Raw genomic sequence first — 115343 nt, 5'->3', positions numbered from 1 at the left:
ATGGTGATCGGCGAGAACTCGCGCGCCGACGACATGGACGTGAACATCACCAAGGAGAAGAAGCTCACCAACATGCGGGCCTCGACCTCGGATTCCTTCGAGTCGATGACCCCGCCGCGACAGCTCTCCCTCGAGGAGAGCCTGGAGTTCGCCCGCGAGGACGAGTGCGTCGAGGTCACTCCCGAGGTGGTGCGCATCCGCAAGGTGAACCTCGACGCCACCGAGCGCGCTCGCGCCGCCTCGCGCGCGAAGCGCCAGGGCTGAGGCCGGGGCGGGATCAGGAGCCGTCGACGTCCTCGGGAGCGAGGATGTCGGGGGCCAGCGCCTGCAGCAGGTGCGCGGGCAGGTCCGGGTCCGCGCCCGTGGCGTTGAGCACGATGGCGACGGACGTCCCCGTCTCGACGTGGTGCATCGCGAGCGCCTGGTAGCCCAGGCCGTTGCCCGTGTGCCCGATCCACTCGCCGAGCCGCCCGATCCCCAGGCCGTAGGCGTCGTAGAGGGGCGAGCGCGGGTCGGTGCTCGTCGGTGACATCGCGATCGTGCGTCGAGTGAACGTCGTCTCGTCGAGCAGCGCTCCGGTTCCGAGCGCCTCGGCCCACGCGACCAGATCGCCGGCTGTGCCGTAGAGCCCGCCCGCGGCCGAGAAGGCGCTGGCACGCACGACGGGCAACGGCTCGGGTGCGGCGCCGGCATCCGCCTCGAACGGACGTGCCGCGCCGGCCGGTAGCGTCTCGGCGTCGCCGGGGTAGGCGACGCTCGACAGACCCAGCGGCTGTGTCACGAGCTCGCGCACGGCCTCGGCCCACGTGTCGTCGACCGTGTGCTCGATCGCGCGGGCGAGCACGAGCGTGTTCGTGTTGGAGTACTCGTAGTCGGTGCCGGGCGGGAAGACGGCGGGCAGCCCCGCCGCGAATGCATACAGGTCGGCGTCGTCCCACGACCGCTCCGGTTCGGCCAGGAACGCCTCGGCGAAGCCCGGCTGCGCCGAGTAGTTGGGGATGCCGGCGGTCATCGCCGCCAGCTGACGCACGGTCGCGCCGGCGGGGGCGAGCCCGGGCACCGGATCCGGCGACGGCTCGAGCAGGTCGAGCGTGCCCGCATCCGCCAGCCGCAGCGCCGCGGTCACGACGAAGGACTTCGTGATGCTGCGGTAGGCGAACAGGGTGTCCTCCGTCACCGGCGTGCCCTCGGCATCCGCGTCGCCGACGGGGTAGACGACGGTCGTGTCGTCGGAGCGGATGGCGAGGGCCCCGCCCGGCACCCCCGCGTCCTGCAGCGCGGTGGCGAAGTCCTCGGCGACCGGAGGGGGTGGCTCGGGGGTGGGCGTCGGCACGGGAATCGGGGGCGGCCCGCTGCACGCGGCGATCGTCGTCAGCAGAGCCGCGGCGGCCACGGCCGCGGGCACCCGTCTCTGCACCGTCGCCCGCATCCCCCCAGAATAGAGGGCTACGGTCCCACGGACACGGCTTGTGCGCGTCCTCCTGGCCGCCGAGTGTCGTCTCCTGTCGGACCGCGGCCCCGGGGGCGCGGTAGGGTCGGTGGGTGCGGAACGGGCTGGGTACACGCATCGCGATGGCGGTGATCGCCGCTCTCGCCGGCGCCGTGTACGGCGTCGTCGGCACGGTGACCCACGGGGCGACCTGGTGGGTGATCCCGGTCGGACTCGTCCTGGCCCTCGTGGGCGCGCTGGCCTTCCTCGTCGCCGTACGCTCGCTCACCGACAGGTGGACCTCGGCGGCCGCCGGCACCGGCCTGGTGATCGCCGTCGTGGTGCTCTCGGGCGAGGGGCCCGGCGGTTCCGTGCTCGCACCTGCGGGACTCGAGGCCGTCATCTGGACGGTCGGGGCGCCGCTGCTCGCGGTACTCGTGGTGGCGTGGCCGACCCTGCCCGCCGCGACCTTGCAGGGCCGCCGCCGCAACTAGACTGTTCGGGTGACTTACGTGATCGCCCTCCCGTGCGTCGATGTGAAGGACCGCGCCTGCATCGACGAGTGCCCCGTCGACTGCATCTACGAGGGCGAACGAGCGCTCTACATCCACCCGGACGAATGCGTCGACTGCGGCGCGTGCGAACCGGTGTGCCCCGTCGAGGCCATCTACTACGAGGATGACCTGCCCGAGGAATGGGCCGACTACTACAAGGCGAACGTCGAGTTCTTCGATGACGTCGGCTCGCCGGGAGGCGCGGCCAAGGTCGGGGTGATCCCGAAGGACCACCCCGTGATCGCCGCATTGCCGCCTCAGGAAGGCTGAGGATGGGGGCGCTGGGCCTTCCCGACTACCCCTGGGACCACGTCGTCCCCTACGCGGACAGGGCTCGCGCACATCCCGACGGCATCGTCGATCTCTCGATCGGGTCCCCGGTCGATCCCACACCGGAGCTGATCCGTCGCGCGCTGTCAGAGGCCACCGATGCGCACGCCTATCCGGTGACGGTGGGCACGCCCGCGCTCCGCGAGGCGATCGTCGACTGGTTCGCTCGCCGGCGTTCCGTGCCCGGACTGCGTTCAGAGAACGTGCTGCCCACGATCGGCTCGAAAGAGCTGGTGGCGCTGCTGCCGACGCTACTGGGCCTGGGATCGGGCGACGCCGTCGTGCACCCGCGAGCGGCCTACCCGACCTACGCGGTGGGCGCTCACGTCGCCGGCGCCGAGCCTGTCGCGGCCGACGATCCCGGGTCGTGGCCCGCCCACACGCGCCTGGTGTGGCTCAATTCGCCCGGCAACCCCGACGGTCGTGTGCGGGACGTCGACGAGCTGGCGCTCGCGGTCCGTCGCGCGCGGGAGCTCGGCGCGGTCATCGCCGGCGACGAGTGCTATGCCGAGCTCGGCTGGGACGGCCCCTGGGCCGACCGGCCCGTGCCGAGCGTGCTCGACCCCCGGGTGACCGGGGGAGATGACACCGGCGTGCTCGCCGTCTACTCGCTGAGCAAGCAGTCGAACCTGGCCGGCTACCGCGCGGCGTTCCTCGCCGGTGACGCCGACCTCGTCGCTCGCCTGGCCACCGTGCGCAAGCACCTGGGGCTGATGCTGCCCGGGCCGGTGCAGCAGGCCATGGTCACCGCGCTGGGTGACGACACCCACGTCGCGGCCCAGAAAGGGCGCTACCGCCGTCGGCGTGAGCTGCTGCGCCCCGCCCTGCAGGAGGCGGGATTCCGCATCGATCACAGCGAGGCGGGGCTCTACCTGTGGGCGACCGAGGGGCGCGATGCCTGGGAGAGCATGGGACGGCTGGCCGACGCCGGCATCCTGGCGGGCCCGGGCCACTTCTACGGCGAGCATTTTCCTCAGCACGTGCGCCTCTCGCTCACGGCCACCGACGAGCGCGTCGAGGCCGGCGCGGCCCGGCTGCGCGGTATGGCCGCCACGTCCGAGAGCCCGCTTTAGTAGGTATCCGCCATCGATGTCGGCGGGGCTTTGGTGGGTGCATAGGTAGGTGTTGCGGGAGGCTAGGCTGTATGCGCGCGGATACCGCAGGTCTTACCCCCGGGGTGTCCACGGCCCGAACCGCGCGGCGCACGATCGCCGCGCCGCACGGGTGGCCGCCGCCAGCGGCGACAACCGATGACGACAAAATCGCAAGGAGGCGCCGTGACTGAAGCGGTCCCGCAGCCCGAGAAGGCCACTCTGACCATCGGCGAGACGACCGCCGAGTTCCCGGTGCGGCAGGGCAGCGACGGGGTTCCCAGCGTCGACATCTCGACGTTCACGAAGCAGACGAAGCACACGACCCTCGACTACGGGTTCGTCAACACCGCCGCCACCGAATCGGCCGTCACCTTCATCGACGGCGACAAGGGCATCCTCCGCTACCGCGGGTACCCGATCGAGCAGCTCGCCAAGCACTCCAGCTATCTCGAGGTGGCGTGGCTGCTGATCTACGGCGATCTCCCCTCGGCGGACGAGCTGGCGGCGTTCGACGACCGCATCCGCCATCACACGCTCCTGCACGAGGACCTCAAGCGCTTCTTCTCCGCCCTGCCCCACACGGCGCACCCGATGTCGGTGCTGTCGTCCGCGGTCTCGGCGCTCTCGACCTACTACGAGCGCGAATCCGACCCGAACAACCCCGAGCACATCGAGCTGAACACGATCCGCATGCTGGCGAAGCTGCCCGTCATCGCGGCGTACGCGCACAAGAAGAGCATCGGCCAGGCGTTCCTGTATCCGGACAACAGCCTGAGCTTCGTCGACAACTTCCTCAAGCTCAACTTCGGCGTGCTGAGCGAGATCTACGAGCCCAACCCGGTGATGTCGCGGGCCCTCGAGCGCCTGCTCATCCTGCACGAGGACCACGAGCAGAACGCCTCCACGTCGACGGTACGGCTGGTCGGGTCGACCGGGGCCAACCAGTTCTCGTCCATCTCTGCCGGCATCAACGCGCTGTACGGCCCGCTGCACGGCGGGGCGAACGAGGCGGTGCTCGACATGCTCGGCCGCATCCGCGACTCGGGTGAGAGCGTGGAGCGCTTCGTCGAGCGGGTCAAGAACAAAGAAGAGGGCGTGAAGCTGATGGGCTTCGGGCACCGGGTCTACAAGAACTACGACCCCCGGGCGAAGCTCGTCAAGGAATCGGCCGACGAGGTGCTCGAGGCGCTGGGCGTGCACGACCCGCTTCTCGACCTGGCCAAGCAGCTCGAAGAGATCGCCCTGAACGACGACTACTTCGTCGAGCGGCGCCTGTACCCGAACGTGGACTTCTACACGGGCGTCATCTACAAGGCCATGGGCTTTCCGACGCGCATGTTCACCGTCTTGTTCGCGATCGGCCGCCTGCCGGGCTGGCTGGCGCACTGGCGCGAGATGCAGCACGACTCGCACACCAAGATCGGGCGCCCGCAGCAGCTCTACACGGGTGCTCCCGAGCGCCAGTACCCCGGCGCCTGAGACTCGGCGACGGGAACGGGAGAGGGGGATGCCGCGCGGCATCCCCCTCTCCCGTTCCCGCGGTTCCGCTCCGCTCGTTCCGCCCCTTTCCGGGGGCTCCGCTGTCGCACATCGACCCCGCGGGCGCGTCAGACGTCGATCTGTGACAGGCGAGCGACGTGCGCGGTGAAGCCGCGGGTGGCGCAGCGTGCGGAGGCGCGCAGGCCGTGGGTCAGGCGTGCAGTGCCTCGTTGAGCGTGACCCCGACGCCCTCGCGACGCACTGCCTCGATCGCGCCGGTGAGCGAGTTGCGGCGGAACAGCACCCCGTTCACACCCGAGAGGGCCGCGCCCTTGACGATCGGACGGCTCCCGTCCGCTGCGGCGGGCTCGTCCGCCAGACGGATCTTCGACCCCGCGGTGACGTAAAGGCCGGCTTCGACGACGCAGTCGTCGCCGAGCGAGATGCCGATGCCCGCGTTCGCCCCGAGCAGGGTGCGCTCGCCGATCGACACGCGGTGCGTGCCGCCGCCCGAGAGCGTGCCCATGATCGACGCCCCGCCGCCGACGTCGCTGCCGTCGCCCACGACGACGCCCTGCGAGATGCGACCCTCGACCATCGAGGCGCCGAGCGTGCCGGCGTTGAAGTTGACGAACCCCTCGTGCATGACGGTGGTGCCCGGAGAGAGATAGGCTCCGAGCCGCACGCGTGAGGTGTCGCCGATGCGCACGCCCTGGGGTGTGACGTAGTCGGTCAGACGCGGGAACTTGTCGAGCGACTGCACCTGGATGCCGTCGCGTATGAGCAGCGGCCGCAGCCGGGTGGCGTCATCCGGGTGCATGGGGCCCGCGGTGGTCCACGCGACGATCGGCAGGTGCGCGAAGATGCCGTCGAGATTGACCTCGTTGGGCTTCACGAGCCGGTGCGACAGAGCGTGCAGGCGCAGGTAGGCGTCGGAGGTGGATGCCGCGGGCTCGTCGAGCGAGATCTCGACCGTGACCGCCTCGATCGTCACGGCACGGCGGTCATCCGGCGCGGCGAGGCGGTCGAGGTCGTCGTCGACGATGGCGGCATCCCGGCCGGTGGGAATACGGCCGAGGCGCGGCGCGGGGTACCAGGTGTCGAGCACCGTCCCGCTCTCGGAGATGGTCGCCAGTCCTTCGCCCCAGATGTGCCGCTCGTCGCTCATGCCTCCAGGCTACCGGCCCCGCCCGGTGTCATCCGGCGCCCGCTCGTAGACTGGGCCTCATGCGTGCGCTCGATCTCTCCCTGTCCTCCGCCGAGCTCACGCGCGTGCTGTGCGACATCCCGAGCGTGTCGGGGGAGGAGACGCCGCTGGCCGACGCGATCCACGAGTCGGTGCGCTCGCTGCCGCACCTCGAGGTCGTGCGCGAGGGTGACACGATCGTGGCGCGGACGCACCTCGGTCGCGCGCACCGCGTCGTCATCGCGGGGCACATCGACACCGTCCCCATCAACGGCAACGTGCCCACGCGCGACATCGTCGAGAACGGCGAGCGGGTCATCTGGGGACGTGGCACGGTCGACATGAAGGCGGGCGTCGCCGTGCAGCTGCGTCTGGCCGAGCAGCTGACCGAGCCCCGCTCGGACATCACGTGGATGTGGTACGACCACGAGGAGGTGGCGGCCGAGCTGAACGGGCTGAATCGGCTCAGCCGCACCCGGCCCGACCTCTTCGAGGCCGACTTCGCCGTGCTCGGCGAGCCGTCCAACGGTCAGGTGGAGGGCGGCTGCAACGGCAACCTGCGCCTGGTGGTGCGCACCGAGGGAGTGCGGGCCCACTCGGCGCGGGCATGGGTCGGCGAGAACGCGATCCACAAGGCGGCGCCGATCCTGTCTCGTCTGGCGGAGTACCGGCCGCACACGATCACCGTCGACGGCCTGGACTACCGCGAGGGGCTGAACGCCGTACGCATCGGGGGCGGCATCGCGGGCAACGTCATCCCCGACGCCTGCGAGGTCGAGATCAACTACCGCTTCGCCCCGAGCCGCACGATGGAGGACGCCGAACGTCACGTGCGCGACGTGCTCGCCGGGTTCCCGCTCGAGGTCGTCGATCGTGCGCCGGGCGCCCGACCGGGCCTCGATGCGCCGCTCGCGCAGGAGTTCCTCGCGGCGGTGGGTGCCGAGCCGCGGCCGAAGTACGGCTGGACGGATGTCGCCCGCTTCTCCGAGATGGGTGTGCCCGCCGTGAACTACGGTCCGGGCGATCCGCATCTGGCCCACCACGACGACGAACGCGTGCCGGTCGCGCAGATCGACGCCGTGGAGCGCGGGCTGCGGGCGTGGCTGACGGAGTGAGACCGCGGACCGACGCTGCGGGCGTCGCCGCATCGGCATGGGTGCGCATCGCGCTGATCTACCTGGCGGCGCGCACGGCGACCACCGGCTTCTTCCTGCTCGCAGGTGCGCTCGCCGCTCCGGGTTCCCGCGTGGGATCGGATGGCGGGCTCGGGGCGTTCGTCGTCGCCTGGGATGCGCAGTGGTACTGGTTGATCGCGGTCGCCGGCTATCCCGCCGAGCTGCCCCTGACCGAGACGGGGCAGGTGGCCGAGAACGCCTGGGCCTTCTTGCCCGTCTTCCCCCACGTGGCGGCCGTCGTCGGGCTGCCGTTCGGCAGCTGGCCCGTCGGCGCATTCGTGGTGTCGCTCGCGGCGGGATACCTGGCGTGCGTGGTGCTGTTCGCGCTGCTGCGCGAGAGGATGGATGCCGTCGCGGCCACATGGGCGGTGGTGTTCTTCGCCGCCGCACCGCTGTCTCCACTGCTGCAGGTCGGGTACGCCGAGTCGCTGTTCCTGCTGTTGCTGCTGCTCGGGATCCGGTGCGTGGTGCGCCGCCGGTACGCCTGGCTGTTCGTGCTGGTGCCGGTCATGGGCTTCACCCGGCCCGGTGTTCTCGCCTTCGCGCTGTTCCTCGGCCTCGTCGGCATCCTGCGCTTCGTCCGTCGGCGCAGCGACGCGCTGCCCCCTCGTGAGATCGCCGCCATCGTGGCGGCGGGGGCAGTCGCCAGCATCGTGGGGTTCGCGTGGCCGGTGATCGCCGCGCTCGCGACCGGCAGCCCCACCGCCTACTTCGACACCGAGGGCGCGTGGCGGCGCACGTGGACGGGCGAGGAGGCGGGCTTCGTGCCGTTCGAGGGGTGGATGCAGGGAGCCCGGTTCTGGGTCGAGACCGTCTGGGGAGCGCCGCCCGGGTGGGGGGTCGTCGTCGCGGTCGTCGTCGTGGCTGCGGTGGCGGCCCTGCTGCTGTTCGAGCCGCACGTGCGGCGGCTGGGAGCCGAGCTGCGCCTGTGGGCGGCCAGCTATCTGATCTACCTCGTCGCGGTGTTCCTGCCGCAGTCCAGCATCTTCCGGCTGCTGCTTCCGCTGTCGCCGCTGTGGGGCGCCGCGGCGCTGCCCCGCTCGCTCTGGTGGCGCGGCGGCGTGCTCGTCGCGTGTCTCATCGGGCAGTGGTGGTGGATCTGGAACATGTACGGTCAGGGCGTCGCCTTCTGGCAGATCCCCTGACGGCCGTATACCGCTCGTCGGTCGCGATAAACTGGTGATTCGATATGACGTGATGAAAGGGGCCCGCAATGGCAGCCATGAAGCCGAGGACCGGCGACGGACCGATGGAGGCCGTGAAGGAGGGGCGCCTGATCATCGTTCGCGTTCCGCTCGAAGGAGGCGGTCGTCTGGTCGTATCGGTCAATGACGCCGAGGCGAAGGAACTTCACGACGTGCTCTCGGGCGTGGTCGGCGCCTGACCCGACCGACGACGAGGGGCCGGAACCGCCACGGCGGGACCGGCCCCTCGTCATCGGTGCGGGTGGCGGCCTTCACGACCGATCGTCTCGGCCCGTCGCGGGTACGTGCTACGCGGTGATCGCTATGCGGTGATCGCTACTCGGTGATCTTGGTGATCTGGAGCAGACCCTCGCCGACGATCGACAGCGACGAGAGCACCGCATCCGATTCCCGTGTCTCGGCGATGAGTGTGCGGTAGGCGGCGGTGACTGCGTCGCGCTGGGCGGGATCGGCGACGCGTCCGTGGTGCAGCACGCGCGGGACGAGCACCGTGCCGCCGACGCGAACCAGGCGCAGCGCGTGCTCGACGTAGTCCAGTACGTGATCAGCATCGGCATCCACCAGCACGATGTCGTATGCCGACTCGTTCATCCGGGGCAGAACGTCCGCTGCCCTCCCGGTGATCAGACGCGCGCGGGCCGGCGGGATCTTGGCGTCGGCGAACACGCGCCGTGCGGCGGCCAGATGCTCGGGCTCCGCGTCGATGGTGGTGAGCACGCCGCGTGGGGCACCGTGCAGCAGCCAGAGTCCCGAGACGCCCGCTCCCGTGCCGATCTCGACGAGGTTCAGGGCGCCGCTGGCCGCGGCGAGCACGGCCGACTGTGCGCCGACGGCCGGTGAGACCGGGGTCACGCCGAGTTCGAGCGAGTGCGCGCGGGCGCGCGCGATCGCGTCCGGTTCGGCCACCTGCTCGGTGGCGTACCGCCAGTTCGATTCGTGTTCGCTCACGCGCTCCTCCGTCCTCCAGCGTACGGTCCGTGGACGGGCCGGGACGGCAGGCGCGGCGGGTAACCTGAATCCATGTTCTTCGGCCTGACGTTCGAGAAGCTGCTGCTGATCGGCGTGCTGGCCGCGCTGCTCGTCGGCCCCGAGCGTCTGCCGAGATACGCGGAGTCCCTCGCGCACCTGACGGTGCGCGTCAAGGACTTCCTGCAGGGGGCGAAGACCCGGGTCCGCGACGAGATGGGGCCCGAGTTCGACGACGTCGACTGGCAGAAGCTCGACCCGCGTCAGTACGACCCGCGGCGGATCATCCGTGAAGCGCTGCTCGATGATGCCACGGTTCCGCAGATGAACCCGGGTCCGCAGGTCAAGCCCGTGTCGGCGGACCCGGCCGCCGCGCTCGCGGCCTCCCGGGCAGCGTCGGGTGAGACGGCCGTCGAGGGGCGGAAGGCGTCCGTGCGCGAACCGGGCGCACCTCCGCCGTTCGACAGCGAGGCCACCTGACGCCACCGGCGGCTCAGCTGAATGACAGCGGAGTGTCGCCCCATGCTTCGCGCAGGGGCGCGTCGAGGTCGGGCTCGAGCCGATCGGTGTGATCGATCACGAGCGTCGCGCGGGAGTCCGGGTCGTAGGCCGGCCACGCGGCATCCGCCTCGCCGGCGTCGGGTGCCGCGCCCGTCGCGAACGCGATCCACCGCGCCTGCATGCGTGCGCCGAGCAGGCGCCCGGTGTGCAGACCACCGAGCAGGAACGTGATGTCCCTGCGCCCGCCGACCATGTTTCCCCACAGGTACGGCAGTTCGGTCGCGTGCGTGGCACCGATCCGCAGCAGATGCAGCATCGGCGTCGCCCAGTCGAAGCGGTAGAGGTAGGTGGGCGCGACGGCGGCGTGGCCCTCGACGAGCCAGAGGGTCGGCATGCGGAAGCCGAGGTCGCGCGAGATCGCGGGACCCCGCCGCGCGGGTGCCAGACCGGCGTAGGCCACCTGGATCTCGGCGTCGGTCGGGATGTCGGGGATGTCGGTGCGCTCTGCCCTCAGCGCCGCGGTCATCTGCGCGAGGGCCTCGGGTGAGACGGGCATCAGCGGCGACTTCATCCTCGTGAACAGCGACGTCTCGTCGTGGTTCGTGCCGATGAGCAGCGGCACCGGGTGCGCACCGCCCCGGACGAAGACGTCCACGGGGTGTTCGGGGACGAGGTCGCCGTCGACGACGGGAGTGAACGCGAGCGTCCCGGGATCCGATACCGGTGTCTGCGAGTAGACCGTCATCCCGGCGGCGGCGAGTGTGTCGGCGGGCATCCGGCGAAGCGCAGCGGCATCCGCCGGCGCGACGCCGAGCTCGTCGAGCACGTGGCGGGTGACCCGCTCGGCGCGATCCTGGTCGTACACGCTCGTCGCGGGCGAGCTCTCGGCGATCGCACGGTGGAACAGGCCGCGCGCGGCGGGAGAGGCCATCAGGGTCGTGACGATGCCCGCGCCGGCGGATTCACCCGCGAGGGTGACGGCCTCCGGGTCGCCGCCGAACCCGCGGATGTTCGCGCGCACCCACTCCAGGGCCGCGACGACGTCTTTGAGCGCGACGTTCGGCTCGAACTCACCCTCGTCGCCGAACCTGGACAGGTCGAGGAAGCCCAGCGTGCCCAGGCGGTAGCCGACCGTGACCAGCACGATCTCGCCGCTGGCGGTGAGTGTTCGACCGTCGTAGAGCCTCTGCGACGTGCTGCCGAACACGTAGGCGCCGCCGTGGATCCACACGACGACCGGTCGGTCGTCGCCGGGCGCGACCGAGTCGGCCGCCCACACGTTGAGGGTCAGGCAGTCCTCGCTGCGCTCCACATCGTCGGGCAGCCGGACGGCGGGGCCCGTCGTCTGCACGGGGGCGGCGCCGAAGCGGCTGGCGTCGCGCACCGCCGTCCAGCTCGACGCAGGCTGCGGTGCGCGCCAGCGCAGGTCCCCGATCGGCGGCGCGGCATAGGGGATGCCCTTCCACCAGTGCACATGACCGTCACCCGCCCCGCGCACCGGGCCGGACGTCGTCTCGACGATGGGCCCCACGGATGCGGTGCTCCCCGCGACCGTGGGCAGGGCAGGGGCGGCGGGAATCTTCGGGGTCGTCATCGCGATCACGCCTTTCACCGGTTCGGGCGGCTTGAAACGGCGCGGTGCGGCCGTCGGTCTTTCGAGCGTAGCGATTCCCGCGGGTGCGGCCGACGAGGTGGCCGGACCTCAGCCGAGGGAGAGCGGCAGCGACCGTCCGGCGAGGCCGCGGGGAACCGTGTGCAGGCGCGCCGCGACCTGGGCGATCGCCTGCGCCGCCGGGTCCTCGGGGTCTTCGGAGACCACGGGCACGCCGCGGTCGCCGCCCGTTCGCAGCGCGGGGCTCAGTGGTATCGACGCCCACAGCTCCACGGATTCCTCACCCTCCGAGAGCGCTGCCGCGACCTGCCGGCCGCCGCCCTCGCCGAAGAGGTCGAGGCGGGAGCCGTCGGGCATCGTCATCGCCGACATGTTCTCGACGACGCCGATCACCCGCTGCCCGGTCTGGCGGGCGACGAGGGCGCTGCGCACCGCGACGTCGGAGGCGGCCTGCTGCGGGGTCGTCACGACGAGCACCTCGGCGTGGGGCAGCAGCTGCCCCACCGAGATGGCGACATCCCCGGTGCCCGGCGGCATGTCCATCAGCAGCACGTCGAGGTCGCCGAAATAGACGTCGGTCAGGAACTGCTGCACGGTGCGGTGCAGCATGGGCCCGCGCCAGGCGACGGCGGCGCCCTCCTCACCCTCGCGCAGGAACATGCCGATCGAGACGACCTTCACCCCGTGGGCGACGGGCGGCACGATCAGATCGTCGATGCGGGTGGGGCGCTCGGTGCGCCCGGCCTCGTCGACGAGCCCCAGCAGGGCGGGGATCGAGAAGCCGTGCACGTCGGCATCCACGAGCCCCACGGCCAGGCCGCGCTCGGCGAGTGCGACGGCGAGGTTGGCGGTGAGGGTGGACTTGCCCACCCCGCCCTTGCCGCTCGTGACGGCCACGACCCGGGTCAGCGACTCGCGTGTGAAGGGGATCCCGCGGGGGCGCCCCGCGCGCAGGCGGCCGGTCAGTTCGGCCCGTTCGGTCGGGGTCATCACCCCGAGATGCACGTCGACGTCGTCGATGTCGGCCACGGTGAGGGCCGCATCGCGCACCTCGCGTTCGATGCGATCGGATGCCGGGCACCCCACGATCGTCAGCGAGATCGTGACGTCCGCGTGGCGGTCGTCGACGGCGACGTCCGCGACCATCCGAAGCTCGGCGAGCGAGCGGCGCAGTTCCGGGTCGAGCACGGACCCGACCGCCGCGCGCACGGCATCCGCCCGGGGGGCGGCCTCAGCGCTCACGCGACCTCGGGTCCGCGCCTGCGGGGCGCTCGCGGGCGGCGGGGCGTTCACGGGGCGCACCGTCGGGCTCGTCGTCGGCGCGCTCGCCCACCTCTGCGAGCAGCGCGCGCAGCTCGTGGCGGAGCACGTCGCGCGTCACCACCTCATCGGTCATCTCGGTCAGCGACAGGCGCAGCGCCACGATCTCGCGCGCCAGGTACTCGGTGTCGGCCAGGTTGCGCTCGGCCCGCTGGCGATCCTGCTCGATCTGCACGCGGTCGCGGTCGTCCTGACGGTTCTGCGCGAGCAGGATCAGGGGGGCGGCGTACGACGCCTGCAGCGACAGCACCAGAGTGAGGGCGGTGAAGCCGAAGGCGGCCGAGTCGAAGCGCAGGTCCTCGGCGGCGAGGGTGTTCCACAGGATCCAGCCGGCGCAGAACGCCGAGAGCCCCACGAGGAACCAGGGCGTGCCCATGTTGCGGGCGACCCACTCGGTCGCCCGTCCGAACCGGTCCCGCGAGGGCGCGGAGGGGCGAGCGCGTCGGCCCACGCGCCCGAGCGGCGCGTCGAGCGCGTCGCGGGTGTCGCGGCGCACGCGGGCCATCAGTGGCGCCTCGTTCCGGCCGAACGCGCCACCGGCCCGGCAGGAACGGCGACGGCATCCGTGTCGGTGTCGTTCGTGCGCCAGTCATCGGGAAGCAGGTGATCGAGCACATCGTCGACGCTCACAGCCCCGACCAGCCGCCTGGCGGCATCCACCACCGGCAGCGAGACGAGGTTGTAGCTGGCGAGCAGCCGCGCCACCTCGGCAGCCGAGGCGGTCGCCCGCACCGGGTCGAGCGTATCGTCGATGATCGTGCCGAGCCGCTCGTGGGGCGGATAGCGCAGCATGCGCTGGAAGTGGACGACACCGAGCAGGCGGCCCGTCGGCGTCTCGTACGGCGGCAGGGTCACGAAGACCGCGGCCGCCAGGGCGGGATGCAGCTCGTGGCGGCGGATCAGCGCGAGGGCCTCGGCGACCGTCGCCTCGGCCGAGAGCACGATCGGCTCGGGCGTCATCAGTCCGCCGGCGGTGTCGGGCCCGTACGCCAGGAGGGCGCGCACGTCGTCGGCTTCGTCCTTGCCCATCAGCTCCAGCAGCTGCTCGGAGCGTCCCTCGGGCAGCTGGGCGAGCAGGTCGGCGGCGTCGTCGGGCTCCATCGCATCGAGGATGTCGGCGGCGCGGGCGTCACCCAGTCGCTCGAGGATGTGCGCCTGCTCGTCCTCGGGCATCTCCTCGAGGGCGTCGGCGAGCCGGTCGTCGGGCAGCTGGTCCGCGACCTCGATCATGCGCTCCTCGGGCAGATCGAGCAGCGTCGATGCCAGGTCGGCGGCGTGCAGCTCGGAGTAGGTCGCGACGAGCTGCTCGGCGGACTGCGCCTCGCCCGGCACCTGGTTCTCGCGCACCTCCTTCCAGGCGGCGAACGTCGTCGGCCCCTTCGCGAAGGGAGAGGCCGAGGTCTTCGGGCGGCGCAGGAAGAGCTGACCGATCGCCCACTCGCCCAGCCGGTTGCGCTCGATGGCGGCATCCTCGATGACGGCGTGCCCCGACCCGTCGCGCAGGAACACCCGTCGACCGAGCAGCTCGGCGATCACCCGCACCTCGCCGCCGCGCTGCTGGAAGCGGCGCACGTTGATCAGGCCGGTGGTGATGACCTGACCCGTTGCGATCGTCGTCACGCGGCCGATCGAGAGGAAGACGTGTCGGCGACCGGGGATCTCGACGATCAGGCCCACGACGCGGGGCGGATCGTCCTTGCGGTACACGACGACGACGTCGCGCACGCGTCCCAGCCTGTCGCCCGCGGGGTCGAAGACGGCGCAGCCCACCAGCCGCGCGACGAAGACCCTCTGCGTGCTCACCCTGCCCAGCGTAGTCCGCCGACCTTCCGGGCACGGCCGGGCGGGCGGGGCGCGCCCGGACGTCGGGGGGAGCGGGCGGCAGGCGGCGTGGGAGAATGAAGCGCATGAGCATGATGGGCCCGATGCAGGCCGGCAAGCGGGGCGACAAGGTCGGGCAGACCGTTGCGAGCTTTCCGACGTACGAGGCGGCTCAGAAGGCCGTGTCCACCTTGATCGCCGGTGAGGTGCCCGCGCGAGAGATCGCGATCGTCGGGCTGGGTCTGCGCTCGATCGAGCGCGTCACGGGACGACTCGGCTATGCCACGGCAGCCCGCTCAGGGGCGATCAACGGTCTGCTCATCGGCTTGTTCTTCTCCGCGATCCTCGTGCTCGGTGCTCCTTCGGTGCCGATCCAGGCGTTCGTCGGCGTGCTGTTCGTCGGCATCGCGATCGGGATGCTGCTCAGCCTCGTGACGTACTCCCTCGTGCGGCGCCGGCGGGACTTCGCCTCGGTCATGCAGGTCGTGGCCGATCACTACGAGGTGACGGTCGAGGATGCCAGTGCGGCGAAGGCGCGCGACGCACTCGGCTCGCGTGGCACCCCCGAGCAGCCGGCCCCGGCAGCTGCCGAGCCGGCCCCGAGGCCGACCACGGTCGCGGCCGATTCCGCACCGCCGCGGTATGGCGAGCGTGTCGCCGAGCCGGAGGGTGAGCAGCAGCCCCCGCGGTACGGCGAACGGGTCGAGCAGCCGCCGCGGTACGGCGAGCGCGTGCCGGCTGCCGACCCGCCCGCAGACTCGGCTGACCCGGCCGCAGACTCGGCTGACACGGCCCGCGATGGCGGCGAGGGCTCCGGCGACGATGCGGGATCCGGCGCGGACGGCGGGACCGGCCGTGACGACCGCCGGTGACGATCCGGGTCGCGCTCGCGACGGGCGAGACCGAGGTCTCGGCGGTCTATGAGGCGGAATCGGGCGCCTGGGCGGCCCTCGGGCTCGCGCACGGCGCCGGTTCAGGCATGGAGCACCCGTTCCTGCTCGGGCTCTGCGCACAGTTGAACGCACGGGGCATCGCGACTCTGCGCTTTCAGTTCCCGTACCGCGAGGCGGGCCGACGGATGCCGGGACCACCGACCGCGGCGACCGCCACATGGAGCGCCGTCGGCGCCGCGCTGCGCGAGCGCGTGGGCCCGCAGACGCCGGTGTGGGCGGCGGGCAGGTCCTACGGCGGGCGCATGGCCTCGATGGCCGTCGCCGAGGGGGTCCTGGACGTGGCCGGTCTCGTGTACCTCGGCTATCCGCTGCACGCCCCGGGCCGACCCGAACGACCGCGCGCCGCCCACCTGCACACGATCGATGTTCCGCAGCTGTTCCTCTCCGGCACGGCCGACCCCTTCGTGCAGCCGGTCGCCCAGCTGCAGGATGTCGTGGCCTCGTGCCCGGACGCGACCCTGCACTGGGTCGATGGCGCCCGCCATGGGTTCGAGGTGCGGGGGGAGAAACGATCGCCGGCCGAGATCGGCGCCGCGCTTGCGCCGACCATCGCGGAGTTCGTTCGCTCTCGCGGGGAGGACCGGCGCGCGCAACGGTGAGCGCCGGCGTCAGTGGCGCCGGCGTCAGTGGCGCAGACGTCAGTGGCGCAGGCGCGCCATCCAGGCCTCGACCTCGTCGGCGGTGCGCGGGATCGCCGCCGACAGGTTCTCCGGACCTTCGGCCGTCATCAGCACGTCGTCCTCGATCCGCACCCCGATGCCCCGATACTCCGCGGGCACGGTCAGGTCGTCGATCTGAAAATAGAGACCCGGCTCGATCGTGAAGACCATGCCGGGCTCGAGGACGCCGTCGTAGTACATGTCGCGACGCGCCTGGGCGCAGTCGTGCACGTCGAGGCCCAGATGGTGACTCGTCCCGTGCACCATGTAGCGACGGTGCTGGCCACCGGCATCCGCGTCGAGCGCTTCGTCGGCGGTGACGGGCAGCAGCCCCCACTCGGCCACGCGCGCAGCGATGACGGCCATGGCGGCCTCGTGCACCTCGCGGAACCTGGCCCCGGGACGGGCCGCGGCGAACGCGGCGTCGGCGGCCTCGCGCACCGCCTCGTACACGCGGCGCTGCACGGGCGAGAACGTTCCCGAGACCGGCAGCGTGCGCGTGATGTCGGCGGTGTAGAGGCTGTCGAGCTCGACGCCGGCGTCGATGAGGATCAGATCACCGGGGGCGACGGCGCCGTCGTTGCGCGTCCAGTGCAGGTAGCAGGCGTGCGGGCCGGCGGCCGCGATCGTGTCGTACCCCTCGCGATTGCCGTCGCTGCGTGCGCGCTGATGGAACACGCCCTCGACGACCCGCTCCCCGCGGCGGTGGGCGATCACCTCGGGCAAGGCCCGGATGATGTCGTCGAATCCGGCTGCGGTCACCCGCACGGCTTCGCGCAGCTCGCCGATCTCGAACGCGTCCTTGACGAGCCGCAGCTCCGAGACGACGCGGGTCAGATCGTCGTCCTCGCCGACGGTGAGGTCTTCGTCCGTGGCGGTGAAGGAATCGAGATGGGCGGTCTGCAGCCCGAGCCGCCCGGCGACCTCGGCGAGCGCGGGACGCGGACCGATCCAGAACTCGCCGATCGCGGCATCCGCATAGAACTCCGGCGTCGTGCGGTCCGCGCGCTCGCGGAAGTACAGGGTGGCGGTGTGGCCCCTCGACGTGGGATCGAGAACGAGCACCGAGTCCGGTTCCGCGTCGATCTCCCAGCCGGTCAGGTGCGCGAACGCGGAGTGGGGCCGGAACGGGAAGTCGGTGTCGTTGCTGCGCACGCTCAGCCCGCCGGCGGGGACCACGAGGCGACGGCCGGGGAAGGCAGCCGCGACCTGGGCGCGTCTCGCCGCGGCGTGGGGCGCCTGGGCCGCGGCCTCCGGTGTCGTGGCCGGCCGGGGCGCCCACCCGGATCCGATCGCGTCGAGAAAGCCCTGGCCGAAGCGCTGCCTGCGGTTCACGACCGGAGCCGTCTCGGTGGTCGCGGACAGCGGGGGAGTGTCGGAGTCGGCGGTCATCGCCCCAGTTTCCCACGCGTCTGCCGCGGGGCCGTCGGCATCACTCCACGGGTTCGAACTGCGCCACGAGCGGCCGGTGGTCGCTGCTGCCCGAGCCATCGAGCGAACGCAGCACGATCGAACCGGTGACCTCCCAGCCGGTGGAGTACATGACGTGATCGATCGGTGCCCCGAGCAGAGCGGGGACCGCGGTCGGCCACGTACCCACGCTGCCGTTGCCCGAGTTCGCCGCAGCATCGCTGCAGCGCCCCAGGATGCCACCGTCGACGCCGAGGTGAGACATATGGTCGAGGGTCGCGTTGAAGTCGCCCGCCATGATGACGTTCTCGTCGGCGCACTGATCGGCCAGCCACGAGAGGTCGTCGCGCCAGCGCTGCATGTAGTCCTCGCGCGGGGCGACGGCATGCACGGCCACGACGATCGGGCCGTCGCCGTCGACGGGCATCGCCACGGCGCTGGGCAGTACGCCGGTGTTGCTCGATCCGTCCTGCGAGGACTCGATCACGGCGTAGTCGCCGAGGTCGGGCGTGATGAGCAGAGTCGTCGTGCGGGCATCGCCCTCGTCGGTGCCGAACTCGACGTGATGCACCCACATGGGGCTGCCGAGCTCTCGCATCGACACCGCCACCTGCTCGCCCGTCTCGATGGCCGTCTCGGGCAGCGCGACGATCTCGGCCCCCATCGCCACGGCCGTCTGCGCGATCGCCGCCGCATCCGTCGGCTCTCCGGCGGTGTTCCAGGTCATCACCCGCACGCTCGAGTCGGTCTCGGCCGGAAGCTCGCTCGTCCCCAGCCCGCGCGAGAGGATGAGGGCACCGTTGGCAGCCGCCGCGACGATCGCGATCAGCGCCATCGACAGCGCCACTGCGCGCAGGGGGCGGGCGAACGCGAACAGAAGCAGCACCAGCCCGACGATGCCGAACGCCAGCGCCAGGGGCGTGCGGAACGCCACCACCTGGGTGAGGGGGAACACCTGCGCGACGCGGAAGAACGACGGCCAGGTCAGCACCGCCGCCGCGATCGCGAACAGCACAGTGAGGAGGATCCCGACGGTGCGCATCACGCCGACGACTCTAGGCGCGGATGCTGGGAGAACAGCGGGCGCCGCCGGCCGGCGGCGCGAGTGCTGCGGGCTACGATCGGGGGGTGCGCCAGCGGGAGAGGTTCGAGGGTCCGAGTGATCTTCACCTGCATTCGCTCCGGTCGGACGGAACCGAACCGCCCGAGGTCGTCGTGCAGGCGGCGCACCGGCACGGCCTGCGGACGATCGCCCTCACCGACCACGACACCACGGCGGGTTGGGGCGAGGCCGCGCAGGCCGCCGCCTCGCTCGGCGTCACGCTGCTGCCGGGCATGGAGCTGAGCGCCGCGCATGAATGGCGCAGTGTGCACCTGCTCGCGTATCTGTTCGATCCCGAGCATGCCGGCCTGCGCGCCGAGATGGATCGCGTGCGGGGCGATCGCGTGGGTCGTGCCGAGCGCATCGTGCGCAACATCGCGCGGGACTACGACCTGTCGTGGAGCGACGTCGTCGCCCAGACCTCCGACGACGCCACCGTCGGCCGCCCTCACATCGCCGACGCCCTCGTCGCGCGCGGGTTCGCCGTCGATCGTTCCGCAGCGTTCGCCGGGATCCTGCATCCGCGGGAGGGCTACTACGAGTCCCACTATGCGCCGGACCCGTTCGCGGCCGTGCGGCTCATCGTCGACGCCGGCGGCGTGCCGATCATCGCGCATCCGGCGACGGCGGGCCGCGACAGGATGCTGCCCGAGCCCGTGCTCGAGGAGCTGATCCGCCTCGGTCTCGCGGGGTTCGAGATCGATCACCGCGAGAACACCGCGACGGGCAAGCGGGCGCTGCGCCGGATCGCTGCGGCGAAGGACCTGATCGTCACGGGGTCGAGCGACTATCACGGTCGGGGAAAGCCGAACGTGCCGGGCGAGAACACGACGACCGACCAGATGGTCGCCCGCATCATCGAGCGCGGCAGCGGCGTGGCGCCCGTACGCCCCTGACAGGGATCCCGCTCATGGCGGTGCCGCTCACGGGCGTGGCCCCCGCCGACATTCGACGGAGGCCACGCGACGCGCGCTGGTCAGTGCGCGAGGGCCTTGGTCTTGATGCGCTCGTACTCCTCGGCGGTGATGGAACCGGCGTCGAGCAGCGCCTTGGCCTTGGCGATCTCATCGGCCGGGCTCTGGCCGGCCACCTGCTTGATGTAGTCGTCCTGCGCCTGACGGGCTGCCGTGGTGGCGGCGACATTGCGCTCCGCCATTCCACGCCCGCGGGCGATCAGATACACGAGCGCGGAGAGGACCGGGATGGCCACGAGGAGCACGATCCACAGCGCCTTCCACCAGCCGTTCAGCTTGTGGTCGCGGAAGAGGTCGCCGAAGATCGAGAAGAGCACCATGAGGTAGGCGAAGAAGATGAAGACGGTGAGGAACCACCAGATGAGGTCAGCAAAAGACCCCCAGTAGCCTTGATATTCCACGGTAGCGTCGAGCAAGCGCACGTCAGTGCCTTTCGTTCGGGTTCACGGCGCCCGGGACGGCACCACCGCTCAAGATAGCGGGTTACCCGCCGCGCGCAAGAGACCGGCGCACCAGAGGTCGACGCGTGGCGCACCGGCGCGGGCCGGTCAGGCTGCGCCGGTGGAGCCCGACGAGCGCCGCCGCCGCCGGCGCCGGCGCGCCGGTGCGGGATGGCCGTCGTGGTGTTCGCTGCCGCCGCCGTCGTGGGTGCCACCACCCTCGGTGCGCTTCTCGGCCGGTCCGCTTGCCGAGTTGGAGTTGGAGCTGGAGTTCGAGCCGCGGCGCCGCGAGGACGATCCGTCGCCGCGGGGCTCACGCGAGGCCGACGCCGCCTTCGGTGCCGTGACGAGGCGGCCCTTCGTGCCGGCCGGGATGCCGAGCTCCTCGTACAGGTGCGGGCTCGAGGAGTAGGTCTCGACGGGGTCGGGGTGGCCGAAGTCGAGCGCGCGGTTGATGAGCGCCCACTTGTGCAGGTCGTCCCAGTCGACGAAGGTGACGGCGATGCCCGTCTTGCCCGCGCGCCCGGTGCGGCCGGCGCGGTGCAGGTAGGTCTTCTCGTCGTCGGGGATCGTGTGGTTGATCACGTGGGTGACGTCGTCGACGTCGATGCCGCGGGCCGCGACGTCGGTCGCGATCAGGACGTCCCGCTTGCCGGCCTTGAACGACGCCATCGATCGTTCGCGTGCCTCCTGGCTCATGTCGCCGTGCACGGCGGCGGCGTTGAAGCCCCGGTCGCCCAGCTCGTCGACGAGCTTCTGGGCCGCGCGCTTGGTCCGCGTGAAGACGACTGTCTTGCCGCGGCCCTCCGCCTGCAGGATGCGCGCGATGATCTCGTCCTTGTCGAGCGAGTGGGCGCGGTACACGAGGTGACGGATGTTCGCCTGCGTCAGTCCCTCGTCGGGGTCACTGGCGCGGATGTGGATCGGGTTCGACATGAACCGCCGGGCGAGGGTCACGATCGGTCCGGGCATGGTCGCGCTGAACAGCTGCGTGTGCCGCACAGCGGGGACCTTCTGGAAGATCTTCTCGATGTCGGGCAGAAAGCCGAGGTCGAGCATCTTGTCGGCCTCGTCGAGCACGACCTCGGTGGCGTTCGACAGGTCGAGCAGGCGCTGACCCGCGAGGTCGATGAGTCGCCCCGGGGTGCCGACGACGATCTGCGCGCCCGCCTTCAGCTGCTCGATCTGACCCTCGTAGGCCTTGCCGCCGTAGATCGCCACGATGCTCGTCGGGCGGTTGCCGGTGAGCATGTCCATGTCTTCGTAGACCTGCACGGCGAGCTCGCGCGTCGGGACGACGATGAGGGCCTTCACCCCCGGCTCGGGTGCCGGACCGAGACGCTGGACGACCGGGATGCCGAAGCCGAACGTCTTGCCCGTGCCCGTCTTCGCCTGCCCGATGATGTCCTGGCCCGGAAGTCCCAGCGGGATCGTCTGCTCCTGGATGGGGAACGAATCGACGATGCCGCGTGCGGCCAGTGCGTCGACGATGTCCTGGTCTACTCCCAGTTGCGCGAAAGTCGTCACGATGCGGTTGCCTGTCCGGCAGTGAGATGCTGCCTGGTTCGTCGCCCCTGCGGGGGCACGGGATCATCCACGCCCTTCACTCAGCCACAGGCGCGGGGCCCCGGTCCGACGCCGGGGCACACCCAGCCTACCCGAGGCCCGGGTGGCCCCCGCGAGCAGGGCTAGGCTGGGCGGGTGCTGAACTGGTTGCGACGTCGGCGCGCACCGCGACGCGTGCTGACTCTTCGGTCGCGAGGAGACTCCGCCGATGCGATCCGCGTGGATTTCTCGGAGCTGGCCCCCGAGGTCGACACCTTTCTCGGTCAGGCCGCCTATCTGCAGCTGGGCTACTTCGAGACGCTCAGCCAGCTGATCACGGCCACTCCCGAACTGGGCGCGAAGGAGTCGCTCTCGCGTGCGGCCGGCGCTGCGCTGACCAAGCACGAGGACCTCGTGGCGCTCATCCGCGACCGCGGCGGCGATCCCACGGCATTGATGCTGCCCTTCCGTGAGCAGCTCGATGCGTTCCGGCGTCTCACGCACGGGGAGCGCCCCATGGAGACGCTGCTGAGTGTCCACGTGACTGCGGGCATGCTCGACGACTTCTATCACGCCCTTGCGTCGAGCTATGGCGACACGGGGCGCCGCGTCTCGCGCATCCTCGAGGCCGATGACGACCGCGAGGCGATCACGGCGATCATCTCGGCGACGATCGCGAGCGACGACCAGTGGCGTTCGCTGCTGTCGCTGTGGGGCCGGCGGCTGGTGGGCGACACCCTGCTCGTGGCCCGTGCCGCGTTGACCACCCACGAGAGCCTGGACCAGGCGGCGGAGAAGAAGGTCGAGCCGGTCTTCACCGAGCTGATGTCGGCGCACGCTCGGCGCATGGACGCGATGGGCCTCAACGCCTGAGCGTTCCGGCGGGTTCGTCAGCCGACGAAGCCCACCCGCCGCTGCTCTTCGGTTCCGATCTCGACATAGGCCAGGCCCGCCGTCGGGACGATGTAGGTGTTGCCCTTCTCGTCGCTGAAGGGCACGTGCGAGGCGCCGCCGTCGAGCGCCTTGGCGACCGCGGTGCGAACGTCCTCCGCCGTCTCGGACGACGAGAAGGCCAGCTCCCGGCCGGTGTTGGCGATGCCGATGCGAATCTCCACGGATGACAGCCTTTCTACTCCGGTCGGGCGGGGCCCGGGACACATTCAGACTCTACGTCACGGCCGCGGTCCGGGGCGCCGCAGGGCGCTCCTGGGGGCACCGTCACGCTGAGGGCGAACGGATCGCGTCGGCAGGGCGGGGCGGAGTGAGGGGGAACGGGCGTGATGCGCCGATCGGTGTCCGAGGCCGCGGATAGCGTGGAGGACATGCACGTCGACACCGCCCGCAAGCTGGATGCGGCGCAGCGGCGGGTCGTCGATCTTCCCGCGGACGCGTCGGGAGTCGTGATCGGCTCGCCGGGAACGGGCAAGAGCACGACGGTCTGCGAACGCGTCGCGCATCTGCTCACCACGGGGGCGCTGCAGCCGGACGAGCTGCTCGTGCTCACCCCCACCCGGCAGACTGCCACGGCGCTGCGGGACCGGCTTGCGCTCGCCGCCGGCACGGCGACGCCGGGTCCCCTGGCGCGGTCCGTGGCGTCGTTCGCCTTCCAGCTCGTCCGTGCCGAGGCGGCGCGTTCGGGGGAGGATCCGCCGCAGCTGCTGACGGGAGCGGATGAAGACCAGCTGGTGCAGGATCTGCTTGCCGGCGACGAGACCGACGCGCGGCACGGGCGGGAGCGGTGGCCCGCCTGGCTGTCCGCCGAGATCCGCCGTTCGCGTCCGTTCCGCGCCGAGGTGCGGGCCTTTCTGGCCGAATGCGCCGATCTCGGGGTCGAGCCGACGAGACTGCGCACCCTGGCCCGGCGCACGCAGCGGGACGTGTGGGCGTCGATGGCCTCGTTCTCCGGCGAGTACCTCGACGTGCGCGCCGCCATGCGGGGTGCACATCGAGACGCGGCAGGCCTCGTGCGTGAGGCTGCGGCGCTGCTCGCGCGCCCGGGAGCGCAGGGGCCCGCGGGGGTTCGCGGAGAGCCGGCTCCACTCGATCGCCTGCGGGTGCTGATGGTCGATGACGCGCAGGAGATCACGACCGGGGGCGTGCATCTGCTGCTCGCCGCCCGGGCGCGTGGCATCAGCGTGCTGGCATTCGGCGACCCGGACGTGTCGTCGGGGGCGTTCCGCGGCGCATCCACCCACCACCTCGCCACGCTGGCATCGCGGTGGGGCGCGGTGCACGTGCTCGACACCCCGCATCGTGGCGACGGCTCCTTGACCGCACTCACGCGTTCCGTCACCGAGCGCATCGGCACATCGGGCCTCGTGGAGCATCGCCGTTCGGCGTTCGGCGATGCTCCGCCGATGGATGCCGACCCGTTCGAGGCGCGGGAGCCGTCGGTGCGGGCGATGGTGCTGCGCTCGCCCTCGGAGGAGTACGACGCCATCGCGCGGCTGCTCCGTGAGCGGCACGTCTTCGACGGGATCTCCTGGGACCAGTGCGCCGTCATCGCCCACGACTCGCGGCAGGTCGTCGCGCTCGAGGCCGAGCTCGCGGCACGGGACGTGCCGATCCGCGCCTCGTCCCGCGGATCGGCGGGCGCGCTGGGGGCTCAGGCGCCGGTGCGCGACGTGCTCACCGCTCTTGTCCTGGCCTCGCGGGCTCCCGAGGACTGGCAGCCCGAAGAGGTCGATGCCGTGCTCTCGGGTGCGCTCTGCGGCCTGGATGCCGTGGGGCTGCGTCGTCTGCGTCTGGCCCTGCGGCGCGCCGAGGCGGCGGCGGGCGGCGAGCGGCCCGTGCGCGAGGTCCTGCGGTCGGCTCTCGCCCATCCGGCTGAGCTTGTGCCGATCGAGACCCGGGAAGCGGGTCGCGCCGCGCGGGCGGGGCACCTGCTCGCCCGTCTGCGCGACGGACTCGCCGCCGGCGAGACCGTCCACGAGCTGCTCTGGAGCGCCTGGGAGGGCTCCGGCCTCGAACGCCAGTGGCTCGCCGCCGCCTCGAGCGGGGGCGTTCTCGCCGAGCAGGCCGGGCGGGACCTCGACGCGTTCGTCGCGCTGTTCGAAGCGGCCAAGCGGTTCGTCGAGCGCGCCCCCGATGAAGACCCGATGGTGTTCGTCCGCCACGTGCGGGACTCGGACGTGGCGGAGGATTCGCTGACGCCGGCCGCGCTGCGCCCGGTGGTGCGCGTCATGACCCCGGCCGCCGCGCTCGGCAGGGAGTTCGACACGGTCGTCGTGGCGGGCGTGCAGGACGGGGTCTGGCCCAACGTGCGACTGCGTGGCAGTCTTCTCGACACGTGGCGCATCGCGGACGCCCACGCCGAGAAGCCGGCCAGTGAGGACGACGTGCTCGATCGGCGACGGGCCGCCATGCACGACGAGTTGCGCCTGTTCGCCCGGGCGGTCTCGCGCGCTCGCGCGATGCTCGTGGTGACCGCGGTGGATGACGACGACAGCGGGCCGAGCGCGTTTCTCGACCTGCTCCCGACACCGGCGTCGCCGCCCGGCCTCGGCCACCCGCTCTCGTTGCGCGGCCTGGTGGCGCAGCACCGGCGCACGCTGACCGACGGCGCATCCTCCCGGCAGCGACGCGCGGCCGCCGCCGAGCAGCTGGTGCTGCTCGGCGAGGCGGGTGTGGCCGGCGCATCCCCCGCGCAGTGGTACGGGATGCTGCCCCCGACGTCCCACGAGCCGCTCCGTGCGCTGCCCGACGAACCCGTCCGGGTCTCGCCCTCCAAGATCCACGGCTTCGAGGAGTGCGAGCTCGACGCCGTCGTCTCCGACCTCGGCGGACGCACGCGCACGGTGTCGGCGGGGCTCGGCACCATCCTGCACTCGGCCCTCGAGCACGCCGACGGCGATGACGAAGACGCCCTCTGGGCGATCGTCGATGCGCGGTGGCACGAGCTCGAGTTCGACGCACGCTGGCAGGAGCGAGCCGAACGTCGTCGTGCGCAGGATCTCGTCGGACGACTGCACCGCTATCTGCAGCGGTTCCGCAACGACGGGGGAACCCTGCTCGACGTCGAGTCGGGATTCCAGATCGATCTTCCCCTCGACCCCGAGCGCCCCGACGCGGGGGAGCGGATCCTGCTGAGCGGATACATCGACCGCGTCGAGGTCACCCCCGCCGGCGAGATCGTGATCGTCGACCTGAAGACCGGGCGCCGCGAGCCGCAGACGGACGCGAAGGTCGCCGACCATCCGCAGCTGGCTTCGTACCAGCTGGCCTTCGAGCACGGGCTGATCGCGGGTGCGGCCGGCCATGCTCCCGGGGGAGCGAAGCTGCTCATCCTGGTGCCCTCGGCCACGCGCAGCGATTGGGCGGAGCCGCACCAGCCGCCCTTCGACGATGACGCGCGTCAGGCGTTCCTGGAGCGCGTGCGGGCGGTGGCGCGCACCATGGCGGGAGCGCGCTTCGTCGCCCCCTACGAGGAGCATTGCCGCAAGGACCACTCCCACGGCGTCTGCCGCATCCACACGGTCGGTGCGGTGAGCGCGCCGTGACGGGGGCACACGCACCGCGCGTGCCCGCCGAGGCCCTCGCCATCGCGCTCGGTCAGTTTCCCCCCACACCCGAGCAGGCCGCCGTGATCGAGTCCGAGATGCGGCCGGCCCTCGTGATCGCGGGAGCGGGCAGCGGCAAGACCGAGACGATGGCCGGTCGCGTCGTGTGGCTCGTCGCCAACGGCCTGGTGCGGCGCGACCAGATCCTCGGGCTCACGTTCACGCGCAAGGCCGCGGGCGAGCTCGCGGAACGCATCCGGCGACGTCTGGATCGTCTCGAGGAGTTCGAACGGCGCGGCCTGCTCGACCGACTGGCGCAGCTGCATGCCGAGGGCCGGCTGCGCGTCTTCGGCGAGATCGAGCGTCGCGCCGACGCCGAGCGTGACGAGGCTGCGCGGGCCGGGCGCGGTACGGTCGCCGTCGAGATGCGGGCGGATGCCGCGCGGCGAGCCGAGCTGGAGCGACTCGCGCCGCAGACGGCTGCCGTCGGCGGCGATCTGCTGCACCGCCCGACCGTGGCGACGTACAACAGCTTCGCCGACCAGATCGTGCGCGAGCACGCCGTGCTGCTCGGTCGCGACGCCCAGGCCGCGGTGCTCAGCGAGTCGGCGGCGTGGCTGCTGATGCGCCGCGTCGTGCTCGACAGCGACGACCCGCGGCTGGAGGAGCGGCGTGAGGCGCTCTCGACGATCATCGACGGGGCCCTGCGCATCGCGCGCGACGGGGTCGACAACCTCGCGTCCCTGGAGCAGGTCCGTCGGTTCGCCGACTCGTTCGCGCAGGTGCTCGAGCGCCCCAGCGAGAAGGCACTGCCCGGCGGCGTGTACCGCGACATCCGGGAGGCGGCCGAGAAGGTGGGGGGGCTGCCCGTGCTCACCGCCCTGGCCGAGAGCTACCAGCAGGAGAAGCATCGCCGCGGCGTTCTGGACTACTCCGACCAGGTGGCGGGGGCGTTCGAGGTCGTGCGGGCGCACCCGGCCGTCTCGGCCGAGCTGCGCGCGCGATATCGGGTCGTCCTCCTGGACGAGTACCAGGACACCTCCGTCGTGCAGACGCGCCTGCTCGCCGAGACGTTCGCCGGCGAGCCCGTGATGGCGGTCGGCGATCCCCATCAGTCCATCTACGGCTGGCGGGGGGCGAGCGCGGGCAATCTCGGGGGGTTCGCCGCGGCGTTCGCCGCCGAGGGCGGCGCGGGCGAGTACGCGCTGATGACGAGCTGGCGCAACAGCGAGGTCGTGCTGCGGGCCGCCAATGCCGTGCTGGCGCCGCTGTCCGCCCGCAGTCCCGTCGCCGTCCCGCCGCTGCGCGCGCGGCCCGCCGCGCCGGCGGGTGAGCTCGAGGTCGCCTTCGAAGCGGACGTGGCGGCCGAGGCCGCGCGCGTGGCGGACTGGTTCGCCCGGGTGCGGGCGGAGCGGGGCGAGCGGGGAAAAGCGACGCGGGGAGCGATCCTCTTCCGCAGCAAGAAGCACATGCAGCGGTTCGCCGACGCGCTGGCCGCCCGCGGCATCCCCCGGCACATCCTCGGGCTCGGGGGCCTGCTCTCGACGCCCGAGGTGGTGGATGTCGTCAGCGCCCTGCGGGTCGTCGACGATCCCGGTGCCGGATCGGCGCTCATCCGGCTGCTGGGCGGGCCGCGGTGGGCGATCGGGCTCGCCGACCTGCGCCGCCTCGAAGCCCTGGCCCGACGCATCGCCCGGCATGACCACGCCCTCCAGCCGCTCGCAGACGGAGCGCGCGACGACGGCGAGGACGGCGGGTCGATCATCGAGGCCCTGGACTTCGTCGGGCGCGTGCGCGCCGACCACGGCTGGCTGCAGGACTTCACCGATGTGGCTCGCGAACGGCTCCGGGACGCCGCCCTGGTCTTCCAGCGGCTGCGGCGCGCCACGGCGCTGCCGATCTCCGAGCTCGTGCGGATGATCGAGATCGAACTGCGTCTCGACATCGAGCTCGCCGCGAACGAGGCGCACGGGCCCGCGCGCGTGGCCTCGGCCCAGGTGCGGGCGTTCGGCGACGAGGTGCACGCCTTTCTGGCGGCCGACGAGCGCGGGACCGTGGCGAGCCTGCTGGCGTGGCTGGATCATGCCGAGCAGCGCGACGAGTTCGCCCCGCGCACGGAGCCCCCCGAGGACGACGTCGTGCAGCTGCTCACGATCCACGGGGCGAAGGGGCTGGAGTGGGATGCCGTGGCGGTGGTGCGCATGGTGGAGGGGGAGCTGCCCGTCGCCCCGCGCGAGACCCGCGGGTGGCTCGGGTTCGGCGTGCTCCCGTACGACTTCCGCGGCGACGCCCCGTGGCTGCCACGACTGGCGTGGCACGCGCGCGATTGCCCGACCCAGCAGGACCTGCGCGATGCGATCGGCGACTTCGTGCGGGCCCACCGCGAGCGCCAGGGCGAGGAGGAGCGGCGCCTGGCCTACGTGGCGATCACGCGGGCGCGTGACCACCTGCTGCTCACGGGGGCGAGCTGGTCGGGCACGCGCAAGCCGCGCGAACCGTCGCCGTACCTGGGCGACGTGTGTGCCGCGGCAGGTCTCGACGCGCCGGACCCCGATCCTGGCGAGAACCCCGAGACCGGTGAGGCGCGCACGCTCGTCTGGCCGATGGATCCGCTCGGCGTCGCGCCGCGCAGCCGGCGCGACGTCGTCGAACGTGCCGCCGCGCAGGTGCACGAGGCGGCCGCAGGGCCGCGGGCGAGGCCGACACGTGAGCTCGCGCTGCTGCTCGCCGAGCGGGAGGAGGACGCCGGGGCGCGCGCGCCCGTCGATGCCCCGGCCCGGATCCCCGCATCACGATTCAAGGACTACGTCACGGACTACGGCGGCACGATCGGACGGATCTCACGTCCGCTGCCCGAACGACCGCATCGGCAGACGCGGCTGGGCACCCTGTTCCACGCCTGGGTGGAGCACCGCTCGGGACGGGTCGGAACAGGGGCGGGGCTCGACGACGGGCTGTGGGAGGCCGATGAGGAGTCGGTCGTGGAGAGCGCGCGCGGAAGAGAGGATGCCGAGGATCTCGCGCGTCTGCGCGAGATCTTCGAGGCGTCGGAATGGGCGACGCTGCGCCCGATCGAGGTCGAGACAGAGATCGATTTCGCGCTCGGGACCGGCTCGGACGAGCGCATCGTGGTGTGCAAGCTCGACGCCGTCTACCGTCGCGACGATCGCGGCGGCCGCATCGAGATCGTCGACTGGAAGACCGGCCGTGCTCCCCGGACACCCGCCGAGCGCGACGAGCGGATGCTGCAGCCCGCTCTCTATCGGCTGGCCTACCACCGGGCGCGCGGGGTGCCGCTCGACGAGATCGACGTGGTGCTCTACTACATCGCCGACGACGTCGTCATCCGCGATGACCGGGTCTACTCGGAGGAGGAGCTGGCCCAGCGCTGGAACGCGGCTCGTGAGGCGCGCTGAGCCTCGCGGGCCTCGTCGTCGGTCGTCTCCGCGCTCTCGTCCTGCGCGCTCTCGCGCTCCGCGTGTTCGCCGGGGCGAGGATCGTCCGCGGCCCCGGCCTGCCCGGAGGGCGCGCCGGAGTCGTCCGCCTCGTCGTCGGCGGCTGCCGCCGCGTGCTCACGTTCCTTGGCGATGAACAGTGACATCATCTGCGGGTCGTAGGTGTCGGTCTGCAGCGACGTCGACGGGCCCGCCGTGTCGCCCTCGGAGTCGACGCGCGGGGTCTCGTCGAGCACGGCCATGGCGTCCTCCACCCCGGAGACGTCCGCCGAGTCCAGGCGTGCTCCCGGACCGAGCCCGTCGACGAGCGCCTCGAGAAGGGCGACGGCGTCGTCGACGATGTCGTCGCGCTGCTCGTCGTGTCCGTGCAGCAGCCACTGCGCGAACTCGAGCTCGGCGTACAGCCGTGCCCGCGTGCGCAGATTGCCGTCCGGCGGCCGTTCGGATGCCGCGGCGTAGGCCGCGTGGATGTCGTCGGCGGCCTGCGGAGCCGCAGCGACCCAGTGCAGGTCGGTTGCGGGGTCACCGACGCCGAAGCGGTGCCATCCCAGCACGCCGGTCACGCGCGGAGCGCCGTCGATGTCTTCGAACAGGAACGATCCGCCGCCGGCGTCGCCGAGCACCACGCAGGATTCGAACCGCCACAGCTCGTCGTCCTCGACAGCCCGGCGCCACCTCGTCGCGAGGGTCACGGGCAGTCGTCGCGTCGCCCCCGCACGATCGATCAGCAGCGACACGCTGCGCCGGACCTGCTCGGGCGTGCGCATCGGCAGCCCCTCGGCGCGCACGACGGACACGGGCAGGGAGTGGATCGCGGCGATCGCCGCGCCGAGCTCGACGGCCGTGCCGGGCCCCGGCGGCACATCGCCGGCCTCAACGCGGTAGCCGGGCAGGAAGTCCATCACCATGCAGCGTGCACCGGGCAGCTGCGCCTCGCCGCGCACGTGCGGCACGGCGAAGGGCAGCAGCTCACGGGCCCCGGGCGAGAGTGCTCGCAGGGCGAGGGCCTCGGCGAGCTGATCCGCCGACGCCTGATCGTCGGTCGGAACGCGGACGACGACGCGGTCGCCGGTGTCGAGACCGACCAGGGCGGAATCGAAGCGGCCGCCGTCACCCGTCGACAGCGCGGCCGTCGTGACGGCAGCGGCATCCGGGATGGCCGCGCTCACCGCCGCGGCTAGAGTGAGAGGGGAGCGAGCCATGATCCCAGATTAGGTCGGCCGCTCCGCGCTCTCCCCGCGCCACGCCCGCGAATCGAGGTCTTCCATGTCGACGTTGCGCGCCCCGGGGGCTCCGGCCGTCTCCGAACCGACGTGGCACCGCTCGGCGCACGAGCGCGATGAGTCCGATCTGATCCCGCGGCTGCGGGCGGACTCCGGCATGCGCCTTCTCGTGGTGCACCACGGTCGCGCTCCGCTCGCACAAGACGGGGACCGGCTGCACCTTCTCGGCGGCGATGCCATCGACGACGGTGACCTCCTCGCCTTCCTCGGCCGCTCGACCGATGGTGACGCGGTCGTGCTGGCGGTGCGCGACGACGACGCCGACGTTCCCGAGGCGCCGGGCGGCTGGAACGACCTGCGCACGCACGCGGGCGGGCTCGCGGCACCCGACGGCGAGCTCGCCGTCGAGGCGCAGGCGCTCGCCCGGTGGCTGCGGGAGGCGCCGTTCTGCGGTGCCTGCGGTACCCGGTGCGAGCTCGGCCAGTCGGGCTGGTCCCGGCGGTGCCCGGCCTGTCTGCGCGAGCATTTCCCGCGTACCGACCCGGCCGTGATCGCGGCCGTCACCGACGGCGACAGGCTGCTGCTCGGCTCGAACGCGGCCTGGCCGGCGGGCAGGTTCTCCTGTTTCGCGGGGTTCATCGAGGCGGGGGAATCGGCGGAGCAGACGCTCGTGCGCGAACTCGAGGAGGAGGCGGGGATCCGGGTGGCGTCCGCCGAGTACATCGGTTCACAGGCGTGGCCCTACCCCCGGTCGCTGATGCTCGGCTATCTCGCACACGTCGACCCCGCGCATACGGCTCGCGCCGACGGCGAGGAGATCGTCGAGGTGCGGTGGTTCGACCACGCCGAGATCGGGGCGGCCCTGGCGGGCCGGGGCGAGGTGACCCTGCCCGGGGCGGCATCGATCTCGAGGTCCCTGATCGAGCTGTGGCACGCGCGCGCCGAGGAGGCCCCGTGACCGCCGCCTCCGGCCCGGAACGCGCGCTCGCGGGGCTCGACGAGCGGCAGCGCGAGGCGGCCACGACGCTGCGGGGTCCCGTGTGCGTGCTCGCCGGCGCCGGATCGGGCAAGACCCGCGTGATCACCCACCGCATCGCCTACGGCGTCGACACCGGCGTCTTCTCTCCGCAGCGCGTGATGGCGGTGACCTTCACCACTCGGGCGGCGGGGGAGATGCGGGGACGGCTGCGCGACCTCGGCATCGACGGCGTCTCGGCGCGCACCTTCCACGCGGCAGCGCTCGCGCAGGTGAACTACTTCTGGCCCGTCGTCGCGGGAGGCGAGAGCGCGCCGGCTGTCGTCTCCAACAAGGTGCGGATGCTGGCCGACGCGGCGTTGCGGAGCCGGCTCTCCCTCGACACGGCGACCCTGCGCGACGTCGCCGCCGAGATCGAGTGGCGCAAGGTCGCGATGCTGGGCATCGAGGAGTACGCGCGCCTGGGGCGTCCGGGGGTCGGCCGGCTCTCGGGCGACGACGTCGCGGACCTGCACACCGCCTACGAGAGCCTCAAGGACGAGCGACGGCAGATGGACTTCGAGGACATCCTGCTCGCCTGCGCGGGGATGCTCGAGACCGAGCCGCGCGTCGCGCGCGCCGTCCATGAGCAGTACCGGCACTTCACCGTCGACGAGTACCAGGACGTCTCGCCCCTGCAGGAGCGCCTGCTCCAGCTGTGGCTCGGCACGCGTCACGACCTGTGCGTCGTGGGCGACGCCAGCCAGACGATCTACTCGTTCACGGGCGCCGATCCCCGCTTTCTGCTCGAGTTCGCCCGCCGCCACGACGACTGCGTCACCGTGCGTCTCGAGCGCAACCATCGTTCCTCCCGGCGGGTGCTGCAGGCCGCGAACGCCCTGATGCGGGGGCGACCCGGGGCGCTCGAGCTCGTCCCCGCGGGCGACGGCGCCGCGGGGGATCGTGCCGACGGGGACGGTGCCACCGGGGATCGTGCCGCTGACGATGGTGCCGCCGATGAGGGGATCGTGCACATCCCCGTCACCGCGCACGAGAGCGACGACGAGGAGGCGCAGGCGCTGGCGCGGACGATCCGCTCCCGCCTCGCGCGCGGGGCCTCGCCCGATCAGTTCGCGGTGCTGTACCGCGTGCACGCCCACTCCGCGCTGCTGCAGAGCGCGCTCGCCGCCGAAGGCATCGCCACGACGGTCCTCGGTGGGCGGCGGTTCTTCGAGCTGCCCGAGGTGCGCGAGACAGTGATGATGCTGCGGGGCGAGTCGGTTGCGCGTCCTTCCGCCGAGCTCGTGCCGTCGGTGCGGGACGTCTTGCGCGCGCTCGGCCAGAGCGAGGCACCGCCCGCCGCGGGCGGCGCTCTGCGCGACGCGTGGGAGGCGCGTTCGGCCATCCTCCGCCTCGCCGAGCAGGCGCCGGCGGGTGCGACGCTGCGCTCGTTCACCGACGAGCTGGCCGCGCGCGCGAAGGACCAGCACGAACCAGGCCTGCGCACCGTGACCCTGTCGACGATCCACGCGTCGAAAGGCCTGGAATGGGAGCACGTGCACGTCGCCGGCGTGAGCGAGGGGCTGCTGCCGATCTCGCACGCGCGCGGTCTGGATCAGATCGACGAGGAGCGCCGCCTGCTCTACGTCGCGCTCACGCGGGCACGCTCCTCGGTGTCGCTCTCGTGGGCACGATATGCCGGTCGCTCCGTGCGGGAACCGTCGCGCTTTCTCGGGGAGCTCGGCATCCGCACGACTCGTGCGCCGGGATCACCCGCGCGGTCTCGGACGGGGCACGCGTCGCGAGCCGGATCTGCGTCCCCACGGGGTGCCACGGCGTCGTGATGAGCCGTACGGCCGCGGCCGCCGCGGCGTGGACGGCGTGCGCCGGCGGTTCCATGGTCGGTGCGGCCAGCAACTGCAGCGCGAGGCGGGGCCAGGCGGCATCCGCATCCCGCCGGTTCAGGTCCAGGCATGCGCAGCACGCGGTCCGTCCGGGCCGCACGAGCGGTCCGACGACGACCTCCGTGCCTGCCGCGACGACGGGCAGGTGCGGGCGGTCCGCGCAGGCGTGGGCGGCGGCCCGGCGGGTGTCCAGGCTGTGCGAGGCGACCAGCACGACTGCGTCGTTCTCGGCGTCGCCGGGGTGACTGGCGCGGGGATCCACCGCGCTCTCCCGCACGGACGTGCTCGCCCCGGCCGCGGCGAGGGCGGCGGCGAGTGTGTGGGCGAGCTGCGCCAGCACGGGTCCGCGCGGCCGTTCCACCACGATCCGCCGCTGCCCGCCACGGGCGTCCGCGTCCGCGTCACTCATCCGCAGTGCGGGACGGATGCGGTCCAGGAATTCGCGCACTCGTCGGCTGTGCACACGATGAAGGTCGGCCCAGACGTCGAGCCCGGACTCGGGGAACCCCCGCGCGAGTTCGCGCAGCAGTCGCTCCTGCCACGCTTCCACGGCATCGACGACGGCGACCGGCTCGGCGCCGAACTGCACCGTCGCCGGATCTCGGAACAGCGGGACGTGGGCGGGATCGAGGCGGATCATGCGCGTCATGCCCCGATTGTGGCGGCTCGAGCCCCCCATGACCGCCGTATCCACAGCGTTCCCGGCGCCGGCTGTGCCTGATGCCGCCTGGGGAGGAGCAGTGCGGCCGCCGAGGGCGGCGCGATGATCAACGCGTGATCAACGCGTGATCAACGCGTGATCAGCGGGTGGTCAGCGCGCGGTCGGGTCGTCCGGGTCCTCCGGCGGGGTTCCGGGACTCGTGCCGTCGTCGCCCGTTCCCTGCGCACGGTCGGAGTCGGGGCCACTCGCCGGCGGCTCCTCGCCGGCGAGGATCCGTGCGATCGCATCGTCGACGTCGTCGCTCTCCGAGGGCACCGCCCCGGAGGAGCGCGCGCGCAGCCGCTCGATGAGGGCGCCCGGGTCGTCGATGTCCTCGGCGCCCGGCATGAAGTCCGGGTAGTCCCAGAGCGCGTCTCGGGCTTCGACGCCGACGGCATCCGTCACCGCGCGCCACATCGCCGCCGCCTCGCGCAGCCGGCGCGGTCGCAGCTCGAGGCCCACGAGCGAGCCCAGCGCCTGCTCGGCGGGCCCACCCGCCGCCCGTCGACGCCGCACGGTCTCGGCGATCGCCGCGGCCTTGGGCAGGCGCGCGGTCGCGTCCTGGGTGACGACGTCGACCCACCCCTCGACGGTCGCGAGCAGGTTCTCGAGCCGTTCGAGCGCCGCCCGCTGCGCCGGGCTGTGCGAGGGCAGCAGCGCGCCGTTCTCGAGCGCCTCACGCAGCTCCTCGGGCCGCGAGGGGTCGAAGCGCGAGGCCAGATCCTCGAGCGCGTCGGTGTCGATGTCGATGCCGCGGGCGAACTCGGTCACCTGGCTGATCATGTGCAGGCGCAGCCACTTGGCGTGGCGGAAGAGCCGCGCGTGCGCCAGTTCGCGGACCGAGGTCGCGATCGCGAGCTGATCGTCGTCGATCTCGAGCCCCGCGCCCATGTCGGCGAAGTTCTGGGGGACGATGGTGGCCTCGCCCGGGGGCATCAGCGGAAGCCCGACGTCCCCGCCGCTGACGACCTCGGTCGAGAGCCGGCCGACGACGTGGCCGAGCTGGGTCGCGAACAGCGAACCGCCCACCTGTCGCATCAGGCGTCCGGCGCCCTGCATCATCGACGCGAGCTCCTCCGGGGCCTGCTGCTCCAGCGTGCGCGTCAGCGCGTCCGCGATGCTCGTCGCGACCGGTTCGGCGAGTTCCTGCCAGACCGGCATGGTCGCCTCGACCCATTGCGCGCGCGTGATCACCCGCGGCTCCTGCCCGAGCTCCGAGATCGTCGTGGCCTCGCCCAGCCACAGGTCGGCCAGCGCGAGCGCATGGTCGAGATCGGTGCGCTGGCCGTCGGTCACGCTGTGTCCGCCCGACTGCGCGATCTGGGCGGCCTGCTTGGCCGCCAGCTCCCACGGGATGCCGTCGCCGCCCGACTCGAACATGCCGCGCATCTGCTGCATCGCCTGCGCCATCATCGCCGGGTCGATCTTCATGCCGGTCACACGCTCGATCTCGGCCGGGTCGATCTCGCCTCCGCCGAGCAGGCGTCGCAGCAGCTCTTGCAGGTCCTCGGGATCTGCGTCGTCTCGCTCCACTTCAGGGGCCTCCCAGCGTCGGTCGCATCGGTGGTTCTACGCTAGTCGCAGCGCACCGGGGTCAGACCCGAGCGGCTCCCCTCACCACTACGCCGTTCGCGAACGGCGCCCGCCGAGACCGCGGGGGCCGCGCCGACGGGCGCGAAGAAAGGTTCTGCCGTGGCGCTGTTCGATGAGAACGCCTCCCTCGGGCCCGCTTCGCGGGCGGAACGCCGGACTCCCCGTCGACGGGGTGCGCGTATCGGCTATGCCGCGATGGCCATCGCGCTGGTGGCTCTGGCGGCGATGTCGTTCCTCCCCTCCGGATCCGTCATCCAGCAGCCCGGCCCTGTCTACGACACGCTCGGAACGGCCGAGACGGCCGACGGCGAGCAGGTGCCGCTGATCCAGGTGACGGGTGCCGAGACCTACGAGACCGAGGGCCAGCTCGATCTCACGACGGTGCAGGTCGTGGGCAACCGTCAGCAGATGCCGTCCTGGCTCGAGCTCGTCGGAGCATGGTTCGACCCCTCGCGCGCCGTCGTACCCGTCGACAGCGTCTTCCCGGCCGGCCAGACGACGGAGCAGCGCAGCGAGCAGAACGCCGCGATGATGGTCGATTCCCAGCAGGAGGCCACGGCCGCAGCGCTCACGGAGCTGGGGTACGACGTGGATCCGCGGGTTCGCGTCTATGCGGTGCCGGAGGAGTCTCCCGCGGAGGGGATCCTGCAGACCGACGACATCATCCTGACGGCCGACGGCATCCCGGTGGACCTGGTCGATGACCTGCGGGAGGTGATCCAGGACGGCGACGGCGACGTCGTCGCAATCGAGGTCGAGCGCGACGGGGAACCGGTCGAGGTCGAGGTGGAGCCCGTCTACGACGAGGCGAGCGAGAGCTGGCTGGTGGGCGTGTCGATCATCCACGACTACACCTTTCCGATCGATGTGACGATCGAGCTCGACAACGTCGGAGGGCCGAGCGCCGGGCTGATGTTCGCCCTGGGCATCGTCGACACCCTCACGCCCGAGGAGGTGACCGGGGGAGAGCACGTGGCCGGCACCGGCACGATCTCGGCCGACGGTGAGGTGGGACCGATCGGGGGCATCCGCCAGAAGCTCTACGGCGCCCGTGCCGACGGGGCGACCTGGTTCCTCGCCCCGAGCCTGAACTGCGACGAGGTGGCCGGTCACGTGCCGGATGGCATGGACGTCGTCGAGGTCGAGACTCTCGACGACGCCGTCGCGGCGCTCGATGTGATCGCGTCGGGCGGTGACACCGACGCACTGCCCTCCTGCGAAGCGGCGTGACGCGGCGCCGCCGCGGGATGCGCACACGCTCGGCGAAGGTTCAGAAACCCGCACCTAGGATGGAGGGGTGACCTCGACTTCTGCGCCGAAGCCGGCGGCCCCCCGAACCTCCCGACGGGTCATCGCGATCTCGCTCGCGATCGTCGCGGCTCTGCTGGTCGGCTTCTTCCTCTTCGCCTCCCTCTACGCCGACTGGCTCTGGTTCCGGCAGATCGGGTTCGACTCCGTCCTCGTGACGCAGTGGCTCGCCCGCTCCGGAATGTTCGTGATCGGCTTCCTCGCCATGGCCATCCCGGTGTGGGTCGTCATCCAGCTCGCCTACCGATTGCGACCGGTGTACGCCCGCCTGTCGAGCCAGCTCGACCGCTACCAGGAGGTCGTCGAGCCGCTGCGCCGGCTGGCGATGTGGGGAATCCCCGTCTTCTTCGGCTTCTTCGCGGGGTTCACGGCCTCGACCCAGTGGGAGACGGCCTGGCTGTGGGCGAACGGCGTGACCACGGCCCTGACCGATCCTCAGTTCGGCCTCGACACCGGGTTCTATCTCTTTGCGCTGCCGTTCTACAGCGCGCTGCTCGGCTTCGTCTCGGCGATCCTCCTGATCAGCCTCCTGCTGACCGGCGTCGTCGCATACCTGTACGGCTCGGTCCGGGCGGGTCAGCGGGAGAGCGGCCGCTGGGAGCTGCGCATCTCGAAGGCCGCGCGCATCCAGCTCGCCGTGCTCGCCGGGCTCTACCTCGCGGTGCAGGCGGTGAGCCTGTGGCTCGACCGCTACAAGACCCTCAACGAGACCGGCGATCTCATCACCGGCCCGGCATACGTCGGCGCGAACGCCGTCATCCCGGGGCAGGCGATCCTCGCGGGCATCGCCGCCTTCGTGGCGATCCTCTTCTTCGTCACGGCCGTCATCGGCCGCTGGCGCTTCCCCCTCATCGGCACCGCGCTGCTGATCGTCTCGGCCCTGGTCGTGGGCGTGGGCTACCCCTGGGCCGTCAACAACTTCCAGGTCGCACCGAACCAGTTCACCCTCGAAGAGCCCTACATCGAGCGCAACCTCGAGATGACCAAGATCGCCTACGGCATCGACGGCCTCCAGAAGACCGAGACGACGGCCGTGACCAACGCCGAACCGGGCGCCCTGCGCGCGGATGCCGAGACGACGGCATCCATCCGCATCATGGACCCGGCCATCATCCCGCCGACCGTGCGCCAGCTGGAGCAGTTCCGGCCCTACTACCAGTTCACGAACCCCCTCGACGTCGACCGCTACGAGATCGACGGAGAGACCCAGGACACGGTCGTCTCGCTGCGCGAGCTCGACCTGGACCGCCTCGACGACGCGGGCACCTGGCAGAACCGCACCGTGGTCTACACCCACGGCTACGGCATGGTGGTCGCCGCCGGAAACCAGCGCACCGTCGACGGCAACCCCGTCTTCCTCGAGCGCGGCATCCCCACCACGGGCTTCTTGAGCGAGAACCCCGATTTCGAGCCGCGCGTGTACTTCGGCGAGAACTCGCCGCCCTACTCCATCGTGGGCGCCCCCGAGGGGACGGCGCCGGTGGAGCTCGACTACCCGCGGGGCGAGGACGGCGCCAACGAGACCAAGACGACGTTCGAGGGCGACGGCGGGCCGGCGATGGGGGACTTCTTCCACAAGCTGATCTACGCGATGAAGTTCCAGTCGACCGACATCCTGCTCTCGGACTACGTGAACGAGGAGTCGCAGATCCTCTACGACCGCGACCCCGCCCTGCGCGTGCAGAAGGTCGCCCCGTATCTCGACCTCGACGCCGACCCGTACCCCACGGTGGTCGACGGCCGTGTCGTCTGGGTCGTCGACGGCTACACCACCGCGTCGACGTTCCCCTACTCGCGCACCGTGAGCCTGTCGCAGGCGGTCGCCGACAGCAGCAACCCGTCGCCGAGCTTCGCCATCGACGACATCAACTACATCCGCAACTCGGTCAAGGCCACGGTCGACGCGTACGACGGTTCGGTCACGCTCTACGCGTGGGACGAGCAGGATCCGCTGCTGCAGGCCTGGCAGAAGATCTACCCCGCCACGATCGAGCCGCTCAGCGAGATGCAGGGCGAGCTGATGAGCCACGTGCGCTACCCGACGGACCTGTTCAAGGTGCAGCGCGCGATGCTCGGCCAGTACCACGTCGACGATGCGCAGTCGTTCTACCAGCGTGACAACGCCTGGGCCACGCCGGCGGACCCGCAGGACTCCTCGCGTCTGCAGCCCCCGTACTACCTGTCGATGCAGATGCCGGGCCAGGACGACCCGACCTACTCGATGTTCACGACGTTCATCCCGCCGGGCACCGGCACCGAGTCGCGCAACATCCTGACCGGCTACCTCGCGGCCGACTCCGACGCGGGTGATGTCGCGGGGGAGGTGGCCGAGGACTACGGCGCACTGCGGATGCTGGAGATCAGCGCCGACACGACGATCCCCGGTCCGGGTCAGGTGCAGAACACCTTCGACGCCGACCCGATGGTGTCGTCGCAGATCAACCTGCTCCGGCAGGGGCAGTCCGAGGTGCTCAACGGCAACCTGCTGACCCTGCCCGTGGGGGGCGGCTTCCTGTACGTCCAACCCGTGTTCGTCCAGTCCTCGGGCGGCACGCAGCTGCCGACCCTGCAGCGGGTCCTGGTGTCGTTCGGCGACGAGATCGCGTTCGAGGACACCCTCGACGAGGCGCTGGACACCCTCTTCGGCGGTGACTCGGGAGCGGACGCCGGCGACGAAGAGGTCACGCCTGGGACCGACGAGACGACTGCGCCGGACGAGACGCCGGCCCCGGATGAGACGACCGCGCCGACCGACCCGGATGCCGGTGACGGCGGCGGCGTCAACGTCGAGTACGAGGCGGTGCTGCAAGAGGCGAACCAGGCCATGATGGACCGCCAGGCCGCGCTCGAGGACGGCGACTGGACCGCGTACGGCGAGGCCGACGCCCGCCTCACCCAGGCGGTGGAGCGGCTGATCACCCTCTCCGAGGGGTAGCGCCCGGGCCGCGCGGGGTTCAGGCGGTGATGCTCCACCACCAGATGAGCAGGAGCGTCACCCCGAACCCCGCGGCCTGGTTCAGCCAGAGGAACGCCCGCCACCCGCGGGTCGCCGCGGCGGCGTCGGCGTCGGTCACCGAACGGTAGGGCCAGATGGCCACGAGGTACGGCACGACGAGCACCGCGGCGAGGGGTCCGGGCCAGGCGGTCGCGAGCATGGCCAGTCCCGCGAGGGCGTAGCAGGCCAGCGCGAAGCGCACGGTCCACGCGGCGCCCCGGTTCGTGGCGATGGACGAGATGCGCGCCTCTCGGTCGGCGACGACATCCTGCACGGCGCCGAACGCGTGCGAGGCGACGCCCCACAGGCCGAACGCGAGCATGACGGCCACCAGCTGCGGGGTCCAGGTCGCGCCGGCCAGGACGAGGGCGTACACGGCGGGCGAGAAGAAGTGGATGCTGCTCGTCAGCGAATCCGCGAACGGCACCTCCTTCAGCCGCAGGGGCGGCGCGGAGTAGAAGACGACGAAGAACACGCTCGCGGCCAGCACGGCCCAGGAGGCGGGGCCGCCCAGCACTGCCAGAGCGACGATGAACGGCACGCAGGTCACGACCGCGGCCCACAGCGTGATGCGATGCATCCTCCGGTCGAGCACGGCGCCGTGTGCGCCTCCCTTGCGCGGGTTGCGCAGGTCGGACTCATAGTCGAAGACGTCGTTGATGCCGTACATCGCAAGGTTGTAGGGCACGAGGAAGAACAGGGTGCCGAGGATCAGCGCCAGATCGAACTGGCGCGTGGTCACGAGGTAGGCCGCCGCGAACGGATAGGCCGTGTTGATCCAGCTGACGGGCCGCGACGAGAGGGTCAGCTCCCGCAGCACCCGGCCGGGTGTGAGCGCGCCTGCCGCCGTCATCGTTCGCTCCGTTCGGGCCGGGGTCCGCGCGTGAGCAGCACCCAGAGTGCGGGCAGGAGGAACGCCGCGGCGACCGGATACGCGAAGTCCTCGAGTGGGGCCAGCCCGATGCGCAGCCCGCTCAGATGCTCGTCGGGATAGTGGAACAGCCCGACGGCGATCATGACGTTGTCGAACACCGCCGTCAGGACGATGAGGACGCCCGCCGCGAGGGCGGACGCCGCCATGCGTCGGCCGAAGCCGGGACGCCGCGCCGTCGCGAGTGTCGCGACGGCCGCGAGGGTGAGGAAGGGAACCACCAGGAGGGCATAGGTCACCGCTGCTCGCCCCCCGGTGTATCGGACGCGGCGGGCGCGGCGCGTCGCGGGACCACCCGGTCCGCGGCGGCGGCCACGACGAGCGCGAGGTAGCAGAGGAAAGCCACGAAGAACGCCTCTTCGAGGGGCAGCTGCGGGCCCAGCGAGATGCCCAGGTAGAAGGCGCTGTCGCCCTGGCGGAACACCCCCGCCGCGATGCCCGCGAGATCCCACGCCAGGAAGAACGCCGTGCCGATGAGGACGACCACCGCGGTGCGTCCGGGCGCCCGGGGCGCGACAAGCCGCCAGCGCAGGTCGAGCGCGGCGACACCGGCAGCCGAGACCAGGATCGCGGCGAGGTAGGCACCGGGCACGGATCAGCTCCCGGCCCGCACGCGGTCGGCGCGGCTCTCGGGCATCCGCCCCGCGCCCCGGTCGCCGGCGACGCGCTTGGCCACGAGCTCCGCAGAGATCAGGCACATCGGCAGGCCTATTCCCGGGAGCACGTCGGCGCCCGCGTAGTACAGGCCTCGCACGCGCCGTGACGCGTTCTTCGGCCGGAACAGCGCGCTCTGCCGCAGGGTGTGGGCCAGTCCCAGCGAATTTCCGCGCCAGGTGCGCAGATCGGCGGCGAAATCGGCGGGCGCGACCGTGCGGCGCACGACGATGCGGTCGGCGAGGTCGCTCACCCCCGTCCACGCGGCGATCTGGGCGATGACCTCGTCCGCTGCACGCTCCACCGCAGGATGGCCGTCCGCGTCGATGCCCCCGCGGCCCAGTCGCGTGTCGGCGGGCATCGGCACCAGCACGAACAGGTTCTGGTGACCGGGGGGCGCCACGGCGTCATCGCTCGCGCTCGGGCGGCAGATGTACAGCGAGGCGGGGGCGGGAACGCGCGGGTCGTCACCGAAGATCGCCTCGAAGTTCGCCCGCCATTCCCTGGTGAACAGCAGCGTGTGGTGCGCCAGTTCGGGAAGCTCGCCGCGCACGCCGAGCATCAGCAGCAGCGCACCCGGGCTCGGGGTGCGCCGCTGCCACCACTTCTCCGGGTAGGTCTGCAGCGCGGGCGCGAGCAGGGTCGTCTCGAGGTGGTGCAGGTCGCCGGCGCCCACGACGAGAGACGCGGATACCGTCCGCTCCGCGCCGGCGGCATCCCGCACGCGCACGCCGGTGACCGCTCCGGCAGCGGTGTCGATGCGGGTCACCTCGGCGCCCGTCTCGATCACGACACCGCGCTGGGTGGCGAGACGGGCGATCGCGGCGATGATGGTCGTGAAACCGCCGCGGGGGTAGGCGACGGCATCGCCGAGGTCGAGGTGGCTCATGAGGTGGTACAGGCTCGGCACCTCGAAGGGCGAGCCTCCGAGGAACACCGCGGGGTAGCCGAGGATCTGCTGCAGTCGCCGGTCGGTGAACCGCGCGGCGATCATGCGGTGCAGCGGGCGGGTGAGCAGGCGCGTCAGGCGCGGCAGCCGGCGCAGCAGGTCGGGATGACGCAGCCCGCGCGTCGAGGCGTAGGAGTCGTAGAGGAATCGCGCCACGGCCAGCTCATACGCCTCACGCGCCGATTCCAGGTAGGCCCGCAGGCGGGCGCCCGCGCCCGGCTCGATCCCCTCGAAGAGGGCCGCCGTGTGCTCGACGCCGGATCGGACGTCGAGCGGGGCGGCATCCTCGGAGTACACGCGGTAGGCGGGGTCGAGGGGCATGAGGTCGAGCTCGTCCTCGGCGCTCGTGCCGAGAAGCCGGAAGAAGTGGTCGAAGACCTCTGGCATGAGGTACCAGCTGGGACCGGTGTCGAAGCGGAATCCGTCGCGCTCCCACGAGCCCGCCCGGCCCCCGATCTCGTCCCGCGCTTCGAGCACGCGCACGCGATGGCCGGCGTCGGCCAGCAGTGCGGCGGTGGCGAGGCCCGCGATCCCCGCTCCGATGACGACGACCTCCTCCGAGACGCTCATGCCGTGCGGCCACTTCGCTCGTCGGGATGCGGCGCTCGCGGCGTTGCGCCCACCGCGGCGCGGGCGAGCAGCGCGGCTTTCACGGGGTCCGGCACGCGGACGCGGCCGGACCCCGGTGGGGTGCGCCGCAGTCGCGCGTTGAGTTCGGCGAACAGGTCGTGCGCCGCGGTGACGGCGCGCCGGCTGTCGGCGGGCAGGCGGGGGATGATCGCGGCCGCGGCGGCGAGATCGGCGTCGATGCTCTCGAGCACGGCCGCTCGGGTGCGGCCCGCCTCGGCGGGGGTCGCCTCGTCGTGGGCGCCGAGAGCCAGGTAGTCCCGGCCGAGGGTCTCGCGGTCGAACCCCGCGTCGCGCAGAAAGTTGACGTTCTGGAAGGCCGCTCCCAGGCGTCGGGCGCCCTCGGCGAGGTCGGGCGGCGCGGCCACGGCGCGCGCGGACCCGGCGTTCAGGAACGCCTGCAGGCACATCAGGCCCACGACCTCGGCCGAGCCGTACACGTATCGCTCGTGGGAGGCCGCGTCATGCTCGGCGACGGTGATGTCCGTGCGCATCGAGGCGAAGAACGGACGGATGAGCTGCTCGCCGATGCCGCACTCTCGTGCCGTGAGCGCGAAGGCGTGCACGATCAGATCGGCGCTGAAGCCCGATCCGATCGCCGCCAGCGTCCTCGCCTCGAACGCGTCGAGTTCACGGACCTGTTCGGATGCCGGCATCCCGGCCTCGTGCGCGGGGCCGTCGACGATCTCGTCCGCCACCCGCACGAGGGCGTATACGGCATGCACATGGGGGCGCACGCGCGGGCCGAGCAGGCGCGAGGCGACCCCGAAGGACGTCGAGTACCGCGAGATGACGGTCGCCGCGGCCGCCCGCGCCGTCGCGTCGTACAGGGCGAGACCGGTCGTGTCCCGGGGGCGGCGCATCCGCGGCAGCGTGCGCGACGGTATCCGCGGTGGTGTCCCCGTCATGGGATCCTCGCCTCGACGGCATCCGCCAGCGCCGCGAGCAGCGTGCGGGCGGCGGGCGGCAGCACGTCGCCGTCGAGCACGGCGCGTGCGTCGGCCAGCGAGGTGGCCACGAGCGACTCCAGCTGGGCGCGGGCACCGCTCGCGCCCAGGGCGGTCTGGGCGCGGCGAACCGCGATCGGGCCGGTGTGCGCATCCGCGAGCGCCGCGCGCACGTCGGGCCAGGCGGCGCTCGCGCGGGCGAGCGCGATGAGTGCGGTCTTCTTCGCCTCCCGCAGGTCCGCTCCCTCGGCCTTGCCCGCCTGCGCGGCCGAGCCGAACGCCCCGATCAGGTCGTCGACCAGCTGGAAGGCCAGTCCGAGGCGGCTCCCGTAGGTCGCCAGCGCGCGCTCGGCCTCCTCTCCGGCATCCGCGAGCACGGCGCCGGCACGAAGGGGGGCGGCGAAGGAGTACACGGCGGTCTTGTCGTGCGTGGCGGCGAGGACCGCCGCGGCCTCGGGAGCCTCGTCGCCGAGCGAGTGCGCGACGTCCGCCAGCTCCCCGGCCGCCGAGACCAGCACGGCCTCGTCGAGCAGGTCCAGCAGGCGCTCGCGGGCGTCGGGAGTGACGGGCGCCAGCGCGATCAGCCGCTGCGACTCGTGCAGGAGAAGGTCCCCGGCCAGCAGCCCCGCGGCTTCACCCAGAAGGGCCGCGCCGGCCGCATCCGTCCCCATGCGCTCCGCGTAGGCGCGGAACTCGCCGGACACGTTCGGAACGCCGCGTCGCTCGGTGTCGTGATCGAGGATGTCGTCGTGCATGAGGAATGCGGCGTGCAGCAGCTCGAACGACGCCGCCACGGGGAACAGGGCGGGCGTCTGGTCGGCATCGCCGCCCAGCGCCTCGAAGACGGCGACGACCAGGGTCGGCCGGAACCGCTTGCCGCCGGCGGCGGTGCGGCGCATCGCGGCTCCGAGATCGGCGAACGCCCCACCGAAGGGCTTCATCCGCTCGGCGATGCGGTCGATCGTGAGGTCGATGGCGTCGTCGACCTCGGCGCGTCGCTCTCCGAGGAAGGTGGAGGACAGGGGTGTCATGACCGGTGGTTCCGTGCGGGAGCGGGCGGCGAGGTGAAGAGCGCGAGCTGCGGCGCCTGCAGCACCAGCCAGGGGCTGAAGGCCCAGGGCGTCGTCTGCAGTGACGTCGCGAGGTCTCGAGGCTCGACCCACATCGTATCCATGACCTCGAGCGGGTGGGGTGTGGGCTGCTCGCTCGTGCGCGCCGCGTAGACCGGGCACACCTCGTGCTCGACGATGCCGCCGGCATCCACCGCTCGGTAGCGGAAGCCGGGAAGCACCGGCTCGACAGAGTGGATGCTGATGCCCAGCTCGTGCTCGGCGCGGCGGTGCACCGCGTCCTCCATCGGCTCGCCCGGGCGCGGGTGTCCGCAGAAGGAGTTCGTCCAGACCCCCGGCCAGGCCTTCTTGGTCAGCGCGCGCCGGGTGACGAGCACACGGCCCCGGTCGTCGGTGACGTGGCAGGAGAAGGCGAGGTGCAGCGGCGTGTCCGGACCGTGCACACTTGTCTTCGGTGCGGTTCCGATCTGCGTGCCCTCGTCGTCGAGGAGCACGACGTCCTCGGTCTCGTTCATCGATCGACCCCGTCCCTATTTCGCTAGTTTAGCTAGCGAATTATCGTTTCCGATGATACACATGACGCCAGGGGGTGTCCACAGGCCGTGAACTCGCGCGACGACAGCGTCATCGAGGTGCTCTACGCCCTGCGCGCCCTCGGTGATGCACTCGATCGTATGCACGGGGCCATGGGTGACGACATGGACATGAACCAGACCGATCTGCGGGCCCTGCGCATGATGGTCGAGCGGGAGCGCAGCGGCGAGGTCGTGAGCCCGCACGATCTCGCCCGGCATCTGCGCATCTCGACGGCCTCGACCTCCAAGATGCTCGACCGGCTCGAGGCGTCGGGTCACCTCGAGCGGCGACCGCACCCGAGCGATCGGCGCGCGCGCATCGTCGTGCTGACCCCGCATTCGAAGCAGACGTTCTTCGCCCACTTCGGCGCCCACCTGGCGCGGATGAGCGAGGTGACGCGCGATCTCTCCCTCGACGAGCGCCGGGTCGTCGCGTCGTTCCTGTCGCGCATGGCCGAGACGATCGACCCGCGCTGATGTGGGATCGATGCTGTCTTCGACGACACGCCGGGACCTGATCGAAGATATGTTCCCCACGACGTAGCCTCTCCCCAGGGGCGTCCGATCGGCGCTTCTCCACGAAGGCCCGGCCCACGCCATTCGATGTCGGAGGTCGGTTTTACCGTGGAGCCATCCACACCCCTGGCGCCTTGTCGAAGAGACCGGACAACACCGTACGGACCGCGACAGCCTGCAGGCGAACGGACCACGAGCAGAAGGAGCACCCCATGCCCACACCCGCCGACCGCGAGAAAGCACTCGACTCGGCCCTGTCCCAGATCGACCGGCAGTTCGGCAAGGGATCCGTCATGCGCCTCGGCAGCGAGGAACGTGCTCCCGTCGCGACGATCCCCACGGGCTCCATCGCCCTGGATGTCGCCCTCGGCGTCGGCGGATTGCCGCGGGGCCGCGTCATCGAGATCTACGGCCCGGAATCCTCGGGAAAGACCACCCTCACGCTGCACGCGATCGCGAACGCGCAGCGTGCGGGCGGTATCGCCGCCTTCATCGACGCCGAGCACGCCCTCGACCCCGAGTACGCCAAGAAGCTCGGTGTCGACATCGATCAGCTCCTCGTCTCGCAGCCCGACACCGGAGAGCAGGCGCTCGAGATCGCCGACATGCTGATCCGGTCCGGCGCCATCGACCTGGTGGTCATCGACTCGGTCGCGGCCCTCGTGCCGCGTGCCGAGATCGAGGGTGAGATGGGGGATTCGCACGTGGGGCTCCAGGCGCGGCTCATGTCGCAGGCGCTCCGAAAGCTCACCGGCGGACTGAACCAGACCGGCACCACGATGATCTTCATCAACCAGCTCCGCGAGAAGATCGGGGTGTTCTTCGGATCGCCCGAGACGACCGCCGGCGGCAAGGCGCTCAAGTTCTACGCGTCGGTGCGCCTCGACATCCGTCGCATCGAGACGCTCAAGGACGGTACGGATGCCGTGGGCAACCGCACCCGTGTCAAGGTCGTCAAGAACAAGATGGCGCCGCCGTTCAAACAGGCCGAGTTCGACATCCTCTATGGCACCGGCATCTCGCGCGAGGGCAGCCTGATCGACTTCGGCGTCGAGCACGCGATCGTCAAGAAGTCGGGCGCCTGGTACACCTATGACGGCGAGCAGCTCGGGCAGGGCAAGGAGAACGCTCGCAACTTCCTGCTGAAGAACCCCGACATCGCCGCGGACATCGAGGGCAAGATCAAGCAGAAGCTGGGCATCGGCGGACCCGCCGGCGACGAGAAGTCGGTCGAGGACGAACTGGCCAAGCGCCGGCCCGCCTGATGGCGGTCCGCTTCGACGACGGGGACGAGAACGAGCGTCTCGCCCCCGTCGTGCCCCTCTTTCCCGGCGCGAGCCCGTCCCCGGGGGGTGGGGATGCCCTCGCGAACGCGGAGCCGACCGCGGAGCGTGAGACGACGGCAGACGTCGAGCTGGCAGAGAAGGCTCTGCTGAAGAAACTGCGCACACGTCAGCTCTCGGTGCGGGAGGCGCGCTCGATGCTGCTCGAGCGCGCGGTCGACGCCGAATCCGCCGACGCGCTCGTGGCCGACTTCGAGGCGCGCGGGTATCTCGACGACGATCGCCTCGCCGAGCAGGTGGTGCACGCCGCCACCACCCGCAAGGGCCAGGGGCGGCGTGCCATCGCGCAGGCGCTGGCGACCCGCGGCATCCCGCGCGAGACCGTCGACGCCGTCCTGGCGGAGCTGCCCGACGACGACGCCGAGCGGGCGCTGGATTTCGCCCGTCAGAAGGCACGCTCGATGGGCTCCCTCGACCATGACGCTGCCCTTCGCCGGCTGCACGGTCAGCTCGCCCGTCGCGGCTTTCCGGGGCCGGTGGCGATGGTGGCCGCGCGGCAGGCGCTCGCCGACAACGGCTCGTCGCCGTCGGGGGTGCGGTTCCGCTGAGGCCGCTCACCAGCAGTGGCTCGTAGAATGGCACCCATCATGTCGACCCCCTCGAGCGCTCCCACCCTCATCGCCCCGTCGCACGCGGCCGTGGATGCCCACGGGGCGGCGCGCACCTATGAGGTGCGCACCTTCGGGTGCCAGATGAACGTGCACGACTCCGAGCGGCTCTCGGGCTCGCTCGAGAGCGCGGGGTACGTGCGCGCCGACACGGGCGCCGAGGCCGACGTCGTGATCATCAACACGTGCGCCGTGCGCGACAACGCCGCGGGAAAGCTCTACGGCACGCTCGGGCATCTCGCCTCGGTCAAGCGCCGCAAGGACGGCATGCAGATCGCCGTCGGCGGATGTCTGGCTCAGATGGACAAGCAGGCGGTGATCGAGAAGGCGCCCTGGGTCGACGTGGTCTTCGGCACGCACAACATGGGGTCCCTGCCCCGCCTGCTGGAGCGTGCGCGCCACAACGGCGAGGCGGAGCTCGAGATCCTCGAGTCGCTCGAGGTGTTCCCCTCGACGCTGCCCGCCAAGCGCGACTCGGTCTACAGCGGATGGGTCTCGATCTCGGTCGGCTGCAACAACACCTGCACCTTCTGCATCGTCCCCAGCCTGCGGGGCAAAGAGAAGGACCGCCGGCCCGGCGACATCCTCAACGAGGTGCGCCTGCTGGTCGAGGACGGCGCGACCGAGGTGACGCTGCTGGGTCAGAACGTCAACTCCTATGGCGTCGAGTTCGGCGACCGCCAGGCCTTCGGCAAGCTGCTGCGCGCGGCGGGCGAGATCGAGGGACTCGAGCGCATCCGCTTCACCTCCCCGCATCCGGCCGCCTTCACCGACGACGTCATCGATGCCATGGCCGAGACGCCCGCCGTGATGCCGCAGCTGCACATGCCGCTGCAGTCCGGCTCCGACCGCATCCTCAAGGCCATGCGCCGTTCCTATCGCAGCGACCGCTTCCTCGGGATCCTCGACCGCGTGCGCGAGCGGATCCCGCACGCGGCGATCTCGACCGACATCATCGTCGGATTCCCCGGCGAGACCGAGGAGGACTTCGCCGAGACCTTGCGGGTCGTGGAGCAGGCGCGGTTCGCCAGCGCCTTCACCTTCCAATACTCGATCCGCGAGGGCACCCCCGCCGCGACGATGCCCGATCAGGTGCCGAAGGCGGTGGTCCAGGAGCGGTATGAACGACTGACCGCGCTGCAGGGGCGCATCTCGCTCGAAGAGAACCAGGCGCAGGTCGGTCGTCTCGTGCACGTGCTCGTCTCGACCAGCGAGGGCAAGAAGGACGCCGCGACCCACCGACTGACCGGTCGCGCCGAGGACAACCGCCTGGTGCATTTCGAGGTCCCGGCGGGCTCGGAGCTGCCGCGCCCCGGCGACGTCGTCTCGGTCGTCGTCACGGATGCCGCGCCGTTCTTCCTGCTCGCCGACGCCCCCGACGGGGCGCCGCTGCAGATCCGCCGGTCCCGCGCGGGGGACGCCTGGGAGCGGACGCAGGCGGAGTCCTGCGCCGTGCCCGCGGCCGCGGACGAGCCGCGGACGCCCGGCGTGGTCTCCCTCGGGCTGCCCGTCATCCCACCCCGGGCGTGAGCGAGCCGCCACCGCGGCTGGTCGCCGTCGTCGGTGCGACCGGGACGGGCAAGAGCGCGGCCTCGCTGCAGATCGCCCAGACGCTCGCGGCCCGGGGAGAACCGGCCGAGATCGTCAACGCCGACGCGATGCAGCTGTATCGGGGCATGGACATCGGCACCGCCAAGCTGCCCCTCGCCGATCGGCGCGGCGTGCCGCACCACCTGCTCGACGTGCTCGAGGTGACCGAGGACGCGGCCGTGGCCCGCTACCAGAGCGAGGCGAGGGCGACGATCGACGGCATCCAGGGGAGGGGCGCGCACGCCATCCTGGTGGGCGGATCGGGGCTCTACGTCTCGAGCGTGCTGTTCGACTTCGCCTTCCCCCCGCGCGATCCGCGCATCCGGGCCGAGCTCGAGGCCGAGCTCGAGGCGCACGGGCCACAGGCTCTGTACGCTCGCCTGCGGGCCGCGGATCCGGCGGCCTCCGCCCGCATCGATGCGCGCAACGGCCGACGGCTCGTGCGAGCGCTCGAGGTGCTGGCCCAGGGAGCTACCACGCACGGGGCGGCCCTCCCCGAGGCACCGGCCGCGTGGCGCCCCGCGACCGTGCTGGGAATCCACGACGACCGCGCGAGCCTGGTGTCACGCCTCGATGCCCGCGTCGAGGCGATGTGGGCGGGTGGCCTGCTCGACGAGGTCGAGCAGCTGCGGGACCGGGGCCTGGAGAGCGGCCCGACCGCGAGCCGGGCGATCGGCTATGCGCAGGCGCTGGCGCAGCTGACGGGGGTGCTGAGCCGGGCCGAGGCGATCGCGCAGACCCAGGCGCTGACCCGCCGCTACGCCCGCCGGCAGGTGTCGTGGTTCCGCCGCTACGACGGCGTGCAATGGGTGCGCAGCGGCGAACCGGTGCCGGCCGATCTCACGGCGTAGCGGGCCCGTCGCGCCCGCCCGCCCGGACTGGGGCGCCCCGCCGCCTCGTCCGCGCGTGCACAACTGCGGGTGCCCGCGCCGGCGCGCCGTCGGCGCGCTCCGTACGGCGGGGTGTCGGTCCGCCGCACCGCGGTTGTGCCCGCGGCCTGAGCGGCGCTGCGCCGGACCGCCGGCGACGGCCGCCTCCTAGACTGGGGCGATGGCCGAGACGATCACGTTCACCAAGGGGCACGGCACCGGCAACGACTTCGTCATCATCGCCGACCCGGACGGCGCGCTCGACCTGTCACCCGCGCAGGTCGCCGCGCTCTGCGACCGCCACACCGGCATCGGCGCCGACGGCCTCCTGCGGGTCGTGCGCACCGCGGCGATGCCGGAGGGCACCGCCGGCGGCGACGCCGAGTGGTTCATGGACTATCGCAACGCCGATGGCTCCCTCGCCGAGATGTGCGGCAACGGCATCCGGGTCTTCGCCCGCTACCTGACGGAATCGGGACTGGCCGAGATCGACGCCGACGGTGCGCGTATCGCGACGCGTGCCGGTGCCAAGACCGTCACGCGCGCGGGTACCGGCTTCGAGGTGGACCTCGGGGCGTGGAGCGTCGACGAAGACGGCCCCCTCGTGCGCGTGCGGGGATGGAACGTCGCCCGTCCCGGGCTCGGCATCGACGTCGGCAACCCCCACGTCGTGGTCGTCCTTCCCGACGACGACGATCTCGATGGCCTCGACCTGACCTGGCGCCCGATCCTCGACCCCGAGCCGGCCGCAGGCGCCAACGTCGAGCTGGTCGTGCCGGCGGAGCCCCTCGTGCAGAACGGCGTGGGCCGCATCCGCATGCGCGTGTTCGAACGCGGCGTGGGCGAGACCCTCAGCTGCGGAACCGGCGTCGCAGCCGCCGCGCTCGCGGTGGCGCACTGGGCCGGCGAGGGTGCGCCCGCCGAGTGGCGTGTGGACGTGCCGGGGGGAACGCTCGGCGTGCGCACGGTGGCGCGTGGCGCGGCGCGGCACGTACTGCTCTCGGGCCCGGCCGTGCTCACCTTCACCGGGCAGGTCGCGCTGGCCTGAGCCGGCCACTCGACGCGCTCGATTCAGGTCGAGAGGGCGATCGGCTCGGTCGGGGGCGAGCCGTGCCGGCGCACGCGGATGACCCGGAAGCCCTTGCCGGTCGCGGCGCGGTGCACGCTGTAGCCGGTGTCGAAGCTCGCGGCGAGCCAGCGCTGCAGCGAGTCGGAGCCGAGGTTGCGCTGCACCACCAGCCATGCGTCGCTGCGGTGATCCAGTCTCGGGATCCACGTCTCGAGCAGCGTGTGCAGTTCGCGCTTGCCGACCCGGATGGGCGGGTTGGAGCGGATGCTGCGGAAGACGATGTCGGCGGGAACATCATCGGGCGTGACGGCGTTGACATTGTCGAGGCCCCACTCGGTGGCGTTGCGTCGCACGAGATCGAGCGCGCGCTCATTGACATCGACGGCCCAGACCGTCGCATGCGGTGCCTCGAGGGCGAGGGAGAGGGCGATCGGCCCCCACCCGCAGCCCAGATCGAGCAGGTTTCCCCCCGGCGGAGCCGCGGGGGAGTTGGCGAGCAGCACACGGGTGCCGTCGTCCACGTGGTCGGGGGAGAACACCCCGCCCGCCGTGGTGACGTGGCCGTCGCGGCCGGCGAGGGTGACGGGGATGCGGCGGCGTTTCTCGGGTCCGGCGGGGCTCGCGGAGAAGTAGTGGTCGCTCGCCATGAGTGCGAGCGTAGCGGAGGACCTCTGCTGCGCGGGAGGCTAGAGTTCAGGGATGCCGAGGGCGGGCGAGCACGCGATCGCCGGCTTTACGGCATCGAGAAGGGAAGAGATGACCGAATCCACCGATCCGCGCGCGGGGTACGAGCCGGGCGACGACGCCGGCTCCCGGCGACACGACGACGCCGTCGCACGCGTGCTGGCGAACGCCGATGGGCGCTCCGGGGTGCGCGTGTTCGGCGCCGCCGATGCGGTCCGCGCGGGGGACACGTGGACGGCTGACGTCTCGGGCGACGGCGACCAGTGGGACCTGGAGGATCGGCAGGCGCTGCGGCGCGTGCCCGGGCTCTCGACCGAGCTGGACGATGTCACCGAGGTCGAGTACCGGCGCCTGCGCCTCGAGAACGTCGTGCTCGCGGGGGTCTACCCGCAGGGTTCGCAGGAGGATGCCGAGAACTCGCTTCACGAGCTCGCGGCGCTCTGCGAGACCGCCGGCGCGATCGTGCTCGACGGCGTGCTGCAGCGCCGACCGCATCCCGACCCGGCGACCTATCTGGGCCGTGGCAAGGCGGTCGAGCTGCGGGATCTGGTGCAGGCAGTGGGGGCCGACACGATCGTCGTCGACACCGAGCTGGCACCCAGTCAGCGCCGCGCGCTCGAAGACGTCGCCAAGGTCAAGGTGATCGATCGCACGACCGTCATCCTCGACATCTTCAGCCAGCACGCGAAGAGCCGAGAGGGCAAGGCGCAGGTCGAGCTGGCGCAGCTGGAGTACCTCCTCCCGCGCCTGCGCGGCTGGGGTGACTCGATGAGCCGCCAGGCCGGTGGCCAGGTGGGGGCGGCGGGCGCCGGCATGGGTTCACGCGGACCCGGTGAGACCAAGATCGAGCTCGACCGCCGCCGCATCCGCACCCGGATGGCGCAGCTGCGCCGCCAGATCCGCGACTTCGGGCCCTCCCGCGAAGCCAAGCGTGCCGAGAGGTCGCGCAACGCGATCCCCTCCGTCGCGATCGCGGGATACACCAACGCGGGCAAGTCCAGCCTGCTCAACAGGCTGACGCGGGCCGGGGTGCTCGTCGAGAACGCCCTGTTCGCGACCCTCGACGCCACGGTGCGCCGGACGGAGACGGCGGACGGGCGCGTCTACACGCTCGCCGACACGGTCGGCTTCGTGCGCAATCTGCCCCATCAGCTCGTCGAGGCCTTCCGGTCGACGCTCGAGGAGGTCGCCGGGTCCGACGTCGTGGTGCACGTCGTCGACGGGGCGCACCCCGACCCGGCGGGACAGCTGGCGACCGTTCGCGATGTGATGGGCGATGTCGGCGCGCGCGACATCCCGGAGCTGGTCGTCTTCCACAAGGCCGATCTGCTCACGCCGGACGACCGCCTGGTGCTGCGCGGTCTGGAGCCGGAGGCGCTGTTCGCGTCGTCGCGCACCGGCGAGGGCGTGGCGGAGCTGCGCGCGGCGATCGAGGCCGCGCTGCCGCGTCCCGCGGTCGAGGTCAACGCGCTCGTGCCCTATGACCGCGGCGATCTCATCTCAGCCGCACACGACTCCGGGCTGATCGTGTCGGAGTCGCACGAGGCCGGAGGCACTGCGCTGCACGCGCACGTCTCGCCGCGCCTGGCGGCCGAGTTGGCTCCCTTCGAGCGCTGACCCGCGCCTCAGCGGGCGAGCTGCAGAGTCGGGATGCCGGGAGTGTCGAAGCCGAAGACCTGCCCCAGAAAGCTCAGCTCGCTCTCGAGCGCGCCGACGATCGTCGCGGCGCGCCGGAACCCGTGCGCCTCGCCCTCGAAGACGACGAGCGCGTGGGGGATGCTGCGCCCGGCCAGCGCGTCGCGCATCGCCTCGGCCTGAGCGGGCGGGACGACGGGGTCGTCCGCACCCTGCAGCAGCAGCACCGGCACCCGCAGCCGGTCGATGCGGGTCAGGGGGGAGCGTTCGATGTAGGTCTGCTCCGCCTGAGGCAGGGGCCCGACCAGTCCGTCCAGATACCGCGACTCGAAGTCGTGGGTGTCGGCCGCGAGGGCGCGCAGATCGGCGACGCCGTAGCGACTGATGCCGGCGGCGAAGACGTCCGTGCGCGTCAGGGCGGCCAGAACCGTCCACCCGCCCGCCGAACTGCCCTTGATCGCGATTCTGCGGGGGTCCGCCAGACCCTGCTCCACGAGACCCGAGGCGGCGGCCGCGACGTCGTCGACGTCGACCACGCCCCACGCGCCGGCCAACCGGTCGCGGTAAGCGCGCCCGTAGCCGCTCGAACCGCCGTAGTTCACATCGAGCACGCCGATTCCGCGGCTGGTGAAGTAGGCGACGACAGAGGATGCCTCGCCTGCGACGTGCGCGGTGGGCCCGCCGTGCACGGTGACGATGTAGGGCGGAGCCTCTCCGTCCGGTCCCGTCACGCCCGGGTTGGTCGGCGGGTAGGCGAAGGCGTGCACGGGGCCGGTCGGCCCCGCCACGCTCAGCTCTTGCGCCCGAGGATACCAGGCGGCATCCCGCGCCAGTGTCCCCCCGCGGATCGCGCGCGCGGCGCCGGGATCGTCGACGTCGATGAGCCAGAGGCCGGTCGGTGTCGCCTCGCCGCCGCCCGTGACGAGGATGCGCGATCCCACCGCGTCGCGGAGCAGCACCTGCGCCGACAGCGCCAGGGGGAGCGGGCGTTCCGCGCCGTCCTCGATCACGATCAGCGCATCGCGTCCGTGCGTGCGGACGGCGGCCACGCGTTCGCCGAGTGGCAGGTACCAGCGGGCGCCGAGGTTCCAGAGCGGGCCGCCGGTGTCGGCGTCGTCGGTCGTGAGCTGCGCACCCGTGGATGCCGTGATGCCCTGGCGCACGAGCTGCCAGCGGCCGCCGGCATCCGTGCTGAAGGTCAGCTCGTCGGCGCCGGTCCACTCGGGTTGCAGAACGCTCACGCCGGGGCCCCCGGCGAGCACGCGCTCGTCGCCGGTCGCGAGGTCGCGCACGCGCAGGGTCGTCGCGTCCCACGGCATGTCGGGGTGCTCCCACGCGATGAAGGCGAGACGGTCGCCGGACGGTGACAGTCGGGGATACGCGACGAAACGGTGCCCGCTCGCGAGCACGCGCAGCGCACCGGCGTCGTCGGCGGCGCTGCCGTCGAGCGGGACCGCGACGATGTCGCGCTCGGGTGCCGCGCCCGCGGTGTGGGTCTCGCGCACGGCCAGCAGCGAGCCACCGTGCCACGTCAGATCGCCGAAGCGCATGCCGGCGGCATCCGGGGTGAGTGGCTGCGGCTCTGCGCCGGGCTGCTCTGCGCCGGGCCGCTCGATGAGGCGGATGCGCTGGTCGGAGTGCTCGACGAACACCAGTCCCGCGTCGGTGACGGCCCACGCCCCGCCCCCGTACTCGTGCACCCGGGACCTCGCGCTCCAGGGGGCCGGCAGCACGGCGACGGGGTCGGCCTCGCCGTCGCCCCGCAGCACGGCGGTGCGACCGCCCTCGGAGGGAAGCGACTCGCTCCACCACACCTCGTCGCCGACGAAGCGCGCCGCGTCGATGCGCGGGCTGGCGGCACTCACCTCTTGCGCCGTGAGTGGAGACGGCCAGGTTCCGTAGGGCAGCGTCGCGGTCATCCCCCCAGGCTAGGGGTCGGCGTCAGACCGTGCGCAGGATCGCGACGACCTTGCCGAGCACGACCGCATGATCGCCGAGGATCGGCTCGAACGCGGAGTTGCGGGGGAGGAGCCACGTGTGCCCGTCGCGCCGGCGGAACGTCTTGACCGTCGCCTCATCGTCGAGCATCGCCGCGACGATGTCGCCGTTCTCGGCGTCGGCCTGCATGCGCACGACGACCCAGTCGCCGTCGCAGATCGCGGCGTCGATCATGGAGTCGCCGGTGACCTTCAGCATGAACAGGTCGCCCTTGCCCACCAGCTGACGCGGCAGGGGGAAGATCTCCTCGACCTGCTGGTCGGCCGTGATCGGCACCCCCGCGGCAATGCGCCCGACGAGCGGCACCATCGCGGCGTCGCCCACGGGAGTGCTCGTGTCGGCGGGGTTCTCGGTCGAGGTGCCGGGCAGGTCGATCAGGATCTCGATCGCACGCGTCTTGCCCGAGTCGCGGCGCAGGTAGCCGGAGAGCTCGAGCTGGTTGAGCTGGTGCGTCACGCTCGACAGCGACCGCAGACCGACCGCGTCGCCGATCTCGCGCATGCTGGGCGGGTAGCCGTGCGCCTGCACCGAGCGCTGGATCACCTCGAGGATCGCGACCTGCTTGTCGCTCAGGCTGCGGCGCCGCCGGGTGCGGGCCCGAGGCGGGTCGGCGGGTGAGTCGGGATCGGTCGGCGTGTCCTCGACGGTGGTCATCGTGCTCTCCTCTCGCCGCGCGCCGGGTGGATGTCGGAGGCCCCTGCTCAACTTGTCCTGCGCTGGACGGCTCGCTCGAAAGGCTATCCGAATCGGCGCGAAAGAACGGCACATCCGTTCGAGCGTGTCCGCGTGTTCCCGCGAGGAGCATCGAAGAACTCGCTTGACACTCGTACATCATCGAAGATAACTTCGGAACACAGGTTCGCTTTTCGAACCCCCGATGCAGGAGGAATCCCATGAGCGTCGCACTGAACTCCGTGGCACTGGCCCCGATCGCGTCGCGGCACGCCGCCTCCCGTCCGACTCCGGCAGCCCGCACCCGACTGCGGCTCACCGCTCGCGGCCGGCGCGGTCTCGCGGCGCTCACCATCGTCGTTGTCGCCGCGCTGCTCGTGCTCGGAGCCCTCGGTGCGCAGGCGGCCATGGCGTCGGCGACCGATCCTGCCGCCTCGTCCGCGACCGCCGCGCTGGGGTCCTCGTCCTTCGAGACCGTCACGGTGCAATCGGGCGAGAGCCTCTGGTCGATCGCCGCGAGCGTCGCGCCGGGCGCCGACCCGCGCGATGTGATCGACGAGATCGTGCGGCTGAACGCGCTCGAATCGGTCGTCGTCGACGCGGGTCAGAAACTGGCGATCCCCGCCGACATCCGGCCGTAGCATGGGAGGGGTGAGTTCCCCTCTCGACGAGCTGCCCCTACGCGACGATCTGCGCGGGATGTCGCCCTACGGCGCCCCGCAGGAAAGTGTTCCGATCGCCCTCAACGTCAACGAGAACACGCACCCGGTCCCCGAGGATGTGGCCGACGACATCCTGGACGGGATCGCCGTGGCGCTGCAGGAGGTCAACCGGTACCCCGACCGCGAGTTCGTGGCGTTGCGCGAGGCGTTCGCCGACTACCTGGGCCAGGGCCTGCGGCGCGAGAACCTCTGGGCGGCGAACGGCTCGAACGAGGTGCTGCAGCAGGTGCTGCAGGCGTTCGGCGGGCCCGGACGCACGGTGTTCGGCTTCGGCCCGACCTACTCGATGTATCCGCTGCTCGCACGCGGTGTCGGATCGGACTGGATCGCCGGCGAGCGGGCGCACGATTTCACCCTCACGCCGGAGTCGGCGGCCCGGCAGGTGGCCGACGCCGATCCCGACGTCGTCTTCCTCTGCGCGCCGAACAACCCCACGGGCACGCCGATGCCGCTCGAGGTGATCGAGGCGGTCTACGACGCGTGCCGCGGGGTCGTGGTCGTCGACGAGGCCTACCAGGAGTTCGCCCCGCACGATCAGCCCTCGGCCGTCACGCTGCTCCACGAGCGCCCGCGGCTCGCGGTCTCGCGCACGATGAGCAAGGCGTTCGCCTTCGCGGGCGCCCGGGTGGGCTACCTCGCCGCCAGTCCCGCGTTCACCGACGCGCTGCGCCTGGTGCGTCTGCCCTACCACCTCAGCGCGCTCACGCAGGCCGCGGCATTGGGTGCCCTGCGGCACGCCGACACGATGCTGGCCATGGTCGACGACATCGTCGCTCAGCGCGACCGGATGGGCGCGACGCTGTCGGCGCTGGGCTACGAGCCGTACGAGTCGTGGAGCAACTTCATCCTCTTCGGCGGCGTGGACGACCCGCAGCGCACCTGGCGGGCTCTGCTGGAGCGCGGTGTGCTGGTGCGCGACGTCGGGCTCGCCGGCACCCTGCGCGTGACCGCCGGCACGGAGGAGGAGACGACGGCGTTCCTCGAGCAGCTGGCCTCGATAGACTCGCACTCATGAGCACGCGCACCGCGAGCCGCACGCGCCGCACCAGTGAATCGACCGTCGAGCTCGAGCTTGACCTCGACGGCACGGGCCGGAGCCGCATCGACACCTCCGTGCCGTTCTTCGACCACATGCTGACGGCCTTCGCCAAGCACTCGCTCACCGATCTGACCGTGCGCGCATCGGGCGACACCGACATCGACGCGCACCACACGGTCGAGGACGTCTCGATCGTCCTCGGGCAGGCCATCGGCGAGGCGCTCGGCGACAAGGCGGGCATCTCCCGCTACGGCGACGCGCTGGTCCCCCTCGACGAGGCCCTCGCACAGGCTGTCGTCGACATCTCGGGCCGACCGTTCCTCGTGCACTCCGGCGAGCCGGCCGGGTTCGAACACCACCTCATCGGCGGGCACTTCACGGGCTCGCTCGTGCGGCACACGTTCGAGGCGATCGCCTTCCACGCGGCGCTGACGGTGCACGTACGCGTGCTCGGCGGCCGCGACCCGCACCACATCGCCGAAGCCGAGTACAAGGCGTTCGCGCGCGCGTTCCGCTTCGCGAAGGCGCACGACGCCGCCGTCGAGGGTGTTCCGAGCACCAAAGGCGCACTGTGACGCACGGCGGTCCGACCGGGGAAGAGGTCCTCGCGTCCGAGACGACGGAGGCGGCCACGCGCCGGCCGCTCGTGGCCGTGCTCGATTACGGTTCCGGCAACGTCCATTCGGCGGTCAAAGCCCTCGACGCGGCGGGGGCCGACGCGCGCCTGACCGCGGATCCCGGCCTCGTCCGGGACGCGGACGGGCTCGTCGTGCCGGGCGTGGGCGCGTTCCGTGCGGTCATGGAGGCGCTCGTCGACAGCGGCGGTGATCGTCTGGTCGAACGCCGTCTCGCGGGCGGACGCCCCGTGCTCGGCATCTGCGTGGGCATGCAGGTGCTCTTCGACCGCGGTCTCGAGCGCGGCGTCGAAACCGACGGCCTCGGCCAGTGGCCCGGTGAGGTCACGGCCCTGGACGCGCCGGTGCTTCCGCACATGGGGTGGAACACCGTGCGCCCCGACGCCGGCTCGCGCCTGTTCGCGGGGCTCGCCGAGGAGCGCTTCTATTTCGTGCACTCGTACGCGGCGCACGACTGGTCGCTGCAGGTGCAGCGCCCGTTCGCCGAGCCCGTGCTGACCTGGGCCGACTACGGCGGGCCGTTTCTCGCGGCGGTCGAGAACGGCCCGCTGTCGGCGACGCAGTTCCATCCCGAGAAGTCCGGCACGGCCGGCATCCGTCTGCTGTCCAATTGGATCGGCGGTCTGAGGCTGACTAGTATCTAGGCTTCGTGCCCACGGACGCCGTATGCGCCCGAACCATCCCGCCCCCACGGGCCGTCGCCCACGCACGAGGAAATATGAACGACTTCAACGCCACACCCGAACTGACCCTGCTCCCCGCCGTCGACGTCGCGGGCGGCAAGGCCGTGCGTCTGACGCAGGGCGAGGCCGGCACCGAGACCTTCCACGGCGACCCGGTCGATGCCGCACTGGATTTCGCCCGGCAGGGCGCGAAATGGATCCACCTCGTGGACCTCGACGCCGCGTTCGGGCGGGGCAGCAACGCACCGCTGCTGCGCAAGGCGATCAAGCAGCTGAAGGGTGTGCAGGTCGAGCTCTCCGGCGGCATCCGCGACGACGCGACCCTCGAGGCGGCGCTCGACAGCGGTGCCACCCGCATCAACCTCGGCACCGCCGCGCTCGAGAACCCGGAGTGGGCGGCCGACGTGATCGCCCGCTATGGCGAGGCGATCGCGGTGGGCCTCGACGTGCGCGGCACCACGCTGGCCGCCCGCGGCTGGACGAAGGACGGCGGTGACCTGTGGGAGGTGCTCGAGCGCCTCGAAGCGGCGAACTGCAGCCGCTACGTCGTGACCGACGTCACCAAGGACGGCACACTGCGCGGCCCCAACGTCGACCTGCTGCGTGAGATCACCTCGCGCACCCCGAAGCCCGTGATCGCATCGGGCGGGGTGTCGAGCCTCGATGACATCGCCGCGCTGCGGGATCTGGTGCCGCACGGGGTCGAGGGCGCCATCGTCGGACGGGCGCTGTATGCGGGTGCGTTCACGCTGGCCGAGGCGCTGGATGTCGCGGGCGGCTGAGCCGGGCGACTCCTGCGCAGCGGAATCCGGTTCGGGGGACTCCGCCGGCGTCCCGTGGGAGGGACGCGCGTTCCGCGACAACCCGCACACCGGTGATGACGGAACGGCACCGCCGTCGCTGCTCGCCGCGATCGCCGACTTCCGCTCCGGCCGCTGCGGCGCGGAGCATGTGGTCGATGCGCTGCGCACCGTGCGCCTGCTGATCCCGCTGGTGGCCGAGCGCGGCGACGAGGGACTCTCGCCGACCGGGCAGACCGTCGACAAGACCCAGGAGCTGTCGATCGTGACGGTGGCGGCGCCGGACGGTCGCACCGTGATGCCCGCCTTCACGAGCGTCACCGCGATGACGGTGTGGGATGCCGCGGCCCGGCCGATCCCGACTCCCGGCGTGCGTGTCGCGCAGGCCGCCGTCGGAGAGGGCACCGACCTGATCGTGGTCGACCCGGGTTCCGAGACCGAGTTCGTCGTGCGCCGTCCGGCGGTCTGGGCGCTGGCCCATGGCGAGCCCTGGCGTCCGCCGCACACCTCCGAGGCCGTGCGCGCGGCGTTCCTCGAGTCGATCTCGTCCGAGCTCGCGGCCGTCGACGTGCACCTGGCCGCGGGGGACCCGGACGCGCGGCTCGCCGGGCCCGAGACGGTCGTGCGCCTGCGGCTGCTGGCCGGTTTGGAACGTCATGAGCTCGACGCGGTGCTGGCCCGCCTCGCGCAGCGCTGGGCCGCCGATGATCGCATCGCGACGCTCGTCGACTCGCTCACGGTCGCGCTGGAACGCGCGCCCTGAGCCCAGGCCTCAGTTCACGGGGCCCGTGAACTTCTCGCCCGGGCCCTTGCCGATCGGGTCGGGGTGCGCCGAGGCCTCGCGGAAAGCGAGCTGCACGCTGCGCAGTCCATCGCGCAGGGAACGGGCGTGCATGTCGCTGATCTCGGGGGCGCCGGCGGTCACGAGCCCCGCGAGCGCGTTGATGAGCTTGCGCGCCTCATCGAGGTCGGTCTGGGTGCCGGGATCGTCGGCGAGGCCGACCTTCACCGCGGCCGCGCTCAGCAGGTGCACCGCCGTCGTGGTGATGACTTCGACCGCGGGCACATCGGCGATGTCTCGGGTGGCCGCGGCGGCGGCCTGCTGCTGGTCGTCCCAGCGCTGCTGGCGGGCGGGATCGGGGTGCGAAGCGCCCCCGGCGTCGGGAATCGTGCTCACGGATCACTCTCTGATAGACTTGCGCGGGCTCCGGGGTGTCATGCCCCGGTTCATCAAGAGGATTCGCATCCCACCCGCGTCGGCCGTTCCAGGCTACCGGGTCACTCGCTCCGCCGAACGCCACTGGTGTGCGGTAGTCAGGGCGGGAAAGCCGGCGGTCGAAGTATCTTTCCGTACCGGGTGGAATGCGGCATCCCCTTGCACCCGGAACCGATCGTCATGTCGTGTCCGGGTGGTAGACGCACGCAGTCCCGTGCACCCCACCTCACGACAAGGAGTTCCGCATCAGCGATCCCCGCACCAATGAGCGCATCCGCGTTCCCGAGGTCCGACTCGTCGGCCCCGGGGGCGAGCAGATCGGCGTCGTCCGCATCGAGGTCGCACAGCGCCTCGCCCAGGAGGCCGACCTCGATCTGGTGGAAGTCGCTCCGAACTCGAAGCCTCCCGTGGTCAAGATCATGGACTACGGCAAGTTCAAGTACGAGGCTGCGCAGAAGGCCAAGGAGGCCCGGCGCAACCAGGCGAACACGGTCCTCAAAGAGGTCCGCTTCCGCCTCAAGATCGACGAGCACGACTACGAGACCAAGCGCAAGCGTGCCGAGGGCTTCCTCAAGACCGGCGACAAGGTCAAGGCGATGATCCTGTTCCGCGGTCGCGAGCAGTCCCGCCCCGAGCAGGGCGTACGGTTGCTTCGCAAGTTCGCCGAAGATGTGGCCGAACTCGGCACCGTGGAATCCAACCCGACCATCGATGGCCGCAACATGGTCATGGTGGTGGCCCCGCACAAGAACAAGTCCGAGGTCAAGACCGAGCAGAACGCCAAGCGCGACGCCAACAAGCAGGCGGCTCGGGATGCCCGCGGGCCGCGGCCCGACTCCGACGACAGCGATACGGCTGCCGAGTAGACGCCCATACGACTCCCGCCTCGGCGGGTGCACACCACGACGCCCTCCGGGGCTGAAGCAAAGGAAGACAAGATGCCGAAGCAGAAGACCCACTCGGGCGCCAAGAAGCGCTTCAAGATCACCGGCAGCGGAAAGCTGAAGAAGCAGCAGGCCGGCATGCGCCACAACCTCGAGGGCAAGTCGAGCCGTCGCACGCGTCGTCTGAACCACGACGAGGTCCTGTCCAAGGCCGACACCAAGGTCGCCAAGAAGCTTCTCGGTCGCTGAGCGCGCCGAACACGATAGGAAACAAGAGAAATGGCTAGAGTCAAGCGGGCCGTCAACGCCCACAAGAAGCGTCGCGTCATCCTCGAGCGTGCCGAGGGATACCGGGGTCAGCGTTCGCGCCTGTACCGCAAGGCGAAGGAGCAGGTCACCCACTCGCTCGTCTACGCGTACCGCGACCGTCGCAAGCGCAAGGGCGACTTCCGTCGTCTCTGGATCCAGCGCATCAACGCCGCGAGCCGTCAGCAGGGTCTCACCTACAACCGCTTCATCCAGGGTCTCGGCCTGGCGGGCGTGCAGGTCGACCGTCGGATGCTGGCCGAGCTGGCCGTCAACGAGCCCGCCGCGTTCGCGTCGCTCGTCGAGACGGCGCGCACGGCCCTCCCGGCCGACACGAACCAGGCGAAGTCGGCGTAACGCCCTTCCCTGCTCGACGAGGGCCCCCGTGCTTCGGCGCGGGGGCCCTCGTCGTGTCGGCCGTTGCCCTGCCGCCCGGCCCCGCCGCCCCGGTCCTGGTCCGCTGTCGCACATCGACCCCGCAGCCGGGTGCGGGCCCGTTCCGCTGTCACGGATCGACACCGGGCCCCGCGAGCAGGGACGATCCGTGACAGCGGAACGGCGGCGTCCGTGCCGATGGGTGGCGACCGGTGCCCGCCGCGGCGTGACATCGCGGGCCCGGCCGCACCCATAGACTTGCCGTGTGCTCGAGAACCCGCGGTCGCCGCGCGTACGCGCGGTGGCCAAGCTCAGCAAACGCAGCGCCCGGGCCGAGACGGCCTCGTTCCTGCTGGAGGGCCCGCAGTCCGTCGGCGAGGCACTGGCATACCGGCCCGACACCATCGTGGATCTATTCGCCACGCCATCTGCGCTCGAGAAGCACGGCGAGCTGCGCACCACCGCCGCCGACGTCGGTGTCGAGATCACCTACGTCACCGAGGCGGTGCTCGAGGCGATGGCCGACACGGTCACGCCGCAGGGCGTCGTCGCCGTGGCGCGCCAGTTCCCGACATCCGTGCGCGACGTCTTCGGGTCTGCACCGCGGCTCGTCGCGATCTGCGAAGAGGTGCGTGACCCGGGCAACCTCGGCACCATCATCCGCGCCGCCGACGCCGTGGGGGCGGATGCCGTCGTGCTCACCGGCCGCACGGTTGACCCCTTCCACCCGAAGGTCGTGCGCGCGACGACCGGCTCGCTCTTCCACGTTCCCCTCTCGCTCGGCGGCGACCTCGCCGAGGTGATCGACCGAGCGCGCGCGGGGGGTCTGCAGGTGATCGCGGCCGACGTCAAGGGCGACGACCTGCTCGCCGCTCGGGCGGCGGGGGAGCTGGCGCGTCCGACGGCGTGGCTGTTCGGCAACGAGGCACGGGGACTGTCGGATGAGGCGTTCGCCCTCGCCGACGGCGCGCTGCGCCTGCCGATCTACGGGCAGGCCGAATCGCTGAACCTCGCCACGGCGGCGAGCGTGTGTCTCTACGAGAGCGCGTTCGCGCACCGCTCCTGACCCGCCCTCCGGGCCCGCACTCATCGCCCGCGCTCGCCGCCGCCTCTCCCCGCCGCCTCTCCCCGCCGCCACATCGCGCCCCAGGTCACGGCGGGTCGCCAAGAAGTGTCGCCTGCGGGCACGGCAGGCGACATTTCGTGGCGAGCGGTGGCCTGTCGGGAGCGGACTCGGGGCGCCCGGGGGCGACGCGGCGGGCGGCTCGCGCCGGGCAGGTGCGGCCCGCACCCGACGCAGGCGGCCGCTTGCCCGACCGGAGGGCGGCATCCGGCCCCGGTAGACTCGCCTCTCGTGTCCGAGACTCCCGAGATCACGCCCGAAGCCGTCGAATCCGCGGTCGATGCGGCGCTCGCCGCGATCGCGGCGGCGGCCGACACCGCCCAGCTCAAGTCGGTGCGCTCAGCGCACCAGGGCGAGGGCGCACCCCTCGCCGCCCTCAACGCCCGGCTGCGCGACGTGCCGAAGGATCGCAAGGCCGAACTCGGCAAGCTGGTCGGTCAGGCCCGCGGCCGGGTGACGCAGGCGCTCGCGGCGCGCGAGGCCGAGCTCGCCGAGGCCGAGACCGCCGCGCGCCTCGAAGCCGAGCGCATCGACATCACCGCGCTGCCCTCGCGCACCCGCGTGGGCGCCCGGCATCCGCTGACCCTGCTGCAGGAGCAGATCGGCGACATCTTCGTCGGGATGGGCTGGGCGATCGCCGAGGGTCCCGAACTCGAGCATGAGTGGTACAACTTCGACGCCCTCAATTTCGACGTCGATCACCCCGCCCGGCAGATGCAGGACACGTTCTTCGTCGACCCCGTCGACCGTCACCTGGTGATGCGCACGCACACGAGCCCCGTGCAGATGCGCTCCATGCTCGAGCGTGACGTGCCGGTGTACGTCGCGTGCCCCGGCCGGGTCTACCGCACCGACGAATTCGACGCGACCCATCTGCCGGTGTTCTCGCAGATCGAGGGGCTCGTCGTCGACAAGGGCATCACGATGGCGCATCTGCGGGGCACGCTCGACCATCTCGCGCGCGAGCTGTTCGGCGCCGACGCCAAGACGCGGCTGCGCGCCAACTACTTCCCCTTCACCGAGCCCTCCGCCGAGCTCGACCTCTGGCATCCGACGTTCAAGGGCGGGGCCCGCTGGATCGAGTGGGGCGGCTGCGGCATGGTCAACCCCAACGTGCTGCGGGCCGCCGGCATCGACCCGGAGGTCTACTCCGGCTTCGCTTTCGGGATGGGCATCGAGCGGACGCTGATGTTCCGCAGCGACGTGCAGGACATGCGCGACATGGCCGAGGGCGATGTGCGCTTCAGCGAGCAGTTCGGGATGGTGGTCTGATGCGGGTTCCGCTGTCATGGTTGCGCGAGTACGTCGACGTTCCCGCGGATGCCGCGCCCGAAGACGTGCTGGCATCGCTCGTCTCGGTCGGCTTCGAAGAAGAGGACGTGCACCGCTTCGAGCTGTCCGGTCCCATCGTCGTGGGCCGCGTGCTCGCGTTCGCCGAGGAGCCGCAGTCCAACGGCAAGACGATCCGCTGGTGCCAGGTCGATGTGGGGGAGGGTGAGCCCCGCGGCATCGTCTGCGGCGCCGACAACTTCCACGAGGGCGACAAGGTCGTCGTGACGCTCCCCGGCGCGGTGCTGCCGGGGCCCTTCCCGATCGCGTCCCGCAAGACCTACGGTCACGTCTCCGACGGCATGATCGCCTCGGCGAAGGAGCTCGGCCTCGGACAGGAGCAGGGCGGCATCCTGCGGCTGGCGGAGCTGGGTCTCGATCCGGAGCCGGGCGTCGACGCGATCGCGCTGCTCGGCCTCGACGACGTCGCGGTCGAGATCAACGTCACCCCCGACCGCGGCTACGCCCTCTCGATCCGCGGGGTCGCCCGGGAGTACTCGCACGCGACCGGCGCGGCCTTCCGCGACCCGGGCCTGCGCCCGTGGGACGAGGTCGAACCCGGCGACGGCTTCGCGCTCGCGGTCGAGGACCCCGCGCCGATCCGCGGACGGCCCGGGGCGAGCGACTTCGTCGTGCGCGTCGTGCGGGGGGTGGATGCCGGGGCCCCGACCCCGCCGTGGATGCTCGCACGGCTCGCCCTCGCCGGCATCCGCTCGCTCGGCGTGCTGATCGACATCACGAACTACGTCATGCTCGAGCTCGGCAACCCCATCCACGGCTACGACCTCGACAAGCTCACGGGCGGCATCACGGTGCGCCGCGCGCAGCCGGGCGAGACGCTCGAGACCCTGGACGGGCAGGTGCGCAGTCTGCACGCCGAGGATCTGCTGATCACGGATGCGTCCGGCCCCATCGGCCTGGCGGGCGTGATGGGCGGCGCGACGACCGAGATGGGCGCCGACACGACGGACGTCCTCGTCGAGGCCGCCGTCTTCGATCCCGTCTCGATCGCCCGCACGGCGCGTCGCCACAAGCTGCCCTCCGAGGCCTCGCGGCGGTTCGAGCGCGGCGTCGACCCGCTCGTGTCGGCGGTCGCCGCCCAGCGCGTGGTCGACCTGATGGTGCAGCTCGCCGGCGGCACGGTCGACCTGCTCGGGGGCGCCCTGCGCGCCGAGCACGCCGGCAGGGACATCGCGCTGGCGGCCGGGTTCGTGCCGGGTCTGATCGGCGTGGACTACACAGCCGCCGAGGTCGAGGACGCGCTGCGTCTGATCGGGTGCGAGGTGACCGAGACCTCCTCCGGATGGAGCGTCATCCCGCCCTCCTGGCGCCCGGATCTGACCGACATGTGGACGCTCGCCGAAGAGGTGGCGCGCATCACCGGCTACGACCGCATCCCGTCGGTGCTGCCGCTGCCGCCGTCGGGCCGCGGTCTGACTCCGGCGCAGCAGGCGCGCCGGCGCGTCGCGAACGCGCTGGCGGCGGCCGGGTACGTCGAGACCCCGTCGTTCCCCTTCACCACCGCCGAGGCGAACGACCTGCACGGGTCGGCGACGGGCGGGTCGCTGCCGAGCATCAAGCTCGCGAACCCGCTCGACGGGCAGGCGCCGTTCCTGCGCCGGTCGCTCGTGCCCGGTCTGCTGCAGACCGCGCACCGCAACCTCGCCCGCGGGCTGACCGACCTGGCGCTGTTCGAGGTCGGGACGACATTCGCGCCGGCGACGGGCGTCGCGTACGGCACCGACAGCGTCCCGCCGCTGGCGGTGCGACCGGATGCCGCGACGCTCGCGGCGCTCGACGCGTCGATCCCACCGCAGCCCCGGCACGTGGCGGTGCTGCTCGCCGGCAACATCGCTGCCAAGCATCCCGGCCGCGCGGCAGAGCCGGCGGGTCTCGGCGACGCGCTCGACGCCGCCCGGGTGATCGCTGCGGCCGCCGGCGTCGAGATCGACGTCGCGCAGAGCGAGCGCGCCGCCCTGCATCCCGGCCGCACCGGCGTGCTGCGAGTATCGGGGACGGAGGTCGGCTATATCGGCGAGCTGCTGCCCGCGGTGGCGGAGAACGCCGACCTGCCCGGCCGCGTCGTCGTCGCCGAGATCGACCTGGACCTGCTCGTCTCGCTGGCGGGGGAGCGGGTGGCCGCGGCATCCCTGTCGACCTATCCCGCCGCGACGCAGGACGTCTCGCTGGTGCTCGACGCGGGCGTCGCCGCGGCCGACGTGCGGGATGCCCTGGTCGAGGGTGCGGGCCCGCTGCTCGAGTCGGTGCGGCTGGTCGACGACTACCGCGGCCACGGGGTGCCCGAGGGCAGGCGCAGCCTCACCTTCGCGCTGCGCTTCCGTGCCCCCGACCGCACACTGACGGCCGCCGAAGCGTCGGAGGCGCGACTGGCCGGAGTTGCCGTGGCTGCCGAAAGGTTCGACGCGGTTCTGCGAGAGTAGACCCGACAGCAGACAGATGGGGACGTCGGGTGGGGACCCGGGAAAGGGAATCAGGCGCCGGTGTCCTCGTTTCTGTACCGCGTGGGCCGATTCTCGGCACGCCACCGCTGGGCCGTGCTCATCGTCTGGATCCTGCTCGCCGTCGGCGGCGGCAGCGCCGCCGGTGCGCTCGGCAACAACCTGCAGTCCTCCTTCGACATCCCGGGCACGCAGGCGCAGACGGCGCTGGACGCGCTCGAGCAGCGCTTTCCGCAGCTGAGCGGGGCGAGCGGACGGGTCGTCGTGGCGGCCCCCGATGGCGAGAGCATCGCCGACCACTCCGACGCGATCTCGACCGCCTGTGAGGCGCTTGCGACAGCGCCCGACGTCTCGGCGGTGACGTGCCCCTACCCCATGTCGGCGAGCGGCTCGACGCCGGCCGGCACGGGCACGCCGGCTCAGGTGTCCGACGACGGGCGCATGGTGTTCATCTCGGCGCAGCTCACGGTCGCCGCGGACGCGGTGCCCGCCTCCCTCGTGCACGCGGTGGACGAGGCGACCGCGCCGCTGACGGACGCGGGCCTGCAGGTGGCGGTCTCGGGGATCGCCTCGGCGGCATCCGGGGGCGTCGACTGGACCGAGGCGGTCGGGATGCTGGTGGCGTTCATCGTGCTGGCCGTGACCTTCGGGTCGCTGCTGGCGGCGGGGATGCCGCTCGTCACGGCCGCGATCGGCGTCGGCGTCGCGACCAGCTCGATCACGATCGTCGCGGCCTTCGCGCCGGTGCAGGCCACGGCGCCCGTGCTCGCCACGATGCTGGGGCTGGCCGTCGGGATCGACTACGCGCTGCTGATCACCTCCCGGCACCGCGACAATCTGCGGCAGGGGATGCCGCCGGCCGAGTCCGTCGCCGTCGCGATCGCGACGGCGGGCACGGCGGTCGTCTTCGCCGGAATGACAGTGATGATCGCCCTGCTCGGACTCGCCGTGGCGGGCATCCCGTTCCTGACGGTGATGGGGCTCGGGGCGGCGGCGGCCGTGCTCGCGGCGCTCGCGGTCGCCGTCACGCTGCTGCCCGCCATCCTCGCGCTGTTCGGGCATCGCCTTGCTCCTCGTGAACACCGGCCTCGTGAACACCGGCCTCGCGAACGCCGGGAGCGTGAACGCCGCGCCGGGCCGCGCCGGGCCGCGCCGGCGGCATCCGACCCCGCCGGCCGGGGACCGGCCTGGGTGCGCCTCGCGACGCGTGTGCCGCTGGCGACCGTCGGCGTGATCGTGGTCGCGCTGCTCGCCCTGGCCGCGCCGGCGGCGGGCATGCGACTGACGCTGCCGGATGCGGGGTACGACCCGGCCGGTTCACCGCAGCGCGTGGCGTACGACCTGCTCGACGAGGGGTTCGGCCCGGGGTTCAACGGCCCACTGCTGGTCACCGCAGACATCTCGCGCACGCTCGACATCGAGACCGCGCTCGACGCGCTCGATGACGCCTTCACCGACGTGTCGGGCGTCGCCTCTGTCTCGCAGGCCTTCCCCAACGAGGCCCTCGACCTGGCGGTGCTGACCATCACGCCGACGAGCGCCCCCGCCTCGGCCGAGACCGGCGACCTGGTGCAGAGGCTGCGCGGCATGGCATCCGGGTTCGACGCCGACAACGGCTTCACGTTCCAGGTGACCGGGCAGACCGCGCTGGCCATCGACATCTCCGCCCGCCTCGCCGCCGCCCTGGTGCCCTTCGCCCTCGTGGTGGTGGGGCTGTGCGTGCTGCTGCTGACCGTCATGTTCCGCTCCATCGCCGTGCCGCTGACGGCGACCTTCGGCTACCTGCTGACCGTCGGCGCGGCGCTCGGCGTCGCGACCGCGATCTTCGAGTGGGGCTGGGCAGCCGGCCTCCTCGGCGTCGGCAAGGTCGGACCGGTCATCAGCTTCATGCCGATCCTCGTGATGGCGGTGCTGTTCGGACTTGCGATGGACTACCACGTCTTCCTCGTCTCGCGCATGCGCGAGCGCTACGCGGCGTCGGGCGACGCGGCGGCATCGGTGCGAACGGGCTTCGCCGCGTCCGCCCGGGTCGTCACGGCGGCCGCGCTGATCATGTTCTCGGTGTTCTTCTCGTTCGTGCCCGGCGGCAGCGCCATCATCCAGCCGATCGCGCTCGCGCTGGCCGTCGGCGTGCTCATCGATGCCTTCGTCGTGCGCATGACCCTGGTGCCGGCTCTGATGGCCCTCCTCGGCGACCGGGCATGGTGGCTGCCGGGGTGGCTCGCCCGCGTGCTGCCCGACGCCGACATCGAGGGCGAGGCCGTGCAGCGGATGCTGGGCCAGCGCACCTGGCTCGCCGGGGACGGCGATCGCTCCACCGGCATCCACACCCGCGACGCGCGCATCGGCGGCTCGGCGCCGCTGACGCTGGCGCTGCCGCCGCGCGGCCTCCTCCTCGTGCGCGGCGCCGCGGCGGGCGAGGTGTGCGCGGGGCTCGCGGGACGCACCGGCGCGGTGGAGGGCGACGTCGCCGTCGACGGCCGGCTGCTCCCCTTCGAGCGCGCGACGCTCGCCGCGCGCACCGCGCACGTGGCGGCGACGGCGCCGCCGCCGGACGCCGAGACGGTGCTCGACGCCCTGCGGTCCCTGCTGCGGCTCGCCGGGGTAAGCCGTCGCGAGCGCGCGGCGCGCACGCGCGTGGCCGCCGAGGTCTTCGACCGGCTCACCGGCATCCTCGCCGAGGCGGCCCCGGACGGCCCCGCCGCCCTCATCGGTCCCCGCACGCCCACGGCGCGCCTCGCGGATGCGCCGCGGTGGCTGCTGAGCGTGGCCGCCGCGAGCGCGTCGGGGCTTCCGATCATCGTGCTCGACCTGCGCGGTCGCCCCGCCTCCCTCTGCGCCGGGGTGCTCGCGCAGCTCGACGATGGCGCGACGGTGGTACTCGCCGCCGATGAGTCGTTCGCGCCGGTGACCGATCGCGATGTGGTCGTGGTGCAGGCCCCGCTGCGTGCCGTCGCGCAGGGTGATGCCCCCACCGCGTCGACGCCCGAGGACGATCCCGTGCCCCACGCGCCGGAAGGGAGCCGCACATGACCCGCCTCTGGAGCCTCGTGCCCGCCACCCCCGGCCGCCGGTGGCGGGCCATGGCCGTGGTCGCGCTCGCGGTGCTCGCACCGCTTCTGATCCTGCTCGCGATGCTGCCGCACCGCAGCGCAGAGACGGTCCCGGCCGCGATCGTCAACCTCGATGTCCCGATCGAGGATGCCGGCGCGCCCGTCGCCGCCGGCAAGCTGCTGACCGAAAACCTGCTCACCGCCGACGACGGGCTCGCATGGACGCTCACCGACGCCGCCACGGCGGATGCGGGCCTGTCGTCGGGGGCGTTTCAGGCAGTCGTGACGGTCCCGGCGCATTTCTCCAAGGACGTCGCGACGATGGCGACGGACGATCCTGCCCGGGCACGCCTGCACGTGCAGACCAGCACCGCGCACGGCTATCTGAGCGCAGTGGTGGCCGACGCCCTCGCGACGGGCCTGCCGCACGGGGTCGCCGCCGACCTCACCTCGGGCTACGTATCGGGCACGCTCGGGGCTTTCGCGGATCTGCGCACGGGCATCGGTCAGGCCGCGACGGGCGCGCACGGGCTGACGGAGGGCATCGACGCGGCCGGGGAGGGCGCCGCGGCGCTCGAGACCGGAGCCGCCGAGCTCGGCACCGGCATCGGCGAGATCGCCCGTGTGCTCGAGGCGCTGCCCCAGGGCGCGCGCGATCTGGGCGCCCTCAGTGGCGCGGCGTCGGCCGACGCGGCCGAGCTCGCGGGCTCGCTGGGAGCCGAGGCCGTGCGCGCCGAGGAACTGGCCCTGGCCCAGGATCTGGGCGTGCTCGCCATCGACGAGCTCGAAGCCCTCATCGCCCTGGACCCCACGCTGCCCGCCGGTGAGCTGCTCGACGAGATCGACGCGCTCCGCGGCGGTGCGGCCGGTGTCGCCGCTCAGCTGCAGGAGCACACGGGCGTGCTGGCCGGCGATGCGCTCGACGCCGCCGCCCTCTCGGTGGGCGCGGACGTCGTGGCGGATGTCGCCGGCCCGGTCGCCGAGGGCCTCGGCGAGGTCGCCGCGGCCGAAGCCGCCGCGGCCGCGGGCGCCGGTGAGCTCGCGGCGGGCGCGGGCGAGCTGCAGGCCGGCCTCGGTGAACTGGCCGACGGCTCCGGCGAACTCGCCGACGGACTGGACACCGCGGCATCCGACATCCCCGGCTACACCGCCGACCAGCAGAAGAAGATCGCCGGGGTCGTCGCCGACCCGATCGGCGTCGACACCGCCGCCGCGGGCGGGCCGCCGACGGGGCGCGCCGCCGCGGTCGCCGCGCTGGCCCCGGTGGCCCTGTGGCTCGGTGCCCTCGCCGCCTCGCTCGTGATCGCCCCGTTCTCGCGTGCCGCGCTCGCCACCCCCGCGTCGGCACGCCGCATCGCGGGCGACGCCGCGGTCGTGGCGGTCGCCGTCGGCGTCGTGCAGGCGGTGCTGGTCTGGGTGGGCATCGCGATCCTCGGCGTGGCGCCCGATCGCGTGGCCGTGGCCTTCGGCCTCACCGTCATCATGGCGGTGTGCTTCGCACTGGTGCATCAGGCGCTCTGCGGGCTCTTCGGGCGGGGAGGGCTCGTGATATCGGTGATCGCCCTCGGGCTGCAGGTCGTGGCCGCCGGCACGATGGGAGCCGTCACCGCCGGATCGATCGCGGCGACGCCGCTCGGGCTGCTGCCGCTGAGCCTCGGGTTGCAGGGCACGCAGGCACTGCTCGGCGGATCGCTGCACGCGGTGCTGCAGGCCGCGATCGGCCTCACGCTGTGGGCCGCGCTCGCGGCGCTGGCCGCCGTCGTCGCGGTGGCACGCGCCCGGCACGCGGCGGCGGAGCCCGCGCCGGGCTGACGAGAGCCCGGCATCCGCCCTGCCGTGCCCGGAACCCCGCCCGCCCCGCCGCCGGCATCCGCCCGTGCTGTATCGAGGGTCGGCAATGCGCCGGAGGTCGGAACTGTGCGGCCGTTCGGCTCCGACGCCGGCCGCATCTCCGACTCCCGACCCACCCGACCCACCCGGCACCCGCCGACCGGCCCCGCTCCCGCCCCGCGCGGGGAAACCGGAGCGCCCCAGAGAATAGGGTGGAACCCATGACGTATCGCGTCGCCGTTTCCGGCGCCTCCGGCTATGCCGGGGGCGAGATCCTGCGCCTGCTCGCCGGCCACCCCGACGTGGAGATCGCCACCGTGACGGCGCATTCCACCGCCGGGCAGCCGCTCATCGAGCATCAGCCCCACCTGCGCTCCCTCGCGCACCTGACGCTGCAGGAGACGACCCCCGAGATCCTCGCCGGGCACGACGTCGTCTTCCTCGCGCTGCCGCACGGACAGTCCGGGCAGTACACCGAGGCGCTCGCGAGCACCCCGCTCGTCATCGACGCCGGCGCCGACCACCGGCTCGAGTCGGCGGCGGCGTGGGACGCGTTCTACGGCGGCGCCTTCCACGACCCGTGGAGGTACGGCGTGCCCGAGCTGCCGGTCGCGGGCGCGAAGCAGCGCGACCGGCTCGTCGGAGCGACGCGCATCGCCGCACCGGGCTGCAACGCCTCGAGCGTGAGCCTGAGTCTGGCCCCCGGCGTCGCGGCCGGGGTCATCGACGTGTCGGATGTCGTCGCCGTGCTGGCCGTGGGGCCGAGCGGGGCCGGCAAGAGCCTCAAGCCCAACCTGCTGGCCAGCGAGATCCTCGGCTCGGCCAACCCGTATGCCGTCGGCGGCACGCACCGGCACATCCCCGAGATCCGGCAGGCGCTCGCCGGAGCGGCGGGTCGCGAGGACCCGGGCGGCACCGACATCCGCGTGTCGTTCACGCCGGTTCTCGTGCCGATGGCGCGCGGCATCCTCGCCACGACGAGTGCGCCGATCGCGCCGGGCGTGTCGGATGCCGAGATCCGGGCGGCGTGGGAGGGCGCCTACGGCGGCGAGCGGTTCGTGCAGGTGCTGCCGGCCGGCAGCTTCCCCCGCACGGCCGACGTGCTCGGCGCCAACACCGCGCTGATGGGGCTCGCGATCGACCGGGCCGCGAACCGCGTCGTCGTGGTCACCGCCGTCGACAACCTCGTCAAGGGCACCGCGGGTGCGGCGATCCAGTCCATGAACATCGCCCTCGGCATCCCCGAGGGCACCGCCCTCACCATGAACGGAGTCGCCCCGTGACCGCCGCGCCGCTTTCCGGGCACGCCCCGCGGTCGATGTCCCACCTTTTCAGCCTTCCCGGGCTCGGTGGGCTGAAAAGGTGGGACATGCCCGGGCGGGAAACGCGGAACGGAGTCGCCTCATGAGCGTGACCGCACCCCGAGGCTTCGAGGCGGCGGGCGTCGCCGCGGGGCTCAAGTCGACGGGTCAGCCCGACGTCGCGGTCGTCGTCAACCGCGGGCCGAGCAAGGTCGCTGCGGCGGTGTTCACCAGCAACCGGGCCAAGGCCAACCCGATCCTGTGGTCGCAGCAGGCGGTCGCCGATGGCGTCGTCGAGGCGATCGTGCTCAACTCGGGCGGCGCCAACTGCTTCACGGGCTCGTTCGGCTTTCAGACGACGCATCAGACCGCCGAGCGCGCCGCCGAGCTGCTGGGCGTGAGCGCGGGCGACGTGCTCGTCTGCTCGACGGGGCTCATCGGCACCGGCGACGAGGTCTTCCGCGGCAAGGTGCTCGAGGGCACCCGCGATGCCATCGCCGCGCTGGATGCCGCCGGGGGCGACGCCGCGGCGCGGGCGATCATGACCACCGACTCGCGCCCCAAGCACGCCGTCGTGCGCGGCGACGGCTGGACGATCGGCGGCATGGCGAAGGGCGCCGGCATGCTCGCGCCGGGACTGGCCACGATGCTCGTCGTGATCACCACCGACGCGGCGCTCACGGCGGAGGAGGCCGACGCGCACCTGCGCGCCGCCACGCGCGTGAGCTTCGACCGCCTCGATTCCGACGGCTGCATGTCGACGAACGACCAGGTGACGCTGATGGCCAGCGGCGCATCGGACGTCGCTCCCGACCCCGAGGCGTTCCGGTCGGCGCTGACCGCTGTGTGCACCGACCTCGCGACCCAGCTGCAGGGCGACGCCGAGGGGGCCAGCCACGACATCACCATCGAGGTGGTGGATGCCGTCTCCGAAGACGACGCGGTCGCCGTGGGCCGCTCGGTGGCGCGCAACAACCTGTTCAAGGCCGCGATCTTCGGCCGCGACGCCAACTGGGGCCGCGTGCTCGCGGCGATCGGCACGACGGACGCCGCGTTCGACCCGTACGACGTCGACGTGAGCATGAACGGCGTGCGGGTGTGCACGAAGGGCGGCCCCGACCGTCCGCGTGAAGAGGTCGATCTGGAACCGCGCGCCACGCACCTGCTCATCGACCTGCGCACGGGCGGCGGCGCCGTCGCGACGATCTGGACCAACGACCTGACGCACGACTACGTGCACGAGAACAGCGCCTACTCCTCATGACCGACATCCAGGACACCAGCCCCGAGGAGGCCGCGGCCAAGGCGGCCGTGCTCATCGAGTCGCTGCCATGGCTGCGGCGCTTCCGCGACCAGATCATCGTGATCAAGTACGGCGGCAACGCGATGGTGTCGGAGCAGCTGCAGCAGAGCTTCGCCGAAGACATCGCCTATCTGCGCTTCGTCGGCGTCAAGCCCGTCGTCGTGCACGGCGGCGGACCGCAGATCTCCACCATGCTCGACCGGCTGTCCATCCCGAGCGAGTTCAAGGGCGGGTACCGCGTCACCTCGACCGAGGCGATCGGCGTCGTGCGCATGGTGCTCACGGGCCAGATCAACCCGCAGCTCGTCGGCCGCATCAACGCGCACGGGCCGATCGCGAGCGGCCTGAGCGGCGAGGATGCGGGACTGTTCGGGGGGCGCCGCCGCGGCGTGATGATCGACGGCGAAGAGCACGACCTCGGCAACGTCGGCGACGTGGTGCACGTCGACCCGACCGCCGTCCACGACCATCTGGCCGCCGGCCGCATCCCGGTCGTCTCGTCGATCGCCCCCGACCTCGACCGGCCGGGGCAGAGCCTGAACGTCAACGCGGACGCCGCGGCATCCGCCCTCGCGACCGCCCTCGGAGCGGCGAAGCTGATCGTGCTCACCGACGTGCCGGGGCTGTATGCCGACTGGCCGAACCGCGACTCGCTCGTCTCGCATCTGACGGCGACGCAGCTGCGCGAGATGCTGCCGAGCCTGGAATCGGGCATGATCCCCAAGATGCAGGCGTGTCTGGATGCGGTCGAGGGCGGTGTCGAGACGGCGGCCATCATCGACGGCCGGGTGCCGCACTCGGTGCTTGTCGAGGTGTTCACGCACAAGGGAATCGGAACGGAAGTGGGAGCCGGATGAGCTGGCAGCAAGATGCGGGACGAGACCTGGTGCGCAGCTTCGGCGATCGCATGGCGATGTTCGTGCGCGGCGAGGGCGCGTACCTGTGGGATGACACCGGGCGGCGTCACCTGGACTTTCTCGCGGGCATCGCGGTCAACTCCCTCGGCCACGCGCATCCCGTGTTCGTCGAGGCGATCTCTCGCCAGGCTGCGACCCTCGCCCACGTGTCGAACTACTTCGCCACCCCGCCGCAGCTCGAACTCGCCGCCACCCTCAAGCGGCTGGCGGGCACCGGCGAGCGAGGGCGGGTGTACTACGGCAACTCGGGCGCCGAAGCCAACGAGGCGGCGTTCAAGCTCGCGCGGCTGCACGGTCGTGAGAGCGGCCGGCGGCGCGTGCTCACGCTCGACAACTCCTTCCACGGACGCACGATGGGAACCCTCGCCCTGACGGGAAAGCCCGCCATGCAGGAGCCGTTCTCGCCGATGGTGCCGGGCGTCGGTCACATCCCCGCGACGATCGAGGCGCTCGATGCGGCCCTCGACGACACCGTCGCGGCGCTCATGGTCGAGCCGATCCAGGGTGAGGCGGGTGTCGTCGAGCTGCCCGAGGGCTACCTGCGGGCCGCCCGCGAGCTCACCGCGGAGCGCGGTGCGCTGCTGATCGTCGACGAGATCCAGACGGGGGCGGGCCGCACGGGCGCCTGGTTCGGATTCGAGCACGCCGGCATCACGCCCGACGCGATCACCCTCGCCAAGGGCATGGGCGGCGGATTCCCGATCGGGGCGCTGGTGACCTACGGCGACGCGAGCGAGTTGTTCTTCCCCGGATCGCACGGCTCGACGTTCGGCGGCAATGCGCTCGGCACGGCCGTCGCGGGGGCCGTGCTCGGCGAGATCGAGCGCGCGGGGCTGGTCGACAACGCCACCGTGCGCGGGCAGCAGATCCGCGACGCCGTCGCCGCGATCGGCTCGCCGCTCGTGACCGGATGCCGCGGCCAGGGCCTGCTCATCGGCATCGCTCTCACGCATCCCGTCGCGGCGGCGGTGACGGCCGCGGCCCAGGAGCGCGGCCTGATCGTCAACGCCGCGAACGCGAGCACCGTGCGCGTCGCGCCGCCGCTGACGATCGGCGATGCCGAGATCGACGAGTTCGCCGAGCTGTTCGCCGCGTCGCTCGCCGCGGTGGCGGAGAGCTACCCCGTCAACGACGCGGCATCCGCCGCCGGATCGAAGGTGACCGCATGACCCGCCACTTCCTGCGCGATGACGACCTCACGCCCGCCGAGCAGGCCGAGGTGCTCGATCTTGCCGTCGAGGTCAAGAGAGACCGCTGGGCGCGCAAGCCCCTGGCGGGACCCCAGACCGTCGCGGTGGTCTTCGACAAGTCCTCCACACGCACCCGCGTGTCGTTCGCGGTCGGCATCGCCGATCTGGGCGGCACCCCGCTGGTGATCACCACGGCGAGCAGCCAGCTCGGCGGCAAGGAGACGCCCGCCGACACGGCGCGCGTGCTCGAGCGCCAGGTCGCGGCGATCGTGTGGCGCACCTATGCCCAGTCGGGGCTCGAGCAGATGGCCGAGGGCACCCGGGTCCCCGTCGTCAACGCACTCTCGGACGACTTCCACCCCTGCCAGCTGCTCGCCGACCTGCTCACCATCCGCGAGCACAAGGGCGAGGTGGCGGGCCTCACCCTCGCCTTCTTCGGCGACGGCACGTCGAACATGGGCCACTCCTACGTGCTCGGCGGCGTGACGGCGGGCATGCACGTGCGCGTCGCCTCGCCGGAGGCGTACGCCCCGCGGGCGGATGTCGTGGCCGACGCCGACCGCATCGCCGAGACCACCGGGGGCTCGGTGACGCTGTACACCGACCCGATCGAGGCGGCGGCGGGCGCCGACGTCATCGTCACCGACACCTGGGTGTCGATGGGCAAGGAGGAGGAGAAGCTCGCGCGGCTGCGCGACCTCGGCGCGTACAAGGTGACGCAGCAGACGATGTCGCTCGCGAAGCCCGACGCGATCTTCATCCACTGCCTGCCCGCCGACCGCGGCTACGAGGTCGACGCCGACGTGATCGACGGGCCGCAGTCCGTGGTCTGGGACGAGGCGGAGAACCGCCTGCACGCGCAGAAGGCCCTCCTGGTGTGGCTGCTCGAGAAGAGCTGACCGACCGGCTCGCCCGCAGGTGGCGACGCCTGAACGGCCCGTCGCGCCACGCGGGCATCGACCTCGCGCGCGGGCTCGCCGTGGTCGGGATGCTGGCCGCGCACCTGCTGACCACCACGGACCTGGTCTGGAGCGATCCGGCCACCTGGTCGGGGGTGGTCGACGGGCGCTCCTCGATCCTCTTCGCCACGCTCGCGGGCATCTCGATCGGTCTGGTGACGGGCGGCCGCACGCCGGTGCGCGGGCCGGCCCTCGCGCGGGCGGCGACCACGCTGGCGCTGCGGGCCCTGATCATCTGGGTTCTCGGCGTGCTGCTGATGGCGACGGGGGTGCCGGTCTACGTCATCCTGCCCGCCTACGCCATCCTGTTCCTGCTCGTGCTGCCGCTGCTGACGCTCGGCCCCGCGGTGCTGTTCGGCATCGCCGCGCTCATCGGCGTGATCGGGCCCGTGGTGTATGCGCTCATCATGATGCTTCCGATCTGGGACGTCCCCGGCGTCGAGGACGTCAGCCTGCTGCTCGGCTGGCACTACCCGTTCGTGGTCTGGGCGGCGTTCGTCGTCGCCGGGCTCGCCCTCGGCCGTCTCGAGCTGCGCAGCGCGAGCGTGCAGGCCGCGATGCTGCTCATCGGCGGGGGTCTCGCCCTGCTCTCGTACGGGCTCGCGCCGGCGGAGGGCGGGCGGATGCCGGGGCTGCCGGCATCCGCGTCGCTGCTCGAGACGGTGTGGAGCGCCGATCCGCACTCGAGCGGGATGCTGGAGGTCTTCGGCTCGGGCGGCTTCGCGATCGCGGTGACCGGCGCGTGCCTGCTGCTGTGTCGCCCATGGTGGTCGAGGGCAGCGCGGCCGGGGGCGTGGCTCGGTCCGGTGGGGTGGGCGGCCCTCCCGGTCCGCGCGGTCGGCTCGATGCCGCTGACGGCCTATACCGCGCAGATCGTCGGCTGGGCGATCGCGGCGGCGCTGCTGCTGGGCGACACGAGCGACCTGACCGGCTTCCGCGCGCTGGATCCGTTCGGCGCGTTCGTGTTCTGGACGGCGCTCGGCTGCACGGCGTGGGCCCTCCTGTTCGGGCGGGGGCCCCTCGAGTGGGTCACGGCCCGGCTGTCGGGCCGGGCTTCTCGTCGCAGCGCACCCGAGGCCCGCGGATAGGCTGGGGGAGTGAGCACCGAGAAGTCCGAAGGAACGAACGAGGGCGCCCTCTGGGGTGCTCGTTTCGCGAGCGGCCCCGCCCCCGAGCTGGCGGAGCTGAGCCGCTCGACGCACTTCGACTGGGTGCTCGCCCCCTACGACATCGCGGGCTCGCGTGCCCACGCCGAGGCGCTCGCCGCCGCGGGCTACCTCGAGCCTGCCGAACTGACGGGCATGCACGGGGCGCTCGATGCGCTCGCCGCCGACGTCGCATCGGGCGCGTTCCGCGCGGCGCCGGGCGATGAGGACGTGCACGGCGCGCTGGAGCGCGGACTGATCGAACGGGCCGGACCGGAGCTCGGCGGCCGGCTGCGCGCCGGTCGCAGCCGCAACGACCAGATCGCCACGCTCGTGCGCCTCTACCTGCTCGATCACGCCACGGTCATCGCCCGCGACATCGTGCGGGTCATCGATGCGCTCGTGGCGCAGGCGGAAGCGGCGGGCGAGGCGATCATGCCCGGGCGCACCCACCTGCAGCACGCGCAGCCCATCCTCCTCGCGCACCATCTGCAGGCCCACGCCTGGCCGCTCGTGCGCGACCTGGAGCGCCTGCGCGACTGGCGCGAACGCGCGCGTGTCTCTCCCTACGGCGGCGGTGCGCTCGCCGGCTCGAGCCTCGGACTGGACCCGGCCCTCGTGGCCGAGCGGCTGGGCCTGTCGCGCCCGTCCGAGAACTCGCTCGATGGCACCTCGGCGCGCGACGTGGTGGCGGAGCTGTCGTTCATCCTGGCGATGATCGGGGTCGACGTCTCGCGGCTGGCCGAAGAGATCATCCTGTGGAACACGCGGGAGTTCGGCTTCGTCACGCTCGATGACGCCTACTCCACCGGCTCGAGCATCATGCCGCAGAAGAAGAACCCCGACATCGCCGAGCTGGCGCGGGGCAAGTCGGGACGCCTCATCGGCAACCTCACCGGCCTGCTGTCGACCCTCAAGGCGCTGCCGCTGGCCTACAACCGCGATCTGCAAGAAGACAAAGAGCCGGTCTTCGACTCGGTCGCCACGCTCGAGGTGCTGCTTCCCGCCTTCGCCGGCATGATCGCGACGGTGACGTTCCACACCGACCGCATGGCCGAGCTGGCGCCGCAGGGCTTCTCGCTGGCGACGGATGTCGCGGACTGGCTGGTGCGCCGGCGGGTGCCGTTCCGCGAGGCCCACGAGGTCTCGGGGGCGCTCGTCCGGGCGTGCGAGCAGCGCGGCCTGGAGCTGCACGAGGTCACCGACGAGATGCTCGCCCAGGTGTCGCCCCGGCTGACGCCGGAGGTGCGCGAGGTGCTGACGATCGAGGGATCGGTCGCCAGCCGCACGGGAGAGGGCGGCACGGCGCCGGAGCGGGTGGCGCAGCAGCGCACAGAGCTGATCGCCCGCGCGCAGAACGCCGGTCACGCTCTCGGCCTCTAGGCCTTCGGCCTCGAGGGCTTATATTCCGTAAAGATAAGCCCTAGGCTTATGGCATGGCGATATCAGTCATCGCGGACATCATCGGGTCGCGCGCCCTGCCGGACCGCGGGGCCGCGCAGCGCACCCTCGAAGACGTGATCGCCCGCGTCGACCACGACCTGCCGCTGGCGCGCGAGGCGCTGCGCCCGACCGTCGGTGACGAGCTGCAGGGCGTCTATGCGCGGCTCGACGATGCCCTCGCCGCGCTGCTGCTGCTGCGCCTGGCGCTGCCCGACGGGCTGGAGTGCCGCTTCGGCGTCGGCGTCGGCAGCATCCGCACCGTGCCGTCGGAGGGGGGCGCCATCCCCGACGGGCCCGGCTGGTGGGCGGCCCGCGAGGCGGTCGAGCTCGTGCACGCCAAGCAGCAGCGACAGGCGCCCGCCGCCCGCACCTGGGTGGTCGCCGCCGCCGATGAGGACGCGGCGACCCACGCGCGGGTGCCGCTGGCCAACGCCTACCTGCTGGCGCGGGACCACCTCGTCGGCGCCATGACCGAACGCACCCGTCGTCTGGTCTACGGACGATGCCTCGGGCGCACCCAGCGGGAGCTGGCGGATGCCGAGGGCATCACCCAGTCGGCCGTCTCGCAGGCGCTCGCCGCCGCCGGGGCCGCCGCCATCGTCGAAGGCTACGACGCGATCCTCGCGGAGGTGCCCGCATGATCCTCGCCGGTCTGGTGCTGCTCGCGGTCGGCGCGCTCGATCTGCTCCGCCAGCTGCCGCTGCCCTGGGCGCGCGCCGTCGCGATCAGCACGGCGGGTGTCGCCCTCTGCGTCGTCGGCGGCCTCGCGGATGCGCTGCCGCCCGCGCTCGTCGCAGTCGTGCTCGCGGCGGGGTGGATGTGGCTGATGCCCCGCGGGGCTCCCGCTCGTGCGGGAGTGTGGCCGGCGCTCGCCGTCTTCTTCGTCGCGGGGGTCGCCGTCGCCGCGATCCCCGCGCGCGCCGCAGCCGGCCTGATCGGCGACGTGTGGTCGCTGGCCTCGCCCGTGGGCGAGGTGTCGTTCGATCAGGCCGTCCTCGTGGCGGGCGGCGTGGTCTTTCTGACCGAGTCCGCGAACGTCGTCGTGCGGGCCGCGCTCGGCGCCGATGAGGTCTCGCCCCGACGCATCGCCCCCGCGCGCCGCTCCTCCGCGCAGGGCGTCGGCGACCGTCCGTCCGACGCCCCTCCCGCCGAGGGCCGCGCCGCGGGTGACGCGCCCGACCCGAGCGATGAGGTCTCCGCGCAGGAGGCCTCCGTGCAAGACGAGTCCGACGCGGTGGTGGTGCCGCTGGGACGTCCGCCGGCTCTCAAGGGCGGGCGGCTGATCGGCCCGCTCGAGCGGATCCTGGTGCTCGCGCTCACCCTCGCGGCCGCCTACGCGCTGCTCGCCGCCGCGCTCGCGGCGAAGGGCATCGTGCGCTTTCCCGAGATCAGCCGCGACGACGGCGGCGATCGCGCCGAGTACTTCCTCGTCGGCAGCCTCGTGAGCTGGGTGCTCGCGCTGGGCGTCGCGGTGCTGGTGTGGTGGACCTTCGCGGTCGGGTCCTGACGTGACCCGCACGGGATCACCCGGAGAGGTCTTCCGCGCCTTCCTGCGGCTCGGGCTCACATCGTTCGGCGGCCCGATCGCACATCTGGGGTACTTCCGCGACGAGCTGGTGACCCGACGCCGCTGGCTCGGCGACCGGGAGTACGGCGATCTGGTCGCACTGGCCCAGTTCCTGCCCGGGCCCGCCTCGAGCCAGGTCGGCTTCGCGCTGGGGCTGCTCCGCGCCGGCCCGCTGGGCGCGCTCGCCGCGTGGGCGGCGTTCACGCTGCCGTCCGCGATCCTGCTCGTCGCCTTCGCCTACGGCGCCTCGCTCTTCGACAACACGATCGGCGCCGGGATGCTGGCGGGCCTCAAGATCGTCGCGGTCGCGATCGTCGCGCAGGCGGTCTGGGGCATGGCGCGCACGCTCACCCCCGACGCGCGGCGCGCGTCCATCGCGGTGGGTGCCGCGGTGATCGCCCTCGTCCTGGCGGGCTCGGTCGGCCAGGTCGCGGCGATCGCCGTCGGCGCGGTGGCGGGACTGGCGCTCTGTCGCACCGCGGACCAGCCGGACCGGGTCGACCTGGCATTCCCCGTCTCCAAGCGCGCCGGGGTGGTCGCCCTCGCCGTCTTCGCCGTGCTGCTGATCGGGCTGCCCATCGCCGCGGCGGCCACGGGGATCGCCGCACTCGATGTCGCCGACGCGTTCTACCGCGCCGGGGCGCTCGTGTTCGGGGGCGGCCACGTCGTCCTTCCCCTGCTGGATGCCGAGGTCGTGACAGGCGGGTGGATCACGCCCGAGCAGTTCCTCGCCGGCTACGGCGCGGCGCAGGCGGTGCCCGGGCCGCTGTTCACGTTCGCGGCGTATCTCGGCGCGCTCCTCGCACCGGGCGCCGCGGGGCTGGCGACCGCCGCTATCGCGCTCGTCGCGATCTTCGTCCCCGGCCTTCTCATCCTCATCGGCGTGCTGCCGTTCTGGAACGCGGTGCGCACCCGCCCGGCCGCGCAGGCGCTGATGCGGGGCGCGAACGCGGCGGTCGTCGGCATCCTGGCTGCCGCGCTCTACGACCCCGTGTTCGTCACCGCCGTCGTCGATGCGCCGTCGTTCGCGCTCGCGCTGGTGTGCTTCGTGCTGCTGGTGGCGTGGCGGGTGCCGCCCTGGGTGGTCGTGATCGTGGGGGCGGCCGGCGGCATCCTGCTCACCCTCCTCTGAGCACCGCCGGAGCGCTGATAACCTCGACGTCGTGCCTGCCGACCCCGCCGAACCCGAGCTGCGCGCCCTGGCGCCGGCCAACGACCCCACCTTCGACACCATCTGGGACGAGCTGGTGTGGCGCGGGCTCGTGCACGTGTCGACGGATGCAGATGCCCTCCGCACTCTGCTCGGGGGCGACCCGATCGTGTACTACTGCGGATTCGACCCGACGGCACCGAGCCTGCACCTCGGCAACCTCGTCCAGCTGCTCGTCATGCGTCGTCTGCAGCTGGCCGGCCACCGCCCGCTGGGGCTCGTCGGCGGCTCGACGGGCCTGATCGGCGATCCGCGTCCCTCGTCGGAGCGCACCCTGAACCCGCGCGAGACCGTCGAGGAGTGGGTGGCGCAGCTGCGGGCGCAGATCGAGCGCTTCCTCGATTTCGGCGGCTCCAATCCGGCCCGCATGGTGAACAACCTCGACTGGACGGCGCCACTGTCGGCGATCGACTTCCTCCGCGAGATCGGAAAGCACTACCGCGTCGGGGCGATGCTCAAGAAGGAGGCGGTCGCCGCGCGCCTGGCCTCGGATGCCGGCATCAGCTACACCGAGTTCAGCTACCAGATCCTGCAGGGCATGGACTACCTCGAGCTCTACCGCTCGTACGGGTGCGTGCTGCAGACCGGGGGCAGCGATCAGTGGGGCAACCTCACGAGCGGCACCGACCTGATCCACCGGGTCGAGGGCGCGTCGGTGCACGCCATCGGCACGCCGCTGATCACCAACAGCGACGGCTCCAAGTTCGGCAAGAGCGAGGGCAACGCCATCTGGCTGGATGCCGCGATGTGCAGCCCGTACCGGCTCTACCAGTTCTGGTTGAACACGGGCGACGCCGACGTGATCGACCGGCTCAAGGTGTTCACGTTCCTCTCCCGAGACGAGATCGAGCAGTACGCCCGCCTGGTCGCCGAGGAGCCGTTCCGACGTGCGGCCCAGAAGCGGCTGGCGCACGAGGTCACGGCCCTCGTGCATGGAACGGATGCCGCCGCCGCCGTGATCGCGGCATCCGAGGCACTGTTCGGTCAGGGCGACCTGCGCGCACTCGACGCCGACGTGCTCGCCCAGGCGCTGCGCGAGCTTCCGCACGCCGTCGTGGCCTCCGGCACACCGGTCGTGCACGCCCTCGTCGAGATCGGCCTCGTGGCCAGCGCCTCCGAGGCGCGCCGGGCGATCGCGCAGGGCGGGGTCTCGGTCGACGGGGCGCGCGTGCACGACGACACGGCCGTCGTCACCGGATCGCTGCCCGGCGCGGTGTCGGTGCTGCGGCGGGGCAAGAAGACCCTCGGCGGCGCGTTCACGCAGGCGTAGCGGCGCGCCGTGCCGTTCACGCCGAGTCACGCCGTCGTCGCGCTGCCGTTCGTGCGCACGCCGCTCGTGCCTGCGGCCGTGGCCGTGGGCGCGATGGCGCCCGATCTGCCGCTGTTCGTGCGGGGGACCGGGCTCTCGTACGCGCTCACCCACGACCTGCGGTGGTTGCCGGTGACCGTGGTCGTCGCGCTGGGGCTGCTGGTGCTGTGGCGTGCGGTGCTGCGACCGGCCGCCCGCGAGCTCGCCCCGCGGTGGATGTCGGCCCGCCTGCCCGCGGAGTGGGATGCCGGCGCGCGGCAGGGGGTGCGCGAGACCTTCGCCGGCGGTCGGGGGCGCATCGCCGCGCTCGCCGTGTCGGTGTTGATCGGCGTGGTCTCGCACGTGGTGTGGGATCTGTTCACCCACGAGGGCCGCGCGGGCGTGCGGCTTCTTCCTGCGCTCGCGCTCGAGTGGGGCGGCCAGCCGCTCTACGGCTGGCTGCAGGATGCCTCTTCGCTGCTGGGGCTCGCGATCCTCGCCGTCTTCGGGGCGCTCTGGCTCGGTCGTCGCCGCGAAGGCGACGTCGTGCGGCTGATGCCCGACGCCGTGCGATGGGCGTGGTGGCTGTCGCTGCCGGCCGTGCTCGTGGTCGCGCTCATCGGCGGGTACCTCGCCGCAGGGCCCTTTCACGCCGGCTTCGGGCCCGCGCACCTGGCGTACCTGGTGCTGCCACCGGCGTGCGCACTGTGGGCGGCGTTCAGCATCGTGCTCGCGCTCGCCGTGCAGCTGCGCCGCACGCGAGGCTGACGCTCACCACCACGCGGCATCGTCGTCGCCCCAGGGGCGCGGCGCGTCGAACCGCGTGGGCCCGCCGTCGTACCGGGGAGCGGGGGCGACGGTCGTGAGGGTCCGGCCCGCCACGTCGAAGTGCTGCAGGTGGGACGCGTGATCGGATACCGTCACCGCCGGCGGCGGTTCCGCGCGGCGCGGCATTCCGAGCAGCTCGGCCGCGACCCGACGCAGCGAGGTGCGCACCAGGCGGGTGCCGCCGTGCTCGTCCCGCTCGGCGAGCGCGTCGATGACCGCCGCCGCGAGCAGGTATCCGGCGCTGTGATCCAGAGCCTGCGCAGGCAGGGCCCCCGGCCTGCCGCCGCCCGGGGATTCGATCAGGGCGATCCCGCTGGCGGCCTGCACGATGCTGTCGAAGCCCCGCCGGCTGCGATCACGTTCGTCGAAGCCCCAGGCCGACAGCTGCGCGATCACCAGGCCGGGATGTTCGTCGGCCAGGGTCTGCGGGTCGAGCGCCCATCGCTCCGCGCTCGCCGGGCGGTAGCCGTAGACCACCGCGTCCGCCTCGTGCAGCAGCCCGGCCAGCACGCGCGCGCCGCGACGCGAGGCCAGATCCAGCAACGCCGAACGCTTGCCGTGCCCGGTGTCGAGGTGCTGCCAGCGCGCCTCGAGACGGGAGGGGGAGTCGATGCGCAGCACGTCGGCGCCGGCCAGCGCCAGCGTGCGGGTCGCGACCGGCCCGGCGATCACGCGGGTCAGATCGAGCACCCGCATCCCGGCGAGCGGGGCGGCGCGGGTGGGTGAGAGCACGCGCCGCGGTCGAGTGGCCCCGCGTGCCACCACCTGCACGAGGGGCTCGCGCCGCAGCCGCGCGTCGAGATCGGGCCGTTCGGGGGCCACCGCTACGGCCACGCCGCCGCTCGCGACGATCCGGCCGGCGGCCCCCTCGCTCGAGGTCGACACGAGTGCATGCGCGAGCTCGTCGGCACCGGCCTCAGGGGACAGGGCGAGCGCTCGCCGCAGCGCGGCGGCATGGTGGGGATAGTTCGCGTGGGTGCGCAGCCACCCGTCAGCTGTCGGGAAGAACCCCGACAGCGCCGCCCAGATGTCCGGAGCCGCCCCGTCGATCCGCAGACTGCGCTCACTCGTGTAGGCCAGGGCCACGCGTTGGGGGTCGACCAGGACGGCCGGGCGCTCGCCCGACGCCGAGGCGACCCGTGCCATCGCGGCCGCGGCCGCGGTCACCGACTCCTCGGCCAGTCGCGCCACGGCGGTGCGAGCGGGCAGGAGCGCATCGGCGCGCGGGGGCTCATCCCCGTGGGGCTGGGGTCGACGATCCATGGCGAGATCGTACGACGCACTCGACGCGGGAGGGCGGGCGGTGAGGAGCGCGACGGAGAGCCGTCGCTCGCGTGATTCCGGGCGACACGCCCGGCGCGCAGCCATGATTTGCCCGAACGGAAACCTCCGCGTAACTTATTACTTGTTCGCCCCACAGGGAAGCGGAGAGGCCGAAAGCCTCACCCCCCTCAAGCGGAGAACCACCCCCATCTGAACACCCTCTCTTGAGGGCGATGACCTCTGGGTCTAGGATGGGGTTCCTGCTCGCTCGAGCATCCTCATTTCAGGACGCGCGGATCTGATCCGCTCGAATCGCCGATTTGACAAGCTGAGCGAAACGGATAAGATAGAGAAGTTGCCCTGCGGAGCAGCCGAGAGGCGAAAAGCAGGAGCATCCGATCCTTGAGAACTCAACAGCGTGCACTTGTCAAATGCCAAAAAACCTCGCGGTCAGATTCGTCTGACCGATGAGATTCTTTTGAGATTAAACGGAATGTCAGTAATGACATCCGATCGTCAGATCAAACTCGCTCGGCCCGACCTATTCCGGTCTGGTCGCAGCAGAATTCTTTCACGGAGAGTTTGATCCTGGCTCAGGATGAACGCTGGCGGCGTGCTTAACACATGCAAGTCGAACGGTGAAGGCGGAGCTTGCTCTGCTGGATCAGTGGCGAACGGGTGAGTAACACGTGAGCAACCTGCCCCGGACTCTGGGATAACAGCTGGAAACAGCTGCTAATACTGGATACGAGCTGCGAAGGCATCTTCAGCAGCTGGAAAGAATTTCGGTCCGGGATGGGCTCGCGGCCTATCAGCTAGTTGGTGAGGTAATGGCTCACCAAGGCGTCGACGGGTAGCCGGCCTGAGAGGGTGACCGGCCACACTGGGACTGAGACACGGCCCAGACTCCTACGGGAGGCAGCAGTGGGGAATATTGCACAATGGGCGCAAGCCTGATGCAGCAACGCCGCGTGAGGGACGACGGCCTTCGGGTTGTAAACCTCTTTTAGCAGGGAAGAAGCGAAAGTGACGGTACCTGCAGAAAAAGCGCCGGCTAACTACGTGCCAGCAGCCGCGGTAATACGTAGGGCGCAAGCGTTATCCGGAATTATTGGGCGTAAAGAGCTCGTAGGCGGTCTGTCGCGTCTGCTGTGAAATCCCGAGGCTCAACCTCGGGCCTGCAGTGGGTACGGGCAGACTAGAGTGCGGTAGGGGAGATTGGAATTCCTGGTGTAGCGGTGGAATGCGCAGATATCAGGAGGAACACCGATGGCGAAGGCAGATCTCTGGGCCGTAACTGACGCTGAGGAGCGAAAGGGTGGGGAGCAAACAGGCTTAGATACCCTGGTAGTCCACCCCGTAAACGTTGGGAACTAGTTGTGGGGGCCATTCCACGGTCTCCGTGACGCAGCTAACGCATTAAGTTCCCCGCCTGGGGAGTACGGCCGCAAGGCTAAAACTCAAAGGAATTGACGGGGACCCGCACAAGCGGCGGAGCATGCGGATTAATTCGATGCAACGCGAAGAACCTTACCAAGGCTTGACATATACGAGAACGGGCCAGAAATGGTCAACTCTTTGGACACTCGTAAACAGGTGGTGCATGGTTGTCGTCAGCTCGTGTCGTGAGATGTTGGGTTAAGTCCCGCAACGAGCGCAACCCTCGTTCTATGTTGCCAGCACGTAATGGTGGGAACTCATGGGATACTGCCGGGGTCAACTCGGAGGAAGGTGGGGATGACGTCAAATCATCATGCCCCTTATGTCTTGGGCTTCACGCATGCTACAATGGCCGGTACAATGGGCTGCAATACCGCGAGGTGGAGCGAATCCCAAAAAGCCGGTCCCAGTTCGGATTGAGGTCTGCAACTCGACCTCATGAAGTCGGAGTCGCTAGTAATCGCAGATCAGCAACGCTGCGGTGAATACGTTCCCGGGTCTTGTACACACCGCCCGTCAAGTCATGAAAGTCGGTAACACCTGAAGCCGGTGGCCCAACCCTTGTGGAGGGAGCTGTCGAAGGTGGGATCGGTAATTAGGACTAAGTCGTAACAAGGTAGCCGTACCGGAAGGTGCGGCTGGATCACCTCCTTTCTAAGGAGCATCTGGAACTCTCCGGAGTTCCCAGAGCCCGCTCGGGGCGCACGTCCTCGAGGGGTCAGCTCATGGGTGGAACATTAGACAAGGTGCCGATCGGAGAAATTCGAACTCAGTACGCTGCTTGCAGCTGGAACCGTTCGGGTCGATCTGATCAGCACATGCACGCTGTTGGGTCCTGAGGGACCGGGTGCCGCGAAAGCGGCAGCTGAACCTCAGGGCCTTTTTTGGCTGCCGGTGTCGGCAAGCGAAGAAGGCACCGCCCGTACTTTGAGAACTACACAGTGGACGCGAGCATCTTAGAGACGATCTTTATGATCGTTTCACAAAGATGATCTTTTTAGATCATTAGTCAATTTCAATTCCGGACTTCGGTCCGGGACGATTCTGACCAAACTCATGTGATTTCAAGTCTTTAAGAGCAAACGGTGGATGCCTTGGCATCTGGAGCCGAAGAAGGACGTAGCAATCTGCGATAAGCCTCGGGGAGTTGATAAGCGAACTTTGATCCGAGGATTTCCGAATGGGGAAACCCCGCTGGGCGGCTTGCCGACCCAGTGACTCCCGCCTGAATATATAGGGCGGGTAGAGGGAACGTGGGGAAGTGAAACATCTCAGTACCCACAGGAAGAGAAAGCAAAAGCGATTCCGTAAGTAGTGGCGAGCGAACGCGGAAGAGGCTAAACCGAGCGTGTGTGATAGCCGGCAGGCGTTGCACGTTCGGGGTTGCGGGACTTTTCATGTTTCTCTGCCGAGAAGCGAGCGTGATGTGAAGATATAGACGAATGGCATTGAAAGGCCAGCCACAGCGGGTGCCAGCCCCGTAGTTGAAATGTCTCTCACAGCGCGAGAAGTATCCCAAGTAGCACGGGGCCCGAGAAATCCCGTGTGAATCTGTCAGGACCACCTGATAAGCCTAAATACTCCCAGATGACCGATAGCGGACAAGTACCGTGAGGGAAAGGTGAAAAGTACCCCGGGAGGGGAGTGAAATAGTACCTGAAACCGTTTGCTTACAAACCGTTGGAGCAGCCCTGGTAGCTGTGACAGCGTGCCTTTTGAAGAATGAGCCTGCGAGTTAGCGATATGTGGCGAGGTTAACCCGAGTGGGGTAGCCGTAGCGAAAGCGAGTCTGAATAGGGCGATTCAGTCGCATGTCCTAGACCCGAAGCGAAGTGATCTATCCATGGCCAGGTTGAAGCGACGGTAAGACGTCGTGGAGGACCGAACCCACTTAGGTTGAAAACTGAGGGGATGAGCTGTGGATAGGGGTGAAAGGCCAATCAAACTTCGTGATAGCTGGTTCTCTCCGAAATGCATTTAGGTGCAGCGTTGCGTGTTTCTTGCCGGAGGTAGAGCTACTGGATGGCCGATGGGGCCCAAAAGCTTACTGACGTCAGCCAAACTCCGAATGCCGGTAAGTGAGAGCGCAGCAGTGAGACTGTGGGGGATAAGCTTCATAGTCGAGAGGGAAACAACCCAGACCACCAACTAAGGTCCCTAAGCGCGTGCTAAGTGGAAAAGGATGTGGAGTTGCTCTGACAACCAGGAGGTTGGCTTAGAAGCAGCCACCCTTGAAAGAGTGCGTAATAGCTCACTGGTCAAGTGATTCCGCGCCGACAATTTAACGGGGCTCAAGCACGTCACCGAAGTTGTGGCATTGACATTATTGGTAGGCCTTCGTGGTCCAGCCGTGTTGATGGGTAGGAGAGCGTCGTGTGGCGAGTGAAGCGGCGGTGTGAACCAGCCGTGGACGCTACACGAGTGAGAATGCAGGCATGAGTAGCGAAAGACGTGTGAGAAACACGTCCTCCGAAAGACCAAGGGTTCCAGGGTCAAGCTAATCTTCCCTGGGTAAGTCGGGACCTAAGGCGAGGCCGACAGGCGTAGTCGATGGACAACGGGTTGATATTCCCGTACCCGCGAAGAACCGCCCAAGCTAATCCAGTGGTGCTAAGAGTCCTAGCTCGGAATGATCCGATCCCTTCGGGGTGACGACGTCCGTGTGAACGCTCGACCCCATGCTGGTGCGGCTAGCGTATTAACAGGTGTGACGCAGGAAGGTAGCCGGTCCTGGGCGATGGTAGTCCCAGGCCAAGTGCGTAGGCCGAGAGGTAGGCAAATCCGCCTCTCATGTGGCTGAGACACGAAGGGGAGCCGTAACAGGCAAGATCCGGTGATCCTATGCTGCCAAGAAAAGCATCGACGCGAGGTTCTAGTGGCCCGTACCCCAAACCGACTCAGGTGGTCAGGTAGAGAATACCAAGGAGATCGAGAGAATCGTGGTTAAGGAACTCGGCAAAATGCCCCCGTAACTTCGGGAGAAGGGGGGCCTTCGGCGTATTAGGACTTGCTCCGAAAGCGTTTGGAGGCCGCAGAGACTAGTGGGTAGCGACTGTTTACTAAAAACACAGGTCCGTGCCAAGTCGCAAGACGATGTATACGGACTGACGCCTGCCCGGTGCTGGAAGGTTAAGAGGACCGGTTAGCCGCAAGGCGAAGCTGAGAATTTAAGCCCCAGTAAACGGCGGTGGTAACTATAACCATCCTAAGGTAGCGAAATTCCTTGTCGGGTAAGTTCCGACCTGCACGAATGGCGTAACGACTTCCCAACTGTCTCAACCGCGAACTCGGCGAAATTGCATTACGAGTAAAGATGCTCGTTACGCGCAGCAGGACGGAAAGACCCCGTGACCTTTACTACAGCTTGGTATTGGTGTTCGGTGTGGCTTGTGTAGGATAGGTGGGAGACTTTGAAGCGGGAACGCCAGTTCACGTGGAGTCAATGTTGAAATACCACTCTGGTCACTCTGGATATCTAACTTCGAACCGTGATCCGGTTCAGGGACAGTGCCTGGTGGGTAGTTTAACTGGGGCGGTTGCCTCCCAAAGAGTAACGGAGGCGCCCAAAGGTTCCCTCAACCTGGTTGGCAATCAGGTGGCGAGTGTAAGTGCACAAGGGAGCTTGACTGTGAGACTGACAGGTCGAGCAGGGACGAAAGTCGGGACTAGTGATCCGGCAGTGGCTTGTGGAAGCGCTGTCGCTCAACGGATAAAAGGTACCTCGGGGATAACAGGCTGATCTTGCCCAAGAGTCCATATCGACGGCATGGTTTGGCACCTCGATGTCGGCTCGTCGCATCCTGGGGCTGGAGTAGGTCCCAAGGGTTGGGCTGTTCGCCCATTAAAGCGGTACGCGAGCTGGGTTTAGAACGTCGTGAGACAGTTCGGTCCCTATCCGCTGCGCGCGTAGGAAGTTTGAGAGGATCTGACCCTAGTACGAGAGGACCGGGTTGGACGAACCTCTGGTGTGTCAGTTGTCCTGCCAAGGGCACCGCTGATTAGCTACGTTCGGGATGGATAACCGCTGAAAGCATCTAAGCGGGAAGCCGGCCTCAAGATGAGACTTCCATGCCTACGGGCGAGAGGCTCCCAGCTAGACTACTGGGTTGATAGGCCGGATGTGGAAGCGTGGCAACACGTGCAGCTGACCGGTACTAATAAGCCGATGACTTGATAACACACCTCTTTGAAGGTGCTTGCGTCCACTGAGTGGTTCTCGATGTACGGTCGAGAACCGCATGACATTGATTTTGTTGTGCAGACTGAAACATCAATAGTGTTTCGGCGGCCATAGCGAGAGGGAAACGCCCGGTCTCATTCCGAACCCGGAAGCTAAGCCTCTCAGCGCCGATGGTACTGCAGGGGGGACCCTGTGGGAGAGTAGGACACCGCCGGACTTCTTCCGAGAAATGGCCACCCAGTGCTGGGTGGCCATTTCGCGTTAACGCCCGTTTTGTCACGGGAGAGGGTGTGGACTCATGGCGGATCACGACGGCAGCGCCCGACCCCGTCGGTCGGGCGACGACGCACGTAAGCGTCCCGATTCCGCACGCGCGCCTCGCGCGGACCGCCCCGATCGTGGCCAGCGCCCTGAGCGCGGCCGGCCGGAACGCACCGATCGTCCTCGAGCCGATCGTTCAGACCGCGGCGCCCGCCCAGATCGCACGGACCGCCCGCGCACGGATGGATCCCGCACCGATCGGCCCCGCACCGATGGCACGGGCCGGCCCCGCACCGATGGCACGGCCCGGCCGGGAGGCGACCGCGCCGGCAGACCCACCCGCGGCGGCCGCGATCGTGACGATCGCCGCGCGCCCGTCGGTCAGGACCGACCGGAGCGCCCGCGTCACGACGATCCCGAGCTGCCCGAGGACATTACCGCGCGCGACCTCGCGCCGCAGGCGCGGAACGAGCTGAAGACACTGAGCAAGGACAACGCCGAGGCGGTGGCTCGCCACCTGGCGATGGCGGCGCGGCTCGTCGACGACGACCCGGCGCTGGCCCACCGCCATGCCCTGGCGGCCGCGCGCCGGGCGGGCCGAGTGGCGGTCGTGCGTGAGACGGTGGCGATCACGGCGTATCGGCTCGGAGAGTTCGCGTTGGCGCTGCGTGAGCTGCGCACGTATCGACGCATCAGCGGCCGCGACGATCAGATCGCCCTCATCGTCGACAGCGAGCGGGGGATGGGCCGCCCCGAGCGCGCGGTCGAGGAGGGGCGCGCGGTCGACCGGTCGAGCCTCCCCGTCGAGGCGCGGGTCGAGCTGGCGATCGCGATGTCGGGAGCCAGACTCGACCTGGGCGAGAAGGAGCGGGCTCTGTTGGAGCTCGAGATCCCGGAGCTCGACCCCGACCGCGCCTTCGCCTGGAGCCCCGGCCTCTTCGCCGCACGTGCCGCCGTGCTCGAGGACCTCGGGCGCGACGAAGAGGCCGCACGCTGGCATCGTCTCGCCCTCGTCGCCGAAGCGGCGCTGTCGGACGAGGGCGCCGGCGACGTGATCGAGGTCGTCGACGTCGACCCCGAGGGCGCGGAAGACGAGCGCGCGGACGCGGGGCACACCTCACCGCAGCGCGCCGCGCAGAAGCCCGCCGGTCCGGAGGACGGAGGGCGGGCCTGATGCCGTTGTTCTCGCGCGGCCGGGATCAGACGCCGCTGGACGGCGTGGACGCCGTGCTCGCCGACCTCGACGGCGTCGTGTACGCCGGGCATCGCGCCCTGCCCCACGCTGTGGAGGCGCTTCTGGCGGCCGTGCCCGGCCGCCGCCTCGGGTACATCACCAACAACGCCTCGCGCACCGACGCGACGGTCGCCGCACAGCTGGCCGACTTCGGGCTGCCCGCTGCGCCCGACGATGTGATCACGAGCCCGCAGGCGGCGGTGCGGCTTCTGCGTGACCTCGTCCCGGCGGGCTCGAGGATCCTCGCGGTGGGCGGCGAGGGCCTGGTCGTCGAGCTGCAGAAGGCCGGCTACGTGGTGGTCCGCCGCGCCGACGATGATCCGGCGGCCGTGGTGCAGGGCTTCGCACCGCACGTCGCGTGGACGGATCTGGCGGAGGCGGCCTATGCGCTGGCGCAGCCGGAGGAGGCCGGCGGCATCCCCTGGATCGCGACGAACACCGACTGGACGATCCCGCAGGCGCGGGGCGTCGCCCCGGGCAACGGCACGCTCGTCTCGGCCGTCCACACCGCCGTCGGCCGGCTCGCCACGGTGGCGGGCAAGCCCGAGACGCCCATCTATGAAGAGGCCGTGGCGCGTTTCGGCGCCGCGTCGCCGCTGTTCATCGGCGACCGGCTCGACACCGACATCCTGGGGGCGCAACGGGCGGGCATCCGCTCCGCACTCGTGCTCACGGGGATCGACCGTCCCAAGCACCTGCTGGCCGCGCCAGCGGGTTCCCGTCCGGACTTCGTGCTCGGGGACCTGCGCGAGCTGCACGAGCCCTACCCGCGCGTGCGCGTGCGCGAGCGTGACGGGGCGGTCACGGTCGGTGGCGCGACGGTGCGGGTGGAGGGCGCCGATGTGCAGGTGCTCGCCGCCGGCGATCGACCGATCGATCTGCTGCGCGCGGGAGCGCGGGCGATCTGGGACTCCGGTCGGGCCATCTTCGGGCTGCGGGTGCCCGAGGTGCTGTACGCGGACCCGTTCCGCGCCGTGTGAGCCCGGCGCACCGGCGCCGGCCCTCGGCTCGGACGACCGGGCACGTAGGGTGGAGGCATGCCGGACGACCAGCGTGACGACGATCTCCCCGCGGTGGGGGAGGGCGACCTTCTGTCGGTGCTCGACGTGATCGAACAGCAGCCCCTCGATACCCGTGCCGCCGCCTACGAGGCCGTGCACGCAGAACTCGGACGCCGCCTGGACGGCGGTTCCCGGGCCCAGCCGGGTGCGTCCCGAGAGGACGCATGACGACGCGGCTGGATGCCGCCCTCGCCGCCCGCGGTCTTGCCCGCTCCCGCACGCACGCGGCATCCCTCATCGCCGAAGGGGTGGTGCGGGTCGACGGCAACCCCGTGATCAAGGCATCGCTGCGCGTCGCGGACGACGCCGACATCCGCATCGACGCCCCCGACCACTACGTCAGCAGGGCGGCCCGCAAGCTGATCGCCGCCCTCGACGCCTTCGCCGTCGACCCTCGCGGCCGGGTCGCGCTCGACATGGGCGCGTCCACGGGCGGATTCACGCAGGTGCTGCGCGAGCGCGGAGCCGAGCCCGTCATCGCCGTGGATGTCGGCCACGATCAGCTCGCCGACTCGATCCGCGCCGACCCGGGCGTCGTGGCCGTCGAGGGGTTCAACGTGCGCGAGATGTCACCCGCCTCGCTGGCCGAGGTCAGCGGCGGGCACCGCCCACCCGAGGTGGTGGTCGCTGATCTCTCGTTCATCTCGCTCGGGCTGGTGCTGCCGGCCGTCCGCGCGACGGCGGCACGCGGTGCCGACATCATCCTGCTGGTCAAGCCGCAGTTCGAGGTGGGCCGCACGGCCGTGCGCGGCGGCCTTGTGACCAACCCGACGCTGCGGGCGGATGCGGTCGCGGGCGTGCTGTGGCGCGCCTGGGACCTGGGGCTGGGAACGCGGGGCGTTATCGCCTCCCCACTGCTCGGCTCCCACGGCAACGCCGAGTTCGTCGTCTGGCTTCGGGAGGGTCCGGGCGGGAATCCGACAGAATGGTTGGACACCGTGAACTCACTGGCGGGAGAGAGATGACCGGCACGCGCAACATCCTCGTCGTGGCGCACGCACTGCGCGACGAGACGGTGAGCGCCGCCCGACGCGTCGCCGAAGCGCTCCACGACGGCGGGGCGCGTCCCGTGCTCGCCGCCCCCGACCGGCTCGAGCTGGGGGACGCGCTCGCCCACCTGCCGGGCGGGATTGCGACGCTGGGCGTGGACGTGTCGGTGGAGGAGCTCGAGCTGGCGATCGTGCTGGGGGGCGACGGCACCATCCTGCGCGCCGCCGAGCTCGTGCGCGGCGGCACGGCCCCGGTGCTCGGGATCAACATGGGGCACGTCGGATTCCTCGCCGAGATCGAGCGCGACGACATGGACGACGCGGTGCGGCGCGCGATTCTCGGCGACTACGCCGTCGAGCAGCGCATGGCGCTGTCGGTGCGCGTCGAGGACACCGAGCACCGCACGATCTTCGACACGTGGGCGCTGAACGAGGCGACCGTCGAGAAGGCCAGCCGCGAACGGATGCTGGAGGTCGTGGTCGAGATCGACGGCCGGCCCCTGTCGACCTTCGGGTGCGACGGAATGGTCGTCTCTACCCCCACCGGATCGACCGCCTACAACTTCTCGGCCGGCGGGCCGGTGATCTGGCCCACGGTCGAGGCGATCGCGGTCGTGCCGCTGTCGGCGCACGCGCTGTTCGCCAAGCCCCTCGTCGTCGGCCCCGAGGCCTCCGTCGCCATCGAGGTTCTCGAGCGCACGGCCGGCGTCGGCATCCTCTGGTGCGACGGGCGGCGCTGGCACGATCTGCCGCCCGGCGCCCGCGTGATCGTCCGTCGCGCCGACGAGCCGGTGCGCCTGGCGCGACTGCATCCGGCCGCGTTCACCGACCGGCTCGTGCGCAAGTTCCGGCTGCCCGTGGAGGGGTGGCGAGGGCCCGCGACGGATGGGCCGCGAGAGCGGGCGGCCACGTGATCGAGGAGATGCACCTGCGCGACCTCGGCGTGATCGCCGACGCCGCGCTGCCCCTCGGGCCCGGGTTCACCGCCATCACGGGTGAGACGGGTGCGGGCAAGACGATGGTCGTCACCGGCCTCGGGCTGCTGCTCGGGCAGCGCGCCGACTCGGGCGTCGTTCGCAGCGGCGCCGCGCAGGCCGAGGTGTCCGGTGTCTGGCTGGTGCCCGAGGCGGGCCCCGTCGCCGCGCGCGTGGACGAGGCCGGCGGCGCGGTGGAGCCCGCCGGCGACGGCGTCTGCGAACTGCACACGGGCCGCACCGTCACGGCCGAGGGGCGCAGTCGCGCCTCGGTCGGGGGCCGGGCGGCACCCGCGGGGGTGCTCGCGGACCTGGCCGGCCACCTCGTCGTGGTGCACGGCCAGTCCGAGCAGCTGCGGCTGCGCTCCGCCGTGGCCCAGCGCGAGGCGCTCGACAGGTTCGGCGCCGATCCCGTGCAGCGGGCGCGGCGCACCTACCGTGAGGTGTGGGACACCTGGCGCACGCTCGAGAGTGAGCGCGCCACCCTCGTCGACGAACGCGACGCGCGCGCGGACGAGGCGGCGGCGCTGCGCGCCGACCTGGACGAGATCGAGAAGGTCGCCCCCCAGCCGGGGGAGGACGTCGAGTTGGCCGCTCGCGCCGAGCGACTCGGGCACGTCGAGGAGCTGCGGGTCGCGGCCGCGACGGCGCGCGAGGCGCTGTCGTCGGAGTCCGACGGCGTCGACGTGGCCGCCCTGGTGGGCGAGGCCCGGCGGGCGCTCGAGCGCGGTGCCGACAGCGATGCCGACCTGGCCGCGCACGCCGAGCAGATCGCCGAGATCGGCTTTCGCGTCGCTGAGATCGCCGTCGAGCTCTCGAGCTACCTCGCCGACCTCGAAGAGGACAACCCGGCCGAGCTCGACGCGGTCGAGGAGCGTCGTGCGGCGCTGACGGCGCTCGCCCGGCGCCACGGGGGCGGCCTCGACGACGTGCTGGCGCTCGCGGAGACCGGGGGCGCCCGCCTGGCCGACCTCGAATCCAGCGACGCGCGCATCGAGGAGCTGACGGCGCAGACGCAGCAGGCGGCATCCGCCCTGGATGCCGCTGCCGCCGAGCTGACGGCGCAGCGCGAGGCCGCGGCGGTGCGGCTCGGCGAGGCGGTCACCGCGGAGCTGCACGCGCTCGCCATGCCCGACGCCCGCCTCGAGGTGGCGGTCTCAGCCGGCACCCCGAGCGCGGACGGGCGCGACGACGTCGCCCTGCTGCTGGCCCCCCACCCCGGCGCGTCGCCGCGACCGGTCGCCCGCAGCGCATCGGGCGGCGAACTCAGCCGCGTCATGCTGGCGATCGAGGTCGTGATCGGCGACGTCGACCCCGTGCCCACCTTCGTCTTCGACGAAATCGACGCGGGCATCGGCGGCGCCGCCGCGATCGAGGTCGGGCGGCGCCTCGCGCGCCTGGCCGAGGCGTCGCAGGTGATCGTCGTCACGCACCTGGCGCAGGTCGCCGGGTTCGCGAACAACCACCTCTCGGTCGTGAAAGAGAACGACGGCTCGGTGACGGCCTCGAGCGTGCGGCGCCTCGAGGGTGAGGACCGCGAGGCCGAGATGGCCCGACTGCTGTCGGGCCTGGCCGACTCCACCGCCGCACTCGATCACGCCCGCGAACTGCTCGAGCTCTCGCGTGTCACCGACTGATAGGATTAAAGCCCGTGGCGGAATCTGAAGCGGGACCCTCGAACGACATCACCAGGCACATCTTCGTGACGGGCGGTGTCGTCTCTTCGCTGGGCAAGGGATTGACCGCCGCCAGCCTCGGGAACCTGCTCACCGCGCGGGGCCTGCGCGTCGTGATGCAGAAGCTCGATCCGTACCTCAACGTCGATCCCGGAACGATGAATCCGTTCCAGCACGGCGAGGTGTTCGTCACCGACGACGGCGCCGAGACCGACCTCGACATCGGCCACTACGAGCGGTTCCTCGACATCGAGCTGAGCCAGGCGGCCAACGTCACGACCGGCCAGATCTACTCGCAGGTGATCGCCCGCGAACGGCGCGGCGAGTACCTCGGCGACACCGTGCAGGTCATTCCGCACATCACCGACGAGATCAAGCGCCGCATGCGGCTGCAGGCGGCGCAGCAGCCCAAGCCCGACGTCATCATCACCGAGATCGGCGGCACGGTCGGCGACATCGAATCGCAGCCGTTCATCGAGGCCGCCCGCCAGATCCGGCACGAGCTCGGCCGCGGCAACGCGTTCTTCGTGCACGTGTCGCTCGTGCCCTTCATGGGGGCCTCCGGCGAGCAGAAGACCAAGCCCACGCAGCACTCCGTGGCGACGCTGCGCTCGATCGGCATCCAGCCCGACGCGCTCGTGCTGCGCAGCGACCGGCCGGTGACCGAGGGCAACAAGCGCAAGATCGCGCTCATGTGCGACGTCGACGAGGATGCCGTCGTCAACGCGGTCGACGTGCCGAGCATCTACGACATCCCGTCGATGCTGCACGACCAGGGCCTCGACGCGTACCTCGTGCGCGCGCTGGGCCTGGAGAAGGCCGCCGACGTCGACTGGACCCGCTGGCAGCGGGTGCTGGGCGCCGTGCACAACCCCAAGCACGAGGTCACGATCGGCCTCGTCGGCAAGTACGTCGACCTGCCCGACGCCTACCTCTCGGTGACCGAGGCGATCAAGGCCGGCGGCTTCGCGCACGAGACGCAGGTGACGCTGCGCTGGATCCCGTCGGATCTGTGCGAGGGAGCCGAGGGGGCCGCCAAGGCGCTCGCCGAGGTGGACGGCATCTGCATCCCCGGCGGATTCGGCATCCGCGGCATCGAGGGAAAGCTCGGCGCGCTGCGGTTCGCCCGCGAGCAGGGCATCCCCACCCTCGGGCTGTGCCTGGGTCTGCAGTGCATGGTCATCGAGTACGCGCGCACCGTCGGCGGCCTCGAGGGCGCCTCGTCGAGCGAGTTCGACCCCGACACCGAGCACCCCGTCGTGGCGACGATGGCGGAGCAGGTCGAGATCATCGCCGAGGGCGACCTCGGCGGCACGATGCGCCTGGGGATGTACCCGGCCGACCTGCGGGAGGGATCGGTCGTCGCCGAACTGTACGGCAGCACGCAGATCTCGGAGCGCCACCGGCACCGGTACGAGGTCAACAACTCCTACCGCGACCGCCTCGCCGAGGTGGGCCTGGTCTTCTCGGGCCTCTCGCCCGACCGGCACCTGGTCGAGTACGTCGAGCTGCCGCGCGAGGTGCACCCGTTCTACGTCGGCACCCAGGCGCACCCCGAGCTGCGCTCGCGCCCGACGCAGCCGCATCCGCTCTTCCGCGGGCTGGTGGGCGCGGCCCTCGACCGCCACCGTGCGAGCGAGCTGTTCGACGTCGAGGAGGGCGCGGATGACTGATCCGACGGCCCCGCTCGCCGACGAACCGCTCGAGCTGACCGTGACCCGCTCCGACGTCGCCTTCGACGGCCGGGTGTGGGATGTGCGGCGCGACACGTTCGGCTACAACGGCGAGGCCACCACGCGCGAGTACGTCGCGCACACCGGCGCGGCGGCCGTGGTCGCGCTCGACGACGACGGCCGCGTGCTCGTGATGCAGCAGTACCGGCATCCGATCCGCATGCGCGACTGGGAGATCCCGGCGGGCCTGCTGGATGTCGAGGGCGAGGCGCCGCTCGAGACCGCCCGGCGCGAGCTGGCGGAGGAGGCGGATCTCGTCGCCACGCGGTGGGAGCCGCTCGTGAGCATCCGCACCTCGCCGGGTGGCAGCGACGAGACGGTGCACGTCTTTCTCGCGCGCGAGCTGTCGGCCGCGCCCGACGTGCACGCTCGCGAGGCCGAGGAGGCCGACATTCGGCTCGAATGGATCCCGCTTGAGACGGCCGTCGAGGCGGTGGCCGACGGCCGGTTCACCAACGCGATCCTCGCCGTGGGCGTCTTCGCCGCGGTGCATCGCCTGGGCGGCGAGCGGACGGCCGCCGAGGGCTGACGTGCGCGTCGACCGTGCGCTCGCGACGTACGTGCGGCACATCGCCGTCGAGCGCGGCCTCTCACCGCACACCGTCGGGGCGTATCGGCGCGATCTCGACGACTACGTCGGGTGGTTGCAGGCGCGCGGTGTCGCCGACACCGCCGAGGTGGATGCCGCGCTCGTGACGGAGTACGTCGCCGCGCTCTCGCGGCGGCAGCCGGCGCCGGCCGCCTCGTCGCTGGCCCGCGCGCAGTCGTCGGTGCGGGGGCTGCACCGTTTTCTGGTGCGCGAGGGGGTGGCGGACGAGGATCCCTCCGCCCGGCTGCGCCCGCCCAAGATGGCGCAGCGGCTGCCCAAGGCGCTCACGATCGAGCAGGTCGAGCAGCTGCTCGCGGCGCCCTCGCGCGAGACCGCGACCGGGCTGCGGGATGCCGCGCTGCTCGAGACGCTGTACGCCACCGGCGCGCGGGTGTCCGAGGCCGTCGCCCTCGACGTCGACGACCTGGTGCAGGCGTCGCCGAGCGATGACGCCGCGGGCGGTGCGGCCGCCGAGGTGGTGCGCCTGCGGGGCAAGGGCGACAAGGAGCGGATCGTGCCCGTCGGCTCGTACGCCCGGGCCGCCCTCGACGCCTACCTGACGCGGGCACGGCCGGCGCTCGCGGCGCGGGGGAGGGCGACGCCGCGCCTGTTCCTCGGCGCGCGCGGGGCGCCGCTGTCGCGGCAGAGCGCGTGGCTCGTGCTGCAGCAGGCGGCCGAGACCGCCGGGCTGTCGGCCCATGTCTCGCCGCACACGCTGCGGCACTCGTTCGCCACGCACCTGATGCAGGGCGGCGCGGACGTGCGGGTGGTGCAGGAGCTGCTGGGGCACGCCTCGGTCGCGACGACGCAGATCTACACCCACGTCACGGTCGATGCGCTGCGCGACATCTATCAGACCTCGCATCCCCGGGCGCGCTGAACGGGCCCCACCCGGACGGGCCGCTAGAATCGACCGACGATGACGACGGCAGGAGAACCGGTGGCGGGCAGCACACGGGGCACGAAGAAGGCGCCCTCGACCGACGCGGCGCCGCTCGGCCCGACCGGTCGCCCGTACCACGGCTTCCCCACGCCGCCGCCGCTCGACGGGCACGGCCCCGCGCGCATCATCGCGCTGTGCAATCAGAAGGGCGGCGTCGGCAAGACCACGACGACGATCAACCTGGCGGCGGCGCTGGCGCGCTACGGACGCAAGGTGCTCGCGGTCGACTTCGACCCGCAGGGCGCGCTCTCGGCGGGCCTCGGCATCCAGACCCACGACGTGCCCACCGTCTACGACCTGCTGCTCGACACCAAGCGCGACGCGCGCGAGGTCGTCGTCTCGTCGCGCGTCGAGGGGCTCGACGTGCTGCCGGCCAACATCGACCTCTCGGCGGCCGAGGTGCACCTGGTCAACGAGGTCGCGCGCGAGACGATCCTCTCGCGCGTGCTGCGCGGCCTGGCGGGCGACTACGACGTCATCCTGATCGACTGCCAGCCCTCGCTCGGGCTGCTCACCGTGAACGCGCTCACCGCGAGCCACGGCGTGATCATCCCGCTCGAGTGCGAGTACTTCGCCCTGCGCGGGGTGGCCCTGCTGATCGAGACGATCGACAAGGTGCGCGACCGGCTCAACCCCGCGATCGAGCTCGACGGCGTGCTCGCCACGATGTACGACGCACGCACCCTGCACTCGCGCGAGGTGCTGGAGCGGGTCGTCGAGGCGTTCGGCGACGACGTGTTCGAGACCGTCATCGGTCGCACCGTCAAGTTCCCGGACGCGTCGGTCTCGGGCCTGCCGATCACCGACTTCGCGCCCGAGCACTCGGCCGCGCAGGCCTACCTGCGACTCGCCCGGGAACTGGTCTCTCGTGGCGACGCCGCCTGAGGACAGCCCCGAGCAGAGCGACGCCCCGCACTCGGATGACGAGGACGGGGCGGGATTCCGCGTCTCGCTGGCCAACTTCGACGGACCCTTCGATCTGCTGCTGAACCTGATCAGCTCGCACGAGCTCGACATCACCGAGATCTCGCTGAGCCGCGTGACCGACGAGTTCATCGCCTACCTGCGCGACCTGGAGCCGGACGAGGAGATCGAGCAGGCCAGCGAGTTCCTCGTCGTGGCCGCGACCCTGCTCGATATGAAGGTGGCGGGGCTGCTGCCGCAGGGCGAGCTCGTGGATGCCGAGTCGGTGGCGCTGCTCGAGGCGCGCGACCTGCTGTTCGCGCGCCTGCTGCAGTACCGGGCGTTCAAGCAGGTCTCGACGTGGTTCGCCACCCGCCTGCACGCCGAGGACACCCGGCACGCGCGGTCGGTGCCGCTCGAGGCGAAGTACCGCTCGCGGGTGCCCGAGCTGGTGTGGACCACGACCCCGGCCGACTTCGCCGCGCTCGCGCTGATGGCGCTGCGGCCCCGCGAGGTGCCCCACGTGGGGCTGGGGCACCTGCACGCGCCGCTGGTCAGCATCCGGGAGCAGGCGGCGATCGTCGTGACGATGCTGCGGGGGCGCACCTCGATGAACTTTCGCGAGCTGGTCTCGGGCGTCGCCGAAGCGGGCGTGGTCGTCGCCCGGTTCCTGGCCGTGCTCGAGCTGTACCGGCACGCCGCGCTGACCTTCGAACAGCTCGAACCGCTCGGCGAGCTCACGCTGCGCTGGAGCGCCGAGAGCTGGTCGGACGAGAACCTCGCCACCCTGGGAGCCGACTATGACCGATGACGACCGGGCGCCGCTCGCGCGCCGCCTCGAGGCGATCCTGCTGATCGTCGACGAACCGCAGAGCCTCGTGAGCCTCGCCACCGCGGTCGGCGCCCCCGTCGCCGCGGTGCGCCAGGCGGTGGAGGGCCTCGTCGAGGACTACGACGGCGGCACCGGCGGCCCCCGGCGCGGGTTCGAGCTGCGCGAGGTGGGCGGCGGCTGGCGCCTGTACGTGCGGGCCGAGCACGACGACCTGGTGAGCGAGTTCGTCAACGCGCAGGCCCCGTCGCGGCTGTCGCAGGCCGCGCTCGAGACGCTGGCGGTCATCGCGTACAAGCAGCCCGTCACGCGCGGTCAGGTCGCGTCGATCCGGGCGGTGAACGTGGACTCGGTGGTGCGCACGCTCGTGGCCCGGGGCCTCATCACCGAGATGTTCCAGGATGCCGAGACCGGCGCCATCCACTACGGCACGACCGACGCGCTGTTGACGAATCTGGGGATCAACTCGCTCGACGAGCTGCCGCCCATCTCACCGCTGCTCGAGGACGGCGCCGACGGGTTCGACGATTCGATGCCGCGATGATCGCGTCCCGGCATCCGGCAACCCGCGCACTCATGTCCCACCTTTTCAGCCCACCCGCACCCGGAAGGATGAAAAGGTGGGACATTCGCGAGCACCGGGACATTCGCGAGGGAGGAGGCACGGATGACGAACGCACCACAGGGTGATGCTGCACCGGACGCGGCAGCGGATGCCGAGGGTGTGCGCCTGCAGAAGGTGCTGGCGCAGGCCGGGGTCGCCTCGCGCCGCGTGAGCGAGCAGCTGATCGCCGAGGGCCGCGTGCGCGTGAACGGCGAGGTCGTCACCGAGATGGGCTCGCGCGTCGACCCGGACCGCGACCTGGTCGACGTCGACGGTGTGGCCGTGCAGCTCGACGCGAGCAAGCGTTACGTCATGCTCAACAAGCCCACGGGCGTGCTCAGCTCGATGCGCGACGACCGTGGACGCCGCGATCTGCGCAAGTTCACCGGCGACTACCCCGAGCGCCTGTTCAACGTCGGGCGACTGGATGCCGAGACCAGCGGCCTGCTGATCCTCACCAACGACGGCGACCTGACGCACGTGCTCGCCCACCCCTCGTTCGGGGTCACCAAGGTCTACATCGCCAAGGTCACCGGCCGGGTGAGCGCCCAGACGATCGCGCAGCTGCGCCGCGGCATCGACCTCGACGACGGCCCGATCGCCGCCGACAAGGCGCGCCTGCTCGATGCGTCGGACGGCTCGAGCCTGGTGGAGCTGACGCTGCACTCGGGGCGCAACCGCATCGTGCGCCGCATGATGGATGCCGTCGGCCACCCCGTCGTCGAGCTGGTGCGACGCCAGTTCGGGCCCCTGCACCTGGGAACGCTCCCGGTCGGGCGCACGAGGGAGTTGACTAAGCTGGAACGAGGCGCGCTTGTCACCCTCGCGCGCCACGACACCACCCGTGCGAGCGACGACTCCGCGGGGGAGCGCGTCAGCCCCCAGGAGACCTGAGTGATCGACACCACGCCCGTTGCCGGCGCCGCCGGCACCGCGCGCACGACCGGCACCGTGCGCATCGTCGGCGCCGGTCTGCTCGGCGCGAGCATCGGCCACGCGCTCGCGGCCAAGGGCGTCGATGTGGCGCTCGCCGACACCTCTCCCGCGCAGCTGCGACTGGCGGTGGACTACGGCGCCGGCCGGGCCGCGACCGACGACGACGATCCGTCGCTGATCGTGGTGGCGGTGCCGCCGGATGTCACGGCCGACGTCATCCACGCCGAGCTGCAGCGCTCGCCGCACGCCGTCGTGACGGATGTCGCGAGCGTCAAGCTCGAGCCCTACAACGAGCTGCGGCGCCGCGGCGTCGACATCACCCGCTACATCGGCTCGCACCCGCTCGCCGGCCGGGAGCGCGGCGGCGCGATCTCGGCGCGCTCGGACATCTTCGTCGGCCGCCCGTGGGTGGTCTGCCGCGACGACGAGACCTCGCGCGCCGACCTGGCCCGCGTGGAGCAGCTGGCGCTGGATCTCGGCGCGATGCCGATCGAGATGACGCCCGAGGAACACGACCGCTCGGTCGCGCTCGTCTCACACACCCCGCAGCTGGTCGCCAGCCTGCTCGCGGCGCGCCTGCGCGACGCGCCCGACGGGGCCCTGGCGCTCGCCGGGCAGGGCGTGCGCGACACGACGCGCATCGCGGCATCCGCCCCCGAACTGTGGGTGCAGATCCTCGGCGCGAACGCCGGCCCGGTGGTGCAGGTGCTCGAGCAGCTGGCCGGCGACCTGACGCGGGTGACCGAGGCCCTGCGCGACGCGGATGCGCCCGGCGCCCGACGGGCGGTGGCCGACACGATCCGCCGCGGCAACGAGGGTGTGGAGCGGCTGCCGGGCAAGCACGGGCAGAACCGGCGGTTCGAGCAGATCGTCGTCATGGTCGACGACGCGCCCGGCCAGCTCGGCCGGCTGTTCGGCGACGTGGGCGAGCTCGACGTCAACATCGAGGACCTGCGCCTCGAGCATTCACCGGGGGCGCAGTTCGGGCTCGCCGAGATCAGTGTCGCGCCGGGCGTCGTCGCCCGCGCGATCGAAGGACTTCAGGAACGGGGATGGCGGATTGCGAGCACAGGCAATGAGTGAGAACGGGACGGGCGGCGCGGGTGCGACCGCGCTCCCGGTGGTGGTGGCCATCGACGGCCCCGCCGGCAGCGGCAAATCGAGCGTAGCCAAGGTGCTCGCGCGGCGCCTCGGCTACGACTACCTCGACACGGGGGCGGCGTATCGCGCCCTCGCCTGGCACGTGCTCGAGCGGGGCGCCGACACCAGCGACGCCGCGGACGTGCTCGATGCCAGCGGCGACTTCGACGTGGCGATCTCGACCGACCCGGCCGACCCGCGCGTGAGCGTGGGCCATACCGACGTCACGGCGGCGATCCGGGAACCCCGCGTGTCGGATGCCGTCAGCGGCGTCGCGCGCGTGCCCGTCGTGCGCGAGGTGGTCACGGCCCTGTTCCGCCGCATCATGGCGGGCGCCGACCGCGGCATCGTCGTGGAGGGGCGCGACATCACGACCGTCGTGGCCCCCGACGCGCCCGTGCGCGTGCTGCTGACCGCGGCGCGCGAGGTGCGCGCCGCCCGGCGCAGCGCCGAGCTGGCGAACGAGGACGCGGGGGCCGTGGCCGACGCGCTGCACCGCCGCGACGCGTCGGATCGCACGGTCGTCGACTTCCTCACCGCCGCCGCCGGCGTGGAGGTGGTCGACTCGTCGGACCTCGACCTGGAGCAGACGGTGGATGCCGTGCTCGCTGTCGTCGACGCACGTCTGGGGGTCACCGATGGCCGCTGACGAGGAGTACGAAGGCGGGCCCGACCGGCTCGCCGAGCGCATGGCCGAGCTCGATGAGCAGCTCGCCGACCAGCGCGCCCAGACGCTGCGCGCGTCGCTGAGCGACTACGAGCTCGACGACGAGGATGCCGCCGTGCTCGAGGGGATGGGCATCGGCACCGACGGGATCGAATACCTGCCGGCGCTGCCGGTGGTCGCCATCGTCGGCCGCCCGAACGTGGGCAAGTCCGCGCTGGTCAACCGCATCCTCGGCCGCCGCGAGGCCGTCGTCGAGGACACCCCCGGCGTCACGCGCGACCGCGTGACCTACAAGGGCGAATGGCAGGGGCGCCGCTTCTCGCTCGTCGACACGGGCGGCTGGGAGCCGGATGCCCGCGGCATCGACGCGTCGGTGGCGGCGCAGGCCGAGGTCGCGATCGACCTGTGCGACCTGGTGATCTTCGTCGTCGACGCGATGGTCGGCGCCACGGCGACCGACGAGCGCGTGGTCAAGCTGCTGCGCCGCAGCGGCAAGAAGGTCTTCCTCGTCGCGAACAAGGTCGACGACGCCCGCCACGAGCCCGAGGCCGCGGCACTGTGGAACCTGGGGCTGGGCGAGCCGCATCCGGTGTCGGCGATCCACGGCCGCGGCGTGGCCGACCTGCTCGACGAGGTGATGAAGGCGATGCCCGAGGTGTCGGCGGTCGCCTCGCAGGAGATCGGCGGGCCGCGCCGCGTCGCGATCCTCGGCCGGCCGAACGTCGGCAAGTCGTCGCTGCTGAACAAGGCCGCCGGCGAGGAGCGGGTCGTCGTCAACGAGCTGGCGGGCACCACCCGCGATCCCGTCGACGAGATCGTCGAGCTCGGCGGCAAGCTCTGGCGCCTGGTCGACACCGCCGGCATCCGCCGTCGTGTGCACCTGCAGCAGGGCGCGGACTTCTACGCGTCGCTGCGCACCTCGACCGCGCTCGAGAAGGCCGAGGTGGCCGTCGTCGTGCTCGACGTGTCGCAGACGATCAGTGAGCAGGACGTGCGCATCATCGACATGGTGCTCGAGGCCGGCCGCGCGCTCGTGATCGCCTACAACAAGTGGGACCTGCTCTCGACGCCCGAGCTCGAGAACGCCGACCGCCGGTTCTACCTCAATCGCGAGATCGAGCAGGACCTGGCGCACGTCGCCTGGGCACCGCGGGTGAACATCTCGGCGCAGACCGGGCGTCACCTCGACAAGCTCGTGCCGGCGCTCGAGACGGCGCTGGCCTCGTGGGATCAGCGCATCCCGACCGGAAAGTTCAACGCGTTCCTCTCCGAGCTGGTCGCCGAGCACCCGCACCCGCTGCGCGGCGGCAAGCAGCCCCGCATCCTGTTCGGCACGCAGGCGGCCACGCGCCCGCCGACGTTCGTGCTGTTCACGACGGGGTTCCTCGATCAGGGTTACCGCCGGTTCATCCAGCGCCGCCTGCGCGAGCTGTTCGGGTTCGAGGGCACGCCCATCGTCACGAACATGCGCGTGCGGGAGCGCCGCCAGCGCTGACAGGCCTTCTTCGCAGGGTATGCCCCGGTTCCGACTCGGAACCGGGGCATTTCTGCGTCGCCGGCGGCGGCGGGGCGCGCGCGATGTGAGAGTCTGGGGCGGTGAGGATCGAGCCCCCCGCACCCGGTGAGCCGCGCCGGCCCGCGGGCCCGCGCGATCCGGGCGACGCCTGGGTGGTCAGCGCCACGGGTGAGCGCTATTGGGGCACGTTCGGAGCGGCCGGCCTCATGGCGGTAGATGCCGCGCGCGGCGTGCTGCTGCAGCACCGCGTGGCGTGGAGCCACTTCGGCGGCACGTGGGGACTGCCCGGCGGCGCCCGCCACGAGAACGAATCGGCGACGGATGCTGCGCTGCGCGAAGCCGCCGAAGAGGCCGGTGTGCCCGCGGCATCCGTGCGGCCCCGCCTCGACAGCGTGCTCGACCTGGACATCTGGAGCTACACGACCCTTGTGGCCGACGTGATCGAGCCGTTCGATCCCGTGATCAGCGACCCCGAGAGCTATGCGCTCGAGTGGGTGCCGCTCGACGAGGTCGACGACCGGCCGCTGCATCCGGGGTTCGGCGCGGCGTGGCCGCGGCTGCGCGCCGCTCTGGAGCACCGGCCCACGCTGGTGGTCGACGCGGCGAACGTGGTGGGCTCGGTGCCCGACGGCTGGTGGCGCGACCGCGCCGGGGCGGCGGGCAGGTTGCGCGCGGAGTTGGAGCGGCTCGCGGCGGCCGGGGTGCCGGCATCCGCGCTGGGGCTGCCCGAGACGCGTTGGTTCGCACGGATTGTGCTGGTGCTCGAGGGCGCGGCGCGACAGGCGCCGGATGCCGGGGGAGCGGTGGAGGTCGTGCTCGCGCCCGGCGAGGGTGACGACACGATCGCGGCGCAGGCGGCGGAGCGGGTTGAGGCGGGAGACCTGGTGACGGTGGTGACGAGCGACCGCGGCTTGGCCGCGCGGGCGACGTCGGCGGGTGCCGACGTGCGCGGGGCGGGGTGGCTGCGGGAGCTGCTCGACGCGCTCTGACGCTTTGGGGCGGTGTTGGGGCACCTGGTGCGCGCCCGAGCGCACGGACTGAGGGACCGGGGCATCTGGTGTGCTCTGGCCTGCCGGACCGGGGCACCCCGCGTGCTCTGGGGCATGGCAGAACCTGCCCCGGTGCACGCAACCTGCCCCGCTTCGGGGTGGCGGCCCGGTCAGCGGCCGCGCAGCCGGTCGATGTCGCGGCGCTCGCGCTTGGTGGGGCGTCCGGCCCCGCGGTCGCGCACCGGCACGAAGGCCCGCTCCTCGCGCGGCGGGGGCGGGGGAGTGCGGTCGTCGTACGCCGTAGCGGCGACGGGGGCGCCGACGCGCTTGGTCAGCAGCTGCCGCACGACGAGGTGCCGATCGAACCCCTGGATGCGCACGCGCACCTCGTCGCCGGCCCGGATCTGCTGCGACGCCTTCGCCCGGTCACCGTCCACGCGCACGTGTCCGGCGCGGCAGGCGGTGGTCGCGGCCGAGCGCGTCTTGTACACCCGCACCGCCCAGAGCCAGCTGTCGACCCGAGCGGATGCCGCGGCATCCGACATCGCTTTTCTCCCCTCGCCGACGGCCGTTCCTGTCTGGCGAGTGTAGGCGAGCGGAGGGCGCGGCGCGGTTCGCGGGGGTGCGTGCGAACGGGTAGGATGGTCGAGTTGTCCGCGTGAAAGCGCGGGCTACGGGATGTGGCGCAGCTTGGTAGCGCACTTGACTGGGGGTCAAGGGGTCGCAGGTTCAAATCCTGTCATCCCGACCGGAATGTGAAAGGGTCGGCCGAAGGGCCGGCCCTTTTCTCATTCCCGCGAGTGGATCATTCAGGCGGGCCCCTGCCGCCGAGGCTCCGCGCGGCGCGTCGCGCCGTGTGGAGGAGCGGTAGGGCGCATCCCGACCGTAGCGGTACCTGAGACGCTTGCCCGCAGCCTCGCAGAGGCGGCTTAGGAATCCGCTGCCGGCCACGGAACGGGTGTGGCCTCGCCGCAGACGTACAGCGTGTGCCGCGGATGCCCGTACTTCGTGATTTCGAGCGCGAGCAGTCGTGTGGTTTTCGGGATGAGTTCGAGCACGACCGCGACCCGATGGTGTCCTGTACAGCCCTACCGACCCGACGCGCCCTTGCCCTTCAGGTACTCGTACAACATCGCCGGCAGCGCCTTGCTCAGATCCGCGAATAGCCCGCTGTCCCCGAGGAGATCATCGATGAACGCGGGCGTCTCGTCCCGCACCTCGACGACGGCCTTGCTGAACGCCTTCGGGAGCGCTGGTGACTCGGCGAACTGCTGGGGCGTGTTGACTTCGGCTTGCGTGGCAAGGTCGTAGTCGAGGGCGAGCTTGCCGACGATGTGGTTCATGGTGATGTCTATGACGCCTACGCCGTATTTGTCGCCGAGGCGCTCGTTGAGCGTCTGGATGATCTTCTCGAGAGCGCTGCGGTGTTTCTCGTGAATCGCTCCCGAACCGATTGCCGTAATCGGGTCCAGGCCAGGCCCCTGCTCGAGCTTGAGCTGCGCAGACTCGCCTGCTTTGATGTTGTAGCCGATGAGCTGCACGTGCGAGATGTCCACCGGCTCCACGTAAGTCGCGGTCGAGAGCTGCGGCAGGATCCGGCGGAAGAAGTAGTGTCGCCGGGGGAGGTCGGTGTCTTCGAGGTTGCGGGCTTGGGAGATGAAGTCGTAGAACTTCACGAACTGGCCGACGTCCGTCTTGAACAGCTTCAGTTCGTCCTGTTCGGTCTTGTCGTCGTCGAGAACGGCCGCGACCCACCGCTTCTGGGACCGGTCCACCGCTGGCGCGGTCGCGGCCGCCACCTTCGAGTTCGCGTTCGTCCCGCCGGCAAGGGCGGCATCGAATGCCTGCTCCACTTCGCTCATCGTGTAGATCCCGGACGAGTCGAGCTTCGTCACCAGGTCGTAGATGAGGTTCGGGTCGGTCGTCGCGGTCAGCGTCGCCTTCCGGTAGTACGGCAGGAACGCTTCCAGCACGTCGTCGGGTTCGTTCACGAAGTCGAGGACGAACGTGTTCTCCTTACCCGGATGGGTGCGGTTCAGCCGCGACAGGGTCTGCACCGCCTGCACCCCGCCGAGCTTCTTGTCAACATACATCGCGACCAGCCTTGGCTGGTCGAACCCGGTCTGGAACTTCTCTGCCACGATCATCACGTTGTAGGTCGACGGCTTGAACGCCTCGGCGAGATCCGACTGCACTCCCGGGTTCTGCGTCCGCTCGGTGAGGCCATCGCCGAGCAGCTCGGGGTCATCGACGGTGCCGGAGAACGCGACCAGCGACCGCACGCCCGCCACACCGGTATCGGCGATGTAGTCATCGAGGTACTTCTTCCACCGCACCGCTTCCAGCCGCGACCCGGTGACGACCATCGCCTTCGCTTTGCCATCGAGCAGCGGCTGCACGAAGGTGCGGAAGTGGTCGACGACGATCTTCGCCTTCTGGCTGATGTTCGTCGAATGCAGCCGCACGTAGCGGACGAGCGCTTTCACCGCGGTGGACTCGTCGACCTCGCTGTCACCGTCGTAGTCGCCTCCGGGATGCTGCAGCTTCCACGCCACCTTGTAGGGGGTGTAGTTCTGCAGAACGTCGAGGATGAACCCTTCCTCGATGGCCTGCTGCATCGAGTACAGATCGAACGGCTCCGGAAGGCTCCCACCCTCGGGCACCCGCCCGAAGAGCTCCAACGTCTTCTCCTTCGGCGTCGCAGTGAACGCGAAGTAGGAGATGTTCGGAGCCGACGCGGTCACTTCCATTGCCCACTGCAAGTACGTCTCCGAGTCGACCGGGGCGCCCTCCGCGACCGCCGCCCGCTCGGCCGGGGACAGCACCTTCGTCAACGCTCCCGCGGTTGACCCGGTCTGCGACGAGTGCGCCTCGTCCGCGACGACGGCGTACCGTCGGCCCTGCAAATCCGGCCTCGTCTGAATTGTGGTGATCATCGCCTCGAACGACTGGATCGTCACGATCACGATGTTCTTGCCGCCGGTCAACGCCGCCGAAAGTTGCGTCGATTTCGACTCCCCACCATTCCCGGTGATCGACTGCACCACCCCGGCGTGCTTCTCGAACTGTGCGATAGCGTCCTGCAGCTGCTTGTCCAGCACCGTCCGGTCGGTGACGACCACGACCGTGTCGAACACCCGCTCGTTCTGCTCGTCATGCAGTTGCGACAGTCGGTGCGCGAGCCACGAGATCGAGTTCGTCTTGCCCGACCCCGCCGAATGCTGCACCAGGTACCGGTTCCCCGGCCCCTCCACCCGCGCCGCCTCAACTAGCCGGCTGACCGCCCGCCACTGGTGGTAGCGCGGGAAGAGGACCTTCTCGGTGCGCGTTTTCTTTCCCGTGTCGGGGTCGACGTCGGTTTCGACCTGCAGGTGCACGAACGAGCCCAGTAGTTGCAGCCACGTGTCGCGGTGCAGAATCTCCTCCCAGAAGTACGACGACGCCGACCCGTTCGGATTGGGCGGGTTCCCCGCCCCTTCGTCGTAACCCTTGTTGAACGGCAAGAACCGCGTCGCCGCGCCGGCGAGCTTCGTCGTCATCTGCACCGCGCTGTTCGACACCACGAAATGCACCAGCGACCGCTTCCCGAACGCGAACAATGGCTCACCGGCTGGGTTACGGTCGAACTGATACTGCGTCACCGCGTTGCTGACCGGCTGCGTGAAGTCCGTCTTCAACTCAACCGTCGCCACCGGGATACCGTTCACAAACAGCACCAGATCCAGCGCCTTGTTCGGCTTCTTCGCTGAGTAGTGCACCTGGCGCACCACCCGCACCCGCATCTTCGAGTATGCGTCCAATGTGCCCGGGTTGTTCGTCGTCGCCGGCTGGAACTGGGCCAGCTTGAACTTCACCGTACCGCCATGCAGTGGGACCATCGAGAATCCCTCATGAAGGATGCGGATGGTCCCACCGTTCTTCAACGGATCCAGATCGAGGGATTTCGCCACTCGGATCAGCATGGTGCGACCCGCCGCATCACGTTGCGCGTCAGTATCGCCGAGGCGGACTACCTTCGCGAACTCGGTCGGCTGCGAATCCTCTAGCCACCCGAGCATGTCCTCGGGAAACAACGCGAGCTCACGGTCGTAGCCAGCATCTGTTGGCGAGTAAAGCCAACCGTTCGCGGCGAGATGCTCGGCGATCTCGTTCTCCAGCGTTGACTCCAGATGCGCGCCAGCAACACCGCTCATGCAGCCACCTCCACATCAATCTTCCCGGTCACTGCGGCGGAAATCAGCGCGGCACGACGCTCCCTGGCCAGCCTCGCCGCCGTTTCCGCGCGCGAAATCGCGGTGTTCGTCGTTTGGCTGGTTCGTTCCAATTTGGCAACGGCGTTCAGTTGCGCATCCATGGGCGGCGCAGGAATCAGCAGGTTGCCGAGAATTCCACCGTTGAGGTTGCCCAGGCCGGTACTGGATGTCGTCATGAGGTTGAGTTGGTCACGCACGGCTCGGCTCCGCAACACGTACCAGAGAAACTTCGGGTCCATGGCGATTGACGGGGTGAGACGGGAATGCTGATGGTTCGGTTGACTCCGGGACTGCTTGGGAATGCTGATGGTTCGGTTGACTCCGGGACTGCTTTGATCTGACGGATCGGGCGGGAAAGGGGCTCTTCACGAACGAGGGTGTAGTGCGGGTCTGAAGCCTCCGGCTTCGAGTAGCGAGCGGGCGATGTAGTTCGT

99 protein-coding genes, 1 tRNA gene and 3 rRNA genes (1 of these 103 running past the window's edge) are annotated in these 115343 nt (G+C 71.2%); 73 read left to right on the top strand and 30 right to left on the bottom strand.

The window, feature by feature from the left end; all coding sequences use genetic code 11:
• A protein-coding gene (gene typA / locus M4I32_RS03010) for a translational GTPase TypA (RefSeq protein ID WP_319033011.1) crosses the window boundary here: on the top strand, nt 1–264 show its final stretch. It extends 1638 nt beyond the left edge of the window; the window shows 264 of its 1902 coding nt (coding positions 1639–1902); the start codon falls outside the window, past its left edge; it ends in the stop codon at nt 262–264.
• A gap of 13 nt (nt 265–277) precedes the next feature.
• Here typA and M4I32_RS03005 read toward each other — a convergent pair whose 3' ends face one another.
• Entirely contained in the window at nt 278–1429 is a 1152-nt protein-coding gene (locus M4I32_RS03005) for a serine hydrolase domain-containing protein (protein WP_319033010.1), read from the bottom strand.
• A 113-nt stretch (nt 1430–1542) separates the two neighbouring features.
• Here M4I32_RS03005 and M4I32_RS03000 point away from each other — a divergent pair, with 113 nt between their 5' ends.
• From M4I32_RS03000 to M4I32_RS02985, 4 genes are all read left to right on the top strand, one after another.
• Nucleotides 1543–1923, top strand: a complete 381-nt coding sequence (locus tag M4I32_RS03000; RefSeq protein WP_319033009.1) for a DUF6113 family protein — start codon at nt 1543–1545, stop codon at nt 1921–1923.
• A gap of 9 nt (nt 1924–1932) precedes the next feature.
• Nucleotides 1933–2253, top strand: coding sequence for a ferredoxin (gene fdxA, locus M4I32_RS02995; protein ID WP_319033008.1), 321 nt, complete (start codon nt 1933–1935; stop codon nt 2251–2253).
• A 2-nt stretch (nt 2254–2255) separates the two neighbouring features.
• Nucleotides 2256–3386, top strand: coding sequence for a succinyldiaminopimelate transaminase (dapC, locus tag M4I32_RS02990; RefSeq protein WP_319033007.1), 1131 nt, complete (start codon nt 2256–2258; stop codon nt 3384–3386).
• A 204-nt stretch (nt 3387–3590) separates the two neighbouring features.
• A complete protein-coding gene (locus M4I32_RS02985) occupies nt 3591–4886 on the top strand; it encodes a citrate synthase (protein WP_319033006.1) in 1296 nt (431 codons plus the stop codon).
• Between the two features lie 211 nt (nt 4887–5097).
• Here M4I32_RS02985 and dapD read toward each other — a convergent pair whose 3' ends face one another.
• On the bottom strand, nt 5098–6054 hold the full coding sequence (gene dapD / locus M4I32_RS02980) for a 2,3,4,5-tetrahydropyridine-2,6-dicarboxylate N-succinyltransferase (RefSeq protein WP_319033005.1): 957 nt from the start codon (nt 6052–6054) through the stop codon (nt 5098–5100).
• A gap of 59 nt (nt 6055–6113) precedes the next feature.
• Between dapD and dapE the strand changes: the two genes are divergently transcribed.
• The 3 genes from dapE to M4I32_RS02965 all read left to right on the top strand — a co-directional run bounded on the left by dapE (nt 6114) and on the right by M4I32_RS02965 (nt 8631).
• On the top strand, nt 6114–7187 hold the full coding sequence (dapE, locus tag M4I32_RS02975) for a succinyl-diaminopimelate desuccinylase (RefSeq protein ID WP_319033004.1): 1074 nt from the start codon (nt 6114–6116) through the stop codon (nt 7185–7187).
• Nucleotides 7184–8392: a hypothetical protein gene (locus tag M4I32_RS02970; RefSeq protein WP_319033003.1), complete on the top strand. Its 1209-nt coding sequence runs from the start codon at nt 7184–7186 to the stop codon at nt 8390–8392. The genes dapE and M4I32_RS02970 overlap by 4 nt, the downstream gene beginning before the upstream one ends.
• A 68-nt stretch (nt 8393–8460) precedes the next feature.
• Nucleotides 8461–8631, top strand: coding sequence for a DUF3117 domain-containing protein (locus M4I32_RS02965; protein ID WP_319033002.1), 171 nt, complete (start codon nt 8461–8463; stop codon nt 8629–8631).
• A gap of 136 nt (nt 8632–8767) precedes the next feature.
• Here the strand turns inward: M4I32_RS02965 and M4I32_RS02960 are convergent, their stop codons facing one another.
• Nucleotides 8768–9400, bottom strand: a complete 633-nt coding sequence (locus M4I32_RS02960; protein WP_319033001.1) for an O-methyltransferase — start codon at nt 9398–9400, stop codon at nt 8768–8770.
• Between the two features lie 72 nt (nt 9401–9472).
• Between M4I32_RS02960 and M4I32_RS02955 the strand changes: the two genes are divergently transcribed.
• Nucleotides 9473–9898 (top strand): Sec-independent protein translocase TatB, encoded by a 426-nt coding sequence (locus M4I32_RS02955; RefSeq protein ID WP_319033000.1) that lies wholly within the window; start codon nt 9473–9475, stop codon nt 9896–9898.
• A gap of 13 nt (nt 9899–9911) precedes the next feature.
• On the opposite strand, the gene M4I32_RS02950 is transcribed toward M4I32_RS02955, so the two are convergent.
• From M4I32_RS02950 to M4I32_RS02935, 4 genes are all read right to left on the bottom strand, one after another.
• On the bottom strand, nt 9912–11513 hold the full coding sequence (locus M4I32_RS02950) for a carboxylesterase/lipase family protein (protein WP_319032999.1): 1602 nt from the start codon (nt 11511–11513) through the stop codon (nt 9912–9914).
• Nucleotides 11514–11621: 108 nt separating this feature from the next.
• Complete coding sequence (locus M4I32_RS02945; protein WP_319032998.1) at nt 11622–12773, bottom strand: Mrp/NBP35 family ATP-binding protein; 1152 nt, start codon at nt 12771–12773, stop codon at nt 11622–11624.
• Nucleotides 12763–13356, bottom strand: coding sequence for a DUF1003 domain-containing protein (locus M4I32_RS02940; protein ID WP_319032997.1), 594 nt, complete (start codon nt 13354–13356; stop codon nt 12763–12765). Before M4I32_RS02940 ends, M4I32_RS02945 begins: the two co-directional genes overlap by 11 nt.
• On the bottom strand, nt 13356–14654 hold the full coding sequence (locus M4I32_RS02935; RefSeq protein ID WP_319032996.1) for a magnesium transporter MgtE N-terminal domain-containing protein: 1299 nt from the start codon (nt 14652–14654) through the stop codon (nt 13356–13358). Before M4I32_RS02935 ends, M4I32_RS02940 begins: the two co-directional genes overlap by 1 nt.
• A 104-nt stretch (nt 14655–14758) precedes the next feature.
• Between M4I32_RS02935 and M4I32_RS02930 the strand changes: the two genes are divergently transcribed.
• Nucleotides 14759–15544, top strand: a complete 786-nt coding sequence (locus M4I32_RS02930) for a general stress protein (RefSeq protein WP_319032995.1) — start codon at nt 14759–14761, stop codon at nt 15542–15544.
• Nucleotides 15541–16224, top strand: a complete 684-nt coding sequence (locus M4I32_RS02925) for an alpha/beta family hydrolase (RefSeq protein ID WP_319032994.1) — start codon at nt 15541–15543, stop codon at nt 16222–16224. Before M4I32_RS02930 ends, M4I32_RS02925 begins: the two co-directional genes overlap by 4 nt.
• A gap of 39 nt (nt 16225–16263) precedes the next feature.
• Here M4I32_RS02925 and M4I32_RS02920 read toward each other — a convergent pair whose 3' ends face one another.
• Both M4I32_RS02920 and M4I32_RS02915 read right to left on the bottom strand, forming a co-directional pair.
• The gene (locus M4I32_RS02920) at nt 16264–17676 is read right to left on the bottom strand and encodes an aminopeptidase P family protein (protein ID WP_319032993.1); all 1413 of its coding nucleotides are present in this window, start codon (nt 17674–17676) and stop codon (nt 16264–16266) included.
• A gap of 40 nt (nt 17677–17716) precedes the next feature.
• Nucleotides 17717–18739 (bottom strand): endonuclease/exonuclease/phosphatase family protein, encoded by a 1023-nt coding sequence (locus tag M4I32_RS02915; protein WP_319032992.1) that lies wholly within the window; start codon nt 18737–18739, stop codon nt 17717–17719.
• Between the two features lie 83 nt (nt 18740–18822).
• Here M4I32_RS02915 and M4I32_RS02910 point away from each other — a divergent pair, with 83 nt between their 5' ends.
• Nucleotides 18823–19692, top strand: coding sequence for a PHP domain-containing protein (locus M4I32_RS02910; protein WP_319032991.1), 870 nt, complete (start codon nt 18823–18825; stop codon nt 19690–19692).
• Between the two features lie 80 nt (nt 19693–19772).
• Here the strand turns inward: M4I32_RS02910 and M4I32_RS02905 are convergent, their stop codons facing one another.
• On the bottom strand, nt 19773–20192 hold the full coding sequence (locus M4I32_RS02905) for an SHOCT domain-containing protein (protein WP_319032990.1): 420 nt from the start codon (nt 20190–20192) through the stop codon (nt 19773–19775).
• A 126-nt stretch (nt 20193–20318) separates the two neighbouring features.
• Nucleotides 20319–21737, bottom strand: coding sequence for a DEAD/DEAH box helicase (locus M4I32_RS02900; RefSeq protein ID WP_319032989.1), 1419 nt, complete (start codon nt 21735–21737; stop codon nt 20319–20321).
• A 174-nt stretch (nt 21738–21911) separates the two neighbouring features.
• On the opposite strand from M4I32_RS02900, the gene M4I32_RS02895 reads away from it, so the two are divergent.
• Complete coding sequence (locus tag M4I32_RS02895; protein ID WP_319032988.1) at nt 21912–22628, top strand: ferritin-like fold-containing protein; 717 nt, start codon at nt 21912–21914, stop codon at nt 22626–22628.
• A 17-nt stretch (nt 22629–22645) separates the two neighbouring features.
• On the opposite strand, the gene M4I32_RS02890 is transcribed toward M4I32_RS02895, so the two are convergent.
• Nucleotides 22646–22870: a DUF3107 domain-containing protein gene (locus tag M4I32_RS02890; RefSeq protein ID WP_319032987.1), complete on the bottom strand. Its 225-nt coding sequence runs from the start codon at nt 22868–22870 to the stop codon at nt 22646–22648.
• A 207-nt stretch (nt 22871–23077) separates the two neighbouring features.
• Here M4I32_RS02890 and M4I32_RS02885 point away from each other — a divergent pair, with 207 nt between their 5' ends.
• Nucleotides 23078–26254: an ATP-dependent DNA helicase gene (locus M4I32_RS02885; RefSeq protein WP_319032986.1), complete on the top strand. Its 3177-nt coding sequence runs from the start codon at nt 23078–23080 to the stop codon at nt 26252–26254.
• Complete coding sequence (locus M4I32_RS02880) at nt 26251–29670, top strand: ATP-dependent DNA helicase (protein WP_319032985.1); 3420 nt, start codon at nt 26251–26253, stop codon at nt 29668–29670. The genes M4I32_RS02885 and M4I32_RS02880 overlap by 4 nt, the downstream gene beginning before the upstream one ends.
• Here the strand turns inward: M4I32_RS02880 and M4I32_RS02875 are convergent.
• Nucleotides 29616–30911, bottom strand: coding sequence for a phosphotransferase (locus M4I32_RS02875; protein ID WP_319032984.1), 1296 nt, complete (start codon nt 30909–30911; stop codon nt 29616–29618). The two genes, M4I32_RS02880 and M4I32_RS02875, sit on opposite strands and share 55 nt — an antisense overlap.
• Nucleotides 30912–30975: 64 nt before the next feature.
• Here M4I32_RS02875 and nudC point away from each other — a divergent pair, with 64 nt between their 5' ends.
• Together nudC and M4I32_RS02865 are read left to right on the top strand one after the other, a co-directional pair.
• On the top strand, nt 30976–31890 hold the full coding sequence (nudC, locus tag M4I32_RS02870) for an NAD(+) diphosphatase (RefSeq protein ID WP_319032983.1): 915 nt from the start codon (nt 30976–30978) through the stop codon (nt 31888–31890).
• Nucleotides 31887–33731 carry an ATP-dependent helicase gene (locus M4I32_RS02865; protein ID WP_319032982.1) on the top strand — a complete coding sequence of 615 codons (1845 nt, stop codon included), beginning with the start codon at nt 31887–31889 and terminating at the stop codon, nt 33729–33731. Before nudC ends, M4I32_RS02865 begins: the two co-directional genes overlap by 4 nt.
• Before the next feature lie 871 nt (nt 33732–34602).
• Here the strand turns inward: M4I32_RS02865 and M4I32_RS02860 are convergent.
• The gene (locus M4I32_RS02860; protein WP_319032981.1) at nt 34603–36024 is read right to left on the bottom strand and encodes a zinc-dependent metalloprotease; all 1422 of its coding nucleotides are present in this window, start codon (nt 36022–36024) and stop codon (nt 34603–34605) included.
• A 159-nt stretch (nt 36025–36183) separates the two neighbouring features.
• Between M4I32_RS02860 and M4I32_RS02855 the strand changes: the two genes are divergently transcribed.
• Nucleotides 36184–37314: a PDZ domain-containing protein gene (locus M4I32_RS02855; protein WP_319032980.1), complete on the top strand. Its 1131-nt coding sequence runs from the start codon at nt 36184–36186 to the stop codon at nt 37312–37314.
• 67 nt (nt 37315–37381) lie between these two features.
• Nucleotides 37382–40327: a UPF0182 family protein gene (locus tag M4I32_RS02850; protein ID WP_319032979.1), complete on the top strand. Its 2946-nt coding sequence runs from the start codon at nt 37382–37384 to the stop codon at nt 40325–40327.
• Nucleotides 40328–40346: 19 nt separating this feature from the next.
• On the opposite strand, the gene M4I32_RS02845 is transcribed toward M4I32_RS02850, so the two are convergent.
• The 7 genes from M4I32_RS02845 to idi are packed head-to-tail and all read right to left on the bottom strand — an operon-like array spanning nt 40347 to nt 46080.
• Entirely contained in the window at nt 40347–41240 is an 894-nt protein-coding gene (locus M4I32_RS02845; protein WP_319032978.1) for a prenyltransferase, read from the bottom strand.
• Complete coding sequence (locus tag M4I32_RS02840) at nt 41237–41557, bottom strand: lycopene cyclase domain-containing protein (protein ID WP_319032977.1); 321 nt, start codon at nt 41555–41557, stop codon at nt 41237–41239. The genes M4I32_RS02845 and M4I32_RS02840 overlap by 4 nt, the downstream gene beginning before the upstream one ends.
• Complete coding sequence (locus tag M4I32_RS02835) at nt 41554–41910, bottom strand: lycopene cyclase domain-containing protein (protein WP_319032976.1); 357 nt, start codon at nt 41908–41910, stop codon at nt 41554–41556. Before M4I32_RS02835 ends, M4I32_RS02840 begins: the two co-directional genes overlap by 4 nt.
• Before the next feature lie 3 nt (nt 41911–41913).
• Nucleotides 41914–43491 (bottom strand): phytoene desaturase family protein, encoded by a 1578-nt coding sequence (gene crtI / locus M4I32_RS02830; RefSeq protein ID WP_319032975.1) that lies wholly within the window; start codon nt 43489–43491, stop codon nt 41914–41916.
• On the bottom strand, nt 43488–44411 hold the full coding sequence (locus M4I32_RS02825) for a phytoene/squalene synthase family protein (RefSeq protein ID WP_319033339.1): 924 nt from the start codon (nt 44409–44411) through the stop codon (nt 43488–43490). Before M4I32_RS02825 ends, crtI begins: the two co-directional genes overlap by 4 nt.
• A gap of 41 nt (nt 44412–44452) precedes the next feature.
• Nucleotides 44453–45526 (bottom strand): polyprenyl synthetase family protein, encoded by a 1074-nt coding sequence (locus M4I32_RS02820; protein ID WP_319032974.1) that lies wholly within the window; start codon nt 45524–45526, stop codon nt 44453–44455.
• The gene (idi, locus tag M4I32_RS02815; protein WP_319032973.1) at nt 45523–46080 is read right to left on the bottom strand and encodes an isopentenyl-diphosphate Delta-isomerase; all 558 of its coding nucleotides are present in this window, start codon (nt 46078–46080) and stop codon (nt 45523–45525) included. The genes M4I32_RS02820 and idi overlap by 4 nt, the downstream gene beginning before the upstream one ends.
• Before the next feature lie 87 nt (nt 46081–46167).
• Between idi and M4I32_RS02810 the strand changes: the two genes are divergently transcribed.
• From M4I32_RS02810 to dapF, 6 genes are all read left to right on the top strand, one after another.
• Nucleotides 46168–46617 (top strand): MarR family winged helix-turn-helix transcriptional regulator, encoded by a 450-nt coding sequence (locus M4I32_RS02810; RefSeq protein ID WP_319032972.1) that lies wholly within the window; start codon nt 46168–46170, stop codon nt 46615–46617.
• A 251-nt stretch (nt 46618–46868) separates the two neighbouring features.
• Nucleotides 46869–47921 (top strand): recombinase RecA, encoded by a 1053-nt coding sequence (gene recA, locus M4I32_RS02805; RefSeq protein ID WP_319032971.1) that lies wholly within the window; start codon nt 46869–46871, stop codon nt 47919–47921.
• Nucleotides 47921–48547, top strand: coding sequence for a regulatory protein RecX (locus tag M4I32_RS02800; protein ID WP_319032970.1), 627 nt, complete (start codon nt 47921–47923; stop codon nt 48545–48547). Before recA ends, M4I32_RS02800 begins: the two co-directional genes overlap by 1 nt.
• Before the next feature lie 39 nt (nt 48548–48586).
• Nucleotides 48587–50137, top strand: a complete 1551-nt coding sequence (gene miaB / locus M4I32_RS02795) for a tRNA (N6-isopentenyl adenosine(37)-C2)-methylthiotransferase MiaB (RefSeq protein ID WP_319032969.1) — start codon at nt 48587–48589, stop codon at nt 50135–50137.
• Entirely contained in the window at nt 50134–51048 is a 915-nt protein-coding gene (gene miaA, locus M4I32_RS02790) for a tRNA (adenosine(37)-N6)-dimethylallyltransferase MiaA (RefSeq protein WP_319032968.1), read from the top strand. Before miaB ends, miaA begins: the two co-directional genes overlap by 4 nt.
• Before the next feature lie 199 nt (nt 51049–51247).
• Nucleotides 51248–52114: a diaminopimelate epimerase gene (dapF, locus tag M4I32_RS02785; RefSeq protein WP_319032967.1), complete on the top strand. Its 867-nt coding sequence runs from the start codon at nt 51248–51250 to the stop codon at nt 52112–52114.
• Between the two features lie 23 nt (nt 52115–52137).
• Here dapF and M4I32_RS02780 read toward each other — a convergent pair whose 3' ends face one another.
• Complete coding sequence (locus tag M4I32_RS02780) at nt 52138–52782, bottom strand: class I SAM-dependent methyltransferase (RefSeq protein ID WP_319032966.1); 645 nt, start codon at nt 52780–52782, stop codon at nt 52138–52140.
• Nucleotides 52783–52891: 109 nt separating this feature from the next.
• Between M4I32_RS02780 and hflX the strand changes: the two genes are divergently transcribed.
• The gene (gene hflX, locus M4I32_RS02775) at nt 52892–54436 is read left to right on the top strand and encodes a GTPase HflX (protein ID WP_319032965.1); all 1545 of its coding nucleotides are present in this window, start codon (nt 52892–52894) and stop codon (nt 54434–54436) included.
• An 8-nt stretch (nt 54437–54444) separates the two neighbouring features.
• On the opposite strand, the gene M4I32_RS02770 is transcribed toward hflX, so the two are convergent.
• Both M4I32_RS02770 and lexA read right to left on the bottom strand, forming a co-directional pair.
• Complete coding sequence (locus tag M4I32_RS02770; protein ID WP_319032964.1) at nt 54445–56373, bottom strand: S9 family peptidase; 1929 nt, start codon at nt 56371–56373, stop codon at nt 54445–54447.
• Between the two features lie 22 nt (nt 56374–56395).
• Nucleotides 56396–57106, bottom strand: coding sequence for a transcriptional repressor LexA (gene lexA / locus M4I32_RS02765; protein WP_319032963.1), 711 nt, complete (start codon nt 57104–57106; stop codon nt 56396–56398).
• Between the two features lie 239 nt (nt 57107–57345).
• Between lexA and M4I32_RS02760 the strand changes: the two genes are divergently transcribed.
• The 6 genes from M4I32_RS02760 (at nt 57346) to M4I32_RS02735 (ending at nt 61766) form a co-directional block, all read left to right on the top strand.
• Nucleotides 57346–57765: a LysM peptidoglycan-binding domain-containing protein gene (locus M4I32_RS02760; RefSeq protein ID WP_319032962.1), complete on the top strand. Its 420-nt coding sequence runs from the start codon at nt 57346–57348 to the stop codon at nt 57763–57765.
• 1 nt (nt 57766) lies between these two features.
• A complete protein-coding gene (locus M4I32_RS02755; protein ID WP_413466772.1) occupies nt 57767–58861 on the top strand; it encodes a histidinol-phosphate transaminase in 1095 nt (364 codons plus the stop codon).
• A complete protein-coding gene (hisB, locus tag M4I32_RS02750; RefSeq protein ID WP_319032960.1) occupies nt 58858–59460 on the top strand; it encodes an imidazoleglycerol-phosphate dehydratase HisB in 603 nt (200 codons plus the stop codon). The genes M4I32_RS02755 and hisB overlap by 4 nt, the downstream gene beginning before the upstream one ends.
• 71 nt (nt 59461–59531) lie before the next feature.
• Nucleotides 59532–60164 (top strand): imidazole glycerol phosphate synthase subunit HisH, encoded by a 633-nt coding sequence (gene hisH / locus M4I32_RS02745; protein WP_319033338.1) that lies wholly within the window; start codon nt 59532–59534, stop codon nt 60162–60164.
• Between the two features lie 74 nt (nt 60165–60238).
• Nucleotides 60239–60985, top strand: coding sequence for a bifunctional 1-(5-phosphoribosyl)-5-((5-phosphoribosylamino)methylideneamino)imidazole-4-carboxamide isomerase/phosphoribosylanthranilate isomerase PriA (gene priA, locus M4I32_RS02740; protein WP_319032959.1), 747 nt, complete (start codon nt 60239–60241; stop codon nt 60983–60985).
• Entirely contained in the window at nt 60969–61766 is a 798-nt protein-coding gene (locus tag M4I32_RS02735; RefSeq protein ID WP_319032958.1) for an SseB family protein, read from the top strand. The genes priA and M4I32_RS02735 overlap by 17 nt, the downstream gene beginning before the upstream one ends.
• A 9-nt stretch (nt 61767–61775) precedes the next feature.
• Here the strand turns inward: M4I32_RS02735 and M4I32_RS02730 are convergent, their stop codons facing one another.
• Nucleotides 61776–62180: a DUF1844 domain-containing protein gene (locus M4I32_RS02730; RefSeq protein ID WP_319032957.1), complete on the bottom strand. Its 405-nt coding sequence runs from the start codon at nt 62178–62180 to the stop codon at nt 61776–61778.
• A gap of 284 nt (nt 62181–62464) precedes the next feature.
• On the opposite strand from M4I32_RS02730, the gene infC reads away from it, so the two are divergent.
• The 20 genes from infC to M4I32_RS02630 all read left to right on the top strand — a co-directional run bounded on the left by infC (nt 62465) and on the right by M4I32_RS02630 (nt 86669).
• The gene (infC, locus tag M4I32_RS02725; RefSeq protein WP_319033337.1) at nt 62465–63085 is read left to right on the top strand and encodes a translation initiation factor IF-3; all 621 of its coding nucleotides are present in this window, start codon (nt 62465–62467) and stop codon (nt 63083–63085) included.
• Between the two features lie 72 nt (nt 63086–63157).
• Nucleotides 63158–63352, top strand: coding sequence for a 50S ribosomal protein L35 (rpmI, locus tag M4I32_RS02720; protein WP_319032956.1), 195 nt, complete (start codon nt 63158–63160; stop codon nt 63350–63352).
• 30 nt (nt 63353–63382) lie between these two features.
• Entirely contained in the window at nt 63383–63766 is a 384-nt protein-coding gene (gene rplT / locus M4I32_RS02715) for a 50S ribosomal protein L20 (RefSeq protein WP_319032955.1), read from the top strand.
• Nucleotides 63767–64049: 283 nt separating this feature from the next.
• Nucleotides 64050–64850 (top strand): RNA methyltransferase, encoded by an 801-nt coding sequence (locus M4I32_RS02710; RefSeq protein WP_319032954.1) that lies wholly within the window; start codon nt 64050–64052, stop codon nt 64848–64850.
• A gap of 288 nt (nt 64851–65138) precedes the next feature.
• A complete protein-coding gene (gene pheS / locus M4I32_RS02705) occupies nt 65139–66179 on the top strand; it encodes a phenylalanine--tRNA ligase subunit alpha (RefSeq protein ID WP_319032953.1) in 1041 nt (346 codons plus the stop codon).
• On the top strand, nt 66179–68677 hold the full coding sequence (gene pheT, locus M4I32_RS02700) for a phenylalanine--tRNA ligase subunit beta (protein ID WP_319032952.1): 2499 nt from the start codon (nt 66179–66181) through the stop codon (nt 68675–68677). The genes pheS and pheT overlap by 1 nt, the downstream gene beginning before the upstream one ends.
• Before the next feature lie 60 nt (nt 68678–68737).
• Nucleotides 68738–71728: an MMPL family transporter gene (locus M4I32_RS02695; RefSeq protein WP_319032951.1), complete on the top strand. Its 2991-nt coding sequence runs from the start codon at nt 68738–68740 to the stop codon at nt 71726–71728.
• Nucleotides 71725–73560 carry a hypothetical protein gene (locus tag M4I32_RS02690; protein WP_319032950.1) on the top strand — a complete coding sequence of 612 codons (1836 nt, stop codon included), beginning with the start codon at nt 71725–71727 and terminating at the stop codon, nt 73558–73560. The genes M4I32_RS02695 and M4I32_RS02690 overlap by 4 nt, the downstream gene beginning before the upstream one ends.
• Before the next feature lie 239 nt (nt 73561–73799).
• Nucleotides 73800–74861, top strand: coding sequence for an N-acetyl-gamma-glutamyl-phosphate reductase (argC, locus tag M4I32_RS02685; RefSeq protein WP_319032949.1), 1062 nt, complete (start codon nt 73800–73802; stop codon nt 74859–74861).
• Between the two features lie 121 nt (nt 74862–74982).
• Complete coding sequence (argJ, locus tag M4I32_RS02680) at nt 74983–76143, top strand: bifunctional glutamate N-acetyltransferase/amino-acid acetyltransferase ArgJ (RefSeq protein WP_319032948.1); 1161 nt, start codon at nt 74983–74985, stop codon at nt 76141–76143.
• Nucleotides 76140–77039: an acetylglutamate kinase gene (gene argB / locus M4I32_RS02675; RefSeq protein WP_319032947.1), complete on the top strand. Its 900-nt coding sequence runs from the start codon at nt 76140–76142 to the stop codon at nt 77037–77039. Before argJ ends, argB begins: the two co-directional genes overlap by 4 nt.
• Nucleotides 77036–78268: an acetylornithine transaminase gene (locus M4I32_RS02670; protein ID WP_319032946.1), complete on the top strand. Its 1233-nt coding sequence runs from the start codon at nt 77036–77038 to the stop codon at nt 78266–78268. The genes argB and M4I32_RS02670 overlap by 4 nt, the downstream gene beginning before the upstream one ends.
• A complete protein-coding gene (argF, locus tag M4I32_RS02665; protein WP_319032945.1) occupies nt 78265–79188 on the top strand; it encodes an ornithine carbamoyltransferase in 924 nt (307 codons plus the stop codon). Before M4I32_RS02670 ends, argF begins: the two co-directional genes overlap by 4 nt.
• Nucleotides 79167–80336, top strand: coding sequence for a heparan-alpha-glucosaminide N-acetyltransferase domain-containing protein (locus M4I32_RS02660; protein ID WP_319032944.1), 1170 nt, complete (start codon nt 79167–79169; stop codon nt 80334–80336). The genes argF and M4I32_RS02660 overlap by 22 nt, the downstream gene beginning before the upstream one ends.
• Before the next feature lie 9 nt (nt 80337–80345).
• On the top strand, nt 80346–81776 hold the full coding sequence (argH, locus tag M4I32_RS02655; protein WP_319032943.1) for an argininosuccinate lyase: 1431 nt from the start codon (nt 80346–80348) through the stop codon (nt 81774–81776).
• Between the two features lie 53 nt (nt 81777–81829).
• Nucleotides 81830–82477, top strand: coding sequence for a SatD family protein (locus M4I32_RS02650; RefSeq protein WP_319032942.1), 648 nt, complete (start codon nt 81830–81832; stop codon nt 82475–82477).
• Entirely contained in the window at nt 82474–83343 is an 870-nt protein-coding gene (locus M4I32_RS02645) for a hypothetical protein (RefSeq protein WP_319032941.1), read from the top strand. Before M4I32_RS02650 ends, M4I32_RS02645 begins: the two co-directional genes overlap by 4 nt.
• 1 nt (nt 83344) lies before the next feature.
• Entirely contained in the window at nt 83345–84535 is a 1191-nt protein-coding gene (gene chrA, locus M4I32_RS02640; protein ID WP_319032940.1) for a chromate efflux transporter, read from the top strand.
• A 31-nt stretch (nt 84536–84566) separates the two neighbouring features.
• Nucleotides 84567–85883 (top strand): tyrosine--tRNA ligase, encoded by a 1317-nt coding sequence (gene tyrS, locus M4I32_RS02635; RefSeq protein ID WP_319032939.1) that lies wholly within the window; start codon nt 84567–84569, stop codon nt 85881–85883.
• 9 nt (nt 85884–85892) lie between these two features.
• A complete protein-coding gene (locus M4I32_RS02630; RefSeq protein WP_319032938.1) occupies nt 85893–86669 on the top strand; it encodes a DUF4184 family protein in 777 nt (258 codons plus the stop codon).
• Nucleotides 86670–86672: 3 nt separating this feature from the next.
• Here M4I32_RS02630 and M4I32_RS02625 read toward each other — a convergent pair whose 3' ends face one another.
• The gene (locus M4I32_RS02625) at nt 86673–87992 is read right to left on the bottom strand and encodes a CoA transferase (protein WP_319032937.1); all 1320 of its coding nucleotides are present in this window, start codon (nt 87990–87992) and stop codon (nt 86673–86675) included.
• Between the two features lie 570 nt (nt 87993–88562).
• Here M4I32_RS02625 and M4I32_RS02620 point away from each other — a divergent pair.
• The 3 genes from M4I32_RS02620 to rrf all read left to right on the top strand — a co-directional run bounded on the left by M4I32_RS02620 (nt 88563) and on the right by rrf (nt 93829).
• Nucleotides 88563–90086 (top strand): 16S ribosomal RNA (locus M4I32_RS02620).
• 408 nt (nt 90087–90494) lie between these two features.
• Nucleotides 90495–93610 (top strand): 23S ribosomal RNA (locus M4I32_RS02615).
• A gap of 102 nt (nt 93611–93712) precedes the next feature.
• Nucleotides 93713–93829: ribosomal RNA gene (gene rrf / locus M4I32_RS02610) — 5S ribosomal RNA — on the top strand.
• Together the 16S, 23S and 5S rRNA genes form the textbook arrangement of a ribosomal RNA operon.
• Before the next feature lie 240 nt (nt 93830–94069).
• On the opposite strand, the gene M4I32_RS02605 is transcribed toward rrf, so the two are convergent.
• Nucleotides 94070–94390: a hypothetical protein gene (locus M4I32_RS02605; protein WP_319032936.1), complete on the bottom strand. Its 321-nt coding sequence runs from the start codon at nt 94388–94390 to the stop codon at nt 94070–94072.
• Between M4I32_RS02605 and M4I32_RS02600 the strand changes: the two genes are divergently transcribed.
• The 17 genes from M4I32_RS02600 (at nt 94379) to M4I32_RS02520 (ending at nt 110656) form a co-directional block, all read left to right on the top strand.
• Entirely contained in the window at nt 94379–95047 is a 669-nt protein-coding gene (locus M4I32_RS02600; RefSeq protein ID WP_319032935.1) for a hypothetical protein, read from the top strand. The two genes, M4I32_RS02605 and M4I32_RS02600, sit on opposite strands and share 12 nt — an antisense overlap.
• Entirely contained in the window at nt 95047–96087 is a 1041-nt protein-coding gene (locus tag M4I32_RS02595; RefSeq protein WP_319032934.1) for an HAD-IIA family hydrolase, read from the top strand. Before M4I32_RS02600 ends, M4I32_RS02595 begins: the two co-directional genes overlap by 1 nt.
• 57 nt (nt 96088–96144) lie before the next feature.
• Nucleotides 96145–96336: a hypothetical protein gene (locus M4I32_RS02590; protein WP_319032933.1), complete on the top strand. Its 192-nt coding sequence runs from the start codon at nt 96145–96147 to the stop codon at nt 96334–96336.
• The gene (locus M4I32_RS02585) at nt 96333–97133 is read left to right on the top strand and encodes a TlyA family RNA methyltransferase (protein ID WP_319032932.1); all 801 of its coding nucleotides are present in this window, start codon (nt 96333–96335) and stop codon (nt 97131–97133) included. Before M4I32_RS02590 ends, M4I32_RS02585 begins: the two co-directional genes overlap by 4 nt.
• Entirely contained in the window at nt 97130–98071 is a 942-nt protein-coding gene (locus M4I32_RS02580) for an NAD kinase (RefSeq protein ID WP_319032931.1), read from the top strand. Before M4I32_RS02585 ends, M4I32_RS02580 begins: the two co-directional genes overlap by 4 nt.
• A complete protein-coding gene (recN, locus tag M4I32_RS02575) occupies nt 98068–99768 on the top strand; it encodes a DNA repair protein RecN (RefSeq protein WP_319032930.1) in 1701 nt (566 codons plus the stop codon). The genes M4I32_RS02580 and recN overlap by 4 nt, the downstream gene beginning before the upstream one ends.
• A 14-nt stretch (nt 99769–99782) precedes the next feature.
• Nucleotides 99783–101480 carry a CTP synthase gene (locus M4I32_RS02570; protein WP_319032929.1) on the top strand — a complete coding sequence of 566 codons (1698 nt, stop codon included), beginning with the start codon at nt 99783–99785 and terminating at the stop codon, nt 101478–101480.
• Nucleotides 101473–102069 (top strand): NUDIX hydrolase, encoded by a 597-nt coding sequence (locus M4I32_RS02565; RefSeq protein WP_319032928.1) that lies wholly within the window; start codon nt 101473–101475, stop codon nt 102067–102069. Before M4I32_RS02570 ends, M4I32_RS02565 begins: the two co-directional genes overlap by 8 nt.
• Before the next feature lies 1 nt (nt 102070).
• A complete protein-coding gene (gene xerD, locus M4I32_RS02560) occupies nt 102071–103009 on the top strand; it encodes a site-specific tyrosine recombinase XerD (protein WP_319032927.1) in 939 nt (312 codons plus the stop codon).
• A gap of 39 nt (nt 103010–103048) precedes the next feature.
• Nucleotides 103049–103957, top strand: a complete 909-nt coding sequence (locus M4I32_RS02555) for a ParA family protein (RefSeq protein ID WP_319032926.1) — start codon at nt 103049–103051, stop codon at nt 103955–103957.
• The gene (locus M4I32_RS02550) at nt 103941–104786 is read left to right on the top strand and encodes a ScpA family protein (protein WP_319032925.1); all 846 of its coding nucleotides are present in this window, start codon (nt 103941–103943) and stop codon (nt 104784–104786) included. Before M4I32_RS02555 ends, M4I32_RS02550 begins: the two co-directional genes overlap by 17 nt.
• Nucleotides 104776–105348 (top strand): SMC-Scp complex subunit ScpB, encoded by a 573-nt coding sequence (scpB, locus tag M4I32_RS02545; RefSeq protein ID WP_319032924.1) that lies wholly within the window; start codon nt 104776–104778, stop codon nt 105346–105348. Before M4I32_RS02550 ends, scpB begins: the two co-directional genes overlap by 11 nt.
• Nucleotides 105349–105471: 123 nt before the next feature.
• On the top strand, nt 105472–106302 hold the full coding sequence (locus M4I32_RS02540) for a pseudouridine synthase (RefSeq protein WP_319032923.1): 831 nt from the start codon (nt 105472–105474) through the stop codon (nt 106300–106302).
• Nucleotides 106303–107427 (top strand): prephenate dehydrogenase, encoded by a 1125-nt coding sequence (locus tag M4I32_RS02535; protein WP_319032922.1) that lies wholly within the window; start codon nt 106303–106305, stop codon nt 107425–107427. It abuts the gene before it with no gap.
• Nucleotides 107420–108133, top strand: coding sequence for a (d)CMP kinase (gene cmk / locus M4I32_RS02530; RefSeq protein ID WP_319032921.1), 714 nt, complete (start codon nt 107420–107422; stop codon nt 108131–108133). The genes M4I32_RS02535 and cmk overlap by 8 nt, the downstream gene beginning before the upstream one ends.
• Nucleotides 108123–109646, top strand: a complete 1524-nt coding sequence (gene der / locus M4I32_RS02525; RefSeq protein WP_319032920.1) for a ribosome biogenesis GTPase Der — start codon at nt 108123–108125, stop codon at nt 109644–109646. Before cmk ends, der begins: the two co-directional genes overlap by 11 nt.
• Nucleotides 109647–109747: 101 nt before the next feature.
• Nucleotides 109748–110656 carry an NUDIX domain-containing protein gene (locus M4I32_RS02520; RefSeq protein WP_319032919.1) on the top strand — a complete coding sequence of 303 codons (909 nt, stop codon included), beginning with the start codon at nt 109748–109750 and terminating at the stop codon, nt 110654–110656.
• A gap of 170 nt (nt 110657–110826) precedes the next feature.
• On the opposite strand, the gene M4I32_RS02515 is transcribed toward M4I32_RS02520, so the two are convergent.
• Nucleotides 110827–111201: an RNA-binding S4 domain-containing protein gene (locus tag M4I32_RS02515; RefSeq protein WP_319032918.1), complete on the bottom strand. Its 375-nt coding sequence runs from the start codon at nt 111199–111201 to the stop codon at nt 110827–110829.
• Nucleotides 111202–111330: 129 nt separating this feature from the next.
• Between M4I32_RS02515 and M4I32_RS02510 the strand changes: the two genes are divergently transcribed.
• Nucleotides 111331–111404, top strand: a tRNA-Pro gene (locus M4I32_RS02510).
• A 340-nt stretch (nt 111405–111744) separates the two neighbouring features.
• Here the strand turns inward: M4I32_RS02510 and M4I32_RS02505 are convergent.
• Both M4I32_RS02505 and M4I32_RS02500 read right to left on the bottom strand, forming a co-directional pair.
• Nucleotides 111745–114849, bottom strand: a complete 3105-nt coding sequence (locus M4I32_RS02505; protein WP_319032917.1) for a type I restriction endonuclease subunit R — start codon at nt 114847–114849, stop codon at nt 111745–111747.
• Complete coding sequence (locus M4I32_RS02500) at nt 114846–115106, bottom strand: hypothetical protein (protein WP_319032916.1); 261 nt, start codon at nt 115104–115106, stop codon at nt 114846–114848. Before M4I32_RS02500 ends, M4I32_RS02505 begins: the two co-directional genes overlap by 4 nt.
• Nucleotides 115107–115343 lie beyond the last annotated feature (237 nt).

Source organism: Microbacterium sp. LRZ72, from assembly GCF_033792225.1.
GTDB lineage: Bacteria > Actinomycetota > Actinomycetes > Actinomycetales > Microbacteriaceae > Microbacterium.
The sequence above is the reverse complement of the archived record's forward strand: the minus strand, read 5'-3'. Positions and strand labels throughout refer to the sequence as shown.

What these genes read in the sequence shown, in the direction of transcription:
- M4I32_RS02930 (WP_319032995.1), top strand. Translation starts at nt 14,759, where the DNA reads ATGAGCATGATGGGCCCGATGCAGGCCGGCAAGCGGGGCGACAAGGTC.
- cmk (WP_319032921.1), top strand. Translation starts at nt 107,420, where the DNA reads ATGAGTGAGAACGGGACGGGCGGCGCGGGTGCGACCGCGCTCCCGGTG.
- M4I32_RS02940 (WP_319032997.1), bottom strand. Translation starts at nt 13,356, where the DNA reads ATGGCCCGCGTGCGCCGCGACACCCGCGACGCGCTCGACGCGCCGCTC.
- idi (WP_319032973.1), bottom strand. Translation starts at nt 46,080, where the DNA reads ATGAACGAGACCGAGGACGTCGTGCTCCTCGACGACGAGGGCACGCAG.
- dapE (WP_319033004.1), top strand. Translation starts at nt 6,114, where the DNA reads ATGCGTGCGCTCGATCTCTCCCTGTCCTCCGCCGAGCTCACGCGCGTG.
- M4I32_RS02590 (WP_319032933.1), top strand. Translation starts at nt 96,145, where the DNA reads ATGCCGGACGACCAGCGTGACGACGATCTCCCCGCGGTGGGGGAGGGC.
- M4I32_RS02670 (WP_319032946.1), top strand. Translation starts at nt 77,036, where the DNA reads ATGAGCTGGCAGCAAGATGCGGGACGAGACCTGGTGCGCAGCTTCGGC.
- M4I32_RS02690 (WP_319032950.1), top strand. Translation starts at nt 71,725, where the DNA reads ATGACCCGCCTCTGGAGCCTCGTGCCCGCCACCCCCGGCCGCCGGTGG.
- hisB (WP_319032960.1), top strand. Translation starts at nt 58,858, where the DNA reads ATGAGCACGCGCACCGCGAGCCGCACGCGCCGCACCAGTGAATCGACC.
- hflX (WP_319032965.1), top strand. Translation starts at nt 52,892, where the DNA reads ATGACCGAATCCACCGATCCGCGCGCGGGGTACGAGCCGGGCGACGAC.
- M4I32_RS02595 (WP_319032934.1), top strand. Translation starts at nt 95,047, where the DNA reads ATGCCGTTGTTCTCGCGCGGCCGGGATCAGACGCCGCTGGACGGCGTG.
- scpB (WP_319032924.1), top strand. Translation starts at nt 104,776, where the DNA reads ATGACCGATGACGACCGGGCGCCGCTCGCGCGCCGCCTCGAGGCGATC.
- M4I32_RS02555 (WP_319032926.1), top strand. Translation starts at nt 103,049, where the DNA reads ATGACGACGGCAGGAGAACCGGTGGCGGGCAGCACACGGGGCACGAAG.
- M4I32_RS02565 (WP_319032928.1), top strand. Translation starts at nt 101,473, where the DNA reads ATGACTGATCCGACGGCCCCGCTCGCCGACGAACCGCTCGAGCTGACC.
- recA (WP_319032971.1), top strand. Translation starts at nt 46,869, where the DNA reads ATGCCCACACCCGCCGACCGCGAGAAAGCACTCGACTCGGCCCTGTCC.
- M4I32_RS02515 (WP_319032918.1), bottom strand. Translation starts at nt 111,201, where the DNA reads ATGTCGGATGCCGCGGCATCCGCTCGGGTCGACAGCTGGCTCTGGGCG.
- lexA (WP_319032963.1), bottom strand. Translation starts at nt 57,106, where the DNA reads ATGACCACCGTCGAGGACACGCCGACCGATCCCGACTCACCCGCCGAC.
- M4I32_RS02540 (WP_319032923.1), top strand. Translation starts at nt 105,472, where the DNA reads ATGACGAACGCACCACAGGGTGATGCTGCACCGGACGCGGCAGCGGAT.
- M4I32_RS02780 (WP_319032966.1), bottom strand. Translation starts at nt 52,782, where the DNA reads ATGGCGAGCGACCACTACTTCTCCGCGAGCCCCGCCGGACCCGAGAAA.
- M4I32_RS02965 (WP_319033002.1), top strand. Translation starts at nt 8,461, where the DNA reads ATGGCAGCCATGAAGCCGAGGACCGGCGACGGACCGATGGAGGCCGTG.
- argJ (WP_319032948.1), top strand. Translation starts at nt 74,983, where the DNA reads ATGAGCGTGACCGCACCCCGAGGCTTCGAGGCGGCGGGCGTCGCCGCG.
- M4I32_RS02885 (WP_319032986.1), top strand. Translation starts at nt 23,078, where the DNA reads ATGCACGTCGACACCGCCCGCAAGCTGGATGCGGCGCAGCGGCGGGTC.
- dapC (WP_319033007.1), top strand. Translation starts at nt 2,256, where the DNA reads ATGGGGGCGCTGGGCCTTCCCGACTACCCCTGGGACCACGTCGTCCCC.
- pheT (WP_319032952.1), top strand. Translation starts at nt 66,179, where the DNA reads ATGCGGGTTCCGCTGTCATGGTTGCGCGAGTACGTCGACGTTCCCGCG.
- crtI (WP_319032975.1), bottom strand. Translation starts at nt 43,491, where the DNA reads ATGAGCGTCTCGGAGGAGGTCGTCGTCATCGGAGCGGGGATCGCGGGC.
- M4I32_RS02505 (WP_319032917.1), bottom strand. Translation starts at nt 114,849, where the DNA reads ATGAGCGGTGTTGCTGGCGCGCATCTGGAGTCAACGCTGGAGAACGAG.
- M4I32_RS02760 (WP_319032962.1), top strand. Translation starts at nt 57,346, where the DNA reads ATGAGCGTCGCACTGAACTCCGTGGCACTGGCCCCGATCGCGTCGCGG.
- dapD (WP_319033005.1), bottom strand. Translation starts at nt 6,054, where the DNA reads ATGAGCGACGAGCGGCACATCTGGGGCGAAGGACTGGCGACCATCTCC.
- argB (WP_319032947.1), top strand. Translation starts at nt 76,140, where the DNA reads ATGACCGACATCCAGGACACCAGCCCCGAGGAGGCCGCGGCCAAGGCG.
- M4I32_RS02820 (WP_319032974.1), bottom strand. Translation starts at nt 45,526, where the DNA reads ATGACACCCCTGTCCTCCACCTTCCTCGGAGAGCGACGCGCCGAGGTC.
- rpmI (WP_319032956.1), top strand. Translation starts at nt 63,158, where the DNA reads ATGCCGAAGCAGAAGACCCACTCGGGCGCCAAGAAGCGCTTCAAGATC.
- M4I32_RS02770 (WP_319032964.1), bottom strand. Translation starts at nt 56,373, where the DNA reads ATGACCGCGACGCTGCCCTACGGAACCTGGCCGTCTCCACTCACGGCG.
- M4I32_RS02585 (WP_319032932.1), top strand. Translation starts at nt 96,333, where the DNA reads ATGACGACGCGGCTGGATGCCGCCCTCGCCGCCCGCGGTCTTGCCCGC.
- M4I32_RS02950 (WP_319032999.1), bottom strand. Translation starts at nt 11,513, where the DNA reads ATGACGACCCCGAAGATTCCCGCCGCCCCTGCCCTGCCCACGGTCGCG.
- miaB (WP_319032969.1), top strand. Translation starts at nt 48,587, where the DNA reads ATGTCGACCCCCTCGAGCGCTCCCACCCTCATCGCCCCGTCGCACGCG.
- priA (WP_319032959.1), top strand. Translation starts at nt 60,239, where the DNA reads ATGAACGACTTCAACGCCACACCCGAACTGACCCTGCTCCCCGCCGTC.
- M4I32_RS02580 (WP_319032931.1), top strand. Translation starts at nt 97,130, where the DNA reads ATGACCGGCACGCGCAACATCCTCGTCGTGGCGCACGCACTGCGCGAC.
- nudC (WP_319032983.1), top strand. Translation starts at nt 30,976, where the DNA reads ATGTCGACGTTGCGCGCCCCGGGGGCTCCGGCCGTCTCCGAACCGACG.
- dapF (WP_319032967.1), top strand. Translation starts at nt 51,248, where the DNA reads ATGGCCGAGACGATCACGTTCACCAAGGGGCACGGCACCGGCAACGAC.
- argF (WP_319032945.1), top strand. Translation starts at nt 78,265, where the DNA reads ATGACCCGCCACTTCCTGCGCGATGACGACCTCACGCCCGCCGAGCAG.
- M4I32_RS02735 (WP_319032958.1), top strand. Translation starts at nt 60,969, where the DNA reads ATGTCGCGGGCGGCTGAGCCGGGCGACTCCTGCGCAGCGGAATCCGGT.
- rplT (WP_319032955.1), top strand. Translation starts at nt 63,383, where the DNA reads ATGGCTAGAGTCAAGCGGGCCGTCAACGCCCACAAGAAGCGTCGCGTC.
- M4I32_RS02825 (WP_319033339.1), bottom strand. Translation starts at nt 44,411, where the DNA reads ATGCGCCGCCCCCGGGACACGACCGGTCTCGCCCTGTACGACGCGACG.
- M4I32_RS02955 (WP_319033000.1), top strand. Translation starts at nt 9,473, where the DNA reads ATGTTCTTCGGCCTGACGTTCGAGAAGCTGCTGCTGATCGGCGTGCTG.
- M4I32_RS02920 (WP_319032993.1), bottom strand. Translation starts at nt 17,676, where the DNA reads ATGACCGCCGACTCCGACACTCCCCCGCTGTCCGCGACCACCGAGACG.
- M4I32_RS03005 (WP_319033010.1), bottom strand. Translation starts at nt 1,429, where the DNA reads ATGCGGGCGACGGTGCAGAGACGGGTGCCCGCGGCCGTGGCCGCCGCG.
- M4I32_RS02625 (WP_319032937.1), bottom strand. Translation starts at nt 87,992, where the DNA reads ATGGATCGTCGACCCCAGCCCCACGGGGATGAGCCCCCGCGCGCCGAT.
- M4I32_RS02875 (WP_319032984.1), bottom strand. Translation starts at nt 30,911, where the DNA reads ATGGCTCGCTCCCCTCTCACTCTAGCCGCGGCGGTGAGCGCGGCCATC.
- M4I32_RS02645 (WP_319032941.1), top strand. Translation starts at nt 82,474, where the DNA reads ATGATCCTCGCCGGTCTGGTGCTGCTCGCGGTCGGCGCGCTCGATCTG.
- M4I32_RS02800 (WP_319032970.1), top strand. Translation starts at nt 47,921, where the DNA reads ATGGCGGTCCGCTTCGACGACGGGGACGAGAACGAGCGTCTCGCCCCC.
- der (WP_319032920.1), top strand. Translation starts at nt 108,123, where the DNA reads ATGGCCGCTGACGAGGAGTACGAAGGCGGGCCCGACCGGCTCGCCGAG.
- M4I32_RS02650 (WP_319032942.1), top strand. Translation starts at nt 81,830, where the DNA reads ATGGCGATATCAGTCATCGCGGACATCATCGGGTCGCGCGCCCTGCCG.
- M4I32_RS02845 (WP_319032978.1), bottom strand. Translation starts at nt 41,240, where the DNA reads ATGACGGCGGCAGGCGCGCTCACACCCGGCCGGGTGCTGCGGGAGCTG.
- M4I32_RS02755 (WP_413466772.1), top strand. Translation starts at nt 57,767, where the DNA reads ATGGGAGGGGTGAGTTCCCCTCTCGACGAGCTGCCCCTACGCGACGAT.
- argC (WP_319032949.1), top strand. Translation starts at nt 73,800, where the DNA reads ATGACGTATCGCGTCGCCGTTTCCGGCGCCTCCGGCTATGCCGGGGGC.